The 115,343-nt window shown below is 54.4% G+C and carries 102 protein-coding genes, 3 tRNA genes and 1 riboswitch (1 of these 106 running past the window's edge); of the genes, 64 read left to right on the top strand and 41 right to left on the bottom strand.

Annotation, left to right across the window (positions count from 1 at the left end; all coding sequences use genetic code 11):
- From IE092_RS13955 to ettA, 3 genes are all read right to left on the bottom strand, one after another.
- Positions 1 to 386, bottom strand: partial view of an IMPACT family protein gene (locus IE092_RS13955; RefSeq protein WP_189357809.1) — the 5' portion only. It extends 214 nt beyond the left edge of the window; 386 of the gene's 600 nt are visible here — the first part of the coding sequence; it begins with the start codon at positions 384 to 386; the stop codon falls past the left edge of the window.
- A gap of 50 nt (positions 387 to 436) precedes the next feature.
- Positions 437 to 802, bottom strand: coding sequence for a flagellar basal body-associated FliL family protein (locus IE092_RS13950; protein ID WP_189357808.1), 366 nt, complete (start codon positions 800 to 802; stop codon positions 437 to 439).
- A 121-nt stretch (positions 803 to 923) separates the two neighbouring features.
- A complete protein-coding gene (gene ettA, locus IE092_RS13945) occupies positions 924 to 2,591 on the bottom strand; it encodes an energy-dependent translational throttle protein EttA (protein ID WP_189357924.1) in 1,668 nt (555 codons plus the stop codon).
- Between the two features lie 182 nt (positions 2,592 to 2,773).
- Between ettA and IE092_RS13940 the strand changes: the two genes are divergently transcribed.
- Complete coding sequence (locus IE092_RS13940; RefSeq protein WP_189357807.1) at positions 2,774 to 3,388, top strand: OmpW/AlkL family protein; 615 nt, start codon at positions 2,774 to 2,776, stop codon at positions 3,386 to 3,388.
- 119 nt (positions 3,389 to 3,507) lie between these two features.
- On the opposite strand, the gene IE092_RS13935 is transcribed toward IE092_RS13940, so the two are convergent.
- The 5 genes from IE092_RS13935 to IE092_RS13915 form a co-directional block, all read right to left on the bottom strand.
- Positions 3,508 to 5,226 (bottom strand): MFS transporter, encoded by a 1,719-nt coding sequence (locus tag IE092_RS13935; protein WP_229793184.1) that lies wholly within the window; start codon positions 5,224 to 5,226, stop codon positions 3,508 to 3,510.
- Between the two features lie 15 nt (positions 5,227 to 5,241).
- Positions 5,242 to 6,330 carry a M24 family metallopeptidase gene (locus tag IE092_RS13930; RefSeq protein ID WP_189357806.1) on the bottom strand — a complete coding sequence of 363 codons (1,089 nt, stop codon included), beginning with the start codon at positions 6,328 to 6,330 and terminating at the stop codon, positions 5,242 to 5,244.
- Positions 6,327 to 7,367, bottom strand: a complete 1,041-nt coding sequence (locus tag IE092_RS13925; protein ID WP_189357805.1) for a proline racemase family protein — start codon at positions 7,365 to 7,367, stop codon at positions 6,327 to 6,329. The genes IE092_RS13930 and IE092_RS13925 overlap by 4 nt, the downstream gene beginning before the upstream one ends.
- A 108-nt stretch (positions 7,368 to 7,475) precedes the next feature.
- The gene (locus IE092_RS13920) at positions 7,476 to 8,684 is read right to left on the bottom strand and encodes a M24 family metallopeptidase (RefSeq protein WP_189357804.1); all 1,209 of its coding nucleotides are present in this window, start codon (positions 8,682 to 8,684) and stop codon (positions 7,476 to 7,478) included.
- A 136-nt stretch (positions 8,685 to 8,820) separates the two neighbouring features.
- On the bottom strand, positions 8,821 to 9,381 hold the full coding sequence (locus IE092_RS13915; protein WP_189357803.1) for a YceI family protein: 561 nt from the start codon (positions 9,379 to 9,381) through the stop codon (positions 8,821 to 8,823).
- A gap of 136 nt (positions 9,382 to 9,517) precedes the next feature.
- On the opposite strand from IE092_RS13915, the gene IE092_RS13910 reads away from it, so the two are divergent.
- Positions 9,518 to 10,426 carry a collagenase gene (locus IE092_RS13910; RefSeq protein WP_189357802.1) on the top strand — a complete coding sequence of 303 codons (909 nt, stop codon included), beginning with the start codon at positions 9,518 to 9,520 and terminating at the stop codon, positions 10,424 to 10,426.
- 523 nt (positions 10,427 to 10,949) lie between these two features.
- Complete coding sequence (locus IE092_RS13905; RefSeq protein WP_189357801.1) at positions 10,950 to 12,659, top strand: sensor domain-containing diguanylate cyclase; 1,710 nt, start codon at positions 10,950 to 10,952, stop codon at positions 12,657 to 12,659.
- Between the two features lie 263 nt (positions 12,660 to 12,922).
- Here the strand turns inward: IE092_RS13905 and IE092_RS13900 are convergent, their stop codons facing one another.
- Positions 12,923 to 14,455: a sensor domain-containing diguanylate cyclase gene (locus tag IE092_RS13900; protein ID WP_189357800.1), complete on the bottom strand. Its 1,533-nt coding sequence runs from the start codon at positions 14,453 to 14,455 to the stop codon at positions 12,923 to 12,925.
- Between the two features lie 503 nt (positions 14,456 to 14,958).
- Here IE092_RS13900 and IE092_RS13895 point away from each other — a divergent pair.
- Complete coding sequence (locus IE092_RS13895) at positions 14,959 to 16,044, top strand: GGDEF domain-containing protein (RefSeq protein WP_229793183.1); 1,086 nt, start codon at positions 14,959 to 14,961, stop codon at positions 16,042 to 16,044.
- 220 nt (positions 16,045 to 16,264) lie between these two features.
- Here IE092_RS13895 and yedA read toward each other — a convergent pair whose 3' ends face one another.
- Complete coding sequence (gene yedA, locus IE092_RS13890; protein ID WP_189357799.1) at positions 16,265 to 17,134, bottom strand: drug/metabolite exporter YedA; 870 nt, start codon at positions 17,132 to 17,134, stop codon at positions 16,265 to 16,267.
- A 140-nt stretch (positions 17,135 to 17,274) separates the two neighbouring features.
- Here yedA and IE092_RS13885 point away from each other — a divergent pair, with 140 nt between their 5' ends.
- Both IE092_RS13885 and IE092_RS13880 read left to right on the top strand, forming a co-directional pair.
- Positions 17,275 to 17,721, top strand: a complete 447-nt coding sequence (locus IE092_RS13885) for an Lrp/AsnC family transcriptional regulator (protein WP_189357798.1) — start codon at positions 17,275 to 17,277, stop codon at positions 17,719 to 17,721.
- A 3-nt stretch (positions 17,722 to 17,724) separates the two neighbouring features.
- On the top strand, positions 17,725 to 18,657 hold the full coding sequence (locus IE092_RS13880; protein WP_189357797.1) for a LysR substrate-binding domain-containing protein: 933 nt from the start codon (positions 17,725 to 17,727) through the stop codon (positions 18,655 to 18,657).
- Positions 18,658 to 18,666: 9 nt separating this feature from the next.
- Here IE092_RS13880 and IE092_RS13875 read toward each other — a convergent pair whose 3' ends face one another.
- The 3 genes from IE092_RS13875 to IE092_RS13865 are packed head-to-tail and all read right to left on the bottom strand — an operon-like array spanning position 18,667 to position 21,755.
- Complete coding sequence (locus IE092_RS13875; RefSeq protein WP_189357796.1) at positions 18,667 to 19,212, bottom strand: class I SAM-dependent methyltransferase; 546 nt, start codon at positions 19,210 to 19,212, stop codon at positions 18,667 to 18,669.
- Between the two features lie 8 nt (positions 19,213 to 19,220).
- Entirely contained in the window at positions 19,221 to 20,378 is a 1,158-nt protein-coding gene (locus IE092_RS13870; RefSeq protein ID WP_189357795.1) for a trans-sulfuration enzyme family protein, read from the bottom strand.
- A 9-nt stretch (positions 20,379 to 20,387) separates the two neighbouring features.
- Complete coding sequence (locus IE092_RS13865; protein WP_189357794.1) at positions 20,388 to 21,755, bottom strand: pyridoxal-phosphate dependent enzyme; 1,368 nt, start codon at positions 21,753 to 21,755, stop codon at positions 20,388 to 20,390.
- 335 nt (positions 21,756 to 22,090) lie between these two features.
- Between IE092_RS13865 and IE092_RS13860 the strand changes: the two genes are divergently transcribed.
- The 12 genes from IE092_RS13860 to IE092_RS13805 all read left to right on the top strand — a co-directional run bounded on the left by IE092_RS13860 (position 22,091) and on the right by IE092_RS13805 (position 35,255).
- Complete coding sequence (locus IE092_RS13860; RefSeq protein WP_189357793.1) at positions 22,091 to 22,384, top strand: hypothetical protein; 294 nt, start codon at positions 22,091 to 22,093, stop codon at positions 22,382 to 22,384.
- A 259-nt stretch (positions 22,385 to 22,643) separates the two neighbouring features.
- Entirely contained in the window at positions 22,644 to 26,210 is a 3,567-nt protein-coding gene (locus IE092_RS13855) for an indolepyruvate ferredoxin oxidoreductase family protein (protein WP_229793182.1), read from the top strand.
- A gap of 200 nt (positions 26,211 to 26,410) precedes the next feature.
- Complete coding sequence (locus IE092_RS13850; protein WP_189357792.1) at positions 26,411 to 27,685, top strand: diguanylate cyclase; 1,275 nt, start codon at positions 26,411 to 26,413, stop codon at positions 27,683 to 27,685.
- A 197-nt stretch (positions 27,686 to 27,882) separates the two neighbouring features.
- Positions 27,883 to 31,170 carry a fused isobutyryl-CoA mutase/GTPase IcmF gene (gene icmF / locus IE092_RS13845; RefSeq protein ID WP_189357791.1) on the top strand — a complete coding sequence of 1,096 codons (3,288 nt, stop codon included), beginning with the start codon at positions 27,883 to 27,885 and terminating at the stop codon, positions 31,168 to 31,170.
- A gap of 134 nt (positions 31,171 to 31,304) precedes the next feature.
- Positions 31,305 to 31,490, top strand: a complete 186-nt coding sequence (locus IE092_RS13840; RefSeq protein WP_189357790.1) for a hypothetical protein — start codon at positions 31,305 to 31,307, stop codon at positions 31,488 to 31,490.
- Positions 31,490 to 31,756: a hypothetical protein gene (locus IE092_RS13835; protein ID WP_189357789.1), complete on the top strand. Its 267-nt coding sequence runs from the start codon at positions 31,490 to 31,492 to the stop codon at positions 31,754 to 31,756. The genes IE092_RS13840 and IE092_RS13835 overlap by 1 nt, the downstream gene beginning before the upstream one ends.
- A gap of 287 nt (positions 31,757 to 32,043) precedes the next feature.
- Entirely contained in the window at positions 32,044 to 32,502 is a 459-nt protein-coding gene (locus tag IE092_RS13830; protein ID WP_229793181.1) for a hypothetical protein, read from the top strand.
- Positions 32,503 to 32,654: 152 nt separating this feature from the next.
- Complete coding sequence (locus IE092_RS13825) at positions 32,655 to 32,870, top strand: hypothetical protein (RefSeq protein WP_189357787.1); 216 nt, start codon at positions 32,655 to 32,657, stop codon at positions 32,868 to 32,870.
- 140 nt (positions 32,871 to 33,010) lie between these two features.
- Positions 33,011 to 33,562, top strand: a complete 552-nt coding sequence (locus IE092_RS13820) for a GNAT family N-acetyltransferase (RefSeq protein ID WP_189357786.1) — start codon at positions 33,011 to 33,013, stop codon at positions 33,560 to 33,562.
- Positions 33,559 to 34,101 carry a hypothetical protein gene (locus tag IE092_RS13815; protein ID WP_189357785.1) on the top strand — a complete coding sequence of 181 codons (543 nt, stop codon included), beginning with the start codon at positions 33,559 to 33,561 and terminating at the stop codon, positions 34,099 to 34,101. Before IE092_RS13820 ends, IE092_RS13815 begins: the two co-directional genes overlap by 4 nt.
- Positions 34,082 to 34,702, top strand: a complete 621-nt coding sequence (locus IE092_RS13810) for an HAD family hydrolase (protein ID WP_189357784.1) — start codon at positions 34,082 to 34,084, stop codon at positions 34,700 to 34,702. The genes IE092_RS13815 and IE092_RS13810 overlap by 20 nt, the downstream gene beginning before the upstream one ends.
- A 16-nt stretch (positions 34,703 to 34,718) precedes the next feature.
- The gene (locus tag IE092_RS13805) at positions 34,719 to 35,255 is read left to right on the top strand and encodes a GNAT family N-acetyltransferase (RefSeq protein WP_189357783.1); all 537 of its coding nucleotides are present in this window, start codon (positions 34,719 to 34,721) and stop codon (positions 35,253 to 35,255) included.
- A 17-nt stretch (positions 35,256 to 35,272) separates the two neighbouring features.
- On the opposite strand, the gene IE092_RS13800 is transcribed toward IE092_RS13805, so the two are convergent.
- Positions 35,273 to 35,686 carry a hypothetical protein gene (locus IE092_RS13800; RefSeq protein ID WP_189357782.1) on the bottom strand — a complete coding sequence of 138 codons (414 nt, stop codon included), beginning with the start codon at positions 35,684 to 35,686 and terminating at the stop codon, positions 35,273 to 35,275.
- Positions 35,687 to 35,895: 209 nt separating this feature from the next.
- Here IE092_RS13800 and IE092_RS13795 point away from each other — a divergent pair, with 209 nt between their 5' ends.
- The 6 genes from IE092_RS13795 (at position 35,896) to IE092_RS13770 (ending at position 40,941) form a co-directional block, all read left to right on the top strand.
- The gene (locus IE092_RS13795; protein ID WP_229793180.1) at positions 35,896 to 36,246 is read left to right on the top strand and encodes a GlpM family protein; all 351 of its coding nucleotides are present in this window, start codon (positions 35,896 to 35,898) and stop codon (positions 36,244 to 36,246) included.
- A 270-nt stretch (positions 36,247 to 36,516) separates the two neighbouring features.
- On the top strand, positions 36,517 to 36,672 hold the full coding sequence (locus tag IE092_RS13790; protein WP_189357781.1) for a hypothetical protein: 156 nt from the start codon (positions 36,517 to 36,519) through the stop codon (positions 36,670 to 36,672).
- Between the two features lie 244 nt (positions 36,673 to 36,916).
- Positions 36,917 to 38,098, top strand: a complete 1,182-nt coding sequence (locus IE092_RS13785) for a hypothetical protein (RefSeq protein ID WP_189357780.1) — start codon at positions 36,917 to 36,919, stop codon at positions 38,096 to 38,098.
- Positions 38,098 to 38,811, top strand: coding sequence for a hypothetical protein (locus IE092_RS13780; protein WP_189357779.1), 714 nt, complete (start codon positions 38,098 to 38,100; stop codon positions 38,809 to 38,811). Before IE092_RS13785 ends, IE092_RS13780 begins: the two co-directional genes overlap by 1 nt.
- Positions 38,812 to 38,849: 38 nt before the next feature.
- On the top strand, positions 38,850 to 39,818 hold the full coding sequence (locus tag IE092_RS13775) for a lysophospholipid acyltransferase family protein (protein ID WP_189357778.1): 969 nt from the start codon (positions 38,850 to 38,852) through the stop codon (positions 39,816 to 39,818).
- 154 nt (positions 39,819 to 39,972) lie between these two features.
- Positions 39,973 to 40,941 (top strand): DUF4062 domain-containing protein, encoded by a 969-nt coding sequence (locus IE092_RS13770; RefSeq protein ID WP_189357777.1) that lies wholly within the window; start codon positions 39,973 to 39,975, stop codon positions 40,939 to 40,941.
- Between the two features lie 59 nt (positions 40,942 to 41,000).
- Here the strand turns inward: IE092_RS13770 and IE092_RS13765 are convergent, their stop codons facing one another.
- The 7 genes from IE092_RS13765 to IE092_RS13735 all read right to left on the bottom strand — a co-directional run bounded on the left by IE092_RS13765 (position 41,001) and on the right by IE092_RS13735 (position 48,535).
- Positions 41,001 to 42,386, bottom strand: coding sequence for a tetratricopeptide repeat protein (locus tag IE092_RS13765; RefSeq protein ID WP_189357776.1), 1,386 nt, complete (start codon positions 42,384 to 42,386; stop codon positions 41,001 to 41,003).
- A gap of 99 nt (positions 42,387 to 42,485) precedes the next feature.
- The gene (locus tag IE092_RS13760; protein WP_189357775.1) at positions 42,486 to 43,724 is read right to left on the bottom strand and encodes a hypothetical protein; all 1,239 of its coding nucleotides are present in this window, start codon (positions 43,722 to 43,724) and stop codon (positions 42,486 to 42,488) included.
- Between the two features lie 290 nt (positions 43,725 to 44,014).
- Complete coding sequence (locus IE092_RS13755; protein WP_229793179.1) at positions 44,015 to 45,433, bottom strand: sulfite reductase subunit alpha; 1,419 nt, start codon at positions 45,431 to 45,433, stop codon at positions 44,015 to 44,017.
- A complete protein-coding gene (locus tag IE092_RS13750) occupies positions 45,430 to 46,353 on the bottom strand; it encodes an FAD:protein FMN transferase (RefSeq protein ID WP_229793178.1) in 924 nt (307 codons plus the stop codon). The genes IE092_RS13755 and IE092_RS13750 overlap by 4 nt, the downstream gene beginning before the upstream one ends.
- 117 nt (positions 46,354 to 46,470) lie before the next feature.
- Positions 46,471 to 47,283, bottom strand: coding sequence for a DUF4198 domain-containing protein (locus IE092_RS13745; protein WP_229793177.1), 813 nt, complete (start codon positions 47,281 to 47,283; stop codon positions 46,471 to 46,473).
- Between the two features lie 46 nt (positions 47,284 to 47,329).
- The gene (locus IE092_RS13740) at positions 47,330 to 47,848 is read right to left on the bottom strand and encodes a DUF2271 domain-containing protein (RefSeq protein ID WP_189357773.1); all 519 of its coding nucleotides are present in this window, start codon (positions 47,846 to 47,848) and stop codon (positions 47,330 to 47,332) included.
- 51 nt (positions 47,849 to 47,899) lie between these two features.
- The gene (locus tag IE092_RS13735) at positions 47,900 to 48,535 is read right to left on the bottom strand and encodes a PepSY-associated TM helix domain-containing protein (protein ID WP_189357772.1); all 636 of its coding nucleotides are present in this window, start codon (positions 48,533 to 48,535) and stop codon (positions 47,900 to 47,902) included.
- Between the two features lie 189 nt (positions 48,536 to 48,724).
- Between IE092_RS13735 and glmU the strand changes: the two genes are divergently transcribed.
- A complete protein-coding gene (gene glmU, locus IE092_RS13730; RefSeq protein WP_189357771.1) occupies positions 48,725 to 50,086 on the top strand; it encodes a bifunctional UDP-N-acetylglucosamine diphosphorylase/glucosamine-1-phosphate N-acetyltransferase GlmU in 1,362 nt (453 codons plus the stop codon).
- A gap of 378 nt (positions 50,087 to 50,464) precedes the next feature.
- Positions 50,465 to 51,532 carry a porin gene (locus IE092_RS13725; RefSeq protein ID WP_444545935.1) on the top strand — a complete coding sequence of 356 codons (1,068 nt, stop codon included), beginning with the start codon at positions 50,465 to 50,467 and terminating at the stop codon, positions 51,530 to 51,532.
- Positions 51,533 to 51,643: 111 nt separating this feature from the next.
- On the opposite strand, the gene IE092_RS13720 is transcribed toward IE092_RS13725, so the two are convergent.
- Positions 51,644 to 52,495: an SDR family oxidoreductase gene (locus IE092_RS13720; protein WP_189357769.1), complete on the bottom strand. Its 852-nt coding sequence runs from the start codon at positions 52,493 to 52,495 to the stop codon at positions 51,644 to 51,646.
- 332 nt (positions 52,496 to 52,827) lie between these two features.
- Here IE092_RS13720 and IE092_RS13715 point away from each other — a divergent pair, with 332 nt between their 5' ends.
- On the top strand, positions 52,828 to 53,682 hold the full coding sequence (locus IE092_RS13715; RefSeq protein WP_189357768.1) for a substrate-binding periplasmic protein: 855 nt from the start codon (positions 52,828 to 52,830) through the stop codon (positions 53,680 to 53,682).
- A 73-nt stretch (positions 53,683 to 53,755) separates the two neighbouring features.
- On the opposite strand, the gene IE092_RS13710 is transcribed toward IE092_RS13715, so the two are convergent.
- Positions 53,756 to 54,229 carry an Lrp/AsnC family transcriptional regulator gene (locus IE092_RS13710; protein ID WP_189357767.1) on the bottom strand — a complete coding sequence of 158 codons (474 nt, stop codon included), beginning with the start codon at positions 54,227 to 54,229 and terminating at the stop codon, positions 53,756 to 53,758.
- A gap of 183 nt (positions 54,230 to 54,412) precedes the next feature.
- On the opposite strand from IE092_RS13710, the gene glmS reads away from it, so the two are divergent.
- The 3 genes from glmS (at position 54,413) to IE092_RS13695 (ending at position 57,987) form a co-directional block, all read left to right on the top strand.
- Positions 54,413 to 56,230 carry a glutamine--fructose-6-phosphate transaminase (isomerizing) gene (glmS, locus tag IE092_RS13705; RefSeq protein WP_189357766.1) on the top strand — a complete coding sequence of 606 codons (1,818 nt, stop codon included), beginning with the start codon at positions 54,413 to 54,415 and terminating at the stop codon, positions 56,228 to 56,230.
- Between the two features lie 391 nt (positions 56,231 to 56,621).
- On the top strand, positions 56,622 to 57,422 hold the full coding sequence (locus IE092_RS13700) for a PDZ domain-containing protein (RefSeq protein ID WP_189357765.1): 801 nt from the start codon (positions 56,622 to 56,624) through the stop codon (positions 57,420 to 57,422).
- Between the two features lie 40 nt (positions 57,423 to 57,462).
- Positions 57,463 to 57,987 (top strand): hypothetical protein, encoded by a 525-nt coding sequence (locus IE092_RS13695; protein WP_189357764.1) that lies wholly within the window; start codon positions 57,463 to 57,465, stop codon positions 57,985 to 57,987.
- A gap of 68 nt (positions 57,988 to 58,055) precedes the next feature.
- Here IE092_RS13695 and IE092_RS13690 read toward each other — a convergent pair whose 3' ends face one another.
- The gene (locus tag IE092_RS13690) at positions 58,056 to 58,568 is read right to left on the bottom strand and encodes an SRPBCC family protein (RefSeq protein ID WP_189357763.1); all 513 of its coding nucleotides are present in this window, start codon (positions 58,566 to 58,568) and stop codon (positions 58,056 to 58,058) included.
- A gap of 630 nt (positions 58,569 to 59,198) precedes the next feature.
- Here IE092_RS13690 and IE092_RS13685 point away from each other — a divergent pair.
- From IE092_RS13685 to IE092_RS13655, 7 genes are all read left to right on the top strand, one after another.
- A complete protein-coding gene (locus IE092_RS13685; protein ID WP_189357762.1) occupies positions 59,199 to 61,004 on the top strand; it encodes an IucA/IucC family protein in 1,806 nt (601 codons plus the stop codon).
- Complete coding sequence (locus IE092_RS13680; protein ID WP_189357761.1) at positions 61,004 to 62,143, top strand: MFS transporter; 1,140 nt, start codon at positions 61,004 to 61,006, stop codon at positions 62,141 to 62,143. The genes IE092_RS13685 and IE092_RS13680 overlap by 1 nt, the downstream gene beginning before the upstream one ends.
- Positions 62,140 to 64,059: an IucA/IucC family protein gene (locus IE092_RS13675; protein WP_189357760.1), complete on the top strand. Its 1,920-nt coding sequence runs from the start codon at positions 62,140 to 62,142 to the stop codon at positions 64,057 to 64,059. The genes IE092_RS13680 and IE092_RS13675 overlap by 4 nt, the downstream gene beginning before the upstream one ends.
- 30 nt (positions 64,060 to 64,089) lie before the next feature.
- Positions 64,090 to 66,150, top strand: a complete 2,061-nt coding sequence (locus IE092_RS13670) for a TonB-dependent receptor (RefSeq protein ID WP_189357759.1) — start codon at positions 64,090 to 64,092, stop codon at positions 66,148 to 66,150.
- A 324-nt stretch (positions 66,151 to 66,474) separates the two neighbouring features.
- On the top strand, positions 66,475 to 67,179 hold the full coding sequence (locus IE092_RS13665) for a hypothetical protein (protein ID WP_189357758.1): 705 nt from the start codon (positions 66,475 to 66,477) through the stop codon (positions 67,177 to 67,179).
- Between the two features lie 81 nt (positions 67,180 to 67,260).
- A complete protein-coding gene (locus IE092_RS13660; RefSeq protein WP_189357757.1) occupies positions 67,261 to 67,746 on the top strand; it encodes a WbuC family cupin fold metalloprotein in 486 nt (161 codons plus the stop codon).
- Between the two features lie 115 nt (positions 67,747 to 67,861).
- Entirely contained in the window at positions 67,862 to 68,602 is a 741-nt protein-coding gene (locus IE092_RS13655) for a FliH/SctL family protein (protein ID WP_189357756.1), read from the top strand.
- A 78-nt stretch (positions 68,603 to 68,680) separates the two neighbouring features.
- Here IE092_RS13655 and IE092_RS13650 read toward each other — a convergent pair whose 3' ends face one another.
- Together IE092_RS13650 and IE092_RS13645 are read right to left on the bottom strand one after the other, a co-directional pair.
- The gene (locus IE092_RS13650) at positions 68,681 to 70,588 is read right to left on the bottom strand and encodes a phytase (protein WP_189357755.1); all 1,908 of its coding nucleotides are present in this window, start codon (positions 70,586 to 70,588) and stop codon (positions 68,681 to 68,683) included.
- 80 nt (positions 70,589 to 70,668) lie between these two features.
- Positions 70,669 to 73,203 (bottom strand): TonB-dependent receptor, encoded by a 2,535-nt coding sequence (locus IE092_RS13645; RefSeq protein ID WP_229793176.1) that lies wholly within the window; start codon positions 73,201 to 73,203, stop codon positions 70,669 to 70,671.
- 598 nt (positions 73,204 to 73,801) lie between these two features.
- Here IE092_RS13645 and IE092_RS13640 point away from each other — a divergent pair.
- Together IE092_RS13640 and IE092_RS13635 are read left to right on the top strand one after the other, a co-directional pair.
- Positions 73,802 to 74,689 (top strand): GGDEF domain-containing protein, encoded by an 888-nt coding sequence (locus IE092_RS13640; protein WP_189357754.1) that lies wholly within the window; start codon positions 73,802 to 73,804, stop codon positions 74,687 to 74,689.
- Complete coding sequence (locus tag IE092_RS13635; protein WP_189357753.1) at positions 74,689 to 75,732, top strand: AraC family transcriptional regulator; 1,044 nt, start codon at positions 74,689 to 74,691, stop codon at positions 75,730 to 75,732. Before IE092_RS13640 ends, IE092_RS13635 begins: the two co-directional genes overlap by 1 nt.
- Positions 75,733 to 75,948: 216 nt before the next feature.
- Here IE092_RS13635 and IE092_RS13630 read toward each other — a convergent pair whose 3' ends face one another.
- Positions 75,949 to 76,887: a cation diffusion facilitator family transporter gene (locus IE092_RS13630; protein WP_189357752.1), complete on the bottom strand. Its 939-nt coding sequence runs from the start codon at positions 76,885 to 76,887 to the stop codon at positions 75,949 to 75,951.
- An 84-nt stretch (positions 76,888 to 76,971) separates the two neighbouring features.
- Here IE092_RS13630 and IE092_RS13625 point away from each other — a divergent pair, with 84 nt between their 5' ends.
- The 3 genes from IE092_RS13625 to IE092_RS13615 are packed head-to-tail and all read left to right on the top strand — an operon-like array spanning position 76,972 to position 79,380.
- Positions 76,972 to 77,832, top strand: a complete 861-nt coding sequence (locus tag IE092_RS13625; RefSeq protein WP_189357751.1) for a cytochrome c — start codon at positions 76,972 to 76,974, stop codon at positions 77,830 to 77,832.
- Between the two features lie 54 nt (positions 77,833 to 77,886).
- On the top strand, positions 77,887 to 78,027 hold the full coding sequence (locus IE092_RS13620) for a hypothetical protein (protein ID WP_189357750.1): 141 nt from the start codon (positions 77,887 to 77,889) through the stop codon (positions 78,025 to 78,027).
- Positions 78,028 to 78,081: 54 nt separating this feature from the next.
- A complete protein-coding gene (locus IE092_RS13615; protein WP_189357749.1) occupies positions 78,082 to 79,380 on the top strand; it encodes an alkaline phosphatase family protein in 1,299 nt (432 codons plus the stop codon).
- Here IE092_RS13615 and IE092_RS13610 read toward each other — a convergent pair.
- A complete protein-coding gene (locus tag IE092_RS13610; RefSeq protein ID WP_229793175.1) occupies positions 79,348 to 80,742 on the bottom strand; it encodes a 3'-5' exonuclease family protein in 1,395 nt (464 codons plus the stop codon). The two genes, IE092_RS13615 and IE092_RS13610, sit on opposite strands and share 33 nt — an antisense overlap.
- Before the next feature lie 178 nt (positions 80,743 to 80,920).
- Between IE092_RS13610 and IE092_RS13605 the strand changes: the two genes are divergently transcribed.
- On the top strand, positions 80,921 to 81,910 hold the full coding sequence (locus IE092_RS13605; RefSeq protein WP_189357747.1) for a DUF2804 domain-containing protein: 990 nt from the start codon (positions 80,921 to 80,923) through the stop codon (positions 81,908 to 81,910).
- Between the two features lie 98 nt (positions 81,911 to 82,008).
- On the opposite strand, the gene IE092_RS13600 is transcribed toward IE092_RS13605, so the two are convergent.
- From IE092_RS13600 to IE092_RS13590, 3 genes are all read right to left on the bottom strand, one after another.
- The gene (locus IE092_RS13600; protein ID WP_189357746.1) at positions 82,009 to 83,259 is read right to left on the bottom strand and encodes a nitronate monooxygenase; all 1,251 of its coding nucleotides are present in this window, start codon (positions 83,257 to 83,259) and stop codon (positions 82,009 to 82,011) included.
- An 842-nt stretch (positions 83,260 to 84,101) separates the two neighbouring features.
- Entirely contained in the window at positions 84,102 to 86,645 is a 2,544-nt protein-coding gene (locus tag IE092_RS13595) for an alkaline phosphatase D family protein (protein WP_189357745.1), read from the bottom strand.
- 218 nt (positions 86,646 to 86,863) lie between these two features.
- Positions 86,864 to 87,412 carry a thymidine kinase gene (locus tag IE092_RS13590; RefSeq protein ID WP_189357744.1) on the bottom strand — a complete coding sequence of 183 codons (549 nt, stop codon included), beginning with the start codon at positions 87,410 to 87,412 and terminating at the stop codon, positions 86,864 to 86,866.
- A gap of 327 nt (positions 87,413 to 87,739) precedes the next feature.
- Between IE092_RS13590 and IE092_RS13585 the strand changes: the two genes are divergently transcribed.
- From IE092_RS13585 to IE092_RS13550, 8 genes are all read left to right on the top strand, one after another.
- Complete coding sequence (locus IE092_RS13585; RefSeq protein WP_189357743.1) at positions 87,740 to 88,108, top strand: response regulator; 369 nt, start codon at positions 87,740 to 87,742, stop codon at positions 88,106 to 88,108.
- 9 nt (positions 88,109 to 88,117) lie between these two features.
- Positions 88,118 to 88,402 carry an STAS domain-containing protein gene (locus IE092_RS13580; protein ID WP_189357742.1) on the top strand — a complete coding sequence of 95 codons (285 nt, stop codon included), beginning with the start codon at positions 88,118 to 88,120 and terminating at the stop codon, positions 88,400 to 88,402.
- Between the two features lie 80 nt (positions 88,403 to 88,482).
- Positions 88,483 to 90,699, top strand: coding sequence for a chemotaxis protein CheA (locus IE092_RS13575; RefSeq protein WP_189357741.1), 2,217 nt, complete (start codon positions 88,483 to 88,485; stop codon positions 90,697 to 90,699).
- Between the two features lie 59 nt (positions 90,700 to 90,758).
- Positions 90,759 to 93,428 carry a methyl-accepting chemotaxis protein gene (locus IE092_RS13570; protein WP_229793174.1) on the top strand — a complete coding sequence of 890 codons (2,670 nt, stop codon included), beginning with the start codon at positions 90,759 to 90,761 and terminating at the stop codon, positions 93,426 to 93,428.
- Between the two features lie 9 nt (positions 93,429 to 93,437).
- Positions 93,438 to 94,004 carry a chemotaxis protein CheW gene (locus tag IE092_RS13565; RefSeq protein WP_189357740.1) on the top strand — a complete coding sequence of 189 codons (567 nt, stop codon included), beginning with the start codon at positions 93,438 to 93,440 and terminating at the stop codon, positions 94,002 to 94,004.
- Positions 93,994 to 94,827, top strand: a complete 834-nt coding sequence (locus IE092_RS13560; protein WP_189357739.1) for a CheR family methyltransferase — start codon at positions 93,994 to 93,996, stop codon at positions 94,825 to 94,827. The genes IE092_RS13565 and IE092_RS13560 overlap by 11 nt, the downstream gene beginning before the upstream one ends.
- Before the next feature lie 25 nt (positions 94,828 to 94,852).
- Positions 94,853 to 95,344, top strand: coding sequence for a chemotaxis protein CheD (locus IE092_RS13555; protein WP_189357738.1), 492 nt, complete (start codon positions 94,853 to 94,855; stop codon positions 95,342 to 95,344).
- Entirely contained in the window at positions 95,341 to 96,444 is a 1,104-nt protein-coding gene (locus IE092_RS13550) for a protein-glutamate methylesterase/protein-glutamine glutaminase (protein ID WP_189357737.1), read from the top strand. Before IE092_RS13555 ends, IE092_RS13550 begins: the two co-directional genes overlap by 4 nt.
- 259 nt (positions 96,445 to 96,703) lie before the next feature.
- Here IE092_RS13550 and IE092_RS13545 read toward each other — a convergent pair whose 3' ends face one another.
- Both IE092_RS13545 and IE092_RS13540 read right to left on the bottom strand, forming a co-directional pair.
- On the bottom strand, positions 96,704 to 97,837 hold the full coding sequence (locus tag IE092_RS13545; protein ID WP_189357736.1) for an alpha-hydroxy acid oxidase: 1,134 nt from the start codon (positions 97,835 to 97,837) through the stop codon (positions 96,704 to 96,706).
- Between the two features lie 77 nt (positions 97,838 to 97,914).
- Entirely contained in the window at positions 97,915 to 98,823 is a 909-nt protein-coding gene (locus IE092_RS13540) for a LysR family transcriptional regulator (RefSeq protein ID WP_189357735.1), read from the bottom strand.
- Between the two features lie 105 nt (positions 98,824 to 98,928).
- Between IE092_RS13540 and hmgA the strand changes: the two genes are divergently transcribed.
- On the top strand, positions 98,929 to 100,236 hold the full coding sequence (hmgA, locus tag IE092_RS13535; protein ID WP_189357734.1) for a homogentisate 1,2-dioxygenase: 1,308 nt from the start codon (positions 98,929 to 98,931) through the stop codon (positions 100,234 to 100,236).
- The gene (fahA, locus tag IE092_RS13530) at positions 100,237 to 101,571 is read left to right on the top strand and encodes a fumarylacetoacetase (RefSeq protein WP_189357733.1); all 1,335 of its coding nucleotides are present in this window, start codon (positions 100,237 to 100,239) and stop codon (positions 101,569 to 101,571) included.
- A gap of 110 nt (positions 101,572 to 101,681) precedes the next feature.
- On the opposite strand, the gene IE092_RS13525 is transcribed toward fahA, so the two are convergent.
- Positions 101,682 to 102,389, bottom strand: a complete 708-nt coding sequence (locus IE092_RS13525; RefSeq protein WP_189357732.1) for a DUF6445 family protein — start codon at positions 102,387 to 102,389, stop codon at positions 101,682 to 101,684.
- A gap of 222 nt (positions 102,390 to 102,611) precedes the next feature.
- Between IE092_RS13525 and IE092_RS13520 the strand changes: the two genes are divergently transcribed.
- Positions 102,612 to 102,887 carry a helix-turn-helix domain-containing protein gene (locus IE092_RS13520; protein WP_189357731.1) on the top strand — a complete coding sequence of 92 codons (276 nt, stop codon included), beginning with the start codon at positions 102,612 to 102,614 and terminating at the stop codon, positions 102,885 to 102,887.
- A 237-nt stretch (positions 102,888 to 103,124) separates the two neighbouring features.
- On the opposite strand, the gene IE092_RS13515 is transcribed toward IE092_RS13520, so the two are convergent.
- From IE092_RS13515 to IE092_RS13500, 4 genes are all read right to left on the bottom strand, one after another.
- Positions 103,125 to 103,850, bottom strand: a complete 726-nt coding sequence (locus IE092_RS13515; RefSeq protein WP_189357730.1) for a helix-turn-helix transcriptional regulator — start codon at positions 103,848 to 103,850, stop codon at positions 103,125 to 103,127.
- A 437-nt stretch (positions 103,851 to 104,287) separates the two neighbouring features.
- Complete coding sequence (gene ttcA / locus IE092_RS13510; RefSeq protein WP_189357729.1) at positions 104,288 to 105,232, bottom strand: tRNA 2-thiocytidine(32) synthetase TtcA; 945 nt, start codon at positions 105,230 to 105,232, stop codon at positions 104,288 to 104,290.
- 7 nt (positions 105,233 to 105,239) lie between these two features.
- Positions 105,240 to 105,635 (bottom strand): dihydroneopterin aldolase, encoded by a 396-nt coding sequence (locus IE092_RS13505; RefSeq protein WP_189357728.1) that lies wholly within the window; start codon positions 105,633 to 105,635, stop codon positions 105,240 to 105,242.
- Between the two features lie 7 nt (positions 105,636 to 105,642).
- A complete protein-coding gene (locus IE092_RS13500) occupies positions 105,643 to 106,449 on the bottom strand; it encodes an SDR family oxidoreductase (protein ID WP_189357727.1) in 807 nt (268 codons plus the stop codon).
- Between the two features lie 44 nt (positions 106,450 to 106,493).
- Here IE092_RS13500 and IE092_RS13495 point away from each other — a divergent pair, with 44 nt between their 5' ends.
- From IE092_RS13495 to IE092_RS13475, 5 genes are all read left to right on the top strand, one after another.
- Positions 106,494 to 107,660: a class I SAM-dependent methyltransferase gene (locus IE092_RS13495; RefSeq protein ID WP_189357726.1), complete on the top strand. Its 1,167-nt coding sequence runs from the start codon at positions 106,494 to 106,496 to the stop codon at positions 107,658 to 107,660.
- Between the two features lie 90 nt (positions 107,661 to 107,750).
- Entirely contained in the window at positions 107,751 to 107,948 is a 198-nt protein-coding gene (locus IE092_RS13490) for a DUF2905 domain-containing protein (RefSeq protein ID WP_189357725.1), read from the top strand.
- A gap of 164 nt (positions 107,949 to 108,112) precedes the next feature.
- Positions 108,113 to 109,738 (top strand): tetratricopeptide repeat protein, encoded by a 1,626-nt coding sequence (locus IE092_RS13485; RefSeq protein WP_189357724.1) that lies wholly within the window; start codon positions 108,113 to 108,115, stop codon positions 109,736 to 109,738.
- Positions 109,739 to 109,745: 7 nt separating this feature from the next.
- Entirely contained in the window at positions 109,746 to 111,257 is a 1,512-nt protein-coding gene (locus IE092_RS13480) for an HDOD domain-containing protein (RefSeq protein WP_189357723.1), read from the top strand.
- 17 nt (positions 111,258 to 111,274) lie between these two features.
- The gene (locus IE092_RS13475; protein ID WP_189357722.1) at positions 111,275 to 111,928 is read left to right on the top strand and encodes a LysE family transporter; all 654 of its coding nucleotides are present in this window, start codon (positions 111,275 to 111,277) and stop codon (positions 111,926 to 111,928) included.
- Here the strand turns inward: IE092_RS13475 and IE092_RS13470 are convergent.
- The 3 genes from IE092_RS13470 to IE092_RS13460 are packed head-to-tail and all read right to left on the bottom strand — an operon-like array spanning position 111,921 to position 113,619.
- A complete protein-coding gene (locus tag IE092_RS13470; protein ID WP_189357721.1) occupies positions 111,921 to 112,682 on the bottom strand; it encodes a hypothetical protein in 762 nt (253 codons plus the stop codon). The genes IE092_RS13475 and IE092_RS13470 overlap by 8 nt on opposite strands.
- Positions 112,679 to 113,044: an arsenate reductase family protein gene (locus IE092_RS13465; protein ID WP_189357720.1), complete on the bottom strand. Its 366-nt coding sequence runs from the start codon at positions 113,042 to 113,044 to the stop codon at positions 112,679 to 112,681. The genes IE092_RS13470 and IE092_RS13465 overlap by 4 nt, the downstream gene beginning before the upstream one ends.
- A gap of 5 nt (positions 113,045 to 113,049) precedes the next feature.
- Positions 113,050 to 113,619: a TMEM165/GDT1 family protein gene (locus tag IE092_RS13460; protein WP_189357719.1), complete on the bottom strand. Its 570-nt coding sequence runs from the start codon at positions 113,617 to 113,619 to the stop codon at positions 113,050 to 113,052.
- A gap of 25 nt (positions 113,620 to 113,644) precedes the next feature.
- A riboswitch (yybP-ykoY riboswitch) is annotated at positions 113,645 to 113,818 on the bottom strand.
- A 167-nt stretch (positions 113,819 to 113,985) separates the two neighbouring features.
- On the opposite strand from IE092_RS13460, the gene IE092_RS13455 reads away from it, so the two are divergent.
- The 5 genes from IE092_RS13455 to IE092_RS13435 form a co-directional block, all read left to right on the top strand.
- Positions 113,986 to 114,738 (top strand): MgtC/SapB family protein, encoded by a 753-nt coding sequence (locus tag IE092_RS13455; RefSeq protein ID WP_229793172.1) that lies wholly within the window; start codon positions 113,986 to 113,988, stop codon positions 114,736 to 114,738.
- 139 nt (positions 114,739 to 114,877) lie between these two features.
- Positions 114,878 to 114,962, top strand: a tRNA-Tyr gene (locus IE092_RS13450).
- A 34-nt stretch (positions 114,963 to 114,996) separates the two neighbouring features.
- Positions 114,997 to 115,070 (top strand) — tRNA-Gly (locus IE092_RS13445).
- Between the two features lie 22 nt (positions 115,071 to 115,092).
- Positions 115,093 to 115,167, top strand: a tRNA-Thr gene (locus IE092_RS13440).
- A 75-nt stretch (positions 115,168 to 115,242) separates the two neighbouring features.
- A partial coding sequence (locus IE092_RS13435; protein ID WP_029951219.1) for a GTP-binding protein occupies positions 115,243 to 115,343 on the top strand: 101 nt, incomplete at its 3' end.

Here is a 115,343-nt window from a genome sequence, read left to right as displayed (position 1 = left end):
TGCATGACTTCAACCGCAATCAGTTGTGCATCGCGGAATGCGTCGGAAATGGTTTGTCCGTAAGCGCGGGTCAGGCCGCCGGCACCGAGTTTGATACCGCCCCAGTAACGCACCACCACCGCCAGAATATTCGTCACATCTTTGTGAACCAGTACGTTGTACATGGGTTTGGCCGCAGTACCGGACGGTTCACCGTCATCATCCAGACCGGAATCGCCGGTGCATACCAGCGCCCAGCACACATGCACGGCACCGGGATGGGCAGCACGCAATGCCTGCAGATGCTGCATGGCTTGCTGGCGGCTGTGTACCGGGAATAAAAATCCCAGAAAGCGGCTTTTTTTGATTTCGAGTTCGGACGTGACAGGAGAAGCGAGCTGATACATAAAAAAACAGCTGCCGGCAAATACCGGCAGCTGTCCTTCATAATAAAAAATTACTGAATAACAAAATTAACAAAATAAACGTCTGTTACGCCATCGCGTTCTTTGACATCCAGTACTTTATTAATTTTTTCTTTGATTTCTTCAATCAGATCATGCTTGCCATTGGCACTTTGTATCGCGGCAGAATCTTTACTGCTAAGCAGCATAATCAGATTGTGCCTGACCACAGGCATATTCTGTTTGATCTTGTCTGCCAGTTCCGGTTTTGCCAGCTGCAGCGTGATTGCCACCTGCAGATAGCGGTCATAGGTCGACAGATTCACAATAAACGGTTCCAGCGGTGTGGTCACTGCACCCGCGCTGGCACTGGCGCTGCCGCCGCCGGAATTCGCTGATGCCTGCAGCGGAGCAAACATTGCAGAACATGCGAGCAGTACAGAAAAGAGAAATGCGTGTTTGCGCATAAGATCACCCGTTTGAACATGACAGGCCGGTTGCATCGTGGCAGCCAGCCTGTTCAGTATGCCTGTTAGCGATTTATACCGTCAAAGGTTTGTAGCGGATACGTTTCGGTTTTGCAGCTTCTTCACCCAGACGTTTTTTCTTGTCGGCTTCATATTCCTGATAGTTACCGTCGAAGAATACGACCTGAGAATCGCCTTCAAACGCCAGAATATGGGTTGCGATACGATCCAGGAACCAGCGGTCATGCGAAATCACCATCACGCAGCCGGCAAATTCCAGCAGCGCATCTTCCAGCGCACGCAGGGTTTCCACGTCCAGATCATTGGATGGTTCGTCCAGCAGCAATACGTTACCGCCCTGCAACAGCGTTTTCGCCAGATGCAGACGACCGCGTTCACCACCCGACAAATTGCCGACGATTTTCTGCTGATCACCGCCTTTGAAGTTGAAGCGGCCCAGATACGCGCGGGATGGCATTTCAAAGCGGCCAACTTGGAGAATATCGGCACCGTTCGATACATCTTCAAATACCGTTTTGGTGTTGCTCAGATCCTGACGCGACTGATCGACCAGCGAGATTTTCGCGGTCTGACCGAGCACCACTTCACCGCTGTCCGGTTGCTCGATGCCTTTGATCATTTTGAACAGCGTGGATTTACCGGCACCGTTCGGGCCGATAATACCGACGATTGCACCCGGCGGCAGTTTGAAGCTCAGATTGTCGATCAGCAAACGGTCGCCGAAGGCTTTGCTGACGTTTTTGAATTCGATGACTTCGTTACCCAGACGCTCCGCCACAGGAATGAAAATCTCCTGTGTTTCATTGCGTTTCTGGTATTCGTATTCACTCATTTCATTGAAGCGGGCCAGACGGGCTTTACTTTTCGCCTGACGTGCCTTCGGATTTTGACGCGCCCATTCCAGCTCTTTCTGCAGCGCTTTCTGACGCGCAGATTCGGTTGCTTCTTCCTGCTTCAGGCGAGCCTGTTTCTGATCCAGCCAGGAAGAGTAATTCCCTTTCCACGGAATACCCGCACCGCGGTCCAGCTCCAGAATCCATTCTGCTGCATTGTCGAGGAAGTAGCGGTCATGCGTGATCGCGACCACAGTGCCCGGGAAGCGCAGCAGGAATTGCTCCAGCCAGTCGACTGATTCCGCATCCAGATGGTTGGTCGGTTCATCGAGTAACAGCATGTCCGGTTTGGATAACAGCAGACGGCATAAGGCGACACGGCGTTTTTCACCACCGGACAGCACGCCGATTTTGGCATCCCACGGTGGCAGACGCAGCGCATCCGCCGCCATCTCCAGTTGCAGTTCCACATTGTCACCGGCAGCCGCGCTGATGATGGCTTCCAGTTTGCCTTGCTCTTCCGCCAGCGCATCAAAGTCTGCATTTTCATCTGCGTACGCGGCATACACTTCTTCCAGACGCGCTTTGGCAGCAAACACTTCGCCCATGCCCGATTCCACGGATTCGCGCACGGTGTGTTCCGGATTCAGTTCCGGTTCCTGTGACAGATAACCGATCTTGATATTCGGCATCGGCACGGCTTCGCCCTGAATATCTGTATCGATGCCTGCCATGATTTTCAGCAGGGTGGATTTACCGGAACCATTCAGACCCAGTACGCCGATTTTGGCGCCGGGAAAGAAGGAGAGGGAGATGTCTTTGAGAATTTGACGTTTAGGCGGGACGATCTTGCCGACCCGGTTCATGGTGTAGACGTAATTTGCCATTTTGTGTTGTTTTCCGAGTACAAAAGGATGACCGCAAGGATACAGCATTGCCGCTCTGCCCGACAGTTTTTCCATGATCTGCATCAAATTTGTGCCATGCACCAAATTTGCGGTAGCGCAAATCCGGCACAGAGCCGGGGTCTACACTTGGCTCATCAACTTTGATCACAAGGAAAAACAACATGAAAAAGCTCGTATTAGCCCTCTCCCTGGCAGCAGTTGGTTTGACAGCAACTCAGGCAATGGCAGCAGAACAAAGCCCGTGGCAGGTTCGTGCACGCGTTGTGAACATCAGCCCTGCAAACGGCTCTGACGCAATCCCAGGTCTGGCTGCAGCAGATGCAATCACTGTCAGCAACAAAACCATTCCTGAAGTAGATATCAACTACTACTTCACACCGAATCTGTCCGCTGAACTGATTCTGACATACCCGCAAAAACATGATGTTGCCCTGAACGGCACCAACATCGGCAGCTTCAAACATCTGCCACCAACACTGACAGCGAAATACCATTTCATGCCAGAAGCACAAATGAGTCCGTATGTTGGCGCAGGTGTGAACTACACACGTATCTCTGACGTGAACCTGCTGGGCGGCAAAGGTGATCTGGACAGCAGCAGCATCGGTTTCGCGCTGCAAGCTGGCGTGGATTTCAAACTGGATAAAAACTGGTCTCTGAATCTGGACGTGAAAAAAGTACAGATCCGCTCTGACGTTCTGGTTGGCGGCACAAAAATCAGTGCAGTAAAAGTTGACCCATGGCTGGTTGGCGTAGGCGTAGGCTACCGCTTCTGATCACAGTCGCTGACTGTTGAGAAGCTGATTGCGGATATCACATCCGCAAATAAAAACCCGGTAAATATTTACCGGGTTTTTTGTTTTGGCTGTCCGGGAAATATTCCCGGAGGCACAACTCAGGCCGTTTTCATGACCGAAGCAGGACGCGTACGCAGATACTGATTCAGGGCAATCATCGCGACTGCCGTCACCAGACCAATCGCACCGAATACGCACCACATCATCAGTGGCTGATGCATATCACGCGCCAGCGTCTGATAAGCCCAGCCGGATAATAAACCGGCGAACAGATTACCAAGCGCCATCGACACAAAGTAATAACCCATAAACATCGCGGTTTTCTGGCGTGGTGCAATCGCCGCCACATATTCCTGACTTTTCGGTGAAGCAATCATTTCACCCAGCGCAAACAAAATCACTGCGCAAGCCACTACGCTGCCGCCCGATACCATCGCATACGACGCGCCGCCAAGTACCATACTCGCACCCAGTACCAGCGTACCGAACACCAGCACCGGTAACGCGCTCCAGCGCTGAATATAGGCACTGATCGCAATCTGCATTAACACCACCGCACCGAAATCCAGATTCACGATGTATTCCGGATTGACCTGACGGTAAGCACCGGTCCAGCGTTGCGCCAGTTCCACAGCACTGATCTGTTGTTGTGCCAGTGCGCTCAGACCCTGATGCAGTACATCGGCAGGCACCATCACTTTGTAATTCACCAGTTCCAGACGCAGGGTTTCCAGTGCTGCCACACTGTTGTCAGCAGGCAGTTTGCCGGCCAGTTCGGTTAATGCCTTTGCCAGATGTTCCTGATTCACATTGGCCAGAAAATCCAGCGCAGACGGCCAGTAGTGGCTGATCATGCGGACCAGATCACCGGTATCCACAAAGTCACGGATATACAAAGGCATGGTGATAAACAACTGGTTATACATGGTCCAGAAACCGGTCATGATCATCAGGTACAGCACAAACGGGGTGTTACCCAGCTTTACCGGCTGGCGATACCAGTCGCTGGCCTGTGGCTGGCTGAGGACGGCACTCCACAGCAAATTGATGGCAATCCATGCACCCATCGCGATGCCATACGTGGCGTAACCGATACCGCCTTTAGCCGCAATCATGATGCCGATAATCGCCGGTACCACCAGCAAGGCCAGACGGCCATTGCCGAGCACTTCCTGCGTATCCTGCAATACCTGACGCAGGCTGCGGGTGTCTGCTGCTTCACCGGCATGACGCGGCTCTTTATAAAAGAAAATCGCCGGCACAAAGTTCAGCAAAATCCACAGTGAAGACATCAAAAACACCGTATCCCAGCTGACGGCGCGTACATAACCGGCGACCAGCGGGCCGAGGAAGCCACCGACATTCACCATGGTGTAAAACACACCGAAGCCGAGGCCACGGTTGGTGTCATCGGTGGTGCGGCCTATCGTGCCGACCACCACTGGCTTAAAGCAGGCAGCACCGACGGCGACTGCTAAAAAGACGGCAAAAAATGCCCAGAAATCACGAACCTGACCCAGCAGATAATACGATGGTGCCATGATCGCAAATGCCAGCAGGAACATGCGGCGGTAGCCGTAGCGGTCAGCCAGCGCACCGGTAATCACCGGCAGCAGATACAGCAGAAACGGAATCATGCCTTGCAGAAAACCGCGTTGCTGATCCGAGAAGCCAAGACCACCGGCAGCGGTCGGGCTGGTCATATACAGTGACGATAAAGTGAAAAATCCATACCAGGCGAGACGTTCGAAAATCTCCATGGTATTGGCAACATAAAAGGCGCCCATAAACGGGCTGCGCTTGACGGATGTTTGCATATTGAAATCTGACATTTACGTCAGTCGGAAAGGTTGAGGGGAATGGGTCAGTAATTCGTAGCCGTGGTCGGTAATCAGTACATCATCTTCCAGCCGCACGCCGCCGAATCCGGGCAGATACACGCCGGGTTCTATCGTGACGATAAAGCCGCCGCGCAGGATTTCTTCACACTTCGGTGTCATGATGGGTTGCTCATGCAGACGCAGGCCAACGCCGTGACCGAGACTGGAACCGGCCTGATCCGCGAACCCGTGTTCTGCCAGTACCGCGCGTGCAATCAGATCTGCTTCACGGGCGCTGATACCATCTCTGATAACAGCCAGCGCTGCCTGCTGCGCTTGCGTTACGGCGTTATACATTGCTTGCTGGCGTGCATCCGGTTCACCAGCGATGTAGGTACGGGTCATGTCTGAGCGGTAGCCGCCGACTGATGCGCCGAAATCCAGCACAATCAGATCACCTTCGCGCAAACGGCGTTCAGAAGGAATGCTGTGCGGCAGGGCAGAGCGCTCACCAAAACCGGTAATGGTTTCAAATGACAGGGCTTCAGCGCCCAGTCTGCGCATACGGAAATCCAGTTCCAGTGCAAATTCTGCTTCGCTGATACCAGGGCGTAGCAGGGGCAGCGTTTCGGCCAGTGCCTGATCGGCAATCGCCGCGCAGCGGCGTATCAGTGCCAGTTCGCTGGCGTCTTTACGGCGGCGTAATTGTTCAGTCCACAAGGGTGCGGCAGTCCAATGAATACCGGCACTGTCCTGTGCAATCAGCATCCAGCTTTGTACGGACACTTCGGCTGCTTCAAATGTAGCCTGCCGTACACCGGATGGCAGTAACAGTTTTTGCACCACTTGCCCCAGCGTTTCGGCTTCACGGTCGCGGCAATAGCAATGCCAGCCGGCACATTCTTCTTCCGCCTGCGTGATGAAACGGTAATCGGTGATCAGGTGTAACTGATCCTGTGTAATCAGTGCATAGGCCGCTTCACCGCTGTAGCCCGCCAGATAGCGCAGATTAGCGGGGGAAAAAATCATCAGGGCTTCGCAGCCATCGCTTTGCATCAGCTGACGCAGGTTGCGCAGACGGGTTTGGGTTTCTTGCTTCATCGCAGAAAAAATCCTTGTGGAAATGGATCGGCAGGATCCAGATAAAAACGGTGCTGACCACTGATAAATGCCTGTCCTTCAACAAACGGAATCACGGCGGCATAAGGACCGAAGGTGGTTGGACGGCGTAACTCAACGCGGAACTGACTGCCGGTGATGCTTTCGATCACGACGGATTCTCCGGTTGCCAGTTGTCCGTCGGCATGCAGTAAGGCAGCCATGCCGGAAACACCGCTGCCGGTCGGGCTGCGGTCCACTTCGCCGTCAGCAAACACGCAGACATTGCGGCGGAAGACACCCGGCGTAGTAGATGCGCTATAGAAAATGGTGCCGTATAAAAAGCTCAGATCATCTTCAAACGGATGTTTTACAGGCACACTGGTCATCACTGCGTGTTTGATGCGGCGACCTGCATCCACAATCGCCGCATACGATGCGGCATCCAGTGACAGGCCGATGTCATCCGCATTCACGTATGCGTAGTAAGCACCGCCATACGCAATGCGAAACGGCACGGTACCGACACCATTGACCTGAATCTGCTGCAGATCGCTGGCGACATAGGAGGCGACGTTTTCAAAACCGCTGCGCACCACCTGACCATTTTCCAGTTCGGCCAGCGCACGGACCTGACCGCAGGGCACATCAATGTTCAGGCTGGCGCGTCCGTTTTCAACCGCAACCATGCCGCATTCTGCAGCAACCTTTGCCAGCGCAATCACCGCATGGCCGCACATGGTGCTGTAGCCTTCGTTATGCAGAAACACCGCACCGAATGCGCTGTCTGCACGTTCAGGCGGGACAATCAGGCAGCCGTACATATCTGCATGGCCGCGTGGTTCAAACATCAGCAGTTTGCGTAAATGGTCTTGCTGCTGGCAGGCACGGCGTTGTTCCAGAATGCTGGCTTGCGCCAGAACGGGAAAACCGCTGGTGATGATACGCAGCGGTTCGCCGCCGGTATGGCAATCCAGGGTATCAATACTGAGCCAGTGTGCAGGCGCTTGCCAGCGCCCGAATGGCGATTCGGTATGCATGGTGATGTCTCCGGTGATCAGGGATATTCTTTTGCGCCGGTCTGTGCCGGCGTTGATCAGGCTGAAATGCAAAAACCGGCCAGCGCCGGTTTTTTGCGGTGAGGCAGTTTATGTGCCGAAAGGTAAGTCTATCGATGCACTTTGTGCGGTGAACCACTTCGGTCCCTGTTCGGTCATGTAGAAATGGTCTTCCAGACGGACACCGAATTCACCTTCAATGCAGATCATCGGTTCATTACTGAAACACATACCGGCGGCCAGCGGGCGGGTATTGCCGCGTACCAGATAGGTCCATTCGTGAATATCCAGACCAATGCCGTGACCGGTACGGTGCGGCAGGCCGGGCAGGCGGTAATCCGGGCCGAAACCGGCTGCTTCCAGCACGCGGCGCGCTGCCGCATCCACCTGTTCGCAAGGCACACCGATTTGTGCGGTTTCAAATGCTGCGGCCTGCGCTTCTTTTTCCAGATTCCAGATTTCACGCTGACGTGCAGTCGGATTGCCGAACACATAGCTGCGGGTGATATCGGAATGGTACTGACCGACTTTGCAGCCGGTATCGATGAGTACATTGTCACCTTCGCGCAGATACTGAGCGCCATCCGGGCCGTGCGGCATCGCGGTCATTTCGCCGAAACTGACGATACAGAAGGTGGACGGGCTGGCACCGTAAGCGCGGTGCCCACGGTCAATGAATTCCGCCACTTCAAACGAAGAAATGCCTTCGCGCAGAATGCGTGCGGCGCGGCGTTGCACATCGAGGGTGATGTTTTTAGCTTTTTGCATCAGCGCCAGTTCGGCAGCAGATTTGTGCATACGGCATTCGGCGGTAATGCACATGCCATTGATCAGTGGCTGATCCGGAATCGCCTGACGTAGAGCATCGAACACAAAAAACTGTGCGGCTTCGTCCAGTGCCAGCGGCCCACGGGTGCAACCCAAATCCTGCAGCCAGCCTTTGACCGTCAGTGCAGGATTGACTTCTTCATCCCACAGGCGGATTTCCGCTTTATCACCCAGGGTTTCGCGCAGCTTGGATTCTTCAAAGGTCGGTGTGACAAACACGACACGCGCTTCCGGCGTGATGATGGCGGCGGTTAAACGCTCACTGGCATACCAGCGCAAACCAGTGAAGTAATACAGGCTGGTACCCGCTGGCAGAATCAGTGCGGCCACGCCCTGTTCGCGCATCAGGCGCGCGGCTTTTTGTACCCTTGCGGCGAATTCGGAAGGCTGAATCAGAATGACATCCGACATATCAGCGCGGATGCCTGCCAGTTCCTGTTCTGCGGTCGAGCCGCCAATTTGCAATGTCATGCTTATCCCTTTTTCAGACGTCTTGAGAGGGTCTGAGCATAGGCCTGATGCTGTGTTATGTCTTGTGATTTTTCTTTTTCAAAATGCGTAAATCTGCATAGTTGCAGCGGCGGAAAATCGCCGCGCCGCACAATTTTCATTCACGAATTGCTTCGATATCAAAACTCAGTGTGATTTCATCGCTGACGAAGGGTGCATAGCGCCCCATGCCGAAATCGCTGCGTTTAATCGTTGTTTCTCCGTTGGCGCCGCAAGCGTTGCGCAAATACAGCAGCATCCAGCGGCAATGAAAATGACTGATTTTCAGACTGACCGCTTTTTCGGTATCGCGTATGCGCAGCACGCCATCCACCTGTTTCAGCTGCTCGCCCTCAAACTGCACAGCGGTACTGCGAAACAGGATCTGCGGATAGCGTTCGGCATCAAAGAATGCCGGGGACAGCAGCGTTTTATCGAATAAAGCGGTACCGGTGCGGACGGAGTTGACATCAATCTGCAATTCCACCGCGCCGCTGCGGTTGGCGGTGTCCAGTTCCAGCCAGCCGCTGTGCTTTTCAAATTTTCCCTGTTGTTGCGATAAACCCCAGTGCATGTAGATGAAGCGCGTAGCTGTATGTTCGGGATCAATGCGGTAGCGGTCTGCCGCGAGGCTTGTGCCGGAGGATAGCAGCAGCAAAAGCGCAGTCAGGATTTTCATAAGGTGCTCCGCAGGTCATGCGCGGCAGGGGGAGGCCGCACTGGCATCATGAAAGATATTTTTGTACCGGTAAATACGCATTTCAGATATATTAAAAAAATATGTGCAGTGATTATTTAACCCATCAGGAGTCTATATGAAGTCAACATTCTGGCTGTTACTCGGTTTCAGCAGCCTCACCGCTATGGCGCATGCAGCCGGTACGCCGGTCGTCAAAGATGCTTCGTTACCGCCAGCCAAGAAAGTCTTGTCGCACGTGTATCCCTGCAGCAAAACGCTGGTGCTGCGTTCACAGGCACTGGCGCGTGAACAGGAAAAAGACGCCTGCGCGATGCTGGGCAAAGTGGAGCAACGCTTCCACAGTCTATTTAATACGCAGGGTAAACCGGTCGCGCATGACAATAACACCAGCCTGCGTATGAATATTTACGCTGGTCGTGATGACTTTGTGAAATACGCCGGTTCGCACTTCGATATGCCGGTGGATAACGGCGGTATGTATCTGGAAGGCTTGCCGGATGTCAAAGGCAATCAGGCGGAATTTGTCGCTTATCAGCGTAAAGACGGTTCGATTCATAATCTGAGCCATGAATTCACCCACTATCTGGATGGCCGTTTCAATATCCACGGCGATTTCTGCGCGGGTCTGCATGATTCGCATGATGCGCCGGAAAACTGCCCGAAACCGGCACCGGACACCCCTTACCTGATCTGGTGGACAGAAGGTATCGCAGAATACGTTGCACACGGCGATAACAATGAACGTGCAATCAAAGCAGCGCCGCAAAAGACTTATGCGCTGAGCCAGCTGTTTGAAACCGGCTACCTGAAAAACGGTGGTACAGACCGCGTATATATCTGGGGTTATCTGGGTTCGCGTTACATGATGGAAAAGCAGCGCGACAAAGTCGAGCAATTGCTGAGCTTTACCCGTAAAGGCGATATGCCACGCGCGCAGGCACTGATGCGTCAGTGGGGTACGTCTATGGATGCCGACTTTGCAACATGGCTGGATGCCCTGAAACCCGCAGAATCTGCCAAATAATTTTCCTTCCCCCCGACCTGCGCTGCAGGTCCTCCGGCGACAGTAAAAACCAACACAGCACACAGCTGCTGTGTTGTGCCGGTCTCCGCAGCGCAGCGTCATCAGCGCGTCATACAGGTCACCGATAATCCGCGGCATTCTCAGTTCAAAAAACCGGTTCTGTACAGAAACCTTGTCACTGTGCTTCCAATCCTGTTGCATTCAGGACATATTCATCAAAAAAAGTCGGGATATCGCAGACCGAACCTGCATGCAGCAGGGCTGGCCGGTGTAAGCTTGTTACAATTTGGCAGAACACGAGAATTGCCAGAAAAAGTTGAGAACTTGCCTGCAACGGATGCTAAAACCTGCTTTCAGGTTATAAGCAAATACAAAAATACGAAGAATTCCTCCGCTGCAGCAAATTCTTTTCGGTCAGCGCTGCGGACGTACCGCGTCTGCAGTGGCTTGCCGTTCTTTTAATTTTTTGTGCTGCAGCCTTATCCGGCCACGGTGCAAACAGGGTTGCCGCTAATCGACATTTATGAGTCGCACTTCGTTACGCCGGGAGCTAGTCGTACCGATCACCGTACTGGTGATCAGCGTTTCTGCGGCCATTGCCTGGGTTTCCATGAAAGCCGGTACCGATGCGGTGTACACGCTGACCCAGCGCGTACTGACCGACATGGTCAATCGCATCAATATCTCCACTGAAAAACATCTGGATGGCGCACTGACAGCGCTTGAATCGGTCGCGCCGAGTCCGTCACGCGTGCCTGCTGCACAATCTTTCAGCACCGATATGCATGGCCTGGAAGAAAAATTCTGGGCGGCCAGCGGCTTGTTCATGGATGTGAACAATTACGTGTATTTCGGCGGTAAAGACGGGCGCTTTGTCGGCGTGTACCGGATTTCCCGCAATGAAGTGCAATTGTTCTGGCGTGAACCTGAATGGGATCACCGCGAAGTCTACCGCGTGGCCGGTGTCGGTGACCGCTCGGTGCAGATTCGTCAGGATCAGTTCGATCCGCGCAAACGCCCGTGGTATCAGCAAGCGATGAATTCGGAAGCGCCGGTCTGGTCGAAAATCTATAACAACTTTTCTTTCCATTATCCGACGATCACGCTGGCCAAATCCGTGTATCAGAAAAATCACGAATTTGCCGGTGTGGTGGCAACTGACGTTACGCTGAAAGAATTGTCCAGCTTCCTCGGCAAGCTGGAAATCAGTAAAAACAGTGTGGCGTATATCGTTGATGCCGATGGTTATATCGTCGCTACATCCGGTAAAGAATTGCCGGAACGTGTGGTCAACGGTTTGCCGGAACGTATGCGCGCGATGGATATGAAAACCCGTCTGATCAGCGATACCTTCCGCCAGATTGGTCACCATCAGGCCAATAAAGACGCGACCTATGCACTGGAACTGGATATCGGTACGGTCGATGTCGCGGTCTCGCCGCTGGGCCAGAAGCAGGGACTGAACTGGCAAACGATTGTCGCGGTGCCGCGTGCTGATTTTATGAGCAGCATTAATCAGGGTTTTTTCCAGAGCGTGGTGATTGCGATTGCCTGCATTATTTTCGCGCTGACAATCGGTCTGGCGATTGTGGAACGGGTGATCCGCGATGTGCGCAAACTGACTTCAGCAGCGGAAAAATTCGGTAACGGTGAACCGATGCCGAAGCTGGATATCCGTCGTACCGATGAAATCGGGATTCTGGCGCAGACCTTCACGGAAATGGAAAATAAACTGCGTTTTGACAAACTGACGCAGGTCGCTAACCGTGAATCCCTGTTTGCCCAGATCAGCCATCTGCAGCAGATGGCGGAAGAAAATCCGGATGTGGAAATCGGTTACACGCTGTTGTTTGTGGATCTGGACCGCTTTAAACAAGTCAATGATAACTACGGCCATGATGCCGGAGACAAAGTGCTGGTGATCATCGCTGCGCGTCTGCGTGCCGCGATACGCGATACCGATGAAGTGGCGCGTTACGGCGGCGATGAATTCGTACTGCTGATCAAAGACACCCGCCATGCGATCGACATTGATCATATGGTCGATAAAATTTCTGCGGTGGTGGAAGAGCCGATTGCGCTGGAAAACGCCGTGGTGGATGTCGGCGCGTCGATAGGCTGGGCCAGCTTCCCTGAAGACGGCGACGACTATATGCGTCTGATCAAGATCGCTGACAGCCGTATGTACAACCGCAAACGCGACCGTAAATCGCAGAAAATTCAGCTGGTGTAAGCCACGCTTACCGACGCACTAACCCTGTAAAAAAGCACCGTTTCCTGCTCAGGAACGGTGCTTTTGTTTTTGGCGCTGAGTGCTTGTGTACAGCGCAGCGTTTGCCGTGGTGTTCCTGCAGACCCGAATACGCGTGAAAGCGTCTGAAAATGCCTCAAATGCGGTGTTCAGCACAGCGATCCGGCGGTCGTCGGCAGAAAGTGCTGGCCTCCGGAAATGGCTGATGACGATCTCTGCACAGGAACGCCACCCGTTGCGCAGCTTCAGGCGGCGGGCGTCATGCTGCGCAGACCGGCTTCGGCGTGGTGAAGTAAGCCAGCGGCATCGTTGCCGTGCGTTTCACTGCAAGCGATGCCGGTGCGCCACTGGCCGCCATCGCTGGCGGATGCCGTAGCTGCCTGCGTTTGCATCTGCATCTGTGTCTGCCATTGCTGCAGGTAAGCAGTTGCTTCTGCCGCATCGCAGGCGGGTAACAGCAAGGCGAAGCAGGCTTCCGTGACCCGCGCCGGTCGGGCGAACTGCGTTCCCAGACACTGGCTGAGTTGCCGTACATACTGCATCAGCCATTGCTCCGCAGCCTCGCCACCGGCTTGCAGACGGACTTGCCAGTAATGCTGCGGTTCGATCAGCACCATGCTGAGGCGCGGTGGACCGTCCTGTTGCTGACGTGCGCTGCGGATTGCTTCCTCCGTCATTTGCAGAAAACGCGCGCGGTTCGGCAAGCCGGTCAGCGGGTCTTGCCAGAGCTGATGCTGCAATTGCTGATGCTGTTGCTGCAGGGTGCTGCGCAGGGCATCGGCATGGGTGACGATTTCCTGCATTTCCTCCGGCATCTCCATCGCTTCCGGTGTGCCGTAGCTGCCGCCGCGCAGACGGATCAGACGTTCGCTGATGTGCTGTATCCAGCGTTCCAGTTGCAATATGCTGAACAGCGTGAGAATCGCAGCGGTGAATAAACCGGTCAGACCGGCAATCAGGATACAGCGCTGCAACAGCAGCAAAGGCCCCGTCACCGGTGCGACCGCGGTTTGCAGCAGCAAGCTATGCTGTGCTTTCGGATCCGACGGCAGCGCGAGTTGCCGCGTGGCGAAATCCCGTCGTTCCAGCTGTACCTGCAGCGTGGATAAATCCTTCGGCGCATCGCTGAGGATTTCCGTCAGTTGCTGTCTGCGCGCTGCCGGTAAGGTGGACTGGCTGACTTGCCAGGGTTTGGTGCCCGCTTTGCGTAGCAGGCTCAGATGGTTGCCGGACAGTTGTGACACTGGCTGCAGCAGTGCATCGGTCACCGGTCTTGCCAGCAAGACCTTCGTGCCGTCCGCCGTCACAGAAACCGATTGTGCGCCCAGCATGGCGGTGCTGCCGGACAATAACCAGCCGCCGTTAGTTGCCGGTTGCGCGCGCGCCCAGCTTTGCCAGTCGCTTTGCAAACCGTGGGCCAGACTGTCGCTGCTGGCATACAGCAATTCTCCCTGTGCATCCACCAGCACTGCCAGCGTGGCCTGCTGCTGTGCCGCATGGCGTATCAGGGCGGGGACGATGGTTTCTGCGCGGCGTTGCTGTACCGCCTGGCGGAACGATTCATCTGTCGCCAGCAGACTGGCGGCGCTGCTCAACTGCATGGTTTGTTGCTGTTCCAGATAATGCAGGCTTTGTTCTGTGCGTTGCAGACTGGCTTGCGGCACGCTGGCTGCCTGTTCGCGCAACTGCCATTCCGCCAGCAGCCACAAAGGCAGGCTCAGTCCGGTCACCAGACCGCAGGTCATTGTGAGTAAGTGACGTTGCAAACGTAGAGGCATAGTGGCGGCAAATGAGGGTGATAGCGGCATTGTACCGTTGTGTAGAACTCATTTCATAAATACCCGCGAGATGCGTTTGTCTCATAGCGCGGGCTGGCAAGGCGGACAAGGCAGTGAATAGCGGTGCTATTCACAACGCGTCCAACGCTGTCCAGCGTGCGCTATGAGGCAAACCCTCCGGGAACGGAGGTGCCGGGCGCATTGCTTTGTTGCGTCGCTTGCACAGGCACCAGCCTGTGCTGCGCAACGACGCCGCGCACTGCCTCCCGGCACCCTGCGTTCGCACTCGTGGCTATTTATGAAATGAGTTCCAGTATCACCTGCCCTGTTGTATTGCCGCACAAGCCGGCCTCCTCTGTGCAGGATACGGATTTGCCGGAGGGGATCACAGCACGGAAGGCAGGCAGCCGGATAAATGGTCAGGAGTTCTCAGACTCTTTGATTTTAAATAACAAGTCTGTAGCCGAATAATTATCTAATATCCAGCTCAGCGCCGTTTGCAAATGGTGCCCGCCCAACGCTTTCCGGATCACTTCATTCAGCACGCTATGGAATCGATTATTCAGTATCTGGTAGAAATGACCGCGCACCGCGATCATGAATTGCTGAACATGTCAGTAGCTTCTTCCTTACGTGCGATCACGGAAGCCGAAGCTGTGCGCGTCTGGGAATGCAACAGCAGCCATCATGGCGTGTTGCTGCGCGAACGGGTCATGATAGGCGCAGACGGTACCTGCACCGCGCCGGAAGGGCAGGCCGCGCGCTGGCGGGCAGTGACGGATTTTCAGGATTTGTACAAGGGACTGGAAGCCGGTTTGCAAGTCATTACCGGTAAAGATCCGCCCTGTTGTCTGTGGCTGCCGGTATCCGTTAAAGGCCGTGTGCATACCTGTTTTGAACTGCATTTATGCACGCCGCTACCGCCCGCATCGCTGGATGTGATTCGCGGCATCCTGCTGATTTATCAGAATTATCAGAGCTTACTGAATGACAGCGAGCACGATACCCTGACCGGTTTGCTGAACCGGAAAACTTTTGACGACCATTTCACCAAAGTGCTGCGTGCCGACTGGAGCGATCCCGGTTACGCCCTGCAGCAACCGCAAGCCTGCCAGCGCCGCGCGTCGCCGGAAGCGCCTTTACACGACTGGCTGGCGATTATTGATATCGACCATTTCAAGCAAGTGAATGACCATTACGGGCATTTATACGGCGATGAAGTGCTGATCCTGATTGCGAATTTACTGCGCACTTCGTTCCGGCCGGATGACCGCCTGTTCCGTTTCGGTGGCGAGGAATTTGTGGTGCTGCTGCGTCAGGTCAGCAGCGAGGATGCACACCGGATTTTTGAACGTTTCCGCAGCAATGTGGAAGCGCAGCAGTTTCCGCAAGTCGGGCGCGTGACGGTCAGTACCGGTTATGCGCACATCGATTTGCAGGAAGCGCCGGTGGCGATCATGGGGCGTGCCGATCAGGCGCTGTATCACGCCAAAACCCATGGCCGTAACCGTGTCTGTCATTACGATCAGCTGTTACAGCGCGGTGAAGTCCGGCATGAATCCGCCAACGATACCGCGGAATTTTTCTGATCTTTTACCGCTTGCCGTACCAGCCGGCGTGCTGGCCGGAAAAGTCCGTTTTTTGCCTCAAATGCGGTGTTCAGCACAGCACTCCGGCGGTCGTCGGCAGAAAGTCCGGCTCTCAGCAAATGAGCAATGACGATAGCTGCATCATCTGAGCGTAACCGCAGGCCGGAAAAACAACAGCCACCCGCAGGTAGCTGTTGCGCTGTTGGCGTACAGAAGATGGTCAGGCAGGTTTGCGTGCCGTCGTCAGCAGGATTACGCTGCCCAGAATCACCGCCATCGCGATACCGGCTTTGGAAGATAAGCTTTCGCCGCCGAAACTCACGCCCAGCGCCACCGCAATCACCGGATTCACATACGCATAACTGGCGGCCAGACCAGCCGGAACTTTGGATAACAGATACATATACGCGCTGAAGGCCAGCAACGAACCCGCCACCACCAGATACACCCAGGCGCTGACTGCCTGCCAGGTCACCGGGCCTGTCATGCTTTCGCCGCGAATCAGGCTGGCGATCACCAGAAACACGCCACCGGCCAGCATTTCGCTGGCGAAGCCCATGCCGCCTTTCGCCATTTTCAGTTTTTTCTGCGACAGTACCGAGCCCACATCCCAGCACAGAATCGCTGCCAGCAATAAGATCAGACCGACCGGTTCTGCCGCAAAGGTGCTGTCCGATGCCAGCAATACTGCGCCGGCAAAACCCGCCAGAATGCCGACCCATTCCTGACGGCGCGGCCAGTCGCCGAACAGGCCGGACAGGCTGGATAAGATCATCGGCGAGCAGGCGATGAATACGGCAGTCAGGCCGGAAGACACATACTGCTCTGCGCAGGCCGTCAGACCGGTGCCGCCGCTCAGCATCAGCACACCGATGATGCCGCCGTCACGCCATTCGCGCAGCGTGGGATTCGGCGCGCCGCGCCATTTCATCCACGCATACAACAGACCACCGGCCACCACAAAGCGGGTGCCGATCATCATCAGCGGCGGAAACGAGGTCAGCGCGACCTGAATACCAAAATAGGTGGAACCCCAGACGATATACACCGTCAGCAGGGCCAGAATCACATTGCGGGGTAAATGACGCATAGCAGGCAATCAGAATAAACAGGTGAAAAAGTGCGACAGAATACGGATAGTGTACGTAAGTAAAAACCAGTTTTGAATGGATAGTTCATGGTATTTCAGGTACATTTCTTTGAAAGCAAATGAAAAAAGGCAGGTTTACCATGAAAATCGAACTCGACCTGATGGATGCCCGTATCCTCGATATTTTGCAGGATGATGCCCGTGTCAGCCTCGCTGAAATCGGACGCCGCATTCACCTGAGCCAGCCCGCCGTGGCAGAACGCATACGCCGGCTGGAAGGTGCGGGCGTGATCACCGGCTACCATGCGCGCGTGAATCCGGAAGCGCTGGGCTACGGCATCACCGCATTTGTGCGCATCGCCACCCGCTCCAGCGACGTGCCGGTGCTGCAGATTGTGGATCAGATGCCGGAAGTGATTGAATGCCATGCAATCACCGGCGAGGATTGCGTGATCGTGAAAGTGATTGCGACCAGCGTGCGCGAACTGGAGCGCGTGATTGCCGGACTGGCGCGCTGCGGTGTCACATCGACTTCGCTGATTCTGTCGTCGTCGGTAGAACGCCGCGCCGTGCGGCCTGCGGGGTAAGCAATGGAAATCCGCCAGCTGCGTTATTTCGTTGCGATTGTGGATCACGGCTCACTGTCGCGGGCAGCGCGGGTGCTGCACATTGTGCAACCGGCACTGACGCAGCAGATACAGTCGCTGGAGGAGGAACTCGGTACGCAATTACTGCACCGTTCCGCACAAGGTATGCAGGCCACCGAAGCCGGTAAGATTTTTTATGAACATGCACAAGCCATCCTGAAACAAATCAGCGATGCGCGCAGTGCCGTCACTCAGATTACCGATTCTCCGAGTGGCACGGTGGAGCTTGGTATTCCGCAGAGTGTGTCGGCAGCGTTGGCGTTTCCGTTACTGAAAGCCGTGCGCGAAAGCTATCCGGATATTACGTTTCAGCTGACCGAAGAGCTGACCGGCAATCTGACTGAACAGTTACGGTCCGGTCGTCTGAATCTGGCGATTCTGTTTGATGACGGCCAGTTATCCGGCTTCCACACGCAGCCGCTGGTGGAAGAAGACATGATGTATATCACGCGTGCCGGTTCGCAATTTGCCTGCAAGCGGAAATCGATCAGGCTGGAACAGGTTGTGCGCGCACCGCTGATTCTGCCCAGTCTGCAGCACGGTGTGCGTCCGCGCATCGAGCAGGTCTTGCGTGAACAGGGGATGTCCGCAGAGCAGGTGATCGAAATCACCTCGATTGCGATTCTGAAGTCGGCACTGCTGGCGGATATGGGTGCAACCATCTTACCGGTGTCACCATTGCTGCCGGAAATTCAGCGCGGTGAAATGGTGGCAGTGCCGGTCAGCGATGCAACACTGAGCCGGACTGTCAGTTTGTGTTCATCTAAAAATATTCCGTTAACAAATGCTGCGAGAGCGGTAGCCAAGCGGGTACAGGATGTTACGCAACAACTGGTCAGCAGCGGCGCATGGCCGGATGTCCGTCTGCTGACCTGAGCGCATTATTCAGGCACGGCACAATTGCCAGACCGTTGCCGGCGGCAGATTACGCCAGACCCGGCACTGCGGTTGCCAGCGTAGCGGCAATCCTGCAGAGACCGGAAACGGCGGTCGCCGTCCGTAACTGAACTGCACCACACTGCCACCCTGCATCACCAGCGCCTGATACGCTTTGGCAACACGCCTTGCCTGACGTAAAGGCAGGGATTTGAATGGCAGTGAAGAAACCACCAGCAAGTGGTCTGCATGCAGCGCCGCTGTATTCAGCACTTGCTCGGCGCGTTGTTCGAGTACGGTCAGTTGCGGAAAACGCTGACGTAAAACACTGGCCAGCGGCGGTGAACATTCCACAACTTTTAAACGCTCACGCCCGAACCGGGCCAGTAAGGCGCGGGTCAGTGCACCACTGCCCGCACCGATTTCCAGCAAATTTCCGCCACGGTCGCTGGCTGCTGCGACCTGCGCCATCGCGTGTGCCAGATGACGGGAGGACGGGAGCACCGCACCTACTTCTGCCGGTGCCCGCAGTAAGGCTTGTATGAACGGCAGCATGCAGTGACTCATCCCGCTTGCAGCGTTTTCAGCGCCTGCGCCAGATCGCGGATCAGATCGGCCGGATGTTCGATGCCGACTGACAGACGCAGTATGTCCGGCCCGATCCCTTTTTCACGTCGTAATGCTTCCGGAATAGCGGCATGAGTCATCGACCACGGATGGTTGATCAGGCTTTCAACGCCGCCCAGACTTTCTGCCAGCGTGAATACCTGCAAGGCTTGCGTGAAGCGTTTCACTCCCTCCGCATCGGTGCGTAAGCGTACCGATAAGACGCCGCCGCTGCCGTCCGGCAGATATTTCTTAGCCAGTGCATGCTGAGGATGGGACGGATGACCCGGGTACAGCACATTTTCGACTTCCGGCTGTTCTGCCAGCCAGCCAGCGATATGCAGCGCACTTTCACTGTGGCGCTGCATGCGCAGACCCAGCGTGCGCAGGCCGCGCAAGGCCAGAAAACTGTCAAACGGTGATAACACCGCACCGACCGCATTTTGCAGCCAGCGCAGTTTGTCGCCGAGCGCCGGATCCTTGATGATCAGCGCGCCGCCGATCACATCGGAGTGACCGTTCAGGTATTTCGTCAGCGAGTGCAGCACGATGTCCGCACCCCATTCAAACGGACGTAACAGCGCCGGTGTCGAGAAGGTCGCATCAACCAGCGTCAGTGCGCCGTTTTCACGGGCAATACGGGCAATTTCTGCGATGTCCGGCAGTTTGAGTAAAGGATTGGTCGGCATTTCCAGCCAGACCAGACGGGTTGCCGGTGTGATGGCTTGCTTAATCGCGTCCAGATCATCCGGTGGTGCATAGCGCACATTCAGGTTGCTGCTGCGTTTTTTCACCTGCTCAAACAAACGCCAGGCGCCACCATATAAATCGTCAATGGTCACAACTTCACTGCCGGCTTCCAGCAATTCCAGTACCGTCGTCATCGCACCGAGACCGGAGGCGAATGCCAGTCCGGTGTGGCCACCTTCCAGTTCTGCCAGTGCTTTTTCTAAGGCAGCACGACTGGGGTTGCCACTGCGGCCGTATTCATAGCCAGTGTGTTCGCCCGGTGCAGGCTGTGCGTAAGTAGAGCTCAGATAAATCGGTGGCATCACGGCACCGGTGGCATCCGGTGTATAGCCCGCATGGACAAACAGAGTATCGCGGTGTTGCATGATTTCTCCTCAGTTCTGGCGCTGCCAGTAATTCAGTACGTCGGTTTGGGTAATCAGACCCAGAAAACGGCCGTTTTGTACGACCGGAGCGGTTTTGTCTTTGCGGAACAGGCTGAGCAGGTCTTCCAGCGAATCATCCGGTGCCAGTGTCAGCAAATCGGTCGTCATGACGCTGCGCACAGGTTGCGAGAACTGTGCATGACTGACCCGTACGGCGTTCAGCACATCCCATTCGTCAATCACGCCGACCAGCGTGTCTTTACCTTCGATCACCGGTAACTGCGAAATATCGTGCCGGCGCATTTTGCGGTACACATCAGCCAGTGTTTCGGAAGGACGGGCTGTGACGGTTTCGCCATCGGCGTGAGAACGCATGATCAGATCGCGCAGATCATGATGGCGAACACGCGGACGCAAGCCCTGATCGGTCAGCCAGTTATCATTAAATTGTTTAGAAAGATATTTATTGCCGCTGTCGCAAATAAAGGTCACAACGCGCTTCGGCGTTTTCTGGGCGCGGCAGAAACGCAGTGCTGCAGCCACCAGCGTTCCGCTGGACGAACCGGCAAGGATGCCTTCCTGTTCCAGCAAGGTGCGTGCGGTGTGGATACTTTCCTCATCGCTGATGCTGTAAGCTTCACGTACCGATGAAAAATCTGCCATTGGCGGAATGAAATCTTCACCGATACCCTCCACGCGCCAGCTGCCGGCTTTTCCAAAGCGTCCGGTTTGAATGTAATCCGCCAGAATCGAACCCTGCGGATCTGCCAGCACAAAGCCGACTTCCGGTGCTGTCGCTGCGAAATAACGGCTGAGGCCGGTCAGCGTGCCGCAGGAACCAACACCGGTGACAATCGCATCCAGCCGCTGTTCCATTTGCTCCCAGATTTCCGGGCCTGTGGTTTCCACATGGGCCTGCGGATTGGCCGGATTGCTGAACTGATCAATATAGAAAGCACCGGGTGTTTCATCGGCCAGCCGTTTCGCCAGATCCTGATAATAAGCAGGATCACCTTTCTCAACATCGGAGCGGGTCAGAATCACTTCTGCACCCATGGCTTTCAGTTGCTGGATTTTTTCGGTACTCATTTTGTCCGGCACCACCAGTTGCAGGCGATAACCTTTACGAACCGCAACCAGTGCCAGACCCAGGCCGGTATTGCCGGCGGTCGCTTCGATAATCGTACCGCCCGGTTGCAGCTGGCCGGAGGCTTCAGCAGCCTCAATCATTGCCAGTGCGATACGGTCTTTGATGGAGCCACCGGGATTCTGGCTTTCCAGTTTGACATACAGTTCGCACGGACCGGTATCAATACGGGTCAGACGGACGAGCGGGGTGTTTCCGATTAAACGGAGTACAGGATCCTGATCAGACATAATTGTATTAAATGTAAATTAATAAGCGGATTCCACTCGCACCATCTGTCGATGCAGCGTGCTCTGTAGGAATCAAAGAAGATAAAGCACTAAGCAGCGTCAACAGGACGCCGGTGTACACGCGAATTGCATCGCGGAGCGGAAGGGCAGATTGCCGTTAATAAAAAAGGCTGAAGTGTCAGTGCGCATATTCAGTATCAGACTCAGAGTGACAGCCGGTTCGGAAAAAAGTCATGCAGAAGTCCTGTGCCAAACGGAGATGCAGGCTTGCTTGGATTTTTAATATGCTAATTAATGGAGTGGCATGAACGGAACGAATAAAACTGAAGATCAACATGCAAATTCCGATTAAAGCTGTAACGCGGTCATTGCCGGACCTGTTATTGGAACTTTGTGTCGCATTAGAAAAGACGTGCTGTGCCTGCCAGGTTGAAGAAATTCCGTTGTTCCTGCGCATCAAATCTGATATCCAGCGCGGGATGAAATGCGCGTCAGATCACGGTGTCAGAATAGCTATAAGAAAAATTGATATATCTATTTTTATTCTGTATTTTTCCAAAACAGGCTGCAGGGGTAGACTGTTCTTACAGCAGATTTCAAAGGAAGTCGGGAAAGTGCTGCAGCGGTAATTTCGAAAACTTTCTTTGATCTCTTTGGAGTCCGGGCAACCCTCCCTCAGGGCGCTGCGTACAACGCTTTCGGCTTTGTACAACGCCCGATAGCGTTCTGCTATCGATAAATGTGCCGGATTCCAATAAAATGGCTGCTATCACAGCCACCGCAATCCGCCTGTAAGCGATACCTCGTTACAGGTGACGAGCAAACTTGTGTCTTACCGGACGCAACGCATGTTCCTTGCGATCAAAAATCACAAATTTTGGAGCCACTATGTCAACCGACACCAAGATGGAGTCTGCTGGACTCTCGTCCGCGTCCGTCCCTGTCAGCGCAACTGCTGACGTTCAAACTTCCCCCGCCCTGAATGATGTCAGCCTGGATGATAAATACACATCCAACTCAGGCACGATTTTCCTGTCCGGTATTCAGGCGCTGGTACGCCTGCCGATGATACAGCGTCAGCGTGATCTGGCGATGGGGCTGAATACAGCGGGTTTTATTTCCGGCTATCGCGGTTCGCCGCTGGGTGGTCTGGATGAGACATTGTGGAAAACCAAAAAATTACTCGAGCAAAACCATGTTCAGTTTGTGCCGGGTGTGAATGAAGATCTGGCTGCGACCGCAGTCTGGGGTACCCAAACCGTGGGGCTGATTGGCCCCGCGAAATATGATGGCGTCTTTTCCATGTGGTATGGCAAAGGCCCGGGTGTGGACCGTTGCGGCGACGTATTCAAGCATATGAATCACGCCGGTACGGCGCAGTACGGTGGTGTATTACTGGTTGCCGGTGATGATCACGGCGCGTATTCCTCGACACTGCCGCACCAGTCTGACCATATTTTTTCCGCCTGTATGATTCCGATGCTGTATCCGTGCAATGTGCAGGAGTATCTGGATCTGGGCTTGCATGCATGGGCAATGTCGCGTTTCTCCGGTTGTGCAGTCGGCTTTAAAGCGCTGGCCGATACCGTGGAATCCACTGCTTCGGTCGATGCTGATCCTTTCCGCCTGAAAATTGTTTATCCCGAAGATTTCGTGATGCCGGAAGGCGGACTGAATACCCGTTTGTCGCTGGATACGCTGGGTGTGCAGGCGCGTAAGCAGGAAGCGCTGATGCAGGATTACAAAATCTATGCAGCGCTGGCCTATGCCCGTGCGAATAAACTGAATCACACCACCATCAACAGCCCGCATGCGAAACTCGGTATTGTTGCATCCGGTAAGTCTTATCTGGACGTGCTGGAAGCGATGGAGGAACTCGGTATTGATGAACAGCGCGCTGCCGATATTGGTATTCGCGTGTTTAAAGTGTCGATGCCATGGCCGCTGGAACCGGACAGCATCCGCGAATTCGCGCAGGGTCTGGATGAAATTCTGGTGGTCGAAGAAAAACGTCAGATGGTGGAATACCAGCTGAAAGAACAATTGTATAACTGGCGCGATGACGTGCGTCCGCGTGTGATTGGTAAGTTCGATGAAAAAGGCGAATGGGTGCATCCGCGCGGCGAATGGCTGCTGACATCCAAAGCGGATTTCTCGGTCGCGCAAATTGCGCGTGTAATCGCCGGCCGTATTGCCCGTTTCCATACCAGTGATCTGATCAAAGCACGTCTGGCTTTCCTCGAAGCAAAAGATGAAGTGCTGCGCAAGCAAGTCAGCACACCGGCGCGTCCCGCTTATTATTGCTCTGGTTGTCCGCACAATACCTCAACCAAAGTGCCGGAAGGCAGTCTGGCGCTGGCCGGTATCGGTTGCCACGTGATGGCAACCGCGATTTATCCTGAACACAATAAACTGACAACGCATATGGGCGGCGAAGGTGCGCCGTGGATCGGTCAGGCAGCTTTCTCGCAAATTCCGCATGTATTTCAGAATCTGGGTGATGGTACATATTTCCACTCCGGTTATCTGGCAATTCGCGCTGCGGTAGCTGCGCGTGTCAATATTACTTATAAAATTCTGTACAACGATGCCGTTGCGATGACGGGTGGTCAGCCGGTGGATGGCACCATTACCGTGCCGATGATGGCGCAGCAAATGGCAGCGGAAGGCGTGAAACGTATCGCGCTGGTCACAGAAGATTTAAGCCGCTACACCGACCGTTCCGCCTTACCAGCGATGGTGACGCTGCATGACCGCAAAGATATGGATGCGGTACAGCGTGAATTGCGCGAAATCGAAGGCTGCAGCGTGCTGATCTACGATCAGACTTGCGCGGCAGAAAAACGCCGCCGCCGTAAAAAAGGTGAATTCCCAGACCCGAATCAGCGTCTGTTCATCAACGAAGCCGTGTGTGAAGGTTGCGGCGATTGCGGTGCGCAATCCAACTGTACTTCGCTGATGCCGCTGGAAACCGAATTCGGCCGTAAGCGTGTGATCGATCAGTCTTCCTGTAATAAAGATTACTCCTGCGTTAAAGGTTTTTGCCCGAGCTTTGTCACCGTTGAAGGCGGCAAAGTGCGCAAAACCAAAACCGGTGGCAACCGTGGCGATGACTTCGGTGTGCTGCCGCAACCGGCTTTGCCAGCCTGCGAGCAGTCTTACAATATTCTGCTGAATGGTATCGGCGGTACCGGTGTGATTACCGTCGGCGCTTTGCTGGGCATGGCGGCGCATCTGGAAGGCAAGGGCGCATCGGTGCTGGATATGACCGGTATGTCGCAGAAAAACGGGTCCGTGACTTCGCATATCCGCATCGTTCAGGACCCTGTCCGTTTGCGCGCGCAGCGTATTGCCACCGGTGAAGCCGATCTGGTACTTGGCTGCGATATCCTGACTGCCGGTGCGCATGATGCGATTTCCAAAATGCGCGCAGGCCGTACCCGTGCGGTGATTAATACACATGAACAGCCTACCGGCGCGTTTGCGAAAAATCCGGACTGGCAATTCCCGCTCGATTCCACCGAGCGTCTGATCAGCGATTCCGTCGAAGGCCGCGCAGATTTCATTAATGCAACCCGTCTGGCGACCGCGCTGATGGGCGACTCGATTGCCACCAACCTGTTCATGCTCGGCTTCTCGTATCAGAAGGGCGCGATTCCGGTTTCTGAAGCTGCTTTGCTGCGTGCGATTGAACTGAACGGCGTGGCGATTGAAGCCAATAAACAAGCCTTCACCTGGGGCCGCCGTGCCGCAGTGGATCTGGCAAAAGTGGAAAAAATCGCATTGCCAACTCAGAGTGTGGTGGTGCAAATGCCACTGAGTCTGGAAAAAGTCATCGCCCGCCGCGCGGATTTTCTGCGTGAATATCAGGATGCTGCTTACGCAGAGCGTTACACCACGCTGGTGGCAAAAGTGCGTGCTGCAGAACAGAAACTCGGCAAAGGCGAGCGCCTGAGCATGGCTGTCGCGCGCAATGCGTACAAGCTGATGGCGTACAAAGATGAATACGAAGTTGCACGCCTGTACACCAATGGCGATTTCACAGAAAAACTGAAACAACAGTTCGACGGTGAATTCAGCGTGCAATTCAATTTTGCACCACCGCTGTTCGCGAAAAAAGATGCGCAGGGTCGCCTGATCAAAGCACGTTACGGTTCATGGATGTTCGGCGTACTGCGTTTGCTGGCCAAAGGTAAACGCCTGCGCGGTACCGCACTGGATATCTTCGGCAAAACCGAAGAACGCCGTATGGAACGTGCGCTGATTGCGGAGTATTTTGCACAGACCGAAGCCTTGCTGCAGAGTCTGACCGCAGAAACGCTGGATCAGGCAGTGGCAATTGCCAGTCTGCCGGAAATGATCCGTGGTTTCGGCCATGTGAAAGAGAAAGCCGTAGCCGAATACCGTGCACGCTTGCAAGCCTTGCAATATGGGGCGCAACAGAAATCAGCCTGATCGGGACAAACGGCCTGGTGTCGTTCGTGAACAAACTGTGAAACAAGTTGGCATTTATAACCAGCGTAACAAGGCAGACATTGTGCTGTCGTGCAAGTTTGTTAGTATGTAAGCTATTGCTGTGATGCGAGCGCAGCTGCTGAATTCATCTTCAGCACGCTGCCGCCGCGTGCCGGTGTGACTCATTCATACGATGACCTATGCGCAAGCCTATAACGGAAGCAGATCTGGTTTTACTGATTGAAGATCAGAGGATTTTTTCTCAGATGCTGGCCAGTTTGTTGCAGCAGCGGCTGGGCTGTAAAGTACTGAAAGCAGAAACGCTGGCTGCGGCCCGTGAATACCTGCAGCAGCACGGTGCAGCAATCCGGGTTGCAGTCTGCGATTTGCATTTGCCGGATGCCAGTGGTGTCGATATCGTGGATGCAGTACAGGCATGCGGCATCCCGGCGATCGCGATGACCGGTAAGTTCTCTGAGGAATTAAGGCAGGAATTACTGAGGCGCGGGGTGGTGGATTATGTGCTGAAAGACAGTATTTCCGCGTTTGACTACGTACTGGGGCTGATTCACCGGTTGCTCAAAAACCGGGCAGTGAAGGCGCTGATAGTTGATGATTCGGCGGCGTCGCGGCAGATCCTGAAGAGCTATCTGCAGCAACAGGGGATTACGGCTGTGCTGGCGGGTGATGGCGAGGAAGGATTATCTTTACTGCGTTCGCATCCGGAGATCAGTCTGGTAATGACTGATCATGAAATGCCGCGCATGAGCGGCATTACATTTACTGCCGAAGTGCGTAAATTCCGTAAAAAGGAACATCTGGCAGTGATCGGGCTTTCCGGTACCGGCAATGGCAAATTGTCGTCGCAGTTTCTGAAACACGGCGCGAATGATTTTATTACCAAGCCTTTTTCCTATGAAGAACTGTTGTGCCGGGTAAGTCAGAATCTGGACATGCTGGATCTGATACAAAGTAACCGTCAGGCAGCGATCTGTGATTATCTGACCGGCTTGTATAACCGGCGCTATTTTTTTGAACAGGGTAATCAATTGTTCCGTCAGACCATCAGTCAGATGCAGCATTTACACCTTGCCGTGATCGATATTGATCATTTTAAGCGTATCAATGACGTATGCGGTCATGAGTATGGCGACGAGGCTCTGCGTCAGACGGCGGCACATCTGCAGGAAACCTTTCACAAAGATCTGGTAGGCCGCTTCGGAGGGGAAGAGTTTGTTGTGTTGTTTGCAGCATCTGAAAACCGTGAAGTTGCCCGCAGGCTGGAAGAATTTCGTCAGTGGCAGCAGGATGTGCCGCTGAAGATGCCCGATGGCAGTGCGCACCCGGTGCAGGTAAGTATTGGCTGCGTGCGGCGTGAGCAGGAAACCGATTTACAGCAATTGATACATGCAGCTGATCAGTTGTTATATCAGGCCAAGCAGACGGGCCGTAACCGGATTATCAGCCGGTTCTGAGTCTGCAGAAATTGCCTGCGGTACATGGCAGACAACGCGGCGGCTCATGAGGCTGCAACGGATTTCTGTGAGTGGCCGCTACAGGCACGATTTTTAATTGACGTTAACGTTAACGTCAGCTAACTTAGCTGCACGTTATTCTGCAGGATGCTGTTTCCCAGAAGGTACAGCCGCCTGTCCATTTTGTTGAGGCATACATGACTAACCTGTCCGAAGTCCAGAAACTCACCGAATACAAACCTGCGAACAAAGTGCGCTTTGTGACCGCAGCTTCCCTGTTTGACGGCCACGACGCCTCGATCAACATCATGCGCCGTATCCTGATGTCGAACGGCGCGGAAGTGATCCACCTTGGCCATAACCGTTCCGTGGACGATATCGTGACTGCAGCACTGCAGGAAGATGCGCAGGGGATTGCGGTTTCCAGCTATCAGGGCGGCCATGTCGAATACTTTAAATACATGATCGACCTGCTGAAACAACGCGGCGGCGCACATATCAAAGTCTTCGGCGGTGGCGGCGGTGTGATCGTGCCGGAAGAAATCGCGGATCTGCATGCGTATGGCGTGACCCGTATTTTCAGTCCGGAAGATGGTCAGCGCATGGGGCTGGTCGGCATGATTCTGTCCATGATTCAGGCTTGCGACAGTGACTTGTCCGGCTATGCGCCGCAGCAACTGGATGTACTGCAGCAAGGTGAACTGGCGGCACGTCACCGTCCGCTGGCGCAACTGATTACCGCCCTTGAAAACGGTAAAGTCAGTGCTGAACTGCGTGAGCAATTACATGCTGCAGCAAAAACTTCTGCCGTACCGACACTGGGTATCACCGGTACTGGTGGTGCCGGTAAATCCTCGCTGACCGATGAACTGATCCGCCGTATCCGTCTGGATCAGGATGACAGCCTGAACATCGCACTGATTTCGATTGATCCTTCCCGTCGTAAATCCGGCGGTGCGCTGCTCGGTGACCGCATCCGTATGAATGCGATCAATCCGTGGGGCGGTCAGTCGCGCGTGTTTATGCGCTCGCTGGCAACCCGCGAAGCCGGTTCTGAAATTTCTCAGGCGCTGCCGGATGTGATTGCAGCCTGCAAAGTGGCTGGCTTTGATCTGGTGATCGTCGAAACTTCCGGTATCGGTCAGGGTGATGCCGCGATCGTGCCGCATGTGGATGTATCGATGTATGTGATGACACCGGAATTCGGTGCCGCATCCCAGCTGGAAAAAATCGATATGCTGGATTTTGCCGACTTCGTGGCAATCAATAAATTCGACCGCAAAGGCGCACAGGATGCACTGCGCGACGTCGCTAAACAATATCAGCGTAACCGCGAACTGTGGACTCAGCGTCCCGAAGATATGCCGGTGTTTGGTACACAGGCATCGCGCTTCAATGATGACGGCGTGACAGCGCTGTATCAGGGCTTGTTGCCTGCGCTGGTACAGCGTGGCCTGCAAACCCGCAGCAGCCGTCTGGCACCGGTGTCCGTGCGCTTCTCCAGCGGCAACAATGTGATCGTGCCACCGGCACGCAGCCGTTATCTGGCAGAAATCGCCGACACCGTGCGCGGCTATCACAAAACCGTACAGAAGCAATCGCGCATTGCGCGTGAGCGCCAGCAATTGCAGGAAAGCCGCCGTATGCTGACAGAAGCCGGTCACGCAGCCAGCGACAGCGCACTGGAAAACCTGATCGCAGAACGTGACAACCATCTGAGCGCAGAAGCCAAATCGCTGCTGATGAGCTGGCCTGAACTGCAGAAAACCTACGAAGGTGATGAACATGTGGTGCTGATCCGCGACAAGGAAATCCGCACCCGCCTGACTTCGCAAACCCTGTCCGGCACCCGCATTCGCAAAGTTGCGCTGCCGCGTTATCAGGACAGCGGTGAAATTCTGCGCTGGCTGATGCTGGAAAACCTGCCGGGTTCTTTCCCTTACACCGCCGGTGTGTTCCCGTTCAAACGCGAAGGTGAAGATCCTACCCGTATGTTTGCCGGTGAAGGCGATCCTTACCGCACCAACCGCCGCTTCAAGCTGGTATCGCAGGGCATGCCTGCCAAGCGTTTATCGACCGCGTTTGACTCGGTCACGCTGTACGGTGCAGATCCGGCGATTCGTCCGGATATCTACGGCAAAATCGGTAACTCCGGTGTGTCTGTGGCAACGCTGGACGATATGAAAGTGCTGTACGACGGTTTCGATCTGTGCGATCCGGCAACCTCGGTATCGATGACGATCAATGGCCCGGCGCCAACCATTCTGGCCTTCTTCATGAATACCGCGATTGATCAGCAAATGGATAAATTCCGTGCTGAAAAAGGCCGCGAACCGACCGCAGAAGAAGCCGCGCAAATCCGTGCATGGGTACTGAAAAACGTCCGTGGCACGGTGCAGGCCGATATTCTGAAAGAAGATCAGGGCCAGAACACCTGTATTTTCTCGACTGAATTCTCGCTGAAAGTGATGGGCGATATTCAGGCTTACTTCGTACAGAATCAGGTGCGGAATTTCTACTCGGTATCGATCTCCGGTTACCACATTGCTGAAGCCGGTGCGAATCCGATTTCCCAGCTGGCGTTCACACTGTCGAACGGTTTCACCTTTGTGGAAGCCTATCTGGCACGCGGCATGCACATTGATGATTTCGCGGCTAACCTGTCGTTCTTCTTCAGTAACGGCATGGACCCGGAATACACCGTACTGGGCCGCGTGGCCCGCCGTATCTGGGCGGTGGCAATGCGCGACAAATACGGTGCGAACGACCGCAGCCAGAAACTGAAATACCATATTCAGACCTCCGGCCGCAGTCTGCATGCACAGGAAATCGATTTCAACGATATCCGTACCACGCTGCAGGCACTGATCGCGATTTACGATAACTGCAACAGCCTGCACACCAATGCCTACGATGAAGCGATCACCACGCCAACCGATGAATCGGTACGACGTGCGCTGGCAATTCAGCTGATCATCAACCGCGAATGGGGTCTGGCGAAAAATGAAAACCCGAATCAGGGCAGCTTCATCATCGAAGAACTGACCGATCTGGTGGAAGAAGCCGTGCTGCAGGAATTCGAACGTATCGCAGAACGCGGCGGTGTGCTCGGTGCGATGGAAACCGGTTATCAGCGCAGCAAAATTCAGGAAGAATCGCTGCACTATGAACACCTGAAGCACGATGGCACGCTGCCTATCATCGGCGTCAACACCTTCCGCAATCCGAAAGCCGGTGATGCACCGCAGAAGATTGAACTGGCCCGTTCCACCGATGAAGAAAAACAATCGCAGCTGCAACGTCTGGCAGACTTCCAGCAACGCCACGCCGATGTCGCACCGCAGGCACTGGCAACACTGCAGCAAGCCGTGATCAACAATGACAACGTGTTCGCCGTTCTGATGGATGCCGCCCGCGTCTGCTCACTCGGTCAGATCACCACGGCACTGTTTGAAGTCGGCGGTCAGTATCGTCGTAATATGTAATTCAGACGATTCAGCCCCGAAAACCATGCCCCTGCAAAGCGGCATGGTTTTTTTATCACTTTTTCTGGCAAGATGCGATGCTGAAGCTGTGTGATCCGAATTTCTGATCACCGCTGCTAAATAAGGAGAATCTGATGTTGGTAACCTTACTCATGTATTTCATCCTCGGCATTCCGCTATGGCGCATTTGCCAGCGTACAGCAACCAGCCCTGCTGTCCTGCTGTTATTGCTGTTTCCCGTCGTAGGGTTCGGCCTGATACTGGCGATCATTGCATTCCGCCAGTGGCCTGCGAATCCGGAAAACGGAGGGTTGCGCTGATGGGAGCTCTGTTAGAACAGTTTCAGGTCACTGTGGGGTTGGTGGCCGGTATGCTGGCGATTATGGGAGTGCCGGTTTTCCTGATGGTTTTGTGCAGCATGTTGATCTTTCAGATCATTCCGGCCTTACTGTGCATTCCGACACTCAGAAAAGCCGGTTTCTCCGCATGGTGGGCGCTGCCCGCCCTGATCCCCGGCATGATCATTCCGATGCTGTGGACCTTCGCCTTTATCCGCTGGCCACGCTACCCGTCAGACCCGCGCTGAACCGGCGCCTGGCACAATTTTCACTTTGCCTTCCGCTCACCATGCATCCTGACAGATGCATGGTTTTTTATTTTTCACTGGCTACTTTGTGCAGAACTCCGCATCTGCTATTTCCGGACAGCCAGACTTTCTGCCGACGACCGCCGGGGTGCTGTGCTGAACACCGCATTTTGCACAATTTTGGTGCGATTTTAGCGTCTGAACGCTGGCAGCGCCGTGCGCAGGCTTGCAGGGGCTGGCGGGCTGCTGCATGATGGCGGCCTGTGAAATTTTCAGTGGTGAATCCGATGTCCTCCCCGAACAAGCCAGAACAATCCGGCGATACGCCAGCGCCTGCAATCAATCCGGAAACCGCCGGAAAAGTGGCGGATATCATGCTGGAACGCGAGCCGTCGTCCGCTGCGTTTCGTGAATTCCCTTACGCGGCGGCAGTACCGAAGCTGTATCAGTTGCACGCGCTGAAGAAACTGGATGAAGCCACCCAGGCGGATGTGTATCAGCAGGCAGAAAAAGCAATCCGTACGGACTGGCGCGTCAGACTGGCGATGCTGGGCTGGTTTGCGGTATTTCTGGCGTATGCGGTGGGGCTGGGTTTTGCCAAGTATGAGGGCGCAAAAATCCTGTTTCCGGCGCTGGCCTGGGTCTTGTGCTGGCGCTTTATCCGGCGTCAGATTGTGAAGCAGCGTATGCGTCAACTGGCGTTGAAAGCGCTGGAGCAAGACATGCTGCCGCCGCAGGCCGGTTAAGCTCTTCACCGGTATTTGCGCCAGCGCAAATCCGTATGGCGGCCTTGCAACAGCGCAGGCCGGTGTTTGCGGCGGCGCAAAGCAACGCACGCAGAGCAGCGTAATCTGATTACATTGCCGTGATACGGCTTTGCACGATTCAGGAGTTTTTCATGCGCGCTGTTCTTCATCAGATTCAATGGAAAATGCTGATCGCCGGTGCGGTTGGCGGTGCCGTAACCGGTGCGGCAATCGGTTACAGCAGCGGCCTGGCGCCACAGGCTGCGCTGATCGGTTTGCATCTGGGTTTGTTGTTTGGCCTGACGCAATCGCATGATGCAGGCATACGCGCCAGCCAGTCTCAGGGGCAATCTGCCAGACTGTCTTAAGCGCATCAGCAATTTTACCTACCGTACTCTCCTGGCAAACCGGCAACGGCAGTTCGCGTTGCCGGCTTTCCTTTTTTCCTTCTTTGCGCAGGATTCTCTGCTGCTATGATGTCATTCTTCCAGCTATGCAATGACATGCCATGTTTCCTGATTCTCTTCCTTTATTACAGTCTCCCGGGTTCAGCCTGCGGCGTATGCAGCTGACGGATGCGTCAGCTTGGTATGACTATCTGTGTTTACCGGCAGTCTGGCAGCACACCAGCTGGAATGTGCAACAACCTGACGATTTACTGCCATCGCTGCAGGCGTTCGCCAGCAATCTGCCGGATGCACCGCGCCGCTTTGCTGTCATCGACAACAGCAGCGGACGTCTCGCCGGAACTGTCGGTTTTCATACGGTATCTGCGCTGAACCGCACGGCAGAACTGGCGTATGACTTTCATCCGGATTACTGGGGGCGCGGCCTTGCCACGGCTGTCGCACAGGCGGCTTTACAGTGGGCGCTGCAGGAAGGACATTTACACCGTGTGCAGGCGACGGTGCTGCCATCGAATCTGCGATCTATTCGTGTGATCGAAAAAGCCGGCATGCAGTTCGAAGGCGTGCTCAGAAATTTCCGCATGGTACGCGGCGTTTCTCAAGATTTTCGTTTATATGCCAGCGTGCACAACGCTGATGCAAAGCAATCATGATCAGTTCGAAAAAACAAATGGCAGCCATGATGCTGGCGCTGCTTATGACGGGTCCTGCAATCGCACAGAACACACCGCAAACCTCGGCAAAAACCACCACCGGTATTCAGGAATTTACGACGGACGGCTGCAGCCTGTTCCCGGACCGTGCACCCGGCGGCACACCGGACTGGTGCGATTGCTGTGTGCAGCACGATGTGGCTTACTGGCGCGGCGGTACTGAGGAGGAACGCTTGCAAGCCGATATCGCGCTGCGGGAAGGTGTGCAAAACAAATCCGGTAGCCCGCAACTGGCACAGATGATGTACAACGGTGTGCGCGTTGGTGGCGATGCGGCGTTAAACACGAGCTTCCGCTGGGGCTATGGCTGGCCTTACGGCCGTGGTTACCGTGCACTGAATGCCGACGAGCAGCAACAGGCAGCACAGGCCATGGCGCGTTACCGTCAGCAAGCAGGAGCGATGCAGTGCCCGTCCAAACCGGTGACGCTGTCGGTCCTTTTTTCTGCAGGTGAGAAAAATGAATATGGAAAACGATGAGCGCAGATTAAGACCCTGCCTGTGTTTTGATCTGGGCGGTGTACTGATACGCAATGCGGTATTCACCGGCTTACCTGCACTGCTGCCAGCGGGACAGGACCTGAGCGTACTGCGTCAGCGCTGGCTGCATTCCAGTGTGATACGGCGCTTTGAGTCGGGCTTATGCAGCGCAGACGAATTTGCGCAGGCATTTGTACAGGAATGGAGTTTGTCCATCAGCGCCAGTGAGTTCTTACAGGAATTTTATCGCTGGCCGGAAGGTTTCTATGCAGGCGTGGCAGAAACCCTGCACGCGCTGCGCCCGCATTATCAGCTGGCTTGCCTGAGTAACTCGAATGCGCTGCACTGGTCAAAATTCGCAGACAGCTTATCGGTATTTGATACAGCCCTGTCTTCGCATCAGTTAGGCATCATGAAACCGGACAGAGGCATCTTTGATGCAGCGGCCGCGCAGTTGCAGCGCGCACCGCAGCAGATCTGGTTTTTTGATGATATGGCAGAAAATGTACATGCTGCACAGGCTGCTGGCTGGTGCGCATGGCAAGTGCAGGGCTGGGATGGCACGCGAACGCAGCTGGCAGCACTGGGTGTGCCAGTCTGAAGCAGAGGAGAGCAACATGTCAGAATCGTTTCAGTTAATTGCCGCAGCAGCTGAGCATCAGTCTGTGATACTGCAATTGCAGCGTGAATACTTTGCCTGGATCATGCAGCATATAGAACAAGATCTCGGGATACATCCGCAGGAATTACTCGGCATGACTGTGGATGCATATATTCAGCAAATGCAGGCAGAATTGTGTGTGCACACACCACCGGAACACTGGTTTTATCTGATCCGGCATGAGGATCAGTTTGCCGGTACAGCCGGTATGCGACGCTTGGCAAATGGTGACTTTGAAATTAAACGTGTGTATTTACAAACGGCGGTGCGTGGCAAAAGCATTGCAGCCACCGTATTACGTGAGCTGATACAACAAGCCCGCGCACAGGGTGCGCAGCGCATTTGTCTGGATACCGGTCCGTTTATGCAGGCAGCACAGCAGCTTTACCGGCATCTTGGCTTTACGCCCTGCGCGGCTTATCCGGGTTCCGAAGTGCCGCCCGTATTAGCGCCGCACTGGATGTTTATGGCGCTGGATTGCCGCGCAGTATGACACTGCGATCCGGCGGCTTATTTTTCTTTTTGCTGCAACGGCAGTTTTTTCTTTTCTAAATATTTTTCAATACTCTTATCGCTGTCTTTGTCGCTTGCATCGGCAGAACGGCTGCAGGCATCAAGACACTGACCTTGCTGCACATCGCATTGCCTGACATTTTCCGCAAGACTTTTGCGATAAATATCGTCACGCTGCTGACGCGCTTCCAGCACCGGTGTTTGCTGCAACTGATTCGGATTTTTCGCAGGATAACTGCCAGTTGTTTTCGGAATCAGCGGATCAACCACGGCTTTGGCATCCTGATCTGCTTCACGCATGCATGCTTTTTTCTCCGAAGTACACAAAGACTGGCACACACTGCCTGCATAGCTGGCAGCAGGCAGCAGCAGGCTCAGGCTGGTGAACAGAAGAGATGCCCATGATTTCATCTTCTTTCCTTCGCAGGTAATGGTGGCTTAGCGAGTGATTGTGCTGGTTTGCAAGCTTTTTATGGAAATGAAAGCAGTAAGGTGCAGATTTGTCAGACAGCACGGGGTAATTTTCACGACTTTCATCTAAGCAACTTCCACAATACGGCAGGCGGAACAGGGCTGATAAGCTGATTGTTTTGCTTCGGGCGGCAATCAAGGCCGCAAACATGATGTTTTCCCTGTTCCTGAAATCGCTGCTGGGTGCGGCCGCTGTGCTGCTGATCAGTCTGGTCTCCCGCACGCGCTATGTGTATCTGGCCGGACTGGTTCCCTTATTTCCGACCTTCGCACTGATCGCGCATGTGCTGGTGGCCAGCGAACGCGGCGCTGTGGCGTTGCGCGAAACAGCGCTGTTCGGACTGGCTTCCCTGCTGCCTTACGGCTTGTATTTGCTGACGGTATTTCTGCTGGCAGACAAACTACGTTTGCCCTGGGTGCTGGCATGCGCCACCCTGATCTGGGCACTGGCGGCCGCTATATTATTGTGGATATGGAGCTTCCTGCGCGGCATCGCATAATTTTTTATATGCAGTAAATCAATTTTTTTATTCATATTATTGCTTTTGTGAAATGATGCTTATTTCATATTGTTAACTCTTGTTCCGTGCATGGCTGGTCAGAAAGATTCGCTATACGATGTTTCTTACCGGGCGTGTTGATGCATGCCTTGCAAAGAATCGGTGAAGTTATTCACCGGTATCCGGTCAACGATACTGCAATCAGGGTGCGTTTTCCGGCGGAGGTGGCTGCATGCGCAGCTCTTATTTAACGATAAAGTGAGACACAACATGACCAAGCAAACTTTTGAAGTGCAGGAACTGGAATCCCGTTTTGAAATGGAAATGGTAGCAATGCCGGACGGTTCGATGATCGATACATCCGGTGCTGAAATGGAAGCGGCTAAAGGTTCTTCCTCCTGCACTTCTACCTGCTCTCCTGCCTGATTTTCAGTCGGCGGAAAGCAGGCGTTTCGGGCTGACCTGAGCACCGGTTAACACCGTTTCAGAAAGCATGAATACGCAGCGAAAAAAATCTGACCCGGCTTTTTTGCCGGGTCAGTTTTATCCGGAAGTTGTTCAGGATCAGACAGCATGCATGCACACGCAGCATGTCGCAGTTTGTACAGCAGATGCAGCAGGACATTCTGTTGCAGTGCCTCCGGAATGTCGTGAATAAGGGCGAATCGGTATGTCGACCTACACAGAGCAGTTACCAGGCAATCTTCCGGTACTCAGACCGGACCTTGAATTTCAGAGTGCGGCTGAGCTTGGTTATCCCGACAAAATGATGATTATTGCCGGGCAGCGTTATTTTCTCGCCGATCAGATCACCGTCAGTCTGCTGCGTTTGCTGCAGCAGCCGCAATCCAGTTACGAAGCACTGGCACTGGCGATGCAACAGCAGCATGCGGTCGATTGCGACGCAATATCGCTGCAACAACAAATTCTGGCTTTGCCCGGTGGTTTATGGGCAGACAGTCCGGTGCGACACCCTTTCTGGCTGCGCTGGCATTTTTTACCGTCGGCATGGGTCAGCCTGATTGTGCGGCCTTTGCAATTCTTATTTCAGATACCGGTGGCAGTTGTGTTGCTGGGCTGTTTTCTGATCAGCAGCATGTGGCTGATCTTCACTCACTGGCACGGCCATGGTACCGACTGGCATCAGACGCAATGGGGTCTGGCACTCGCACTGGGGCTGAGCGGCACACTGCTGCATGAACTCGGACATTGCGCGGCGGCGCAGCGCTTTGGCGGCAGGCAACAAGGTATCGGCATCGGTGTGTACTGGTTCTGGCCTGTGTTTTATGCGGAAGTGCATGATGCGTGGCGGCTGACCCGCTGGCAGCGCGTGACAGTCGATGCCGGGGGCTTATATTTTCAGGCAGTGTATGTGCTCGGACTCAGTCTCTGGTATCGCAACAGCGCAGATGCGACGGTGCTTGCTGCTATCTGGATTTCCACAACCATGATGCTGAATACATTAAATCCGGTAATGAAATTCGATGGCTACTGGATGCTGTCGGATGCACTGAAATTACCTAATCTGCATCAGCAACTGTTAACGGAAAGCCGGTGCTGGGTGCAGAGTCTGCAACCTCGCTCCGGTGTTGCCGCGCCTTCAAGAAAAATGCGCCTGAGCCTGCTTGCCTTTGTCGCTCTTGCCGGTTTGTTTTTCGGAAATCTGATTCTGTTTTACGGCAACATGACCGGCATACAAATGGCAGCGCTGACGCACGGGTTTGCTCTGCCGGAAACCGACTGGCTCGCCATCAGCGGACACGCGCTGTTGCTGATCTTGCTGAGTGTGATTGCTATGATGACTGCGTTGCGACTGGCACGCAGCATGGTTTCTGTTGTGAAGGAGTCATAATGCGTCAGCCTCCCTGGATGCAGGCGTTGCATCAGCAGATTGCGGATGCCGGCCCTGCACTGATTATCGCCAGCTCCACTACACGCTTGTGGCAGTGGTTGCGTGCAGTCAAACCACCCGTCATCGTGATCGGCAGTCAGTTGTGGGAACAGAAAGAACAAGGCGTGCTGGCACCGCTGATACTACGGCCTGCCAGTTTTATCCGCAGTCTGCGCGAAAAAGACAGCCTGCCGGGGCCGGTCATTGTGCTGCAGGATCAGTTAAACGGCAGCGGTCCGTCGTTTATTCCGTGGCAGGATGGCTCGCGCGAACTGATGTTGTCAGCGATTGATTTTTTACTGTTTCAGCGTTTCCGGCCACCGGTTTTCCGCATCTGTGCGGCACACCCCGGACGCCTGACACTGCAGGCAATCGACATGACCTTACCGGCCTTTCAGCCTGACCGTTTTCCGGTGTATGCCGATACTGTGTATCCGGCCTTCATGGATGAAATCAGTATCCCGCTGCCGGACTGGGAAGCGGAACACACCTTCGCCTGCAAAAATCCGGAACAGTTACAAATCTTGCTGGCAGATGAAATGCGCTTGCTGGAATGCGTATTGCGTGAATCGCTGTTGCGACAGGATGACCCGTCACATCGCAGCTTACTGCAGGCTTTGCAACTCAGGCAGACAGGAAGTGTGCAGCGCGCATCCGCGGCAAACGGAACATAACTGGCAGGCAGAGTGAACAGGATAGACAGAAGATGCAAATGAAGAATATCCGTATGCTGGTTCCGTTACAGGCAGCCACACTGCGCATGGCTTACCGCGCGGCGAATGTATTGCCTTATGTGGAACCACTGTTTCCAGAAAAATGGCAGCTCGGGAGATTTTTGCAAAACAATATTCCTGCACCGGTGCAGGATTTACTGCCCGGACAATCCTGGTTACGGCAGGTACAGCGTGCGCGTTTGCAAAGCGATTTATTAAGGCGTTATGCCGGCTTGTTTCCGCAGCGTGACTGGCGGCCGCTGATTCAGACCAGTGGTGCAGTCAGCTGGGACTGGATCCGCGAACAGCAGCGACCCATCATCATCGTGACACCGCATTTCGGCAGTTTTGCGTTCGGCAGCCTCGCGCTGGCACAAAGCCTGCCGGATAAAATCATCAATGTGTTCTATGACGATCCGGCAAATAACGCCGCCAATGCCATTTTTTTCGATTTACTGAACTCACAGCCGAATATCGAAGTGCTGTACAACAATCCGCGCGGACTGGCGAAAGCGGTACGTGCGCTGAAACAGGGCCAGATTCTGACCATGTTCCCGGATGTCTATCAGGATATCCGGCAGACCGGTTTCGTGCCGTTTCTCGACCGTTATCTGCGGGTGATGCCGGGGACGGCGTATCTGGCACGTAAAAATCAGGCCATGATTATTCCTGCCTACAGCTGGCCTTCGGACAAGTTTGGCGCACATATCTGGCTGGATGCGCCCCTGTTACCGGAAGATTTCAGCGGCAGTGATGAACGCCAGCATGAATTTGCCATTATGTGTGCCTTGTTCCGTTCGGTGTCTGCGCGGGTGCAGGCACAGCCGGAATACTGGCATTACTGGGAAAGACTGGCGCAGATTACGCAGGATATCCCTGGTCAGGGCCTCACGGAAAAAATGCGCGATCGCGTCCGGCGTGTTCCGGGATTGCTGCAGCAGTTTCCTGAATTGCAGCAAATTCTCTGATCTGTTGCATGCGGGGAACATTGCTTTTCATCCTGATCAACACAGGTCTCACCGCTGTTCTCTGACGGGGTTATACTGAGCAGATTACTGCATCCTGACCACCGCGCGAGCGGATGGCTGGCAGCCGACTGAGCAAACTCTGTGGGGACCCTGCATGACAACCGTATTTCTGAGTTCTACCCCGTTTGATCTGGCCGCACACCGGAAAGAAATCGGTGACACCCTGACCGGCGCCGGTCTGCAACTGGCGCTGACATTTCCTGACACTCCGGTCGCAGAACGTTTGCGTCTGGTGCGGACTTCCAAAGTCTGTATTGTGGTGTTCGGCATGACGCTGGGCAATGTTGATCCGGATTCCGGAAAATCGCTGGTGCAGCTGGAATACGAAGAGGCGCAACTGTATTCAGTACCGACGCTGGTATTTCTGATGGATGAAGATGAGCACTGGATACTGCCGAAACACGCGGACACCGGCCCTGCCGGTTTGCGTCTGGCGGATCTGAAAGCGCAGATCAGTCTGCAGCACGAAATCCGCTTTTTTGAATCCCGCGCTGATCTGACTGGCAAAATTGCCAATGAACTGAGCCGCCTGCTGGGTGTGAATATTCCGCTGCCGGACAGCGTGCTGAATGCGCCGTCCGCGTATGCCGGTATGCAGCAAAGCCTGCCGTCTGCTGCCCCTGCTCCTGTACCGGTCGCTGCTGCTTCGGCACCAGCGCCTGCCCCTGCGCCGGTTTCAGTCGCACCGGTTGCCGCCGCGCCAGTAGTGATGCCGGCACCTGAGCCGGTTGTGTCGCCAGCGCCCGCTGCAGAGAGTAAGCCGGCGGCCGCTCAGGAAAAAGCGCCGAAGCCGGCAGTCAAAGTGTCTCGCTATGATCTGACCGAACCGCGCTTTATCTTCTTCCGTGACAAAGTTCAGCCTGCGCTGACGACCCGGGTGACAGACAAGGTGTTGAAAGAAGTGCTGGAGTATCTTCTGGTCAGCAATACCATGCCTGCTGCATCGGCTTTGTCCAAAGGTGCGAAACTGGAGCTGGAAGAGGCGATTGAGCAGGTGCGTCGTATTGAGCTGATTCTGATGGAAACCATACGCAGCCAGAAACAGGCGGCGAAAAAATCCTGACACGGATAGTGTGTACACATTAAAAAAAGCAGGCCGCGGCCTGCTTTTTTGTTTCTGGATCAGGCAGCCGCCAGCGTTTGCAGCCAGTCTGCTGCCTGTGTCAGTGCACTGTCCCAGTCACCTGCAGTCTGCTGGCGGCATAAACGGGTTGCCGGATACCAGCCGGTTGTGCTGCTGTGCTGCAGCCAGCGCCAGTCCGGCATTCGTTCCGGCAACAGCAGCGCACACAGAATTCCCATCGCACCGGCCAGATGCGCAATCGCCGTATCTACCGTGACCAGCGCATCCAGCTGACGCAACACCGCCGCAGTGGCCGCAAAGTCATGCAGTAAATGATCGGCGCGGATCAGAGCGGGCAGACTGTCGGCCTGCGCTGCGGCAGCGCCGGTCTGCAGGCTGAACCACTGTGCGCGGGTGCTGTTCATCAGGGATGCCAATGTCTGCACCGACGGTAAAGAGCGTTCCGCATCATTATGAAACGCGGTATTGCCCTGCCAGACCAGAGCGATGCGGGGTTGACCGGCTGCACGCGGCGGCAATTGTGCTGCCATGTAAGCAGTCTCTTGTGCATCCGCAAACAGATACGGCACCGGTGCCGGTATCGCATTGCTGCGGGTATCAAACACCACCGGCAGACTGAGTACCGGCAGCCAGACGTCATAGGCTTGCGGATCAGGTTCGCTGTGGCTGATATACACCGCATCCAGTTCCGGCAAAGCGGTCAGTAAGCGTTGCAAAGCCGGTTCACACAGCAGGCTGATCCCGCAGCCACTCAGGATGCGCAGGGCTTTCACATAGCGCAGCATATGCATCACATCACCATAGCCGCCTTCCTGCACCAGCAGTATGCGTTTGCCGTGCAGCGCATCGCCGCGCTGCCAGCGCGGTAAATCAGACGGCAAATCCGGCAGCCACGGACGCTGCTCATACAAGGGCCATGCGCTTTGCCAGCGTCCCTGACGCAGCCAGAGATAACTCAGATTAAAGCTTGCCAGCCGGTGCTGCGGATCGAGTAACAGCGCCGTTTCCAGACAGGATTCCGCCTCCACTTCGCGCCGCAGACAAGCCAGCACCATGCCAAGATTGCTCCATGCGCTGACGCAACCCGCATCGTTTTCCAGTGCGTGGCGGCAGGCGTTTTCTGCTTCCTGCCACTGTCCCAGCCGTATCAGCACCGCAGCCAGATTGCTGGCGATCCGCGCTTCGTCCGGCATCAGCTGCAATGCATGCCGGTAATGTTCAACAGCGGCAGGCAATTGCTGCAAGTGTTCCAGGCAATAAGCGCGGTTGCACAACGCCACTGCATCCAGCGGACTGCAAGACAGAATCTGCTGATATACAGTATCGGCAGCCTGCCATTGCTGGCGGGACAGCAAGGCTTCAGCTTCGGCATGCAGCGCTGTCAGCGCGGCTGCATTGTTCGGTGTAGAGAGATCAGTTTGCATGCCCCATTGTAGGAGCGGGTTTTGCGGCTTGTCCAGCAGACGGAATGAGTAGCGCAGTGTGCGGTGTACACGTCGCTGCCGGACGCAGATTCGGCGTATTTATCTGAAGCGCTGTTTCCAGAAGGCGATTGCTGTTGCATACAGAAAGCAGGCAAGCAGGGTCAGTATGCCTAAGCCCAGCGCCAGTAACAGAATGAACCACGGTGCCATACTGTCACGCGGCATGTGCATGCCGTATTGCCAGACATTCCAGCTGGCAGCCAGTCCGCCGGCCAGCACCACCAGCGTACCGGGCACGGCAGTGCGGGCGTACCAGGTCACGATCAGCAGGCAGAACAGCCATACATTCAACCAGCCTTGCAAAGACAAAACCGGTTGCGTCTGGTTAGCAGCCTGCATTTCACGCAACGGTACCGGACGTTCCGGCGCTGTGTTATCGACCGCCAGCGGATGGGGTTCGGCCGTTGCCGGTTTAGCCGTTGCAGTATTTTCCGCTGCCGGTAATGACTGGCAATTACCCAGATCACCGCAACGGAAAAACCGGTCGTTCAGCGTGGGGCGCGGCGGGTTTGCGCTCAGCTGATCTGCTGCCGTGCGCAGCGCCAGATCATCACGCCAGACGGGTGCCTGCCATTGCAGACGCGGTGTTCCTGCCGGTACCGGCCCGCTGGCCTGCAACAGTTCGCAATCCACCATGCCGTTTCCGTTTGCTGCAATCGCGACGCTTGTCTCCGGAGCACTGTGTTTTGGTGGTGACGCACACTGTGCCAGCCATTCCGTCGCAGTCCATTGCAGCCGTAATTGCGTACCGGTGTGGATTGCCAGCGTTAATGGTGATTTGCTGGCAATGCGCATACGCCAGCGCATGCCGCGCGTTACCGCTGCCGCAGATGGCAGCGATGCAAGATCAGGTGTCAGCGCTTGTTCCAGTGCCTGCCGGTAAGCGCTGCCCAGTTCGGCCAGCGCCGGTTGCGGCAGTGACTGTGTTTGGATTGCAGCGATGCTGGCGGGTAATGACGCGCGCGATGCTGTCTGCGCCGCTTGCCAGTGCATCAGCAGCATGGTGCGGCGCAGCTTGCCAGCTTGCTCAGGATAACCCCAGAAGCTGAGCATCGTCGCCGGTTCATCATTGATCATGCCATCAATCCAGCCGGGTGCGGCGTTCAGTGCCTGCATCGCAGGGCTGTCGGGGGCGGCGGGCTGAGCGGCAGCCTGTGCAGGCAGTGCGGCGCACCACATCAGTATGAAAAATACGCCGCAGAGCAAATGCCGGTAGCGCAGCCACACCGGTGTGATGCACTGCACGGAAGATGATTCAGAACGCGGATTCGGATGCATATTGGCTGAGCAGGTACAGGCGGAATCCCTGATGGTAATCGATGGCGGGACGGGCGTAAAAGCCCCGCTGTACGTTGCCGGCAACGTTGCGGACCGGTCAGCCGCGTTCAGCAACGCAGACCGAGGTGCTGGGTAATGTTTGAAAACGTCCAAAAACGTCCGAAATCAGCCTGAATGCGGTGTTCAGCACAGCGATCCGGCGGTCGTCGGCAGAAAGTCCGGGCCTCAGGAAAATGGAAATGACGATATTTGCACAACGGAGGCGGTTTCAGTGTGCGCCGTTGCCGTGCTCAGTACACGTCGCGCCGGTAGCGGCCGCTGTCGCTGAGTGCATCCAGCAGGGGTTCGCCGAGGATGCTGAGCAGGGTCTGATGTACATCTTCGCCCATACCCTGTAGGCTGCCGCAGACCAGAATCGCCGCGCCGTCGTCTATCCACTGTCGCAGCATGTCTGCCTGTTCCGCCAGCGCATGCTGGACGTAGCGGCGGCTTGCCTGATCGCGTGAAAAGCACAGGTCGAGGCGGCTCAGATGGCCGTGATCATGCCAGTGCAGAATCTCTTCCTGATGGAAAAAGTCGGTGGCGCGCTGGCGCTCGCCGAAAATCAGCCAGTTCTGATGGCGGCCGTCGCGTTCACGCTGTTTCAGATGTGAACGCAGTCCGGCTAAACCGCTGCCGTTGCCGATCAGAATCAGGCCCTTACAGTCCGGCGTATGGAATTGCGGATTACGGCGTATGCGCAAACCGATGGTTTGCCCGATCGCCGCATATTCGGTCAGCCAGCCGGAACCGAGGCCGAGGCTGCCATCGTCTTTACGTAACTGACGCACCAGTAATTCCAGCTGACCATCTGCTGCGACGGATGACACCGAATATTCGCGGTGTGGCAGCGTCTGATCGTCCGGCTGGCCGGGGCGTTGCGGGCGGATTTCGGCGATATCACCGGCTTGCCAGTCACCGTTGCCTTGTGCGGGGCGCAGAATCAGGTGATAGGCCGGTGCGCCGACGCTGCCCGGGTTCAGCAGGCGGCGTTCTGTCAGTATCCAGTCGGCGTAATTCGGCGCGCTCCAGTCGGCGCTCAGGGTGTAGCCGCTGATGCGGCCGAGTTCCTGCTGCCAGTGGCGCAGCGCGGCGTCGTCGCCGTTATCGACTTCAATCAGATCGCTGAGCCGGTGCGCGCCGCAGTGATCCAGCCAGTGCGCTAACTGATGACCAAACGCACAGAATTGCTGGTAGTGCCTGTCGCCCAGTGCCAGCACCGCAAACGATAAATCCGGCAATGCAAGGCGCTGCGGCAGCAGATCGCGGCAAAAGCGGCTGGCGTTATCCGGCGCATCGCCTTCGCCGGTGGTGCTGACGATGCAAAACAGGCGGCGCACACCGGCCAGCCGTTCTGCACTCAGCTGATTCAGTGTGACACACTGATGCGCGATACCGGCTTCGTGCAGCAGCGCCGAGGTTTTTTCCGCCAGCGTGGCGGCATAGCCGGTCTGGCTGGCAACCGCGATCAGCGTGTCCGCATTGCCGCTGGCAGCGGCGTCGGCCTGTTGCTGTGCCTGACGGTGCGCACGCCAGACTGCGCCGCAATAACTGAGATAACTGCCACCCACCAGCGAGGCGCTGGCCCAGCCCGGTAAGTGATACGCCATCGCGGCAACGGAAGACAGTGCCAGCGAAGCACTCAGATGATGTAAGCGTGTAGCAGTCATGGCAATTCCGCCATCGCGCGCAAAGTCGTGCTGGCGCTGGCAGTCAGGGGAGCGTGTTCTGAAGGGCGGTGCACGATCATTGCCGCCAGTTGATGTTGTTCTGCCCATTGCAGGGCTTGTTCCGGTGGCAGCACCAGCAGGATGGTCGCCATCGCATCAGCCACCATGCATTGCGGATGGCAGACGGTGACGGCCAGCGTACCGTGGCTGACCGGCCAGCCGGTACGCGGATCAATCGTGTGGCCGTAAGTCTGACCATCAGCGCGGAATTGCTGGCGGTACTGTCCGGAAGTCGCCAGCGCCAGACCATGCAGCGCAAAGCGGTGCAGCGGCCAGTCTGCCTGTTCAGCCGGTTGTTCCAGATCCACCCACCACGGCTGGAAATCCGGTTTGATGCCCAGCCCGCGTAATTCGCCGCCGACTTCCACCAGATAACTGTGTACGCCGTGCTGTTCCAACATTTCCGCCAGTAAATCAACAGCGTAACCTTTGGCCAGCGCCGATAAATCGAGCGAAACGCCACCCGGTTGAGTGATGGATTTCGTCATGCGGTCTGGCTGAAGTCCGCGAAAATCCTGGGCGTCCAGACAGGCCTGTACCGATTTCTGCACCGGCGCCTCTGTACGGCGGCCTTCCGGCCCGAAACCCCACAGATTAATCAGCTTGCCAGCCGCCGGATTCAGCGCGCCTTCACTCTGCTGCGCCAGATACAGTGCGTAGTCGAGCACTTTGTAAAACGCATCAGGAATCGTTACTCGAGTACCGGCAGCGGCGCGGTTGAATTGCGACAGTACCGAATCCGGGTCCCAGTGCGACATTTGCGCATTCACGTCGCGCAGAATATCCAGCGCAGTTTGTTCCAGCACATCGCTGTCCAAAGCTGGCGGGATCAGCGCATCGACCTGCCAGTGCGTGCCCATCGTACTGCCGCGCAAACGCACAGACTGCGCTCCGTCCGGCAAAGGGCGGGGCTCAGTCTGGTGTAAAGGCAGATACAAATGGACAGTCACAAATGCAGTCGCGCAGGCAGAAGTACTTTATTGCGGCAGGACTTCCAGCGTCACAACATAGCTGGCAACGCGGTTGGTCGCCGGTGCCTGTACGCCTTTGTCATCGCGCACTTCGGCTTCCATCCAGATCATGCCGGCTTTTTCAGGACGGAAGCTGAATTTGCCGCTGGCATCGGTGGTGTAGGTTTGTTCACCGAGTTTCTGACGGTAGCGGATACCACCGGCAATCACTTCGACTTTCACATTCGCTGCCGGTTTGCCATCCAGTAACAACTGGAAAGTCGCGTTTTCACCTTCAACCAGATCATTCGGATGCGTGACCGGATTCAGTTCCAGACCTTTGCCGCTTGGTTTAACAGCAACGCCACCCGGTTTGCCATTGGTGACCAGTGTTTCCACGCGGCCGATACGCTGCGTCACTTGCAGATCCGTTGCATTTGCCGGTACTTCTTTGGCGAAGGCTTCTGCGGTACCGCGCCAGCGTTTAGGCTGACCGTTTTCTTTGTAGCTGGCGAACAAACCTTCGTTCAGCATACCGATGCGGTACGTGCCGGTTTGTTTCAGTTGCAGATCAAACGTGCTGCGCAGACGGCCGGTGAACGGGTTTTCGGCAGCGACTTTGCTGCCATCCGGTGCAGTGATAAACAGGTTATCCAGACGGGTGGCAACGTGGTCAAATTCAAATACATTGGTCGCTGCAGCCGCATCGACGGTAATCCACGGTGTATTGCCGGAAACAACGGTTTGCGATGGCACCAGAAATGCACGGTGAGCGTGGGCGCTGAAGCTGGCGCAAACCAGCAGGGTGGCGGCGCATAAACGGGTCAGGTGTTTCATCATCTGTCCTTTTGATCTTGAATTCGGATGGGAATGGTTAGAAACCGGATTATTTAATCTGTACGGCAACCGTACCGATTTCGTGGCTGCCTTGTGCTTTGGCAGTGAATTCGCCCTTGCCACCCCAGGTAAACGGCACTTTCACCACTTCACGGCCACCGCCTTCGCGTGCCGCTTCCACCAGCAACTGATATTCACCGGCAGGCAACTGACCGAGCACGGATTTGTCGGTGCTGAAAGTCAGGCTGTGTTCACCGGCGGTACGGGTTGCTGCGCTGAGGCCATCGACAGGCATGTTCAGTTCACGGCCGGATTTACGCCACCACTGACGCAAGTCTTTCAGCCATTTTGTGCCTTCGTTATTACGTTTTTTCAGGTCGTACCAGACAGTCAGATTACCGGCAAAACTCTGGTCGCCTTTTTCAATCCAGACTGCGACGTAAGGTTTGTGGTATTCCGCCACATTCAGACGCGGCAGTTCCAGTTTCACATTCAGATCTGCGGCATGCACCAGTGCAGCCGGTGTACCCAGTAAAGTGCTGATGGCGACAGGTAAAACGTAACGCATAGAGAACTCTCTCCGGAAAGAAAAACAGATTAATGAAATTAATTCATGAAATTAATGAATAAACAGCAGTATGCACAGCAAAGGAATCACCAGCCCGCCTGCCACCAGTGGCCAGGTCGCGCGCCGGTTGGCGGCATGCATCTTCAGCAGCAATAAGCCGGTGACGCTGAAAATCAGGCAGGCCAGCGCAAAAATATCAATCAGCCAGTTCCATACCGCGCCAGTGTTACGGCCTTTGTGCAAATCATTCAGAAAGGAAATCCAGCCACGGTCGGTCAGTTCGTATTCCGCATGACCATCTTCCAGACTGACGCGCAGCCATGCATCGCCACCGGGACGCGGCATCGCCACATACACTTCTTCCGGTGACCATTCCGGTGCCTGACCCGGATCGCGGATCCCCATTTCACTGTTCAGCCAGTTGCGGACTTGCGGCGGAACGGTTTCAGATTCGTCATCACGCGCCTTCTGCAAGGCTTTCAGCAAATCCGCCGGTAGTTGCGCTTCTTTCTGACTGACCACAGGATGCGCTTCAATTTGTGCAGCGTGGTTCAGCGTAAAGCCGGTAATCGCAAACACCAGCATCGCGACCAGACAAATCGCCGAGCTGATCCAGTGCCACTGATGTAACTGGCGCAGCCAGAAAGCGCGTTGCTGGGGTTGGGAGCGTGAAGTGCTTGCCTGCATTCTGAACCTGTAAATGATAATTATTCTCAATTATAACGGTATGCACCGATTTGTCCACATAAAGACCCGGAAAACACACAGGAAGTTTGTACTGTTTTTTATCAAATTGTTGCAGTGCGCAGTACAGTAGCCCGCAATGGTAAAATAAGAGTGTTTGTCTTTTATTCATCTTTCTCAAAGAAAGCACCTATGAACGTCGTTATTCTTGCTGCCGGTATGGGCAAGCGCATGCAATCCAATTTGCCAAAAGTGCTGCATCCGGTGGCCGGTAAGCCACTGGTCGCCCATGTGATCGACACAGCACGCAGTCTGGAAGCCAGTAATATTTGTGTGATTTATGGCCACGGTGGCGATCAGGTGCCACAAACGATAGGTGCACCGGATCTGAAATTTGCGAAACAGGAGCCGCAACTCGGTACCGGTCATGCAGTTGCACAGGCTGTGCCTGTGCTGGATGATGCTGTGCCGACACTGGTGCTGTACGGCGATGTGCCGCTGACTACCAGCGCCAGTCTGCGCCGCCTGATGGACGTTGCCGGCAATGACAAACTGGGCATTCTGACGGTGATGATGGATGACCCGACCGGTCTGGGTCGCATCATCCGTGAAAACGGCGAGATCCGCCGTATTGTCGAACAAAAAGATGCGAACGAAGCCGAAAAAGCAGTACGCGAAACCAATACCGGCATCATGATCGTGCCGACACCGCATCTGAAACGCTGGCTGACGACCTTGTCGAATAACAATGCGCAGGGCGAATACTATCTGACCGATATCGTGGCCCGCGCCGTGGAAGACGGTGTGCCTGTGGTATCGGCTCAGCCGGACGATGTGGTGGAAACGCTGGGTGTTAACAGTAAGGTGCAGCTGGCGGAACTGGAACGCAAGCATCAGTTGCGCGTGGCGCAGCGCTTGCTGGAACAGGGTGTGATGTTGCTGGACCCCGCACGTATTGACGTGCGCGGTGAACTGCAGTGTGGCCGCGATGTCAGCATCGATGTCGGCTGCGTGTTTGAAGGCAAGGTAGAAATCGGTGAAGGTGCCAGCATTGGTCCCTACTGCGTGATCCGCAATGCACGTATTGCTGCCGGTGCCAGCATCAAGGCTTACACGCACATTGAAGATGCGGTGGTTGGTGCAGCCTCGCAGATCGGCCCGTACGCCCGCCTGCGTCCGGGTACAGAACTCGGTGAAGATGTGCATGTCGGCAACTTCGTGGAAATCAAAAATTCCAAAGTAGCTGCGCACAGTAAAGCCAATCATCTGGCCTATGTCGGCGACGCTGACGTTGGCAGCCGCGTGAATATCGGCGCCGGAACGATTACCTGTAATTACGATGGCGCGAATAAATTCCGCACCACGATCGGCGATGATGCTTTCATCGGCAGCGATACTCAGCTGGTTGCACCGGTTGTCGTCGGTAAAGGCGCTACCATCGGTGCCGGTACGACGCTGACCAAAGATGCGCCGGATGGCAAACTGACATTGTCGCGTGCTAAGCAAATGACAATTGATAACTGGCAGCGCCCGGTTAAACAAAAGAAATCCTGATTCTGTATTAAACATTCAGCGTCTTTTGTTCTGACGCCGATGTGCCTGAAAAGCCGCAGTCGCTGACTGCGGCTTTTTTGTTTCCGTTTTTTCCAATGAAGTCTGTCAACAATTCCGCATATTGATGCTTTAAAGAGACAGCCTTGATACAGGATTTTCTGTGTTGTCTATGCTGAATGCGGGCAGAAAGGAAACTGAAAGTTTCGCTCACTACGATGTCTTCAGGCTTCAGGCGCGATCCGCTCAGGCTGAACCTGAAAAGTTTCAATATAAACCGTATCACCGGACCTGGTATTCCCCGACAAACCGCAGACCCGCCGGAGATCCCGGACGCGCCCGCAGTGGTAAAGCAGCATCACGATAATTTTTACAAAGGAGATAACGATGAAGAAACTCGCATTAGCGGCAGCACTGGCAATGATAGGCGGCACAGCGGCGGCCCAGAGCAATGTCACGATTTACGGTCTGCTGGATGTGAATGCATCCTATAACAATGGCGGTGACGCGAATGGTGGCAAGCAGTTCAAAGTTGGCAGCGGTGGTATGAATACTTCGCGCTGGGGTTTGCGCGGTAGTGAAGATCTGGGCAATGGTCTGAAAGCCATCATGCAACTGGAAGGCGGCATCGTGATGGATACCGGTGCAGCTGACGGTGATATTTTCGGTCGTCAGGCGAATGTTGGTCTGCAGGGTGATTTCGGTAAAGTGGTGGTCGGCCGCTCTTACAGCACCACCTATGACTTCCTGATTTCCTATGATCCTATGGGGTATGCACCAAACTATTCCTGGGCGACCTCCGCAGGTGCCACCGGCAGTCGTAAAGACGGCATGATGACAACCGTGTCAAACCTGATCAAATACCAGTACGACGGTAAATCCAGCGATTTTTCATATAAATTCGGTGCCAGCTATGCAGCCGGTGAAACCGTCGGAAATACTTCGGCCGGTGCGAAATACATTCTGGCAGGTGCGTTAACGGCAGGTCCGGCGTCCGCTGTTGCCACCTACGAAAAAAATAATGCGGCGCTGGCGGCGAATGGTCAGTATGACCAGTCCACCGTGATGCATCTGGCAGGCAGCTACGATTTTGGCGTGGTAAAAGGATTTGCCGGTTATCGCAACTTCAAGAAAACGCTGGCAAGCGGTGCTGCTGAACAACGCAGTGATACCTACTGGCTGGGTGCAAATTATGCGGTTGCACCGAACTGGACACTGACCGGTACGTACTACGCGCAAAACATCAAAAACATGGCCGCCGGTAAAGATGCTGATCCGTCTATGCTGGTAGCCCGTGCAAAATATGCGCTGTCTAAACGTACCGATTTGTATGTATCTGCTGCGTATGCGAAAGCAAAAAATGGTCTGGCGACTGGCGTATCGCGTGATGATGCCGGTTTCACCAATTCACAGTCCGGTGCAACGATTGGTATGCAGCACCGCTTCTGATTTGTCGTGTCCCTTTAAAACGAGAGCGTTTTCCCCGGCCATGTGCCGGGGTTTTTTTATGGGGGGAATTGATTTTGTATCCGGCTATGGCGCAACTGGAAGGCAATGCCATCAGTGATTCGGATGCAGCGAGTTTTCCTGATGTCCGGCCTGCGCGGATTCCTGATGTGCCGGTTTGAACAAACGTGCGGCAAGACGCGGAGCAAGCAGATACAGCCAGTGTGTCAGCCGGTCGGTACGGCGCAGCATGATCCGCGACTGATTTTTATCCATGCCACGCAAAATGCGTGCTGCGCATTCGCTGACCGGCATCATCTGCGAACCGCGTAAAGCTTCACCCTGTATGCCTGTGCTCAGAAACCCGTGTTCCTGCAAATGCGTCGCAACATGATGCGGATATGCCATCAGGACAGCCACACCGCTACCGCGTAATTCATCACGCAGACATTGATAAAACGCGCTCAGTGCGGCTTTGCTGGCGCTGTATGCGCTGGCGCCTGCCAGGCCGGTCAGGCTGGCATGGGTTCCTATTGTCAGAATTTTGCCGCGTGATTCGCGCAGATAAGGCAGGGCGGCATGGGTACACCAGACACTGCCCCAGTAATTCACCCGCATCAGTTCCTGATGCCAGCCCAGATCGCGCCGTTCGGTAAAACTGGATTGTGCGGTACGTCCCGCATTGTTAATCAGAATATCAATCCCGCCGAACTGTTGTACCGTAGCGCGGATTAAGTGTTTGCATTCGCTTTCGGATGCGACGTTGGTTGGCACGATCAGACAGACACTGCCATAACGCTTACAGGTACGTGCCACCATTTGCAGGCGTTGTTCGTTGCGGGCGGCCAGTACCAGCGCCAGACTGGTGCGGTGACGGGCTGCCAGTTGCACAGCGAGTTCCGCACCGATGCCATCCGATGCACCGGTGATCACGATGACTTGTAAATGCTCGGCAGACCGTTTCATTGCCAGACTCCGTTGTATCACTACTCTGATTAAATTTGCAGCTGCATAAAACACAATATTATTTACTTTTTGAAAAAATTAAACTGCAACAAAGGGTAACTGTGCCGTATTCGCATCAAATTGCGCAGATTTCGGATAATTGATTTCCGGCAATGCACCTTGCCCTGGTCCATGACATGTCAGTGTCAGTTATAGCAAGCACAAGCTTTCAGACAGCCTGCAAATTGCCGGCCGGCACTAGTGTGCAGAATCTAATCCCGGATAAAAAATCGGCCCGGGTTTTCCCGATACAACAGCCTGTAAGCGGATCCAATGTCGTGCTGGAATCGGCAGTGGCTATCGCCTATGCTGAAACCTGGTCATTCAGAGTGATCCCAGCCTATTTCTGGTGGAAATGTATGCACGCATTGCGACTTTGTTTAAAAGCCTTCATTTGGGGATGGGCGGGTATGTGCCTGCTGCCCTCGTTTGCTGTGCAAGCCAGTACCTGTACCCGTATGATTCAGATACCGATCGCACCTACCGGCTTCAGTGTATTTGTACGACAAGGTAAGCCCGAGGGTGTTTACCCGGACATGTTGCGTCAGATTGCCAATGCCAGCGGCTGCAAGATGGTGTTCAGTGTGGTGCCGCGTGCCCGTCTGGAAATGTTATTTGAAACCGGACAGGCAGATGTGCTGATTCCTGCGATCCGTACCAGCCGTCGTGACCGTCACGGCATCTTTGTCCCCTTGCTGTACACCCGCGCCACCCTGATAGGACTGCGCCAGCAGGGAGTCAGCCCGCCTGCGTCGCTGGATGCTGTGCTGAAGACGCCTGCATTGCAGGTAAGTCTGGTGCGCGGTTTCGATTATGGCGATGCCTATGTCAGCTGGATGCAGTCTCTGCAGCAGCAAAACCGGGTACAGCTGGAATCGGATCCGGTATCCATCGCGCGACTGATGAAGGCCGGTACGGTTCAGTACACGATGATGGCGCCGTATATCTTTGCCGGTTCGATTGCGCAGGATACGCGCGTTGCGGATCTTGCTCCCTTAATTCAATACCTGCCGGTACCGGAAGTGGACTGGACAGACAGCGGCATTTATCTGTCCTTGCACAGTCTGAACGAGAGTGACCGCAATCACCTGAAAAAAGCACTGGAAGAAGCCGCACGCAGCGGCGTGGTATGGAAATCGTTTCAGTAGTATTACAGCCCGGATGTGCTGAATGCAGGCAGCAAACCACGCTGATACGAAAACTGCTGCCGGCAGGCACGGATTAAGGTAAAGGGACTGTTGTATCGAATTTGCTGCGGTGAACGGAAAAGAAACTGCGCACATTCCGGATATTGCGCTGGCTGGAAAACAAACGATGCGCCAGCGCATGGTAGGCAGGCATATCCTGTACCAGCAACACCAGCACAAAATCCGGCCCCGGCGAGACACGATAGCATTGCTGTATCGCCGGTTCACCCGCTACCAGTTGCTCAAATGCCGCCAGTTGTTCGCTGGTCTGCACATCCAGCGTGATTTCCACAATCGCCGTCAGCGTCATGCCCAGTTTTTCCGGTTGTACCAGCGCCACCTGACGTTGTATCCAGCCATCTTCAGTTAAACGTCTGACCCGGCGCAGACAAGTCGGCGCGGAAGCGTGTACCTTTTCTGCCAGTTCCTGATTTGTGATTGCGGCATTTTGTTGTAATTGCAACAAAATGCGCTTATCCAGATCATCCAGTACGAGAGAATTTGTCATGGCGATGAAATTTTTGTGAAATTTAATTTCAAAAACAATCTATAAATTTTACAGAAAATTGATTGTATATATGAGTGAAATTTTCTTTCTCTATGAGTCATATTAAGACAAAAAATTGCATCTTCATTCGGCTAGCATAGCGATATTGTTATTTTCTTCATCGTTTATTCAACGGGAGTCATTATGTGCGGTATCGTCGGCGCGGTTGCGCAAAGAAACATCACCCCGGTCTTGCTGGAAGGCCTGAAACGTCTGGAATACCGTGGCTACGATTCCTGCGGCGTTGCGCTGCACATTGACGGCGGTCTGCGCCGCAGCCGCAGTACTTCCCGCGTGGCAGAACTGCAGGAACAGGTAGAGCAGGGTGGCTTGTCCGGCTTTACCGGTATCGCGCACACCCGCTGGGCAACCCACGGCGTACCTTCCTCTGAAAACGCCCATCCGCACTTCTCCCGTGAACGTATCGCCCTCGTGCATAACGGCATTATCGAAAACCACGAAGAACTGCGCGCAGAACTGAAAGCACTGGGTTACGTATTCGAAAGCCAGACCGACACCGAAGTGATCGCGCATCTGGTCGATCATCTGTATCACGGCGATCTGTTTGATGCCGTTCAGCAAGCTGTTAAACGTCTGGTCGGTGCTTACGCAATCGGCGTGTTCTGCCGCGACGAACCACACCGCGTGATTGGCGCGCGCCATGGTTCTCCGCTGATCGTGGGTGTAGGTCAGGGTGAAAACTTCCTCGCTTCCGATGCAATGGCACTGGCTGGCGTGACCGACCAGATCATTTATCTGGAAGAAGGCGACGTAGTGGATCTGCAGGTACACCGCTACTGGATTACCGACATCAAAGGCCAGCCGACAGAACGCGAAGTCCGTACCGTGCATGCACACAGCGGCGCAGCCGAACTCGGCCCTTACCGCCACTACATGCAGAAAGAAATCTTCGAACAGCCACGCGCCATTTCCGACACGCTGGAAGGCGTGGCAGGCATCATGCCGGAACTGTTCGGTGACAAAGCGCACGGCGTTTTCCAGAAAGTTAAATCTGTCCTGATTCTGGCTTGCGGCACCAGCTACTACGCCGGTTCCACCGCCAAATACTGGCTGGAATCCATCGCCCGCATTCCGGTGAATGTCGAAATCGCCAGCGAATACCGCTACCGCGACAGCGTGCCTGACCCGGATACACTGGTCGTCACCATCTCTCAGAGTGGTGAAACTGCCGACACCATCGCCGCGCTGAAACATGCACGCGCACAAGGCATGGAACACACACTGACCATCTGTAACGTCTCCACCAGCGCTATGGTGCGCGAATGCGCACTGCACTACATCACCCACGCCGGTGTGGAAGTGGGTGTCGCATCGACCAAAGCGTTTACGACACAGCTGGTTGCACTGTTCCTGCTGACGCTGGCACTGGCACAAGCCAAAGGCCGCCTGACAGAAGAAGCAGAACAGGAACACATCAAAGCACTGCGCCATCTGCCATCCGCAGTATCCGCTGTACTGGCACTGGAACCGCAAATCATTTCCTGGGCAGAACAATTCGCCAGCAAAGAAAATGCGCTGTTCTTAGGCCGTGGCATGCACTACCCGATCGCGCTGGAAGGCTCGCTGAAGCTGAAAGAAATTTCTTATATCCACGCAGAAGCCTATCCTGCCGGTGAACTGAAACACGGCCCGCTGGCACTGGTTACCAGCGCCATGCCGGTAGTGACAGTTGCACCAAACGATGCGCTGATCGAAAAACTGAAATCCAATCTGCAGGAAGTCCGCGCACGCGGCGGCGAACTGTTCGTGTTTGCTGATGCAGACTCGCACATCGCTTCCAGCGAAGGCGTCCACGTGATCCGCCTGCCGGAACACTACGGCCACCTGTCCCCGATCCTGCACGTCATCCCGCTGCAACTGTTGGCGTACCACACCGCTCTGGCACGTGGCACAGACGTGGATAAACCGCGTAATCTGGCGAAGAGTGTGACTGTGGAGTAAAAATATTTAAAAATTAATACGTATTCGGTAAATAGAGGTATTCTTTTTTCTTAAGTTAAATTCTGATTTTTTTTAAGGAAAAATCAAAACACATCCAAACTTAAAAATAAATGAATTCTTTTATTTATCGTTGATACTCTAGGGAACCGCTGATTTATTCACCTTATGGAAACCAGCTTCTATACAGATCAACTACTTACGTCTGGCTCTGCTGAAAAATGATGATTAATTCAGCACTTCCCTAGATTTAATTTTTAAAAAGTCACTCTGCCTGAGACTGTAGATAAATGGATATGATATACGTCATGGCGATACTTTAAAGTTGCCGCAATATTGATATAAATGATAATATTTAAATAAATAAATTTTTGATGTTATCTGAGGAGGTTTTATGCGTGCGGTACTGGTATCGTTGCTGGTTGTTGCATTAGCTGGCTGTGCTAATGGTTATCAACAATTCTACAAGCCATACCCTGGTGTAACACCTGAGGTGCTTGCTAAGATTCGTAAGGGGCCACCTCCGCAAATGCCGGGAGTCAACTATGTTGCAACGATGGATGCAGCAGTATTTGAAGCTTATGGTAAAAAAGGCTACGTTCCGGCAGGCTATTCGTCATTTAATAGTGGCCAGCGGCAGGCTGACTCTCTTGCAATTGAACAAGGGCGTGCTATCGGAGCCGACTTAGTTGTTATTGTTAATCCAAAGTACACAGGAACGGTTACCACCAGTATTCCAATCACTACACCAACTATTTCGACTTCGACGTATAGTGGAACGACAACTGTAATCGGTACTAAAGGAACCGCGAACGCCTACGGTAATGGTGTTATTACTACATATGGTTCCCAAACTAATTACATACCGATAGCTATTCATCGAGAAGATTACGGCGCGGTCTATTTCATTAAACGACAGTATTCACTTGGTGCGAATTTCCGTGATCTCAATGACTCTGAGCGTAATACACTTCAAACAAATAAAGGTATTGTTATTACATTGATAGTTGATGATACACCCGCTTTCAACGCAGACATACTCAAAGGAGATATTATTACGAGTCTCAACGGAGAGCCCATAACCAGCGTTGAGGCGCTTCGTGTAAGTCTAGCTGCAAAAGTCGGTCAAAAAATTACTTTATCTATTTTACGAGGAAGCTCAAAGATAGAAAAAGTAATTCAATTGCAAGAGTGAAAAACCATAGATAAATTAATTGCATTATTTATAATAAAAAATGCGTAAATTGATAATGATGTGTTGCTTTTGTATTCTTGCGGAAAATGTTTTTGCAGATTCCACCACTGCTTCGATACCTATCTTTAGTTCATTGTGTGTTGAAGAGCAGGCTACAGGCTTTAACTGGATTTCAAATAGTTGGAAGCCTGCTAACTTTAAAGCATCAGATAAATTAATCGTTCGAAAAGTAGACATGCAGGCAGAACTCAGGCTCTCCGCAAGTCAGCAGCAACAGCGTTGTAAGTCAGAACAACGCTTTGACACAGGGCAGAACGATTTATATATCTCAGCATGTTATCTAATTTTAAAGTTGGGTAGTGTAGCCCACCAATATTCGGGGGAAATGTGTGCCGAGTACTTTAAAAATGGAATTTTGCAAGAGATTGACTGCGGAAACATGAAGTTTTTGCCTGATGGGCCCTATGTAAAGCAATCCAAATTTGCAGACATTAGTCCGACGCCTCGAAATGGTTACAAAGATTCTCTGGTAGTGGCTGTGGGCTCGTGTGCCCGAATTAATTGATGGTTACTTTTCATGATTTTGGCGTATTTGAGCAAGTATCTAATTCTCAATTTGGGTGTATGAGACCACTACTTTTCACCATGCTGTAAATAACCATCCAAAACATCCATCGCCCCGCCCCAGCCCATGGCCATGCTGGCATGAGAGGCGTCGAAGATGGCTTCTTCGCTGGGGCTGGCGTTCAGGGCGCGCCATTCGAGTCGCACCAGCGTGCCTTCGCCATCGTCGCTGAGTGTGGTGGTGGACAGAGTGTACAGCGGCCAGTTGGGGGCCATCGGATGGCGGGTGACGCCGCCGTCAGCATCGCTGAACTGCACCACGACCTGAATTTTCTGATCCTGTTCCAGCGCGCGGAATGTCCATTTGCCCCACATGGCCGGTGCGCCCGGCATCGCCGCCTGCATGCCGTAGTGGAACACGCCGCCAACGCGGGCGTCGGCTTCGCATTTGACCATGTTCATCCCCGGCGGGCACATCCAGTGGCGCAAATGCGCGGATTCGGTCAGCGCGGCATACACGCGGCTGCGCGGGGCGGCGAAGCGGCGTTCCAGTGTGAAAGGGGCGGACAGCTGATCGGTCATGGCATTTCCTCTGGTGTGGGTTGTGTTGGGGCGCAGCAGACGGTGTCTGCGGCTTTGCTGGCTGAGTATACGTCAGCAGAAGTAATTGACTGGCAAGATTTTCCGGGTTTGTGGCTGACAGGATGCACACCGCCAGCGTTGGCGGATATGTCACAGACTATGCAGCGATCCGCATTTGCCTTTTCCGGAGAGCCGGACTTTCTGCCGACGACCGCCGGATCGCTGTGCAGAACTGCGCAAAACGGGGGTTTTCAGGCCCTTAGTACAGACAAACAGGGCGGCGCGCAGGATACGTTGCCACAGATGCTTGCGAAGCCGGGTCGGGCTGTTACCGGTGATGTGCATCAATAAACAAAAATTACACAAGATTAACACTTGAAATGAGAATCATTATCATTTAGTATTTATCAAATTGACTTCACCCGCTCTCAAGCGCCAGCTTGATCTGTCTGCCAGCACTCCTTGTCGGGGCACGTGAAACAGGATTTTTTCAGTACCCGCAACGGGCTGCCTCTGCTGAGCGCATTCCGTGTAACGCTGCTGCAATCCGTTTCCGGTTTCAGAAATTGCAGACCAGCGGTGCCGGTTCCGGCCTGCCTTGTCTCGCAACACTAATACAGGCAGAGATTGATGGATCACACACTTTTGAATTCCGCAGGGCAGGATGCCTTGCTGTACACCGCAGCCGCAGAACGTACTTTGCGCCAGTTTATCGAAGCGTTCTGGTTTGAGGGTGCGCTGAACACGCATCTGGAACAGGATGCCGGTGGCAAGGCTGTCCTGTATTTGTGCGGGCTGGATGAGCAGGGGCAGGATGTTCTGTACCGGATAGCGGCAGGGCCGGTTAGCAGTTTCGGACGGCGTCGTCTGTACGGCCCGTTATGCGAACAGAACAGCAAAGAGCCGGTGACGGATATTCATACGCTTGTGACCCGCTTGCTGAGGCCGCTGAAAGCGGAGCACAGTGCCCGCTTTGTACAGGAGTTATTGCATACCGCCGCCAAACAAGCCTGCAGCCTGCAGGCACAACAGGCTGCACCCGCCGGAGCAGCAGCACTGGCGCTGCCGTTTGCATGGCAGGAAGCCAGTTTTGGCGAAGGCCATTTGTACCATCCATGTTATCGCTCACGCATCGGATTTGATCTGGAAGATCACCGCCGCTATGGCCCGGAATTTGCCCGCAGTTTTCATCTGGTCTGGCTGGCGCTGGAAAAAAATCTGAGCGAAATCCATACGCTGCCGGGCATCAGTTATGAGGCATTCCTGCAGGAACAAACCGGCAGTGCGGAATGGCAGCGCTTACAGAATCAGATACGACAAGTGGGGAAAGACAGTGATGCATATGTGCTGTTACCTGCGCATCCGTGGCACTGGCGGCGTTTACTGCAGATACAGTATGCGGACTGGCTGGCGGATGGTCGTCTGCTGTATCTGGGCGAAGGACAAGCAGACTGGCTGGCACAACAATCGATACGTTCACTGAGTCCGCTGGATACGGCGCAAAACTGTCATCTGAAGCTGCCGCTGGGCATCGCCAACAGTTCGGCAGACCGCATATTGTCGGATCACCATACCCATAACGCACCGCTGATTTCTGCATGGCTGAACCGCTTGTGTGCAGCCGATTCTTTTCTGCAAACACACTGCCGGCTGGCCTTACTCAGCGAACCGGTAGGAATTTCGCTGAAGCCGGCAGCGTCACGGGAAGACCGCTACGGATTGCTCAGCGCCATCTGGCGTCAGTCACCGGCATCCTTACTGCGCAGTGACGAACAGATATTGCCCTGTACCTTGCTGACCACGCCCGATCTTCAGCGTCAGCAACTCAACATTGCTCCGTGGCTGGAGCAACACGGAACCGCTGTATGGGTTGATGCCTTCCTGCAGGCGTTGTTACCGCCGCTGGTGCATCTGATGCTGGCACACGGCGTCTTGCTGGAAGCACACGCGCAAAACACCTTGCTGATTGTTCGCGATGGTTTGCCGGTCGGTATCGGTATGCGGGATCTGCATGGCGGCCTGCACTATATTGCCGGCCAGACCAGCGATGAAGCTGCGTTGCAGGCACTGCGTCAGGCACCGGCTTTCCGTAATGCTGCCAACGCCAGCAACGGTTTTGCGATGGAAACCGTACAGGAAGCGCGCGACTATCTGCTTGAAGTATTATTGTTTATTCATTTGTCTGAGCTGGCGCAGCGACTTGCGCAGTATCACGGCTACAGCGAAGTCTGCTTCTGGCAAAGCGCCGCGCAGACCTTGCTGCGTTACCGGACGCAAGTACCGGAACTGCAGGCGAGGTTTGATCAGTTCGGCTTGTTTGTACCGCAACTGCAACTGGAAAAACTGGCCAGCCGGCGTCTGACTGCTGCGCAGACTCAGAGCTTTCATGCAGTGCCGAATCCCTTACACCCGTATCTGCCTGCTGCGGAGGTTTGATGCGGCAAGCTGTTTCTGTGACGGTGCTGGGGCACTTCGCGGCAGCATTTGCCGCGCTCTGCATGCCACCGTTTTATGCGCATATCCTGCAGCAGAACTTCTCCGGACAATCTCTGCTGATGGCGGGCTGGTATTTCACACTGCCGACACTGGCAGCGGCGATTGCAAATCCCTTATGGGGCAAGCTGGCAGACCGCATCGGCATACGTGCTTCCCTGATCCGCGCGCACTGGGGGCTGTGCCTGAGCTTCATTCTGACCGGTCTGGCACGTACACCGTGGGAGTTTGCAGCCGGCCTGTGTCTGCAGGGTTTGCTTGGCGGCACGTTCGCGGCATCGAATGCATTTCTCGCGTCATTTTTGCAGGGCAAAAAACTGGCCAGCCTGTTAAGTGTGATGCAGGGGTCGGCCAGAACCGCGCTGTTCGCCGGTCCGGCCATCATCGGCTTATTCGGTGCGCAGGAAAATCTGCTGAGAATCTTTTTGTATCTGGCACTGTTACCCGGTCTGGCCGGTGTACTGCTGTATTTTTTGCCGGAGCCTGCAAGCACCGTACCTGCAAACAAGCCTGAGTCTGCTGCATCCGGTAACGCGGTTGCAGGGATAAGTGCCGCAACGCTATATCGTTTTCAGGCGGTATTCACCATCGGCACCGTTCTGACATATCCGTATTTTGTGATTGATCTGGCGGAACGCCTGCATCTTTCTGCAGGCTGGGCGGGCGCTTTATTCGGCTTGCCGCACGTCCTGTTTCTGCTACTGGCATGGCCGATGAATCGCCATATTCAATTGCAGAATGCACAGACTGCACTGGCGCGCTGTTCCGCCCTGACTTGCGCCGGTTTGCTGATGCAGGGTCTGGCGCAGGGCGCAGGCTTGCTGGCAGCGGGCAGGATACTGATGGGCATCGGCATGACCGGTGCGTATCTGGCGATCAATGCACTGGCCGCCGGCACCACCCGTCACAGCAGTGCCGGACGGCATTTCGGAAATCTGGAAGGCGCGAATAAGTGGGGCGCTGTCTTCGCAGGCATTCTTGCCAGCACACTGGCCAGCACTTTCAACTATACCGCTCCCGTCTGGCTCGCTTGCTTACTGCTGGCCGGTCTGACAATTTTTATAGAAAGCAAACGTCTATGAATGCAAGCTTACCGCAATCAGCCTGGCAATCTCTGCCGGAAAATTTTTCAGCGCTGCAATTTCCTGTGATGACACAACGACGGCCGCTGACCGGCAACACGGCGACGGTCTCCGTCAGTAGCGACGCCGGCGTTTTACATGCACGGGTTTTGCTGAACTGTTATGCGCGTGAAGTCGCGATGCAGGAACACCAGCTCGCGGTGCGCAGCGTTGCCAGCACGCGCAGCCTGCCGCCAGCTTTGCGGCATTACACAGGGCAGGTGCTGGATATACAAATACCGCGTCTGCAAAGTCGCATCTGCGTTGGCGTGCGCCATGTATCAGTGACCGGAAATTACGATTACACCACGGAGATCTTCCTGCAGGATCAGCAGCAGGTCTGGCGCGTTGCCGGCTGGGACGTTATCGCAGGCATCATCATCCGTGATTTATCGCAGCGTGAGGGAACGCCGTTCAATCAGGATTTGCAGCAGCAAATCACGGAAAGCGTCGCCACCATGCAGCATTTGCTGAACGCCCAGGCAGACCGGCAGAAACCCGGCCAGCAAAGTGCATTGTCCGGTTATATCGCCAGTGAACAGAATCTGCTGACCGGCCATCCGTTTCATCCGACCCCGAAAAGCCGTTCGGGCTGGAGCCGCGCAGAGCAGCAACAATATTCGCCTGAGCATGGTGCCAGCCTGCAATTACGTTATTTCAGTGTACCGGCAGACTGGATCATCAGTGACAGTCTGGACGGCAAAGATACGGCAGTGCATTTGCAGCAGCTGACTGCACATGGCTTGCAGGCTGAAGAAGGGCGGGTCGTGCTGCCTTTACATCCGTGGCAGGCAGACTGGATGCTGAAGCAGACACGCATCGCTGAAGCCATTGCTGCCGGAGAGATCCGCGATCTTGGTTGTCACGGGCAGCATTTTGCCCCTACTGCCTCAATACGTACGATGGTGGCAGAGGATGCTACCGCGTTTCTGAAGTTGTCTCTGAATATGCGTATTACGAACTGCATACGCAACAATGCACGCCATGAACTGGCGGCAGCACTGACCGCCAGCCGTGTGTACCGTCAAATCAAACCACTTATGCAGATGCTGTTTCCGCGCTTTCATGTACTGGAGGAGCAGGCTTATCTGAGTCTCAGTTTTCCTGAGAACCGGCAGAACGCCGCCCGTGCGCATAAGGAAATTGAAGACGGTTTCGGGCTGGTATTGCGGGAAGGTCTGGCGGCACCGATGGCACAGGGCATTACGCCGCACGTCTGCGCAGCATTGTTCGGCAACGGCATGGCAGGCCGTTTGCAAACTGCGGCACTGATAGAAAAATTCTCGCACCGCCACGGACTCTCATTCCGTCAGGGATTGCAGCAATGGTTTCAGCAGTATGCTGAGCTGGCAATTTTTCCGGTGTTTTATCTGCTGTTTGAAAAAGGCATCGCGTTTGAACCGCATATGCAGAACAGTATCGTCGGGCTGGCGGAGGACGGTGCGCCATGCAGTTTCTTTGTCCGTGATCTGGAACTGACGCGGCTGACACCGAAAGGCCGTGCGCTGCTGAAGGAGCAGTTCGCCGATCCGCAGGCGATCAGCGATATCCACTGCAGTGATGATGCAGGCTGGACACGCATCGCATACTGCCTGCTGGTGAATAACATTTGTGAAGTGATTGCGACGCTGGCCAACGGTAATCACAGCCTGTATCTCGAATTGTGGGCATGCCTGCGCAGCACACTGCAAGCCTACCTGGCTATTTTTCCTCATCCCGAAGCTGCTCGCCGCATTCAGGGTTTGCTCTCCGGTGAACCTTTGCCGGTGAAAGGGAATTTGCTGATCCGCTTCCTGAAACAGGCCGATCGCAAGGCCGCCTATTTCCCTTTATATCACCCGCTGGGCGTGGTGAACGAAATCTCTGCTGTTGCCTGATTTATTAATACTTTACATTAGAAATTGATCATGAAGAAAAAACGTCTTTCCCTTATCGTTTCCGTTATACTCAGTTCACTGTATGGACAGTCTGCGCTGGCTGCAGAAAATGTCAAAAATGAACTGCCTTTAATTGAAGTAAAAGCACGCTCTGTAAAAGGTGGCACGCAGGTCAGCGCAGCGAAGAACGGCGACACTGTGCTGGAGACACCGCAATCTGTATCGGTGGTCAGTAATGAAGAATTGCGTGACCGTGCAGTCAACAGCAGCAAAGAGGCACTGGCCTACACGCCGGGTGTGATTGCCGGACAAGGCGAAGGCCGGCGCGATGAGTTTTATATCCGTGGCTTTTATTCACCACGCGATACCCTGCTGGATGGCATGCGCGATGACAGTTTATATTTCCGCGATCTGGCAACCACGGAGCAGCTGGAAGTGATTAAGGGGGCGACAGCCGCGCTGTATGGCCGTGGTGCAGCCGGTGGGCTGATTAACCGCGTCACCAAAAAACCTCAGGCCAAACAGGATAATGAAATCTCGCTGATGCTGGGAACGGAGCGCCAGCGTCGTGTGACACTGGACACCGGCGGCGCGCTGAATCCGCAACTGAATGCACGTCTGATCGCAGCCTACGATGCGGGTAACAGTTACCGTGATGTGGTAGAGCACAAACGCACCCTGCTTGCCCCGTCGTTCGCATGGCAACTGAGTCCGGACACCAGTCTGTTAGTTCAGTCGGAAATACAGCGCGAAGATCACACACCTGACCGTGGCATACCTGCGCTGAACGGCCGCGCGGTGAACGTTGATCCGGCAAAATTTTACGGCGAGAAATTTGACTTCACCCGTACCGACAGCGATATGCTGAAAGCCAGATTGGAACATCAGTTCAGTGCGCAACTCAGTCTGGTGAATAACCTGCAATTCAGTCAGACAGATCTGGACGGCGTGAATACCCGTAACCGTCGTGTCAATGCAGACAATACGGTATCGCGCCAGATCACGTATTTCCCGATACAGCAAAAGAACCTGACGAATCAGACAGAACTGCGCTATACGCTGGGGCAGCATGCATTGCTGGCCGGACTGGAAATATCGCAACAGAAGCGTGATTCCGTCGTCAGACAAACCGGTACGGCTTATCCGGTTGACCTGTATCAGCCTCAGAACGTGCTCAGTGCACCGGATTTCCGGAACTTACCGGCTGCCATTGATGCCGGATTTCGCGCAGACACACGCGCTGTCTATCTGCAGGACAAAATCACACTGAGTCCGGCCTTCAGCCTGCTGCTCGCTGCCCGCTACGATCAGTTCCGTCAGGAGCAGACCAATCATCTGAAAAACAATGCAGTCAGTGAACGTACCGACAATCTGTTTTCGCCGCGACTGGGACTGAGCTATCAGATCACACCGCAGCAAGTACTGTATTTCACTGCTGCCCGTTCGTATCAGCCGGCAGGCGGCGATCTGCTGTACACCGGCAGTAACCCGCTCAGTGATGTCAAACCGCTGCGTACCGATTTTCAGGAAGTCGGTCTGAAACAGGAATGGCTGAATCAGCGCCTGTTCACCAGCATTGCGCTGTTCCGTGCAGAACAAAGCAATCAGCTGACGCCAGACCCGACCGACCCGGCAGGTCTGCGTCAGTTGCAAGTGGGGCGTCAGCGCAATCAGGGTCTGGAACTGGAATTGCAGGGACGCTTGTTCAGCGATACCTGGCTCAGTGCCGCTTACAGCTATAACGATGCCGGCATCATTGCCTCGAATGATATCCCCGTGGGTAACCGCGCAGAAATGACACCGAAGCACAATGCCAGCCTGTGGCTGAAGCAGCGTTTCCTGAAACACTGGAGCATCGGTGTCGGCGTGATTGCGCACAGTGCGCAGTTTGCTCTCAGCGACAATAAAGTCAGCCTGCCAGGCTATGCGCGCACTGATCTTGCGCTGACTTATCTGCAACCGGCTTACGACATCACGCTGAAACTGAACAATATCGGCAACGCCCGCTACATCGAATCCGCCAACAATAATGTTCAGCTGCAGCCGGGTGCACCCTTCAATGCAGCACTGGTGCTGACGACGCGCTTCTGAATGTTGCAAACCTTATAAGCAATGAAAACGGACAGGCAACACGATGCCTGTCCGTTGCTGTTTCATCTGTACCATGATGCAGAAATCCGCATTTGGCTTTTCCGGAGAGCCGGACTTTCTGCCGACGACCGCCGGATCGCTGTGCAGAACTGCGCAAATCAGGCATTTTGGGGCTGCCGGCGCGCCCTGTTGGGCAGATCGCACAGGCAAGGGCGAAGATGATGACATTTTATTCAGATCGCTGACCGGAACAGGGGGCTTCTGTTACCATCGGCGGCGGAAGCCGGTCGCAAACATCGCGGCTGGCCGCAATCTGATGAAAACATGATGTCGCTGAACCGTTTATATAGCCTGTCGCCCTTTTTATTCCTGATCGTGCTCGGCATGGATTCGCTGTGGATGCAGCAATTCATCAGCTGGGGGCAGAGTGTATCGGTGGCAATGACGGCCGGTTTTTTATGGCTGACCCTGCAACGCCTGCCGCGTGAACGCCAGCTGATTGTGCTGTGCTTTATCGTGATTGCCATCGTCGGCGAATGCCTGTTCAGTCTGGTGTTTCGCGTCTACGAATACCGGCTCAGCAATATTCCCGTCTATGTGCCGCTCGGTCATCCGATACTGCTGGTGATTGCATGGGTGCTGGCCGATCTCTCTTTCTTTCAGAAATACGGCGCAAAGATCGCTCCTTGGCTGGCGCGGGTGAACTGGCTGATCATCGCTGCGGTAGCGCTGTTTCTCGGCGATACGCTGTCGCTGGCTTTTGGTGCGCTCGGCCTGTTTGTATTTCGCAAACGCCGCTACAGTCTGGTGTACGGCCTGATGGCATGGATCGTACTGGCGCTGGAAATCGCTGGTACCCAGCTCGGGTGCTGGCGCTGGGCCGCCGAAAGCGCAGGTGGCTGGCTGCACGCCACCAATCCCCCTTTCGGTGCTTTCTTAGGCTATGTCGCCGCAGATGTCGCCAGCATCAAACTCGCCCGCCGCATTTCGGCGCGTTGGTTTCCTTCGTTACAAATACTTGCACCGTGATCAGCGTCTAACACACATCGCCAGTGCGATCTGTGCACCGCAATCACGGTTTTTTGTATGAATCATTTTTAAGAAAATTCTATGAGCAATACCATCACCATCATCGACACAGACCTGTTCGCCCAAACCGCGAAGGCTGCGCAGGAAAGTCCGCGTCTGCGTAAGAATCACAATTTCCACAGCGACAATAACGCCGCCTGCCATCGCTTGCTGAACGCGCTGCAACCGGGCACCTATGTGCAACCGCATTGCCATCTGGACCCGGACAAAGAAGAAACCATCGTCGTGGTGGCGGGCAGTTTTGGCATGGTGATTTTTGATGAACAGGGCAAAGTCACGCAGCATTTTGTGATGTCCGCCACCGGCGCGCAGCGCGGTGTGAATATTCCCAGCGGTGTGTTTCACTGCATGATCGCGCTGGAAAAAGATTCCGTGTTTTTTGAAGCGAAAGCCGGCCCGTATGTTGCGGTTCAGCAAGCAGAAAAAGCGGCATGGGCACCGGCAGAAGGTGAGCCGGGCATGGCAGCATATCTGGCATCTATCGAAGCCTTGTTTGCCAAAAATTAAGTACCAACAGGAATTTTTAAAACGGATCTTGCACTGCGCGCCAGCGTCCCCATCTCCGGTGAATGCGGTGGAAAACAGCTTCCACCATTGCCCAACCTCAGACAGAGCACACATCATGGTTATCGGAGATTATTTTGACCGTTCTGAAATCGCATTCCAGAATGGCTGGCAGCAAGGCCGTCACGAAGGCGAACGACTGGGCCGCCGCGCAGGGCAGGAAGAAGGTTTGCAGGCGGGCTATCAGAAAGGTGTGGCCGACGGTCTGGCAGAAGGCGAACGGCGCGGTCTGACCGCCGGTTACGAACGCGGCTGGAATGAAGCCATCGCGCGTGCGCAGCAGGAAGTTGCGCAGCAACTGGCATTCACCCGCGAACAGGTCGCCGATAAGCAAGTGCTGCAGGCGCAGCTGGAAGCCCAGCAGCAACAGATCAACCGTTTGCTGGAACGCGTGCGCGAACTGGAAGCCGCCGAAACCGAAGTCCACGCCAGCCAGCAATGGCAGGCGCAACAGGCAGCGCAGGCAGAACGCATGACCGAGCTGCAGCAAGAATTGCAAAACGCGCAGGACAAACTGACGCAGCGTAACAAAGAACACGCTGAACATTTATGGCATCAGAACCGCATCATGGTGGTACTGAATGCTGCGCGTAAAACGCTGGAATCGTTGTCTGCGCAGGGACAGGTTTCTGAGCAAGCGATCAGCCAGATGTTCGTCGCCCACTACAGCGAACAAATCCGCGCCGCACTCGGCAACCAGTCCGTCCGCACCCCGCTGGAACAGGATCAGGTCTTCGCCGACGCCTTACCGAAAACCCATGCGTTCTTAGTCAGAATGCTGGGCGGCGCAGCCGCCTGAACAAGTATCACCGGCATCAAAAAAGCCCGCTGTGCAGTTCGCAGGCGGGCTTTTTTTCATGTTGCTTAACGCAATGGATCAAGGAAGATTCAACGCTTCCCGTATTGCTGACCACGGTACGTATTTAAAGTTTTGCTGACCATCCGGCAAGCGCTTATAGCCATCCTGCACCACCAGCATTCCCTGTGCGAATGCGCCACCCATGTTGGCGGAAGTGACTTCAATGCCATCAGTTTCGGAGGTGCCGTCGATACCCAGTTGCGGATGGATGCCGATACGGAATTTGCCGCGCAGACGATACGGTGCAGCAGCATCCAGTACCAGATAGCTGTGATCGCCCTGACTGGATACCAGCAGATAGCTTGCTTGTTCACCGTGATACAAGGCCAGACCTTCGGTATCCGCGACCAGCGCTTTGCCGGTGGTGTGGATCAGTTGCATGTCCGGGCTGGCGTCGGCGGCTGCAGGCAGTACCCAGATACCGCGTTTTTCTTCGCCGATAAATAACTGGCCGCGTTTGTCATCGGCGACGCAGGCTTCCGGCTGGCTGGCGGTACGGAATTGCCGGACCAGTTCTGCACTGAAGCGGTTGTTCTGATGGTCGATACGGTATTGCAGAAAACGTCCGTCTTTATCGTTGACGATGGCTTGCAGACCACCGGATACCGGCTGGTACAGGCAAAAGCCATAGATTTTATCGAGCGGCGTATTAAAGCGGGCAGCCTCGCTGACTTTACCTTCGGCGCTGATCTGAAACAGTACCAGACTGTTTTCATCGCGCTGCGTTGCCATCGCCAGATCCAGCGGCGCATCTGCGCCAAAGCGTACCTGCTGACGCACATCGACATTGTTCAGCCTGCCGGTCGCCAGTGCCTGTGTTTGCTGACCTTGCATGTCATACACCATCAGACCGAATTTCTTATTGGTGCCGAGCACGCGGGATTCGGCAGGATTGCCCGCATTGCGCCATATCGCCGGATCATCGGCGCTGTCACCGTATTGCTGCATGCTGGCAGTCTGTACCACTGGCCTGACGATCGCTACCGGCAGCGGTGCTGACTTTGCCGCTGTATGAATGACAGGGCTGGTACGCCGTTGCCAGACCGGCTGCGGTGCTGCATTTTTTGCGGTTGCCTGTGCGCTTTGCATCCACCATGCTGCATGCACTGTGCTGTCTGTGGCCGCCATCAGTGCGGATAAGCGTTGCGGCTGCGGCAGCGGCGGCAGCGCGCTGAGCTGGGCAGGCAGCGCGGCATGCCACAGCCATTGTTTCTGTGCCTGCGCGATCAGGATTTGCCCGTCGCGCAATGCCAGCAAACGCTGACCATGCTTTTCTGCGGCGGGCGTGCTGAGCAGTAAATCCGCCTGCAACGGGCCTTCCGGATCAGCGCGATAGCTCCATACGCGGCCGGACTGTTCGGTCAGCAGCAGACGGCCGCTGCTGTCATCGCTCAGGCATTGCTCAGCATGCGGTGGCAGTGCCAGCTGGCGAATCAGACGCGGTTGCGGTTCCAGCAACCATTGCTGACTGATGCCTTCTTTACCGATCAGAAAAACCTGCAGCAGAGATTGCTGATCAAGGTATAAGCAACTGGTTTCCAGTGAAAACGGTGGCGCAGGCAGACTGGTTGCTTCGCGCATACTGCCGGCTGCCGCATCTATCTGCAGCACAACGGTTTGCTGATTGTCGGCATCAAAACTCAGCGCCATCCAGTGTGATTGCAGGCGGCGCAAGTCCAGATGCTTCGCGCGGATTTTGTATTGCGCCAGCGTTGTGCCGTCACTGGCGAGTAAGCGCAGCGCATTTTTATCCAGACTCAGCCAGCGGCCATGATCCAGCTGAAATGCCTGCTGAGATTTTTGTAATGCGGCGGGAGGTGTAAGGCTGGCTGTAGCGGACGCAGCAGCGGCGCTGGCAGTCATCTGACTGGCAGCCAGTAACATCAGGCTGCTGAGGCCGGTATAAATCAGTTTTTTGAATAACATTTTTTTGCTTGTACAAGTTGGTATTCGCCGCAGCATGCGCACAGCTGCGGCGATCTTCAGATGGCTTTTGTGTATCAGCCTTACATCAGGCTGGCTTTCAGGCTGAGTTTGTAGCTGCGGCCGTATTGTTCATACTGCGCGTTGTACGCCGGGCTGCCCTGATACACATAGTATTTTTCATTGTTCAGATTTGCTGCTTCGAACAACAGGCTCCAGCGTTTTGCAAACTGCCACGATAAAGACAAGTCGATTTGCTTTTGTGGTGCGACGATGCGGTCCTGTGCCGGATTCAGAATATCGCTGCCGAGTTCAAGTAAATATTCCGATTTAGAATTTAATGCCAGACGTGCGCTCCACGGACCTTGCTCATAAGCGATGCTGAGATTCAGCAAACGGTCGGCCTGGCCTGGCAAGCGTATGCTGCGGTTCAGGAATTTTCCGCTGGTGCTGTCGTAACGGCCAATCTCGGCATCGCTGCGCACGAAGGTATAGTTCGCACCCAGAATCAGATTGTTCCACGGTGCCGGCAGCATTTTCAAAGGCTGGCTGTAGGCCAGTTCCAGCCCGTTTAATGTGCCGTCACCGCCATTGGCATAGCTGACTACGCTGCTGTAGTTTTTCCATGCAGCACTGCCTGCCAGATTGGTGGTGTAAGTGAAATTGCGGACATCTTTATGAAACAGATACGCAGACACCACGCCATCATGCGCCAGCAATTTTTCCACACCCAGATCCAGTCCGCGTGCGGTCATCGCCTGTAAATCCGGATTGCCGATTTGCGCTTCGGTATTGCTGATCAGATTCGTGCCCGGTGCCAGCTGGCTGAAATTGGCGCGCACCAGTGCCGAAGTCCAAGCGGCACGCAGACTGGTTTGCTGATCGAAGTCATAGCGCGCGTGCACCGATGGCAGCCAGTTCTGATAATCGCGCTGTTTTTGCAGATCAGTGATTTGTCCGGCACTGATTTGTTTTCCGCTGGCGCTGAAATGTGTGCGTTCCAGACGGCTGCCAGCGGTCAGATGCCATGCATGGCGATCCCAGCTGACTTGCAGATACGCTGCATCCAGATTTTCCTGCATGCGGTAATCATTGATCGCAGATTCATTCGCCAGCTTAGCCGCATCGCGGTTCAGGCCTGCAACCCGTGCGCGTATCAGATCCGGACTGATACCGGCACCGATACGACCAACCGGATAATCCAGCATGCCACCGGTAAAATCCGCCAGACTGACAGAACCTGCACCCCAGTAGTTCGGGCTGCCGGATTTGCTGCTGTTGTAGGCCCACTGGTTGGTGTCATTGTCTTTATCACGACGGCTGAATTTGATACCTGCCTGCAGACTGATATCGCTGTCGCCGGCCTGCAGGGTTTTTCGGAAGTCGGTCTGGAATTGCTGCATCCGGTCAGATGAATAACGCTGCTGCAGTGTGATGCTGTTCAGGTTGTAACTGGCCGGTGTGTACACAGATTCCGGCGCGCTGATGCGTGGTTGTTCGGTATTGGTGAAGCTGATGCCGCTGAAATTTGCTGTGCCACGGAAGCGCGCATCGTTAATCGATTCCGGCGTGTCTTCGCTGGCACGGCTGGTGGCAGCGGCAATCTTTAACCAGCTGTCACCGAACTTCCATTCACTGGCGATATTCAGCGATTGCAGGGTTTGCGTGTATTTACGCTGACGCAGGCGGCGTTCCGCACGCGCGCTGGTGCTGGCATTTTCTGCCAGTGTGCCGCTGGCAAAATTACTGAAAGTCAGACGGTCACGCACTTCATCATCACTGAAATCGCTGAGGAAATAACGCAGCGAGGTTTGCTGGTTTGCATCCGGGCGGTAATCCATATTCAGTGCCAGTGCATGGCGTTCACGCACCGGCAGGTAATCACGCAATTCCACGCTGCCCAGTTTGCCATCCTGCCAGCTGCCGCCGGTTTCGATATTGTCCGATGCAAAGCTGCGCTTCTCTGCGCTGAGGCCCATCGCAACGCCGAGCTTGCCGCTCATGAAACGCTGCGCCCATAAGGCACCGGCATTCGGGCTGGTTTTGCCGCTGGCACCGTCGTAGCTGAGACCAGTGTAAGCATTCAGCATCGCACCCGGTAAATCAAATGCCGACAGGGTTTTCACTTCCACATTGCCTCCGAGTGCACCGGCATCATGTTCCGGACGCAGGGTTTTGCTGACTTCCAGCGAACGGATCATGCCCGCCGGCAGAATATCCAGCGCCACCGCACGGCGGCTGGCTTCCGGTGACGGAATCTGATTGCCATTGATGCTGACGCTGTTCAGATCCGGTGCCAGACCACGCACTACTACATAACGGCCTTCGCCCTGATCACGCTGCACGGCCAGACCGGGCAGACGCGCCAGTGCTTCGGCGGCATTTTTATCCGGCAGGCCACCGATATCATCGGCGCTGACTGCACTGACGATATGGTCGGCTTTTTCCTGAATGGCGATGGCTTTGCGCAGACTGGCACGCTGGCCGCTGACAGTCACTTCCTGTGCGGGTTCGGCAGCCTGTGCGCTGCTGACGGCAGCCAGCGCCTGCAGAATGGCGATGCTCATCACGCGGTAGGCCAGCGGGCTGGACGGTTTTGAATATTTAGAATCGGACATGATACGAATGGAGTTGAACAAGGAATGGGGCGCAGTCTAGGCAGCGCTGATGTCAGATTTGTGACAGCGCTTAAACAGTGGCACGCTGATGCGCGGTAAAACATCCACTGCCATACAGTTTTGCTGCTGAACTGAGCTGAATTGACTGGTTGCCCATGTGGTGCGCAGGGCGGAACAGGTGTGTATGCCAGCGGTGAATGCGTATGCCTGAGCCGTTTGCACTGCTGACGTTTTTTTAGAACTCATTTCATCAATAGCCACGAGTGCGAACGCGGGGTGCCGGGATGCAGTGCGCGGCGTCGTTGCGCAGCACAGACTGGTGTCTGTGCAAGCGACGCAACAAAGCAATGCGCCCGGCACCTCCGTTCCCGGAGGGTTTGTCTCATAGCGCACGCTGGACAGCGTTGGACGCGTTGTGAATAGCACCGCTATTCACTGCCTTGTCCGCCTTGCCAGCCCGCGCTATGAGACAAACGCATCTCGCGGGTATTGATGAAATGAGTTCTAGCACCGGTGGACTGCATACAACAGTGCGCAGCATTTCATCAGCCTGTCATATGCCATCGCTAGGCTGCGTCGCTTTAAGCCCGTCATCACCATGCTGAAACTGCACCGCTATTTTTTACTGACTGTTGCTGCCCTCGTGCCGCTGCTGGTGTCGCTGTATGCGTATGTCGGACAACTGAAACCCTTTGCGCACTGGAAGTGGATCGATATTTGCGGCGAAGGCGGCACGGCTTTACTGGCCGCCGTCTGGCTCGGCATTATTTGTTATAACCGTCCGCGCGGTCTGGTGACGCGCTGTTTTGCATTCGGGTTTGCAGCACTGATGCTCGGTAACACGGCAGACTGTCTGGATGAATTTTTCGCTATTCCGAAATCTCACCTCTGGGACAATATTCTTGAATCCGGCCTGAACCTCGGTGGCATGCTGAGTCTGACCGCAGGTATGTATTTCTGGCAGGAAGAGCAGCGCAGCCTCAATCGCCATATGGAAAAGCGCGAACGCGTGTTTCGTGATCACCGCGGTATTGACCGTGTCGCGCAAATTGCCAATGCAGATTATTTACGCCAGCAAATCAGCTGGCAAAGCCAGCATGGCGCGGCCAGTCTGGTGATGCTGAATATCTGCGGCTTTCATAAAATTAACCGTCATTACGGACAGGCGCAGGGCGATCATATTCTGCAGAGTCTGGCGCAGTGGATTGTGTTCCATATCGACGCGCAGGATGTGTTGTGTCGCTACGCCGCCGACCATTATGTGCTGCTGTTGCCCGGCCTGAACGCACAGGCAGCGTCAGAATATGCGCAGACGCTGTGTGACCTGATTCAGCAAACCGCTTTCCCTTTATCGCAAAATGCAGTCGCACCCGCCAGCCCTTCGCGGGAACGGGTGCATCTGCAAATGCGCTTTGCGGTTAGCGAAACCCTGCACAGCGATACGCTGACCCGCCTGAGCCGCGAGTTGCAGCAGGCAGCGGCATAATGCAAACGCATTCGCTGCCACTGGCATTTCATCAGATCAGCGATACGGTATTGCCCGGTCATGGTCAGGCTGCATTGTTGCTGGATCTGGCGCGCACGCAGGAAATTGTACTTAGCGAACAGCGTGTACTGAGTCTGGCCGCTGCGCAGCAAACCGCCATTGCGCCGGAAACCTATCTGCAAGCCTTGCGCAGTTTTTTCAGTCAGCGTCCTGAACGCGACAGCAGCTTTTTACTCGGACAACAGTTACTGCCAGGGCATTACGGACATTTGAGTCAGGCGCTGATTCATGCACCGAATCTGCGCGATGCCTTACGCCATATCTGCGCACATTATCAGACCCTGTGTCCTTTGCTGCGGCCGCGTCTGATAGAAAGCGAACGGCTTCTGATTCTGTACTGGTGCGACAGTTACGGCGTACCGGCGCTGCGCAATCAACTGGTGGAAATGCATATGAGCGCGGTGGTCGCACTGGCACGCTGGCTGGCGGAATCCCGCTTTCAGTGGCGCTTCTGCTTTAACCGTCCGCCACCACGCACGGCAGAACAGCATCAAACCTTTCTCGGTCACGACCTGCAGTTTTCCTGTCAGCTGGATGCGATGGTGATTTCACGTGAACAGGCAGAACGTCCGTGGCCACGCGCCAGTCAGATTGCATGGCAACTGGCGCAGCAACAAAGTCCGCCGCCAGCCTGCAATCCCAGCCTGCTGAACCAGCTTTACGATTATCTGCAAAGCCGTTTGCGTCAGCAGCCGGTGCTGGAGCAAACTGCGCAGGATTTTGGCCTGAGTCCGGCCACACTGAAACGCTATCTGAGCAAACACGGCAGCCATTTTCAGGCAGAGCTGGATTTGTGCCGCACTCACATGGCGCTGTATCTGCTGACCGTGCAGGGCATGGATACAGAACAGGTTGCGAACTGGCTGGGTTTCCACGACGCAAATAATTTCCGCCGCTCCTGCAAACGCTGGACCGGCGTCAGCCCCAGCAGCCTGCGCGCCGACATCCTCGCCCGCCTGAACCAGCCCGGCTGGCTGTCATAAGCACCGCCGCCGCACCGCACACTGTGCAGACATCGTCATTTAGGTTTCGCGCAAGCCCGGACTTTCTGCCGACGACAGGCGGATTGCTGTGCTGAAAGCCGCATTTGAGGCATTTTGGGCGGTTTTTGGGTATTGCGGAGCCGCCATCAGGCGGACATGAAAAAGCCCGCTGTCCTTTTGGGATAAGCGGGCGTGTTTTTCTGGGGAAAAGCGGGATCAGCGCGGGGTGTCGTGGTCGCCGTCGTGGCGGTGCCAGGGGTCGAGGTGGGTCATCAGGTTTAATACGCGGTGGCGTTGCATTACGCGCTGGCGTGCCAGTACGGCGATTTCATGTCCGGCTTCCACGGTGATTTGTGCATCCACTTCCAGATGCGCATCGACCATGATCATGTCGCCCATTTTGCGGGTATGCACATCATGCACGCCGAGCACGCCCGGGGTGTCGCGCAGGGTGGCGCGGATGGCTTCGACTTCTTCATCGTCGGCGGCGCGGTCCATCAGATCGTGCAGCGCTTCCCAACCGAATTCCCAACCCATTTTACTGACCATGAAACCGACGATTAACGCGGCAACCGGATCGAGCAGCGGATAACCGGCCAGATTGCCGATAATACCGATTGCCACCACCAGCGAGGATGCTGCATCGGAACGTGCATGCCACGCATTCGCAATCAGCATGCTGGATTTCACTTTTTGCGCCAGCTTCAGCATGTAGCGGAACAGCGCTTCTTTGGCGATCAGTGCGGTGATCGCCACCCACAGTGCGATGCTGTGAACAGCCGGAATCGCTTCGGGATTTTCCAGTTTATGAAAGGCGCTGATCAGCATGCCGATACCGACTGCCAGCAACAGGCCGCCGAGTACCAGCGAGGCCGCGGTTTCATAACGCTGATGGCCGTATGGGTGATCGTGATCGGCTTCTTTTTTGCTGTGATGGCTGGCCAGCAATACCACAAAATCCGACAGCAGATCGGATAAGGAATGGATGCCGTCCGCAATCAGCGCCTGCGAATGGCTGAATACGCCAACCACCAGCTGCACAGCGGTCAGCACAATATTCACCACCACACTGGTCCAGGTGCTGCGCTGGGTGGCGGCCTGCCGTTCTTCCGGTGCGATGCTCAGGTCTTCGTGATCGCTAAGTTCTTCTTGCATAGTGTTAAGCGTGGTTGCAGAATCAGCCAGAATTGTAAGTCAAGGCGGCGCGGCTGTCTTTGACACCTCTGTGACGGAGTCCGTATGAAAAAAAATCTCTACGCTGTTTCCCTGAGTCTGTTATCGCTTGCGGTGCTGGCGGCTTGCCAGAATACCGGTGGCTCAGCGCAATCCGGTGCAGCGCAGACGACGCAGCTTGCTTCAGAACCGGTGCTGCAGATCAGTACCGGTCAAGAACAGCAAACGTGGTCTTTGTCGGCGCTGAGTGCGCATCCTGCGCGCCAGATAGTACAAACGCCGGATGATCCGGCTTACCATCAGCCGCGTCAGTGGCAGGCAGTGCCTTTGCGTGCGCTGCTGCCTTCGCTGAAAGCCGGTGGTCATACCCGGTTCAAAGCCAGCGACGGTTTTGTGGCGACGATTGCCGATGACACGCTGTTATCCGCTGCCACACCGTGGATTGCATTTGAAACTGCAGCAAAGCCGTGGCCTGCGCTGGGTGCCGGTAAGCCATCGGCAGGCCCGTTTTATCTGATCTGGACCGATGCCGCGCGCGGCAATATCAGTCAGGAACAATGGCCGTATCAGATTGCGTCTGTCGCGCCGGTGCAGTCGCTGACGGAACGTTTTCCGACATTGCTGCCAGCGGCTTCTGCACCGCTGAAAGAACAAACTTTACGCGGTCTGCAGGCTTACAGCCGCCATTGCAGCGTTTGCCATACGCTGAACAAAGCCGGTGATGCCAGCATCGGCCCCGATCTGAATCTGCCACACAATCCGACCGAGTATTTTCAGGAAAAGATGCTGCGTCAGTTAATCCGCGATCCGGCCTCAGTGCGCACATGGCCGCAGCAAAGCATGCCGGGTTTCAGCAAGGAAGTCTTGCCGGAAGCGGAGCTGGACGATTTGCTGGTGTATCTGAAGCAGATGGCAGCGCAGCGCTGATATTGCCGGATGTCACGGATAAGATCGCTGTATCAGGCAACTTGCTGATACAAAATGCCGGAAACTTTTCCGCACAGGCAATGGTCTTCTGCACTGAGTCTCAGCGCAGACCTGCAGCATATCCGCAATCCGGCGTATCACCGTGACCGTGGCCCGGTAAGAGCCGTAGCGTTGCGGGTGCATGCAGAGTTCTGACTGGCCGCATACGGTATGCGGCGTGCGCTGCAGACGGTTTGCTGAAAGAAAATCATGAAGTCCCTGTTTGTTTTGTCCCGTTTGCCAGCGTTGCTGGCTGGTCTGGCGCTGCTGAGTGCCTGTTCTTCTTTGCTGCCTGCGGCCGCGCCGTCAGCAGATTCTGCGACGGCCACCACGCTGAAAGTCACGCCGGCAAATCAGCCGCTGATTCTGATTTCAATCGACGGCTTTCGTCCGGATTATCTGCAGCGCGGTGTCAGTCCGGTGCTGAATCAGCTGGCGCAACAGGGGTCTAGTGCAGCGATGATGCGGCCTTCGTTTCCGTCGGTGACTTTTCCGAATCACTACACGCTGGTCACCGGCCTGCGTCCGGATCAGCATGGCATCGTTGCGAATACGATGGAAGATACTCAGATTCCCGGTGTGCGTTTTGCGCTGAGCAAACGCGAAGCCGTGACAGACCGCCGCTGGTGGGATATGGCCGAGCCATTCTGGGTGACGGCGGAAAAAGCCGGTGTGAAAACCGGCACGATGTTCTGGCCTGGTTCAGAAGCCGATATTCAGGGCGCGCGGCCTTCGCAATGGGCAGTGTTTGATGAAAAGATGTCGCCGGATACGCGGGTTGATACGCTGCTTGGCTGGCTGGATTTACCGGCAGTACAGCGTCCGCGTTTGCTGACTTTGTATTTCGATCAGGTTGATCATGCAGGCCATGATTTCGGGCCGGACAGTCCGCAGATCGCACAGGCGGTGGCGGAAGTGGATGCCGCACTCGGACGCTTGCGTGCCGGTTTGCAGCAGCGCAGTTTGCAGGCGAATCTGGTGATTGTGTCTGATCACGGTATGTCGGCCGTATCCGATCAGCGTGTGATCCGCCTGAATCAGTTGCTGGCGGATAATCAGTTCCGCACCATCACCACCGGCCCGTTTGCAGGCATAGAACTGACCGCAGAAACCGCAGTACAGGCGGAAAAAGCTTTGCTCGGTAAGCATGAGCACATGGAATGCTGGCGTAAGAGCGAGATTCCGGCGCGTCTGGAATTCGGTAGCAACCGTCGTGTTCCGGCGGTCTTCTGTCTGGCAGAACCGGGCTGGCAAATCGTCGCGAATGAAAAAGCCAAACTGCGCTCTTCCGGCGGAGCCCACGGTTATGACAATCTGGCACCGGACATGGCTGCGCTGTTCATTGCCAACGGCCCGGCTTTCCGTGCCGGTGCGCAGATCGCAGAGTTGCAGAATGTGGATGTCTATCCTTTACTGATGCAGGTCGCAGGTGTGCCTGCACTGCCATCCCGTGGCAAGCTGCAGGCAACCCGCAGCTTACTCAGTGACAGCGCCGGTCAGGGACGCTAAGGCTTGCATGCGGTTACCGTATTTCACCAGAATGCGGTAAGTGTCCTTATCAAAACGCGGCTGGCCGGATTGCAATACTTCTCCGGCCTGCTGCGGACTGCTGGCTTTACCAAGATAACACCAGGCATCAATCACATGCCAGATATCGCCTTCCGGTAAGACTGCCGGGCCGTTGAATGGCCAGGCTTTCAGTTTTTCTTCCGACAACGCCGTTTGCAGACGCTGATTATGCGGCGCCGGTTTTTCGCGGGCGCAGCAGGCGCCGCGGCATTGCTTCAATTGAAACGAAAAGCAGGGCTTACCGGCCGGCAGTTTTTCCAGTCCGAGTATCGCATTACACAATTGATATTCTTTTGCTGCCTTCAGCAAAAATTCTTTGGCACTGGCACCGCTTTTAAACAGGCCGAATAATTCATCCTGCTTGCCCGGTTGCAAATCGCGTGCATACACCAGTTGCGGACGCAGATAGCCATCTTCATCCGCAGCTAGCTGCCATGAACAGAATTCGGTATTGCGGCGTAACTGGCGATTCAGCGTCGGCTGCTTTTCTTTGACCAGCCGCGCTTCGGTAATCAGTGCATCGACTTCACCGGCACAGCCTATCCATTCGATATCGCGCACTTGCTGCGATAACTGCATTTCTTTATTGATCGCATGATCAGCAGAGAAGTGCGATAACACGCGCTGGCGCAGCTGATTGCTTTTGCCGATATAAATCGGCAGCCGGTTTTCGCCGTAGAACAGATACACGCCATAGGTTTGCGGTAACTGATCGACAATCGCCGGGTCCAGATGCGGCGGCAGGCTGGAGCGCGTGGTCAGTTCTTTGACCACGGCATGCAAATGTTCGGTGCTGAATTGCTGTTCCAGCTGACGCCATAACTGAAACAGCACGCTGGTATCGCTCATTGCGCGGTGACGGTCACCGGCATCCAGCTGGTGGCGCTCGATGATCGCATCCAGATTGTGTTTGAAGTGCTGCGGAAACAGTTTGCGCGACAACTTCAGCGTACACAGCACCGGTGCGCGGAAAGGAATTTCACAGCGTTTGAATTCGTTTTTTAAGAAACCGTAATCGAAGCGTGCATTGTGGGCAACCAGCATATGACCGTTCAGGCGCGCAGCGATTTCATGCGCCAGATCGGCAAACACTGGTTGTCCGCGCACCATATCATTGGTGATGCCGGTTAACTGTTCGACAAACGCAGGAATGCTGGCTTGCGGATCAATCAGCGCAGACCAGCTGGTCGATTGTTCGCCGTCCCAGGTGATGATGGCAATTTCAGTAATTCTGTCCTGGGTGGCAACGGTTCCCGTTGTTTCCAGATCGATAAAAGCGAGGGGTGTGGCGGCGAGATTCAAGACTGTGTTCCGGCGGATTGATGCAAACCGTATTGTAGCTTGTCGCAGACAAAATGCAGGAAGTCGCCGCGATCTTGCGCCATTGTTGTGCAGTCTCAGGTACATTGAACGCTGTTGCTGTTTTACACGTAAAACTTGCTTTTCCGGTACAGACAGCCTTGTTTATTCGGGAGTTTGTATGTTGAAAACTGTGCCGCCCTCGGTCTGCGATCAGCACGGTCAGCCATTGTTTGGCCGTTATGCCGGGGCGCCTGATCAGATTGCGTATGACAGGCTGGATGCGGAATACCGCCGCAGCTGGTGGTGGGAACGCACCCATCGCAAGCACTGGCATTATGTCGCGCTGGCCAGCGATGAACTATTCTGCGCGATGGCGATTGTCGATGTGGGCTGGACCAACACCGCGTTTGCCTATGTGTTCGACCGCGTTGCCAAACGCCTGATTGCGAGTTACTCGCGCGACGGCATTCCGGGGCTGACGGCGCGTTTATCGGATCATCCGGCAGCGGGCGCGTTTGCCGATTTCAAATTCGGGCGCGAATCGATGCGCTATGAGCAGGATGAATACGGCTTCAAACTGCGCCTGATTTTTCCGGACTGGGAACTGGAAGCCGGTGGCGAAAGTCTGCACGTGGTTCCCGGCATGACCGCAATTGCGCGTCCGCAAGGCGGCACCGTGCACACCACCTACAAATCCTCCGCCATGCCTTGCGAAGCCGGTGTACGGGTCGGAGAGCGCTTCTGGAAGCTGAAAATGATTGCCAGCACGGATCACAGTCTGGGATTTCTGGCACGTGAAACGGCGTGGCAATGGGCGTCGGCGCACAGCTTATCGCTGGGCTGGAATCTGCAGTCCGGTTATCTGGGTGAGCAGGAAAATGTGTTGTGGCTGGATGGCAATCTGATTGCGCTGGGTGCGGTACGTTTTCAGTTTCAGGCGGAACAGCCGGAGCAGGCATGGCTGATTACCAGTGAAGATGGCTTGATTGATCTGGTGTTTCAGCCGGAAGGCGTGCGCGCCGAAGACAAGAATCTGATTATTGCCGCCAGCCGTTATCAGCAACCGATAGGCGTGTTTAACGGAAGGGTGAGGGCGGCGAAAGATAAGCCGTGGCGCGAAGTGAAAAATCTGGTCGGCGTGACTGAGAACCATTTTTCGCGCTGGTGAGCATCAGCGCTATGATGCGCTGAATTGCGGCATCAACAAAAACGCCCGGCACAGGAATTGTTGCCGGGCGTTTTGTCTGATGCAGGCCGGAAAGCGGCTTATTCTTTTTCAGGCAGTGCGATCTGGTTATTCGTGCTGAACTGATAATCTTTGAACACATGTTCTGCACTCAGAATCTGATATGAACCATCTTCCAGTTTATTGGTGGTGTCTTTCAGTTTGTAAGTCAGATGACCGCAAGTCCAGCAATTGAAATTGCGCATGTGAGTACACAGACAGGTTTTGTCCATCACGCTGATTTTTTTCGCATCCGGATGCGCCGCCACTTCGCGGTTATACGAAGTGATGTAAGCGCAGTTACCGTTGCCATCCAGCAGATAACCGTAAGATTCGCAGCCCGGACGAATGCCGTCACCGATGGCCGGTGTGTTTTTCAGCATACGCATAGGATAGCCGGTCGGGGAAATCTGGTTGACCTGAATATCGTCTTCGCTGGCTTTGAAGTATTCCTGTTTGACTTTGTCCGGCAGACCGCATTCTTTGGTGACGGTGAAGCGGGTTGCCACCTGCACACCGGCCGCGCCGTTTTCGAGGAAAGACACCGCATCGCTGCCGGTGAAAATACCGCCCGCTGCGATCAGCGGAATATCCAGTTTTTCTTCTTTCAGCCAGTGGTGGATTTCGGTGATGATGGTTTGCAGATCGTATTCCGCCCAGTCCATACCGAAGCCCAGATGGCCGCCGGCCAGCGGGCCTTCAACGATGACGTAATCCGGCAAACGGTTCAGCTTCGCGTTTTTACGCAGGAATAATTGCAGTGCGCGCAGCGAAGAAACGATGATGCCGAGCTTGGCTTCGCGGAAACGCGGATGGTCAGCGATCAGCGCGAACGAACCCAGGTGCAGACCGGCGCTCATGGTGATGCCGTCGATGCCCGCATCCAGCGCGGCTTCCAGACGCACTTTCAGGGTTTCTTTCGGTGCATTCATCGTGAGCTTTTCCATGCAGTTCACGAAAATCATGCCGCTGCCCTGTTTCGCTTCCATGGTTTTACCCACATGCAAACGGGTGGCTTCTGCGAGATGGGCCAGATCAAATTTCACCTCGGATTTGTCCGAGTTATTGATGTTGTACTTGTACTGACGGGTTTTTTCTTTGATATAGCTGGTGTCAAAGCGGCGGTCTGAAACATCGTGCACCATGGCATCCGAGATATGACCGATACCGCCCAGACGTGCGGCAACCAGTGCCAGTTCTGCGGTGGAAATATCGACACCCATCCCACCAATCATGATAGGAACCAGTTCATCTTTGCCTAACTTCAGGCGGAAATCATCTAAACGTTTCATTGCTTTCCTTGACACAACGGGCCTGATCTCCCCCCGTTTGCAGGCCCCTGGCACACGGTAAGACTATCCGTCAGACGGACAGCGCCCAAGATTGTAAGCCAGTCGCAGGGGGATGCGGGAATAATTTCAGAGTGTGTAATGGTGTTTTTGATAATCAAATTTCGTTAAAAAACATTGTTATTTGATGTTGTATTTATTGCTATGTTTTTACGTTGCCTGCAATTGAATTCAGTAAGCCATAAATTAGGTGGCGTTAGATTGAATTCTCTAAAATTCGCAAAGCCCTGCGCTTGAAAAAATGCTGACTTTCTGGCATGCCCGGAAAGGCATTTTTTTCGTTTTTTTCACACAGGATTGACAGGGATCAACCGCATTGTTGCATCGCAATATACGGATTCTGCATTTCAGCCAGTGTGCCTGCGGACTGTGTCAGGCTGATGAAAAGCGCCGGATGGCTGCGATTCCTGTGTCACCGGTGGAACACAGATGCCGAAAATGCGGCGGCTGAGTCTGTGGGTAAATCGCAAGTTATCCTCGCCTGCATCTGCCGCAGCGCAACCTGATCAATTGTGCAGACATCGTCATTTGTCATTTTCGGAGGCCCGGACTTTCTGCCGACGACCGCCGCATCGCTGTGCTGAACTCCGCATTTCAGGCATTTTCAGCCCGAAAACCGGTTTTTCAGAGGCTGCGGCATCAGTGAAGACAGGCAGACGGATGGCAGAGCGGCAGACAGCGCACAATAAAAAACACCGCACTCCGGTGGCCGGAGGCGGTGCTGGATTGCTGTCATTGCAGAATCAGCGGCTGCGAAGGCAGCTCGCTGTTTCTGATGGTCAGGATCAGCTCAGTGTCAGACCGGCAGTTCCGGCATTTACGGTGGCGGTGGTGATACGCGCAATCACATTCGCCGGTGCAGTCATGCTGCCGGTGTTCACCAGCTTATTGACTTGCTTGAACTGCGCAACCAGCTTGCCCGGTGTCAGTGTCACCACGGTATAGCCCTGTGCATCGGCGTTGATATGCTTCATCCACGGGTTGCTGTTGAGTGCCGACAATTGCTGCGCCAGACCGACCAGACTGGTGTTGAAATCGCTGTTGGTTTTCAGACCCGCCAGTACTGCAGCGACGGTGCCGGTCAGGGTTGCGCCTTCCGGTACACCTTTGGCGGCCAGTGCGCCGGTCAGTTGCACGCGGATTTGTTCCGCCAGATCATCCACCGTCGGTGCTGCTTTGCCCATGGTGTAATCCAGCAGATTGACGTTGATCGTGACGTTGCCGATGTTCGGTACCGGAATTGTCAGCGGCCAGAAAATGATGGTTGCCAGACCGGTGGAACCTGCGCCGTCTTTCAGATAAGTGAAGAAAGAATCGGAGCTGATACCGGCGCTGACCAGATCCACCATCACCGGTGTGCCGCCGTTCGCTGCATCAAAATCGGTGTTGACGGTACCGGCAAAGAAGCCGTGAATATCACCGGTAATCGCGACCACGTTGCTGATTTTGGAAGTCTGCAGGAATTGCATCAGCGCTTTACGTTCTGCGTTATAACCATCCCACTGATCGCAGTTCAGCAGGAAGCGTGTGAAGAACGAAGACAGCGCAGCTTGCTGGCCGGATGCAATCACGAACTGGGAATTCTGTTTATTCGCCTGTACATCCGGTTTGATGAAACCGAATGCGATGGTCTGCGCCGCAGCGCCGACCTGCGTTGCTGTACCAGCCGGTGCAGCGGTTTTGGCGGCATTGTAAGCAGCCACGGCAATACCTGCCTGTGTTGCGGTCAGACCGGCGGAAGTTGCGGCGCTCAGTGGATTGCCGGACATCGCATCGGCGGTGGCAATCGCAATACCGGCACCGGCAGCGACTTGCTGGCTGGCACCGGCAGTCACCGCAGCAACCAGTGCAGATGCGACCAGTACATTGCCTTGCAGCGCGGGATTCGCCAGCGCGCCGGTGATACTGCTGGCCAGTGTCGATACAGAGTTCAGTGCGATCAGGGTAGCAATTGCATCGGTGCCGTTCAGGCCCATGCGCAGCAGCGATACTTCATTGCCCCAGACTTTCCATGTGGCGGTGGCGGCAGACATTTTGCCTTTCCACCAGTCGCGCTGCGTTTTACCAAGCATGGAGGTGTTGGTCAGCGGATTGCCGGTCATTGCGGTGGCCGCAGTGACTTTCTGGCCTTCGAGCGCATCGAACACATCTTTCGGCACGATGTAACGGGAACCGAGGCTGCTGTTCAGCGGTTTGCCGGTCGCCGGATTCATCAGGTTTTCCGGTACGACGTGATCGGTACGGTACAGACGTTCATCCGTCATCACCAGTTGCATCAGCTTACCGAACTGGAAGTCGCGGTAAATCTGGATGTTCTGGAACGTGGTATTCGCATTATCCAGATTCACATCCGCTGGCATGTATTCAAACCATGCCTGATTCGCAGAGCGGCGGCGGGTGGTATTGCGGACATTGTTGCCGGCGCTGTCCAGACTATTGTTTTCGTAGGTGACCGCATCCTGCCATGCATCATCAGAAAATTCGTGGTCATCCCAGGTTGCGATCATCGCAAAGCGCTCATGCACTGCTTGCAGACGCGGATCGCTGCGGTACATTTTGTACAGATAGCGGTAATCGTTGGTGGTGGTGGCGTACTTCGCTGTTGTCGCTTTACCGTTCGCATCGTTCAGTACCGTACCGTCCGGCAATTGCAATGCGGTATGACGTGCTTCCACGCTGCCGGTCTGGAACGAAGCACCGACGGTTTCGTACACGTAGTCACCGAGATGCACGACGAAATCCAGATTTTCATTTTTCGCGATGTAATCAAACGCGCCCCAGTGGTTGACGCTCCAGTCCTGACATGTCAGATACGCAAACTGCAGTTGCGATAAGTCAGCACCGGCTGCCGGTGCAGTTTTGAAACGGCCGACATTCGAACGCACATCACCGGCAACAAACTGATAGAAATACACGGTGCCCGGCTGCAGGCCGGTCACTTTGTTGCGGACGGTGTTATCAAAGCTGGCCAGTACCGGCAAACGGGTATCGACCACAGCCGTACCGCTGAGTGCAGCATTGCTGCCCAGTGCGCTGCTGTTATCGGCTGCAGTCACTACCAGACGGATGCTGACATCGTTACCGGCTGCGGCAACGCTGGCGATACCGGCGCTGGCCGGTACCACGCGGGTCCACAGCACCACGCTGTCCGGACGCGGATCGCCGGAAGCAATACTTTGCGGGAAAATCCAGCTGCCACCGCTAGCGGCAGGCAGGGCTGCGGTTGTGGTATCTGTGTTATTGCTGCTGCCACCGCAAGCGGTCAGTGCGGTGCTGGCAACGGACACAGTGAAAAAGCCACTGTATTTCAGAAACTGACGACGATCCATCTGGGTTTATCTCCTGATTTATTGTTGTATATGCCACTTGCTTCTTTTTCTTGTGAGCAAGGACAGATACGGACAATAGTGCAAATCAGAAAACGATAGGTGGCGGATGTTTCCGCCTGATGACAAAAGCTCTAGAGGAATTCTTCTATTTACAGAAACTAAAAAATAAAACAGGCAAGCGGTAACCCGGATGCCTGTTTTATTGAATGTTAATAAGTTTATTTATAAAAACAGCGGCCGCAGACATGCTGGTAACGTTCGTTGCCACCGATATCAATCTGCGCGCCTTCGGTGATGCGCTGCCCCTGCTCACTGACGCGGATATTCATGGTTGCTTTTTTTCCGCAGGTGCAAATGTTTTTCAGTTCTTCAATGGTGTCAGACAGCGCCATCAGATAGGTGGAACCGGAAAACGGTTCGCCGAGGAAATCGCTGCGCAGGCCGTAGCAAATCACCGGAATGCCGCGCACATGCGCCAGCTTGTGTAACTGGCGTACCTGATCTGCCGTCAGGAACTGCGCCTCATCAACCAGAATGCAGCTGACATCCGGTGCCTGCGCGAAAAAATCAAACTGGCCGTCAAAGGTTGCTGCATCACGCTGCGGGCCGAGCCGCGATGTGACTTTGCCGACGCCGTATCGGTGATCAATTGCGGCAGTGTACAGAAACACATTCTGTCCCTGCTCTTCATAGTTATGTGCCACTTGCAGTAAGGCAGTGGATTTACCGGCATTCATTGCCGAATATCTGAAATACAGTTTAGCCAATTACATCACCCTGCTGATAGAACGCCGGAACGCGGAGGAAAACCGGTATTGTAAGCCGCAGCGCCTGCTTTGCTAAGCCGCTCTCAGAATAATTTCTTTTTGGAAATGTTTGTGCTGATGGCGAATTTACCAATGTGAAGAATCTCACACATTTCGTCACAAACATGAACAAAAAACACCGGATAGTCATGTTGTTTGTTAAAAGATTGCGCTATGATGAAGAAACAACACTTCATTGTCAGATTAAAAATCTGTCAGCAGTATCCCCGGTATCAGGCTTTGTTGGTTTCTTCATCGTCGATGTGTATCGTCAGGAAAGGATATGGTATGTCCAAGACCATATTGGTTGTAGATGATTCTGCCTCTGTGCGTCAGGTTGTCGGTATTGCATTACGTGGTGCCGGCTATACTGTGATTGAAGGGATAGACGGCAGTGACGCGCTCAAAAAGTTGACTGGCCAGAAAGTGCATTTAATCATCTCTGACGTCAATATGCCGAATATGGATGGCATTACCTTTGTCACTGAAGTCAAAAAACTGCCGGCTTATAAATTCACCCCAGTGATCATGCTGACCACCGAATCCCAGGAAACGAAAAAACAGGCCGGACAAGCCGCCGGCGCAAAAGCCTGGGTTGTCAAACCTTTCCAGCCTGCACAAATGCTGGCCGCTGTTTCCAAACTGATTCTGCCTTAGGAGTGCGTCATGCAAGCTACCCTGGTGGAAGGCGAACTGACGATTTACACCGCTGCGCAGGAGAAACAGCGTCTGCAAAGTTTTCTTTACAGCGACGATGATCTGGAGCTGGATTTGTCTGCCGTGACAGAAATTGATTCAGCGGGCTTGCAGATTCTGATCGTACTGAAAAAAGAAGCGCACAAGCTGAATAAGCGACTGCGCTTTGTCATGCACAGCAAACCTGTGCTCGAAATACTTGAGTTCACCAATCTGACGGCCTGGTTTGGTGATCCTGTCGTTCTGGTGCACTGAACCCGGTTGTAAAAGACAGGGCGATTGCCGGAGTGCGATCGCTTTTTCCATCGAATGCAGTTCTGCAAACGGAGGTGGGAATGAGCTTTGACAGTGAAATGCAGGCAGCGCTGGAGACTTTCGTTGCAGAAAGCCGTGATCTGCTGCAAGACATGGAAGAGCTGTTACTGAATCTGGAGCACAGTGACAGTCCGGCAGACGCTGTGAATGCGATCTTCCGTGCGGCACATACCATCAAAGGCTCTGCCGGTCTGTTCGGCATTGATCACATCGTCAAATTTACTCATACGCTGGAAAGTCTGCTGGATCAGATGCGGGACGGCGAGATTCAGGTCAGCAGTGGTCTGATTGCGGTTCTCTTGCCATGTCGTGATCACCTGATGGCGCTGATCGACGGGATAGCTGCAGGACGATTACAGGACCCGCCTGAGCTGGCTGAGCATGGCGCTGAACTTCAGCACGCTTTACAGCAATTCATGGATGGAAAAGCGGGCGCTAACGCGCATGTTGCCGAACATCAGCCGGATATTCAGCCGATTGCCGGAGCGCAGGCTGCGGTGGATTCGGGAAACTGGTATTTGTCGCTGCGATTTGGTCCGGATTGCCTGCGCAACGGGATGGACCCTCTGTCATTCATCCGTTATCTGAGTACAGTCGGCGACGTGGTGCATTTAAGCACCATCATTACTGCAGTTCCTGAACTGCCACAGATGGATGCTGAGACTTGCTATCTGGGATTTGAAATTGTCCTGAAGAGTGCAGCGACCAAAGAAGCCATTGAAAGTGTGTTTGAGTTTGTGCGCGATGACAGCACGATACGCATTATTGCGCCAAATAGCCGTGTAGATGAATACATAGAGATTATTAAGGGGCTGTCTGAAGACCATGAAATGCTGGGTGAGATTCTTGTAAAAAGCGGCGTACTGACACGCCATGAACTGGAATCCTGTCTGCAGAAGCAATCCCGGCAAAGAGAGCAAAGTCATGGCGGGCAAAAAAATCCGCATATCGGTGAAATTCTGGTCAGAGAAGAACTGATACAGGCACCGCTGGTGGATGCAGCACTGCACAAACAGCAGCAGGTTAAGGAGCAAAAAGCCCGGGAGCGCCAGAGCATCCGTGTCGATGCGGAGCGACTGGACAAACTGATAGATCTGGTCGGCGAACTGGTGATTGCGGGTGCAGGGGCCAATCTGCGTGCCAGCAAATTGCATGATGAAAGTATGACGGAAGCCACCAGCGAGGTCATGCGGCTGGTCGAAGAAGTGCGTGACAGCGCACTGCAGTTGCGCATGGTGCCGATTGGCACGACCTTCAGCCGCTTTCAGCGCGTGGTGCGTGATGTCAGTCTGGAGCTGGGCAAAGATATTGTGCTGGATATTACCGGTGGCGAAACCGAGGTGGATAAATCTGTGGTCGAGAAGATCGGTGATCCGCTGATGCATCTGGTACGTAATTCTATGGATCATGGCATCGAACCGGTTGCAGTGCGGGAAGCACGCGGCAAACCGGCACAGGGAACCCTGAAACTGCATGCTTATCATGAATCCGGCAGCATCGTGATTGAAGTCAGTGACGACGGTGGCGGCCTGAATAAAGACAAAATTCTGGCACGTGCGATCGAGCGCGGTCTGATAGAGCGCGATACGGTGCTGAGTGAAAAAGAAATTTTTGAACTGATTTTTGAGCCGGGTTTTTCCACCGCTGAGCAAGTATCCAGTTTGTCCGGCCGCGGCGTCGGTATGGATGTGGTCAAGAAAAATGTGCAGTCGCTGCGTGGTGTAATCGAAATTGATTCTGAGATGGGTGTCGGCACCACCATGCGTCTGCGCTTACCGCTGACCCTCGCGATTATTGACGGGTTTCTGGTGGAAGTCGGCGAATCTGCATTCGTGGTGCCGCTGGATCATGTTATCGAATGTCTGGAGTTGCCACAGGATGGCTTGCAGCAGGATTACATGGACTTACGCGGAGAAGTGTTGCCGTATATACGCTTACGTCAGTTATTTGATATTCAGATGCCATTGCCACGGCGTCAGAATGTGGTTGTGGTTGGCTACGGCGGGGAAAAAGCCGGGCTGGTAGTGGACAGGCTGATGGGAGAATTTCAAACGGTCATCAAGCCACTGGGCCGCCTGTTTCAGCATGTGCAGGGCATAGGCGGATCGACCATTCTGGGCAGCGGGCAGGTTGCACTGATACTCAGTGTGGCGGCGATGCTGCAGCATTCTAAAAAGCAGGAGCAGCAATTTTTGCAGAGTAGTCCGGCGGCATTGCCGCTGATTAGGGAAAACTGAAATACACGGGGAAATATCAGATTCGGGAAATACGCCTGTATAAGAGAAAGGAAGCGCAAATGAAATCGCTGATTGAATCACTGAAAATGTGGCAGAAATTTGCCCTCGTAGGAATATTCGTAGTCGTGCTGTTTGGTTTGCCACTTTCTCTGTATGTACATGGTATCAACAGCGATATTCAGGCAACCGCGCATGAGCAGTCCGGCATCACGACCATGCCTTTACTGGCAAAAACCATACAGCTGGCACAGCGCCATGCCGGCATGAATACACTGGTCATTCTGGGGCAAAGTGAAATGCGCAGTCAGCGCGATGCAACCGCGCAGGAAATGACGGCATTGCTGGATCAGCTTGTGGTGGCAGCACGCCAGCACGAGGTGTTGAAAATTGAAGAGAATGTTGGTCAGCTCAAGCAAAGCTGGACCGCCCTGCAGGCGGATGCGGAGCGCATCAAACTTGACGAAAACCGGGCACGCCATCTGGCGATAATTACGCAAGCATTTCAGCTGATCGATAAGGTGACCGATAACTCTAACCTGATACTTAGTAACGATCCTGCGACATTTTATCTGGGTGCACTGACGACGGATAGCGTGATACGTATGACCGAAGACGTGCGCAAGGTACGATCCATGGGGCAGGATATACTCAATGCAAAAGCGCTCAGTGAAAAAGACAGAAATAAGTCAGCGGAGTTGTATTCCATCATTGTTGAGGGAAATAAGCGCAGTGAAAGAATCTATAACAAACTGATTGCGGTAGCGCCGCAATATAAAGAACAGATCGGGGCCCGCTTCACTGATCAGAATCAGAAACTGGCCGAAACCAGCAGGCTGGTGTCAGAGCAAATTCTGGACAACAGTCGATTCGATTATGATCCGCGTGAATACTCAGTAAAGCTGTCTGCGGCGATTGATGCAGTACATGAACTGGAACAAGCTTTACTGAAAGTCGCAGCACAGCGGACCGAAGACCGCCTGGCTGAGCAGAAAGCACTGCGTTTGAAAATGGTGGGCGCCTGCTTACTGCTGTTTCTGATTGTGGTGGTGCTGGCATTCATAATGATACGGATTATCATTTTACAGGTTGGCCAGGAGCCGGCGCTGGTGGTGGAATTTGCCAGCAAGGTGTCGTCAGGTGATTTTTCCGCCGAACTGGCGTTGCGGGAGAATGACATCAGCAGTATTTCCGCGAATCTGATTGCGATGGTGGGAAATATTAAAAATCGCATGGAGGAAGCAGACGCAGTCGCCAAAGAAAATCTGCGTATCAAAATTGCGCTGGATAACTGCTCCACCAATGTGATGATTGCTGATAATGACAGAAACATTATTTATCTGAATAAATCTGTTTCCGATATGCTGCGTGCAGCTGAAAATGATATTCGTAAATCCCTGCATAATTTCAGCGCTGCGCGTTTGCTGGGAACCAATATCGATCAGTTCCATAAAAATCCTGCGCATCAGGCGCATATGCTGTCCACATTCAATAATAATCACCGTGCCGAAATCCAGATTGGCGGACGTACATTTGCATTGTCCGCTAACCCTGTCATTTCAGACAAAGGTGAACGTCTGGGCAGTGTTGTGGAATGGAAGGACAGAACTGAGGAAGTCGCGATCGAAAAAGAAGTCAGTGCCATCGTCGAGCAGGCTTCCCGCGGCAATTTCAAGGCCAGAGTTGTGGAAGAGGGTAAGCAGGGCTTCTTCCAGAAACTCGGACATGATATCAATACCCTCATGGTAGCCAGTGACACCGGGCTCAGCGAAATTCAGCGCGTGCTCGGGGCGATTGCGAATGGTGATCTGACCCAGACCATAGACCGCGAATTTCACGGCGCATTCAATGATCTGAAGCAGGCAGCAAATCTGACGGTAGGGAAACTGTCGCAGATTGTGACGGATGTCATTAACTCGACAGATGCTTTGTCGAATGCCGCAGAGCAGGTCAGTGCCACATCCCAGTCGCTGTCGCAGGCTGCCAGTGAGCAGGCGGCCAGCGTGGAAGAAACCTCCGCCAGCATTGAACAGATGGCTGCCGGTATTAACCAGAATGCAGAAAATGCCAAAGTGACGGATGGCATTGCCGGAAAAGCAGCGCGTGAAGCACAGGAAGGTGGCGAAGCAGTCAAACATACGGTCAGTGCCATGAATGATATCGCTTCGCGTATCGGCATTATTGACGACATCGCTTATCAGACCAATATGCTGGCGCTGAATGCAGCGATCGAGGCAGCGCGTGCCGGTGAGCATGGTAAAGGTTTTGCGGTGGTAGCGGCAGAGGTTCGTAAACTGGCTGAGCGCAGCCAGGTTGCAGCCAAAGAAATCGGCGATCTGGCCAGCGGCAGTGTCAAAACCGCAGAACGTGCCGGTGAACTGATTGATGAAATCGTGCCGGGTATCGGGCGTACTTCGGATCTGGTGCAGGAAATCGCCGCTGCATCGCAGGAACAATCGGCCGGTGTTGGTCAGATCAATACCGCGATGAATCAGATGAATCAGATCACTCAGCAAAATGCGTCGTCCAGTGAAGAACTGGCGGCGACAGCAGAAGAAATGACCAGTCAGGCTGAACAGTTGAAGGAGCTGGTCAGTTTCTTCCGCATCAATCAGGATAACTTGCGCAGCGATCATGATGTGGTGCAACCTTTGCGCGCCGCCAGACATGAGCGCCGGGCGCGTAATGTGACTGCTGCACATTTTGATGAAGCGAAGTTTGAGCGTTTCTAGGAGACTGCTATGGGAACGCTTGCAGCAACAGGGATGGCAGCATCCGGTGTGGCAGTGCATGACGCCAGGATGCCGGATGACAGCGCGCAGTATCTGACCTTTATGTTGTCGGGAGAAGTGTTTTCTATCCCGATTTTGCCGATCAGGGAGATCATCCAGTTCGGAGATTTAACCGAAGTGCCGATGATGCCGCCGTTTATACGCGGGGTGATTAACTTGCGCGGCAAGGTGGTGCCGGTGGTGGACCTGAATGCCCGCTTTGGCCGCGAACTGACTGTCGTGGCCCGACGCACCAGCATTATCATCATTGAGTCCGGTGAGGAGCAGGAAAATCAGGTGCAGGCGATGGGTGTGATGGTGGACGCCGTGAATGAAGTGGTGGAAATCCCGGGGCAGGACATAGAACCGCCACCTTCTTTCGGTGCCAGAGTCAGACCGGATTTCATTGCCGGTATGGCCAGGCATCAGGGGCGTTTTATCGTCCTGCTGAATCTGGCGCAAGTGTTATCGGTTGATGAAATGTCCAGTCTCAGTAAGCATCTTGCCGGAACGCAGGAGCGGGAGTATGAGAGCTGAAAATTTACGCGGTAAGCCGGTGCTTGAATTGTCGGCACAGGAATTTGACTGGATATGCCGCTTCCTGTACGAACGTACCGGTATCGCTTTAAAGGACGGTAAGCAGGCAATGGTGATGGGCCGCCTGGAAAACCGGCTGCGCCGTTTACAGCTGGCGCATTATCAGCAGTATTTCAGCCTGCTCGGGCGGCCGGGTTATGAAGAGGAAACCAGGCTCGCACTGGATTTGCTGACGACCAACGAAACCTATTTTTTTCGTGAACCACGGCATTTTGAATTTCTGCGGGAAGTGATTGACGGAATACGTGGCAACAGCAGTTTCCGTATCTGGAGTGCGGCCAGTTCCAGCGGCGAGGAAGCCTATACCGCGGCAATGGTGATTGCGGATCAGGGCAGACTCAGTCGCTGGGAAATTACCGGTACCGATATTTCCGAGCGTATGCTGGAAAAAGCCCGTTTGGGCTTGTATCCAATGCAGGCAGCGGAGAAAATTCCGCCGGCTATGCTGAAGCGATTTTGCCTGCGCGGTAAAGAGGAATATGAAGATTTTTTTATGATTGATCCTGTGCTCAGGCAAAGGGTTAATTTTCTGTCCGTAAATCTGATTCAGCCTTTACCGCCTTCGCTCGGTGAATTTGATCTGATTTTTTTACGCAACGTCATGATTTATTTTGACTTGCCGACTAAGCAAAAACTGTTACGCCACATGCTGCCGCATCTGAAGCCGGGCGGATATTTGCTGGTTTCCCATTCCGAAACGCTGAATGGCGTCAGTAATGAGCTGAAGATGCTGTTCCCATCTGTTTATCAACGGGAGATCTGAACCGGCAACGGCACAGAGGTCAGCGATGAGTACGCCCGATTTTCTGATTGATATATTTTTGCAACCCGGAGAATTTTACTTTGGTGATGCAGATACCCGGATACGAACGCTGCTGGGCTCCTGTGTCGCGATTACGATGTGGCATCCGCAAAAAAAAATCGGGGGCATGTGTCATTACATGCTGCCGTTCAGAAAGAAGGATGCTGCGCACGAACTGGATGGAAAGTATGCGGAAGACGCACTGGCGCTGTTTATGCAGGAAATACGTGCCAGTCGTACTCAGCCGCGTGATTATCAAATAAAGATGTTTGGTGGTGGCAATCAGTTTCCGGCGCATGGTAAACAGGTATTTACCATTCCGGACCGCAATATTGATGTTGGCAGGCAGTTGCTGGAAAAGTATGGATTTCAGATCAAAACCGAGCATCTGGGCGGAGTCGGGCACCGGAATGTGATGTTTGATGTCTGGTCCGGCGATGTCTGGGTGCGGCACGTGGAAAAAGTGATACTGCCATGAGTAAAAAAATTAAAGTCATGCTGGTCGACGATTCAGCAGTAGTGCGCCAGGTACTGGCGGCGGTGCTGGCACGCGAACCGGGTATTGAGGTCATTGGTACGGCGGCAGATCCTATTTTTGCGATGAGTAAAATGGGGCAGGACTGGCCGGATGTTGTGGTGCTGGACGTCGAAATGCCACGGATGGACGGTATTACTTTCCTTAAACAAGTGATGGCGGTACGTCCGACGCCGGTGGTGATTTGTTCTACTCTGACAGAAAAAGGGGCCGCTACTTCGGTGCAGGCGATGGCTGCCGGTGCGGTAGCCGTTGTCACTAAACCTAAGCAGGGATTGCGGGATTTCCTGGCCAGCGATGCCGGTGATCTGGTGCAGACGGTCAGAGAAGCAGCGATGGCAGATATGCGCCGCATGCGCGCAATGACAGCTTCGCCGGGTATGGCTGCGGCCGGAAAAGTACCTTCCTTACAGCCACCGCCGGTTTTTGCCGAAAGCCGCGAAAAGCCGGGCGCGATGACGGTCACCACTGACAAACTGGTGGCAATCGGCACATCAACAGGTGGTACGCAGGCATTGGAAGTGGTGCTCAGAAGCTTGCCACCGGATGCCCCCGGGGTCGTGATCGTGCAGCATATGCCGGAGAAATTCACCGCCGCCTTTGCCGACCGCCTGAATAAGATTTGTCAGATCGAAGTGCGCGAAGCGGTGCACGGCGACCGTGTGCTGGACGGGCTGGCGCTGGTCGCGCCCGGTGGCAAGCATATGCAGTTACGCCGCAACGGTGCGCAGTATCAGGTGGATATTTTCGATGGCCCGCCGGTCAATCGCCATAAACCCTCGGTGGATGTGCTGTTCCGCTCAGTCGCCAAACATGCCGGTGCAAATGCGTTGGGCGTGATCATGACCGGTATGGGGGACGATGGCGCACTCGGTTTGCTGGAAATGCATCAGGCCGGTGCGGAAACGCTGGCGCAGGATGAAAAAACCTGTGTGGTGTATGGTATGCCGAAAGAGGCGGTGAAGCATGGCGCGGTTGACCGTATCGTGCCGCTGCAGGAAATCGCCGGACTGATCAGTCAGTACGGCAAGCGTCACCGCTGAGGCCTTCCCTGAAGGCGCGGGCGCAACGATTCGTGTTTGTTGATTTACCGGCAGCCGTATCGTCTGATATGGCCTGTGGACTGCCCAAAACAGCCCGAAAATGCCTCAAATGCGGATTCCGGCACAGCGATCCGGCGGTCGTCGGCAGAAAGTCCGGGTCCCCGCAAAGTGCTGATGCGGACTTCTGCATAATCAGGTGCTGCTCAGACCTGCCGGAAAGCCAGTTTCCGGCTTGCAGCAAAACCAGTTCAGCAAGCGCTCAGCGGATCAGGATGCCGGGACTGGCATCGCGGATATCGCGCAGACCGGTCAGGGCCATGCTGACATCCAGTTCCTTGCGCAGAATCTCCAGCATCAGGCTGACACCCGGCTGCCCCATTGCACCGAGTGCATACAGAAACGCACGGCCTATCATGCAGCCTTTGGCACCGAGTGCGCAGGCTTTCAGGATGTCCTGTCCGCTGCGGATACCGCCGTCGAACCAGATTTCGCTTAAATGACCGGCAGCCTCCACAATCGCCGGTAAGGCATCAATCGACGCCGGTGCACCGTCCAGTTGCCGTCCGCCGTGATTACTGACCACGATTGCATCAGCCCCAAGGGAAGCACCGATACGCGCATCTTCCGCATCCATAATGCCTTTCAGAATCAGCTTGCCACCCCATTCACGCTGTATCCACGCCACATCATCCCAGTTCAGCGTCGGGTCAAACTGGCTGGCGGTCCACTGGCTCAGGGTAGTGATGCCATCCATGCCTTTGACGTGACCAGCCAGATTGCCAAAGGTTTTACGTCCACCGAGTGCGCGCAGCGCCCAGCCTGGTTTCGTCGCCAGATCCAGCAAATTCGCCAGCGTCAGGCGTGGCGGCACCGACATGCCGTTTTTTAAATCTTTATGCCGCTGGCCGAGGATTTGTAAATCCAGCGTTAGTACCAGTGCTGAACAGCCGCAGGCTTTGGCGCGCTGTATCAGTTCACGCACAAAACCACGGTCGCGCATTACATACAGCTGAAACCAGAATGGTTTGGTGGTGATACTGGCAACATCTTCCAGTGAACAGATACTCATGGTGGATAAGGTGAACGGAATACCGAACTGTTCTGCTGCCATCGCACCCAGCATTTCACCATTTGCCCACTGCATACCGGTCAGTCCGGTCGGGGCAATCGCCACCGGCATGCTGACATCGTGGCCGATCAGGCTGCTGCGGGTGCTGCGCTGATCGACATTGATCGCAACCCGCTGGCGCAGTTTGATATCCGCCAGCGCGCTGCTGTTGGAACGGTAGGTGGATTCGGTGTACGAGCCGCTGTCGGCATAATCGTAAAACGCTTTCGGTACACGTTTTTTTGCCAGCAGACGCAAATCTTCAACACAGGTAATGACAGGCATACAGGGCTCCGTTCGGGTGACTGTTTTGCATTGTAGAACGTGCGGCAGGTTCCGTCAGACCTTGCGGTACCTGCGCATCACAGCTCGGTAAAGGTTTCCACAATCAGTTGCCGCAGCCACTGGTTGCCGGGATCAGACTGGTAGCGGCGGTGCCAGAACAGATAACTGGACAGATCCGGCAACTGCACCGGTGGTTTGCGGTAACACAGGCCAAACGGTGCGGCGGCGCGTTCGGCCAGTTTTTGCGGGACGGTCACCAGTAAATCGCTTTGCGCCACGATGTAGGGCACCGCCACATAATGCGGCACCTGCAACTGTGCAGCGATGTTGACACCGGCTTTTTCCAGCGCCTGATTAATGCGCAGATACGGTTCTTCGCGTGCGTTCACAATCAGATGCCGCGCCTGCCGGAATGCCGCCGGTGTCATCTCGGCACCGGCCAGCGGATGTTCGCTGCGCATCATACAGACATAGGATTGCCGGAAAATCCGCTTCTGAAACCAGGCGTCGGATAACTGATCGAACGCACCGAGTGCCAGATCAATTCTGCCCGATTCCATTTCAGTTTTCAGATCGACGGTATTCGCGCGTACGGTGGTGATCTGTACGCCGGGCGCGAGCGCAGGCAAGCGCGCCGCCAGTACCGGCATGAAATACACTTCGCCGACATCACTCATCGCCAGCGTGAAGCGCCGCATGCCACCGGACGGATCAAAGCCGCCCTGCTGATTCAGCGCGGCCGTGATCTGCTGCAGCGCCGGGCCGACGCTGTCAGCAAACAGTTCGGCGCGGGGCGTTGGCTGCATACCGGCGGCGGTGCGTACAAACAGCGGGTCATTCAGGGTGCGGCGCAGTCTCGCCAGTGCATTACTGATGGCGGGTTGCGATAAACCCAGCCGCCGCGCCGCCAGCGAAATCTGCCTTTCCTGATATACCGCCTGAAACACCACCAGCAGATTCAGGTCGGTATCCTTGGCTTCGATCATTATTGATCCCGTGAATGGTCTGTATTTTTGTATTTATATCGTAAAAATTGCGGGCTTGCATTACATTGCGCTGGATATCAGAACATTCTGCACAAGGAGACCACCATGGGAACACCAGAACATCTGCAATACATGACCGGTTTTGCCAATGAACTGGCAACCGAAGCCTTGCCGGGCGCACTGCCTGAGCATCAGAATTCGCCACAGAAATGCGCTTACGGCTTGTATGCCGAGCAGATTTCCGGCACCGCATTCACCGCACCGCGCCACGCTAACCGCCGTTCCTGGATGTACCGCATCCGTCCTGCTGCCATGCATCAGCCTTTCCGTCAGATCAGCAATGGTCAGATGAGCAATGATTTCGCACAGGTACCGTCTACACCGAATCAGTTACGCTGGGACCCGTTGCCGATGCCTGCAGAGTCCAAAGACTTTGTGGATGGCTGGTTCACCATGGCCGGTAATGGTTCTGCAGACGCGCAGGGCGGCTGTGCAATCCATCTGTACGCGGCCAACCGCGACATGGAAACCCGCTATTACTACAACGCCGATGCTGAATTGCTGATCATCCCGCAACAAGGCCGTTTGCTGTTGCTGACAGAACTCGGTCGCCTGCTGATCGAACCGCAGGAAATCGCGGTGATACCGCGCGGCGTGCGTTTTCAGGTGCGTCTGCCGGACGGCGAAGCACGTGGTTATGTCTGCGAAAACTTCGGCGCGATGCTGAAACTGCCGGATCTGGGCGTGATCGGTTCTAACGGCCTGGCCAATCCGCGCGATTTCCAGACACCGGTGGCCTGGTATGAAGACAAAGAAGGCGACTTTGAACTGGTTGCCAAATTCAGCGGCAATCTGTGGTCGGCAAAAATCGGCCATTCGCCGCTGGATGTGGTCGCATGGCATGGCAATTTCGCACCGTACAAATACGATCTGCGTCACTTCAACACCATCGGCTCGATCAGCTATGACCATCCTGATCCGTCGATTTTCCTGGTACTGCAATCGCCCAGCGATACACCGGGCGTGGATACCATCGACTTTGTGATTTTCCCGCCACGCTGGCTGGCCGGTGAAAACACTTTCCGCCCGCCATGGTTCCATCGCAATATCGCCAGCGAATTTATGGGGCTGATTCACGGTCAGTATGATGCGAAGTCCACCGGCTTCCGTCCGGGCGGCTCCAGTCTGCACAATTGCATGAGTGGCCACGGCCCGGATGCACCGACTTTTGAGAAAGCCAGTAACATCGATACTTCCACCCCGCAAAAGGTCTCTGATACGATGGCGTTTATGATCGAAACCCGCCAGATCATCAAACCGACCCGCGCAGCCATGGAAACACCGTTGCTGCAGGCCGATTATTATCAGTGCTGGCAAGGTATCAAAAAGTATTTCAATCCGGAGCAAAAATAAATGACGGTACAACTCAACGAAACACACGATCTGCAACTGCGCAGCTGGGTACAGTCTGCGAACCAGCTGAACTGTGATTTCCCGATTCAGAATCTGCCGTTTGCGGTATTCCGCCGTAAAGGCAGCCATCAGCCCTACCGTATCGGTGTGGCGATCGGCGATCAGATTCTGGATTTGCCGGCAGCGCATGCAGTGCATGCGTTTGCGGGTTACACCGAACTGCAGGGCGGCCACTTTACCGCCGCGGTGAATGCGCAAACCCTGAATGGTTTAATGGGTCTGGGGGCACCGGTCTGGTCAGCACTGCGTCTGGCCTTGTCACGCGTACTGCGTGAAGGTTCTGCGCTGCAAGGCACGCTGCATGCCTGCCTGTTGCCGCAGGCACAGGCAGAATATGCATTGCCTGCGCATATCGGCGATTACACTGATTTCTATACCTCGATTCATCACGCTACGGCTGTTGGTAAGCTGTTCCGTCCGGACAATCCTTTGCTGCCTAACTACAAATGGGTACCGATTGGTTACCACGGTCGTGCTTCTTCTATCGGTGTTTCCGGTCAGGAATTTCACCGTCCTCTCGGCCAGACCAAACCACCCACAGTGGAAGAGCCGGTATTTGGCCCTGCAAAACGCATGGACTACGAACTGGAACTGGGTATTTTCATCGGTCAGGGCAATGCACTGGGTACAGCCATTCCGGTCGAACAGGCTGAATCCCATGTATTCGGTCTGTGTCTGCTGAATGACTGGTCTGCACGTGATATGCAAGCCTGGGAATACCAGCCGCTCGGCCCTTTCCTCGCGAAAAACTTTGCGACGACGATTTCCCCGTGGATCGTCACACTGGAAGCGCTGGCACCATATCGTCTGGCATGGCATCGCGATGCAGCCGATCCGCAACCTCTGCCGTATCTGGACGGTGAAAGCGTGCGTGCGTCCGGTTCTTTCGATATTCAGCTGGAAGTGCTGTTACAGACACCGGCGATGAAAACAGCAGGCACTGCCGCAGAACGTCTGTCCCTGTCGAACTTCCGTCATTCTTACTGGACGGTATCGCAAATGGTTGCGCACCACACGGTCAACGGTTGTAATCTGCACGCCGGCGATCTGCTTGGTTCCGGAACACAGTCCGGTCCGGCACCGGAAGAGGCAGGTTCCCTGCTGGAACTGACCGAAGGCGGCAAAAAACCACTGCAGCTGAGCAATGGTGAACAGCGCGTGTTTATGGAAGACGGTGACACCGTGATTCTGCGTGGCTGGGCGCACAAAGAAGGCGCACCGCGTATCGGTTTTGGTGAAGTCGCGGGTACTTTGCTGCCAGCACGTCAGATCTGAGTTCGCAGTAACAAGTACTGCTGCATCAACAACGTATGTAAAAAATCCCTGCGGTCGTAAGACGGCAGGGATTTTTGTTTTTGTCGCGTATTCCTGACGCAGGCTGCTGATTAATCGTCTGCCATCCAGAAAAATACCGCAGTCAGGCGGCGATCCGGCATCGCATCACCGAAGTAACCGGTCGCACTGTGCACCAGATTTGCTTTATACAGAATCATGCGGTTGAACACATTCTGTACCCGCATATCCTCGTACCACGCCTGCATAGGCAGGGCGCGTACTTTTAATGCATCGACCAGATTTTTATGCGGATCAGTCACGATATTGCCGCCGATCGCACCGTTCGGATAACGCAGGCGACAGAAGCTGGTGCCGCTGTCGGGAGCAGGGTTTTTGCTCAGATAAATCACTGCCGCATAGCGGCATAAATGGCGGCTGTCGGTATGCGGATGCGGCATGCCTTCAGTTTTTCCGACCAGCTGCGCTACATTGCTGTCCAGTCGTAAGCCGCCGGGTGGCTGCACCATCCACAAGCGTGGCTTACCGGTCAGTTCACGAACTCTGGCTTCCAGCGCGGCCAGTTCTTCCGGTAACAGTGCACCGTGAAAACGCATACCCGGCCAGCTTTCTGGTGCATACGGTTTACCCAGTTCCCATTTCTCTCTTGCGAAACAGCGCGCACTGACTTCTTCTGCATTGGGCAGGACATCATCAATGATCCAGAAATTTTTACCGGCTTCCAGCGGTTCGTAGGTTAGCGTCGGTGCAGTGTGGGGAATCGCGGGCAATGGCTGGCCCGGCGCAGGTAGAGGCAGCATGATGCAAAACCAAAAAAAGGAAAGTCACCACAGTAGCAAATGCCAGTACCAACCGTCATTTTTTTTGTGGAATGACGTTGTAATCCTGCGAAGTGATGCATTCATTTGTTTTCGATTTTGAATTCCGCATATATAAAAATATTACCTATCAGAAATACCAGTATTCAATATTATTTAACAATGTAAGAATCCGGTTATCTGCTATTGCGATATGGAATTCTCATGAAAGACTTCTCTCATCCAGAAAAAAATCCGGCTTTATCAGGCATGAATTTCCGGCAGCTCCGCTTACAGCGCGGTGAAACTCAAACGCAGTTCTGGCAACGTTTTGGTGTCAGTCAGTCCTGTGGTAGTCGTATCGAAAAAGCCGGAAGTGCCCCCTTGTCTGTGGCGATGCTGGTCAGTTTGTATGTTAGCGGTAGTGTTCCTGAACACTTGCTGCAGCAAGTAATGGATATCTGCAGTAAACGTGGTGGCAATCCGCACATCATGTGTTGAAGTTTGCTTTACCGGTGACCGGGATTGCTCTCCTATGGTTGCCGGTGCGGATCGCCGGGGTGATACCCCCCAAGAAACATTCCGGTGATCCGCAACTTTTCGTAAAAACGGCCAGTTATCTGACTGGCCATTTTTCTTTTATCAGTTTTGATGATTTCAGCTGAAACTGTATTCGTTTATATCATTCCGGATTCAGGAGTATCTGTAATGCAATCTGCAAACGGTACGGTGCCAGATTCAGTTAATCGCAATCCAGCCCCCACGGATAGCACGGATAACAGCTTGCTGCCGGCTAGTCACACCAAATTTTTGCTTGGCATTGTTAATATGAAAATTAATGGTTGTTTCCGCGCATGACAATATCTGAGCAATTTCCCATGATGATTTTCCGCGCGCAGCCCAGATCAGGCATTCGATTTCCCGTGGCGTCAGTTTCACCGGTAAGATTTCAGGTGGTAATAGCAGCGGTCTGAGTGCATCCATCGCAAAATCCCGGAACAGACACAATTGTCCGATTTGCTGCGCCCCCAGTGTGGCAGGATGCCGTGCAGGATCCGGCGATAACAGCAGCATGATGCTGACCTCTGCATCCTGACCGCGACCCGGCAGCGCAAGCCCGTATTTCAGATCATACCCGGCGGCACAGGCATAGGTTGCCTGTGCCTGAATATCGGCAAAGTACTCTTCTGCCCAGAAAAACGGACGCTGATGGCGTGCACAGTGCTGTAAGACAGGGTCAGTTTCTTTACATTGCTCTGTCAGATAAGTGTGCAGCCAGGCATCCGGCATATTTCCCAGCACTTTCGCATCGGTCAGCGGCGTCAGTTTATGTGGCAGATAGCCAAACAGGAAATACGGAAAACCAAGTTCCCGACTGATTGCAATGCAGGTATTCAGCCAGTCTGTTTCGGTATGTACCTGCAACAATGTATCGAACAGCGCTGAACCTGAAGTCATATTCATAGATGCAAATACCCAATAAGGCTGAGTGTCTGTCGCCGGTCTGTTGCATCAGCGGCGCACCGGGTTGTGGCGGAGTGGGATAATGCTGATGCAGACGAGCCGGGCAGAAGCAGGATCTCAATAGATGAAAGCAGAATCGGAAACGCTGAACCAGGAAGAAACGTTTCCGGTAATTGTATGTATATTATACATATATTAATGAATGGGCGGGGTTCCGGTACCGGAGACTTTGATTTAAGTCGGTTTTTACATGTAAAAATTAAATTAATATGCGAAATGCATACCCTGTGGTAACGCTGTTTTCGCTTATTGTGTTGAATTCAGAAAAATACGTGTCCGAATAAAACGGTGAGGAGGGGTGGCACAAAAAAGACTTAATTTGATTGCGCCAGATATGCCAGAAAAGAGTGCAGCAGGATTGCTGCACTCTTGAATGTTTATTCCAGATGCATCTGGATCACACCGGCTGCCGGTGTGCTGCATGGTTCTTCATCAAATGCGATATCGCCGTCCGGTTTGGCGACACCGTCAATTTTCAGATCGCTGAAATTGAACATATTTCTGTCCATCAGATGCGATGGAACAACGGTCGATAAAGCTGAGAAAATATGGTCAACGCGACCCGGATGTTTTTTCTCCCAGTCACGCAGCATGGCTTTCACGTGTTTACGCTGCAGATTTTCCTGTGAACCACAAAGATTGCAAGGAATAATCGGGAACTGACGCACTTCGGCAAAACGCTCGGTATCTGCTTCTTTGACATACGCCAGTGGACGGATCACGATATGGCGGCCATCATCGGACTGCAGTTTCGGTGGCATGCCTTTGATTTTGCCGCCGAAGAACATATTCAGGAAAAAGGTTTCCAGAATATCGTCGCGATGATGTCCAAGCGCGATTTTGGTTGCGCCCAGTTCGTCAGCCACACGGTACAGAATGCCGCGACGCAGGCGTGAGCACAGCGAGCAAGTGGTTTTTCCCTCCGGTACCAGTCGTTTGACGATGCTGTAGGTATCCTGATTTTCGATGTGATACGGCACACCGATTTTTTCCAGATACGCCGGCAGCACATCTTCCGGGAAACCCGGCTGCTTCTGATCCAGATTGACTGCAACGATATCGAACTTGATCGGTGCGCGTTCACGCAGCGTCAGCAGAATATCCAGTAAGGCATAGCTGTCCTTACCGCCGGACAAACACACCATGACCTTGTCGCCATCTTCAATCATATTGAAGTCGCCGATGGCCTGACCTACCTGACGGCATAAACGCTTGTGCAGTTTATTGTTTTCGTAAGCGATTTTTTCCGGCGAGCGTCCGCTGCTTGTGGAAGTACCTTCCACGGGTGCTGCATCCTGCAATGTTTCATGTAAAGCTTGCATCACAACCTCAGGCTTCTTTAACGTGGAACACTTCAACGCCGACACCGTCGCAATCCGGATATACGTCCGGCTTCATGGTGGAAACGCAGACTGCACGGACACGCGGATGCGCCAGCATCATACGTGCAACGTCATCACACAGGGTTTCCTGCAAATGAATATGGCCTTGCGAAACGCGTTGGGCGATCGTGCCGCGCATGAAATCGTAATCCACCACTTCATCCAGCTGATCTTCTTTCGGTGTTGATAACTCCAGCGGAATGTACAGATCAACATTAATCAGTACGCGCTGTTCGCCTTTTTTCTCAAAATCGTGCACACCGATATTGATATAGATTTCATAATTACGCAAAAACAGACGGCGGCAACCGGTCAGTTGCGGATGGTGCAGGACGGATAACATAAGAAACTCATTCAGAAGAAAGTTGAGATTGGTTTGCAGTCGCCAGATACATGACATCGCGCTGCAAAGGAATCAGGTGCTGCCCGCCATCGACCAGCAAAGTAGTGCCGGTCATGGCCGGACTGTCGGCAACAAATGCGACGGTACGGGCGATATCCTGTGGTGTACTCGAGCGACCGAGCGGTGTGACCTGATGGGCAGCGGCGAAATCGGCTTCGGTCTGATGGCCGGACACCATGGTGATTCCCGGTGCCACGCCGACCACACGTATTTTCGGTGCCAGTGCCTGTGCCAGCATCACGGTTGCAGTTTGCAGCGCCGCTTTGGACAGGGTGTACGACAGAAAGTCCGGATTCAGGTTAAATAATTTCTGATCCAGCAGATTAATTACCGACCCCTGCTGTCCCTCAGGTAACTGTGCGTGTAAGGCTTGTGCCAGCAATAACGGTGCGCCGAGATTCGCATGCATATGCTGGTTCAGCATGGTGTAGCTGAAACTGTATACGTGGTCTTCACTGAACAGCGAGGCATTATTCACCACGCATTCCACCGTTCCCATCGCCGCATTCACTGCCGGTAACAAAGCGCGCACGGCCGCTTCATCGGCCAGATCGCAGCAAAATATTTCTGCTTTACGACCCAGCGCACGGATTTCCTGTGCCGTCTGTTCCGCTTCAGCACGGGAATGATGGCAGTGCACAGCAATGTTCCAGCCCTGACGGGCCAGATGCAAAGCGATTTCGCGGCCGATACGCCGGGCAGCCCCGGTGATCAGGGCGAGTCTCTCAACAGAGGCAGAAGCAGACTGGTTCATGGAAAAAGTTCACGCAGAGGTAGGGTTTTTAATACAATGCCGGGATGCAAAAATTATCTTTACCCATTCCGGCGCCTGAGGCGCTGGCAGCATCTGAAGCACTGACTCAGCAACTGCGGGCAGCGGTGGCTGAACAGGGCTGGATCCCGTTTTCGCAGTTTATGGAAAAGCTGCTGTATACCCCGCAGCTCGGTTATTACAGCGGCGGTGCGACTAAATTAGGCAAAGACGGTGATTTTACAACGGCACCGGAGATTTCGCCGCTGTTTGGTGGCACGCTGGCGCGTCTGTATGCACAGTTATTGCCGGGGATCGCACCGGAAGTCATGGAGTTCGGTGCCGGTACGGGCAAACTGGCGAAGGATTTCCTGACAGAATGCCGCGCTGCCGGTATCGCGGTACGCCGTTATGCGATCGTCGATTTGTCCGGCGAGTTGCAGGCGAGACAACGCGAAACGCTGGCGGCGTTTCCGGAAGTGGTCTGGCTGGATCAGATGCCGGAAGCGTTTTCCGGACTGGTACTGGGCAACGAAGTGCTGGATGCGATGCCGGTGAATCTGGTGCAGCGTGACAATGGCGTCTGGCGCGAACGCGGTGTGGCGCTGGCGGAGGATGGCGCATTTTGCTGGCAGAACGGCCCGCAGGTTTCCGCCGAATGGCTGGAACAAATGTCAGATCACGAACAGTTAGCGGATGGCTATCTGACCGAACTGCATCCGGTGGCCTGCGGTTTTATGCGCAGTCTGTCGCAGATGCTGATCAACGGGCAGCAGCAAACCGGTTCGCACGGCGTGGCGGTGCTGATCGATTACGGTTTTCCGGAACGTGAGTATTACCATCCTGAACGCGATCAGGGTACGCTGATGTGCCATTACCGTCATCACGCACATCCGGAACCGTTCTATCTGCCCGGTTTGCAGGATGTTACGGCGCACGTGGACTTTACCGCGATGGCGGTCGCTGCCTCGCAACAGGGGGCGCAGGTGCAGTTTTACAATTCTCAGGCGGCTTTCCTGCTCGGCGCCGGCATCACGGATCTGCTGTCGCGCACCTCAGCAGAAGATGCGCTGAGTTATCTGCCACAATCACAGGCGCTGCAAAAACTGACTTCGCCGGCGGAAATGGGTGAATTGTTCAAGGTGCTGATCATCGGCACCGGCGCTGATCTGCCACCGCTGTTACAGCTGCAGGACCGCTCACACCGCCTCTGAGGCCTCAAAAATACCCCGGGGGGTATCTGAAAACCCCCGCGTATTCTCTCGACGTCAGGGCGATTTCTTCAAAAAGGCAGGGGGGTATCTGTGTTTCGCTGGTTTTTAACGATTTTTCTGGTGGTGGTTGTCTTCTCCAGCGCCTTGCCGTGGCTGGAAAAGCTGGGCATAGGCCGCCTGCCCGGCGACCTGCGTTTTCGCCTGTTCGGACGCCAGTTCGTGTTTCCGTTCGCCTCGACCATTCTGGTCTGCCTGTTTGTCTTACTCGTCGCCAGAGTGCTGAAATAATCAGCAGCGAGTTGCGTGTGCGCAGCAATTGCACACTATTTCACAGAAGCAAACTCAAGAAATCCCGCGTTTGTGCCGTCACTTCCCTATAATGAAACTGAACAGAGCCCGCATCGCGGGCTGCTTTCGTCGTCTGAATAGTCTGAATCAAGAGTAAGGTCAACATGAGTGAACTCAGTGATATCCGCGCACTGCTGGTAGAGCCGCATCAGGGTATGCGCGTCAGCCTGCATAACATGCTGAATCTGTGTGGTATCAACAAGATTGAACATGCACTGACAGCAGGTACAGCTGTGCGCGCGATTCAGAATAAAGTGTTTGATCTGATTATGTGTGAGTACGACCTGGGCGTCGGTCAGGATGGTCAGCAATTACTGGAAGATGTGCGTCACCACAAGCTTGCACCCTTGTCGACAATTTTTATTATGGTAACGGCAGAACGCGCTTACGCCAAAGTCGTCAGTGCCGCCGAACTCGCTCCTTCGGATTACCTGCTGAAACCATTTACCGCCGATACCTTGCTGGATCGCGTGCTGAAGGCACTGGAAAAACGCAAAGCTTTCGTTGAAGTTTTCACGCATATGGAAAACGGTGCAGTGACCGAAGCGCTGCAAGCCTGCCATCATGGTGAGCGTGATTATCCGCGTTATGCCGTTGACTTTATGCGCCTGCGCGCCGAATTGCACGTGGTGCTGGGTGAAGCTGCCGAGGCAGAAGTACTGTATCAGCATTTGTTCGAACTGAAAGCTGTCGCGTGGGCGCGCCTCGGACTGGCAAAAACGCTGTTCATGCAGGGTAAGTATCAGGAAGCAGAACAAATTCTGAAGAGTCTGCTGGCAGAAAATAAGCAGTATATGGACGCATATGATTTGCTGGCCAAGACCCATGAAATGATGGATCAGTTGCCGCAGGCGAAAGAAGTGCTGGATGCTGCGGTGGCGGTGTCACCGCACGGCGTTCGCCGTATCCGTCAGCTGGGCAAAATCGCGATGGAGTCCGGCGATATTGCGAGTGCAGAAGATGCGTTCAAAAAAGTGGTCAGCCGCGCCCGTTTTTCTGAATTCCGCGATCCTGAAGATCATCTGAATCTGGTTGATGCGCTGGTCAAGAAAGGTGATACCAATCAGGCTAAAACCGTGATCCGTGAAATGGAGCGAAGTATGGCTGGCCTGAAAAAAACCGAGGCCTGCCGTGCAATCTCATCCGCACTGGTGCATTCCAAAACTGGTGATGAACGCGTGCATGACGAGATTAACAATGCAATTAACGCCGCGCGTGAAGATATTGGCTTATCCACCGGTGCCAAGCTCGGGCTGGCAAAAACCTGTCTTGATCATGATAAAGACGATCATGCTTCCGAAGTGATTCTGGATGTGATGAAAAACGCCAGTAATCAGCGCATGCTGTCTAAGGCAATCGGTGTTTTTGAATCTGCAGGTAAAGGCCATATCGCGCGTGAGCTGGCGCAGCGCAGTCAACGCGAAGTGATGGAGCTGGTGGCGCAGGGTGTACAGAAAGCGAAGCAGGGCGATTTCCGTGGGTCGGTAGATCTGATGCTGGCTGCGGCGAAGAAATCACCGGACAATCCGCAAGTGGTACTGAATGCAGCGCTGGCGACATTGAAATGTATTGAAAACATGGGCTGGGATAATGTTACCGGCGAGCACGCACGTGAGTTGATTGATGCCGCACGACGTCTTGATCCGATGAATCCGCGTCTGAAAGCAATCCGTACACTCTACGAAGAGCTGCAACGCAAATACGGACTGAGTGCACGCGGTCGCAACTGAAGCTCACATGATTACCACTCTTCACGCAAGCGCACATCGCGCAGAGGCCATTTTAAACAGCCTGGAAAGTGGTGAAGCTTTGCCAGCGCTGGGTACTGCCATCAGTCAGGTCATTGCGATTGCGTCTTCTTCCGATGACTCCGTCAGTGAGCTGACCCGTTTTATTCTGGCCGATGCAGGGCTGACTCAGAAAATTCTGGGTATTGCCAATACTGTCGAGTATCGCAGTCGTGCCGGGAGTCAGGTCACGACAATATCCCGGTCTGTGATGTTGCTGGGCTTTGATCTGGTGAAAACCAGCGCAATGGCGATACTGATGGCTGAGAAGCTGCGTTCGGTTTCTGCCAGCGAAGCCGTGCGCGGACAATTACTGCAGGCATTGTGTGCCAGTCTGGTCGTTCGGAACATGACTGCTCGTTTTTCACCTCAGCAGCTGGAAGAAGCTGCTGTTGCTGCTTTATTCAGGAATACCGGTTCGCTGTTGATTGCTGTTTTTGAGCCCGCACTGCATACGCTGCTGCAATCCCGACCCGGAGATCCGGCGGTGCGCCAGCAGGCTGAAGATCTTCTGGGGGTGTCAGTCGAAAGACTGACTGTTAGTGTGTTGCAGCACTGGAAAATTCCCGAGCTGATCATACAGGCAACCCAGCCTTGCACCTCCGGTGTGCAGGCGAAAGCAGCCAGCCGTTCTGAGTGGCTGCGTCAGATGGTGACATTCGCCACCGAACTGGTTCCTGCGATCATGGTTCAGGGAACGGCGTCACAAAAAGTGCAGTCAGACTGTTGTAAACGATTTTCTGCTGCACTGGATATCAATGACGCTGCACTGCATAAGCTGGTTCAGAACGTGCAGCATGAAATACATGCACTGATGACGGGCTTGGGCTGGCAGAGTAATACCACACATCCTGCAGATACAGGTCATACTCATTTGGGGGATGATTTTTTGCTGCAGCCGGCAAGGACTGCAGGTTCGGTGCAGCACTATCCCAGCGGCAAACCATTTGCCGCGCGGCAATTGTTGCTCGCAGGATTACAAGAGCTCCGGAATTCAGCTTCGTCCGCTGTATCCCCCTTGAATGACCGTATTATTCCTATGCTGGAAGTTCTGTATAGTGCGCTCGGTTTCCGTACGATTTCGCTGTTACTTTACGATCATTCTAATCAGCGCTGGATCAGCGTCATGTCAATTGGCAGTGCTATGCCGGAATGGCGTCAGCCGATCAGCGGCAGCAACGATATTTTTGTTCTTGCGCTGCAAAAAAATCTGGATATCGTGGTCGCTGACACGCTGGATTCGCGTATCAGCGACCGGTTACCGGAATGGCTGGGGCAACGCTATCCGGATACACGAAGTATGCTGCTGATGCCTTTGGTACGGGCGGAAAAGCGATTTGGTCTGATTTTTGCAGAGCGTGAGCGTAGTGCGGGAGAAGGGTATACTGCGGACGAGTCTGAGCTGATGAATATGCTGCGGCAACGTATGCTGCAGTTATTAGTTCCGGGGACAGATACTTAACTGATATGGGAAGTGCAATGAATCTGACGAACTGGTTTGCATTTATGGTGGCCGCCTGGGTCATAGCGATTTCGCCCGGTTCGGGTGCCGTGTTATCCATGTCGCACGGCCTGAATTACGGCGTAAAACGCGCCAGTGTCACGATTCTCGGCTTGCAGGCAGGTTTGCTGCTGATACTGGCAATTGCCGGCGCGGGCGTTGGTTCCCTGCTGATTGCATCAGCATTCGCTTTTAATGTGATTAAAGTTGTCGGTGCCTGCTATCTGATTTATCTCGGCTGGTCTCAGTGGCGTTCTGAAGCAGGTCCGGCAATCAATGCCGAAACCGGGCAGGCGGCGCACATTCCGAGTGTGAAACGCCGCTTCATGACAGGCTTTCTGACCAATACAACCAATCCGAAAGGGATTATTTTCATGGTGGCGGTATTGCCGCAGTTTATTTCGCAGCAGGAAGCGTTATTGCCGCAACTGCTGATTCTGGCAATCACGATGTGTACGGTGGATTTGATTGTGATGCACAGCTACGCAGCGGCAGCTTCGGCAATGCAGCGCTTATTGCGTGATCCCTCGTGGCAGCGCCGCCAGAATCAGGTATTCGGCGGGCTGCTGATGGCAATCGGTGCGGCGCTGTTATTTGTACGCCGCACGCCGGCAACGGCAGCGGTCAGCTGAGGCTGATACGCTGACGTGCGCACATTGCCTGTAAGTCCTGCCACAGGCAAATCTGATTCAGCAGTAAAGTTGCTGGTTCACGTACTGCTTCAAGTTGCAGAATTTTTTGTAAGCCGTCCGCGCTGGCTGGTAGTGATTGTGAAAATCCGGTGCGGCGGTGTTGCTGATAAAACGCTTTCATCAGCCCCATCGGCGCATCTTTGTGCCAGTACTGCATCAGGCCACCCACCATTAGCGCTGCATCAGCAGTCTGTTCTGCGGCGCGGCTGCTGCGCTTTTGTTCCAGATCTCGGAAGCCGATCAGACGCGGGAAGCGGATTTCCTGTATCCAGCTGGCCGGAATGCCGCCTTCACGCAATAAGCGCACGCTGAACCATTGCTTCCAGCTCTGTTCTGCCGGACCTTCAGGGACAAAGTGCGTATCAGCGCTGACATCGCAAGCTTCTTCCAGGCGAATATCCAGCACGACAGGCAGACTGGCCAGTTCTGCGGCAGACCGCAGATCCATGCCTGGCACTTTGCCCGGCTGTGCCTGCAAAAAATCCGCGAACTGTTTCAGCGTGTCTTCATGTGCTGCATGGGATGCCAGCGTGTCATGATAGAAAGCCATGGCCGCAGCATGATAGGCCATCAGTTCGCCGACCGGAATGCCGCCTTCGGTGGAAGGAATGCCGTTTTCAAGAATTGCAGCCAGCTGTCTGGTTGTGCAGCCAAACCGGACTACGCTACCGGCACCGAGTTGTTGAGTGCTCATGCTTGCTCCGTGAACAGGGAGTGAATTTTTTCAGGCGGACGGCAAATCACCGCGCGACCGTCAGCCACAACGACAGGTCGCTGCATCAGTTTGGGTATTTTTGCCATTGCCGCAAAGACTGCGCCGGAGTCGGTCAGACTGAGTCCCGCCGCTGCGAACTCCTCTTCACCACTCCGGACGAATGCGTCCAGCGGTTCGCCGGTTTGCTGCCACAGTTGCTGTAATTCTTCTGCATTCAGCGGCTGCTTCAGATATTCAACAACGGTCAGCTGACGTTGTTGGTTTGAGGCGATCGCTTCTGCCAGCGCCAGTGTTTCGCGCGACTTGGAGCAGCGCGGATTATGGTAAATCGTAATTGTCATAGCATTTAAAAGGGAAGTTGCAGTCCGCTCAGAACCAGCAGACCGAGAATGGCAAATACGGAAGCTGCGATCCAGCGCACCAGTTTAAACGGAAAATGCGGAGATGCTGTTTTTCCGAGAAATACTGCAGGAACGTCTGCGATCAGCATGCCCAGCGTGGTTCCAGCGACAACGGGTAATAAATCCTGAAAGCGGGCTGCCAGTGCAACCGTGGCAAGCTGGGTCTTATCGCCGATTTCTGCAAGGAAGAACGTAATGCAGGTCAGCATAAATACGCCATACCGGCTGTCGCCGAGGCCGGCATCATCCATGTCATCCGGTTTCAGCGTCCACGCAGCAATGCCCAGAAACGAGATGCCGAGTGCGATGCGCAGCCAGTGTGCGGGAATTGCGCCCGCAATAAAATGGCCAAGCCAACCTGCAAGCGCATGGTTTGCCAGTGTGGCGACCAGAATGCCAAGAATAATCGGTGCTGGCTTTTTAAAGCGCGCGGCAAGCAGCAGTGCGAGTAATTGCGTTTTGTCACCGATTTCACCAACGGTAACCGCCATTGCGGAGATCAGAAATGCTTCCATGGTCATTGTAATGGGGACGGGGTCAGATTAACCAGTGACGAGCGCGCACGACCCCATCCCGGATCAGGAGTGCACGCTCAATCAGTGGTCTTGCCAAATAACAACGCAGAGCATTACTTATTCGTTGCACCATGGCAGGCAGCCAAGTATGTTGATGCAACGCCCGCAGAGCGGCCGGCTACTCCCCAGTGAAAGAGTGCGCGCATTATAACGTCAAACCGAATTCTGTCAGTAAGAAAAAAGCTGTGGACTGCGCAGCGACAGTAGTTGGCTATCAGCCATGCATCTTTCCGCAATCGGACTATTGCAGAGCGATCTCAGCCTCACTATGCTTGCTGAAACATCGATCACCTATCGGATACTGGCATGGACACAAGCTTTTATATGGATCACTTTCTCAGCTTCTGGTCGCCTGAGGAATTGCATGCAAATCTTATTATTTTTCTTAATATCGTCGGTGCTATGCTGCTCGGCTTTGTTGTCGGGTATGAGCGTTCTTATCATGGGCGTGCGGCCGGCATGCGAACTTATGGACTGGTTTGTATGGCATCGGCAGCAGTCGTAGTGATTGCGGGTTATCCAGATTTCTGGTTTGGTGCACGTGCTGCGGGGACAGTGGTACCGGATCCTTCCAGAACTATTCAGGGGATTCTGACTGGCATAGGTTTTCTGGGTGCCGGCGTGATTATGAAGGAGGGTTTCACGATCAGCGGGCTGACCACCGCGGCGTCTGTATGGGCGTCGTCTGCAATCGGTATTTTGGTCGGCATCGGCTTTTATGCTGCGGCAATTTTGCTGGCAGGGCTGAGTGCTGCCTGTATGGTGTGGGTTCACAAACTGGAAGTGTGGCTGCCCTCCCAGGCAGCCGTTGCGGTGATGTTGCGCTTTGCTAAAGATTTTCAGCCGGAAGAAGGTGCGCTGCATGCACTTGCGCAGCAGCGCGGTTACCAGGTAGCGGGGAATACACTTTCTATCAGTATGCAGGACGGTAGAATTGAATGGCGGTTTGTAGCGGTTGCTGCTGACCGGCATCGTGCAATGCCAGTCAGTCAGCTCGCAGAAGAATTCCGGTGTTTTAACGGCGTTGAATCTTTTCAACTCAATCACGCAAAAAACTGATATAGTCTCACCTTTCACAGCTAGGCTGATTCGATTCATCAGCCCTCTGGTTTTAAGCGTCAAAGTCTACACTTAACGCTTCGGTGAAAAAGTTCTTGACAGGTCCCGAAACGATCTCTATAATTCGGGGCTCTTCTGCGGAGAGGTGGCCGAGTGGTTAATGGCAGCAGACTGTAAATCTGCCCTCTTTGAGTACGCTGGTTCGAATCCAGCCCTCTCCACCAGAATAAAGAATTTGCGGCTGAAGTGGTAGCCCCTGCGGGTGTAGCTCAATGGTAGAGCTGAAGCCTTCCAAGCTTAAGACGAGGGTTCGATTCCCTTCACCCGCTCCAGTATTTACTTGGTCAACATGCTGCCCTTGTAGCTCAGTGGTAGAGCACTCCCTTGGTAAGGGAGAGGCCACGTGTTCAATCCACGTCAAGGGCACCATAAAACTGGTGTTATCTAGTCTGAAAACGTCGGGCGCGTCCTGAGTATTCTCGTAAAAATCGTTAGGAGTCCAAAATGGCAAAAGGTAAGTTTGAACGTACCAAGCCGCACGTGAACGTCGGTACAATTGGTCACGTTGACCACGGTAAAACTACTCTGACAGCAGCGATCGCAAC

Source organism: Cognatundibacterium squillarum, assembly GCF_014652435.1.
In the GTDB taxonomy this organism is placed as follows: domain Bacteria; phylum Pseudomonadota; class Gammaproteobacteria; order Burkholderiales; family Burkholderiaceae_D; genus Undibacterium; species Undibacterium squillarum.
This window is presented reverse-complemented; position numbering and strand designations above follow the sequence as displayed.

Excerpts from the sequence above, each read along its gene's own strand:
- IE092_RS13870 (WP_189357795.1), bottom strand. The coding sequence starts at position 20,378 with ATGCAACACCGCGATACTCTGTTTGTCCATGCGGGCTATACACCGGAT.
- IE092_RS13765 (WP_189357776.1), bottom strand. The coding sequence starts at position 42,386 with ATGCAAACTGATCTCTCTACACCGAACAATGCAGCCGCGCTGACAGCG.
- IE092_RS13785 (WP_189357780.1), top strand. The coding sequence starts at position 36,917 with ATGTCGACCTACACAGAGCAGTTACCAGGCAATCTTCCGGTACTCAGA.
- IE092_RS13830 (WP_229793181.1), top strand. The coding sequence starts at position 32,044 with ATGTCCTCCCCGAACAAGCCAGAACAATCCGGCGATACGCCAGCGCCT.
- IE092_RS13895 (WP_229793183.1), top strand. The coding sequence starts at position 14,959 with ATGGTGCCCGCCCAACGCTTTCCGGATCACTTCATTCAGCACGCTATG.
- IE092_RS13565 (WP_189357740.1), top strand. The coding sequence starts at position 93,438 with ATGGGAACGCTTGCAGCAACAGGGATGGCAGCATCCGGTGTGGCAGTG.
- IE092_RS13925 (WP_189357805.1), bottom strand. The coding sequence starts at position 7,367 with ATGCATACCGAATCGCCATTCGGGCGCTGGCAAGCGCCTGCACACTGG.
- IE092_RS13640 (WP_189357754.1), top strand. The coding sequence starts at position 73,802 with ATGCTGAAACTGCACCGCTATTTTTTACTGACTGTTGCTGCCCTCGTG.
- icmF (WP_189357791.1), top strand. The coding sequence starts at position 27,883 with ATGACTAACCTGTCCGAAGTCCAGAAACTCACCGAATACAAACCTGCG.
- IE092_RS13680 (WP_189357761.1), top strand. The coding sequence starts at position 61,004 with ATGCGGCAAGCTGTTTCTGTGACGGTGCTGGGGCACTTCGCGGCAGCA.
- IE092_RS13685 (WP_189357762.1), top strand. The coding sequence starts at position 59,199 with ATGGATCACACACTTTTGAATTCCGCAGGGCAGGATGCCTTGCTGTAC.
- IE092_RS13585 (WP_189357743.1), top strand. The coding sequence starts at position 87,740 with ATGTCCAAGACCATATTGGTTGTAGATGATTCTGCCTCTGTGCGTCAG.
- IE092_RS13835 (WP_189357789.1), top strand. The coding sequence starts at position 31,490 with ATGGGAGCTCTGTTAGAACAGTTTCAGGTCACTGTGGGGTTGGTGGCC.
- IE092_RS13670 (WP_189357759.1), top strand. The coding sequence starts at position 64,090 with ATGAAGAAAAAACGTCTTTCCCTTATCGTTTCCGTTATACTCAGTTCA.
- IE092_RS13935 (WP_229793184.1), bottom strand. The coding sequence starts at position 5,226 with ATGCAAACATCCGTCAAGCGCAGCCCGTTTATGGGCGCCTTTTATGTT.
- IE092_RS13920 (WP_189357804.1), bottom strand. The coding sequence starts at position 8,684 with ATGACATTGCAAATTGGCGGCTCGACCGCAGAACAGGAACTGGCAGGC.
- ttcA (WP_189357729.1), bottom strand. The coding sequence starts at position 105,232 with ATGCAAGCTTTACATGAAACATTGCAGGATGCAGCACCCGTGGAAGGT.
- IE092_RS13875 (WP_189357796.1), bottom strand. The coding sequence starts at position 19,212 with ATGCTGCCGTTCATACAAGCCTTACTGCGGGCACCGGCAGAAGTAGGT.
- IE092_RS13455 (WP_229793172.1), top strand. The coding sequence starts at position 113,986 with ATGGACACAAGCTTTTATATGGATCACTTTCTCAGCTTCTGGTCGCCT.
- IE092_RS13625 (WP_189357751.1), top strand. The coding sequence starts at position 76,972 with ATGAAAAAAAATCTCTACGCTGTTTCCCTGAGTCTGTTATCGCTTGCG.
- IE092_RS13770 (WP_189357777.1), top strand. The coding sequence starts at position 39,973 with ATGACAACCGTATTTCTGAGTTCTACCCCGTTTGATCTGGCCGCACAC.
- IE092_RS13850 (WP_189357792.1), top strand. The coding sequence starts at position 26,411 with ATGCGCAAGCCTATAACGGAAGCAGATCTGGTTTTACTGATTGAAGAT.
- IE092_RS13460 (WP_189357719.1), bottom strand. The coding sequence starts at position 113,619 with ATGGAAGCATTTCTGATCTCCGCAATGGCGGTTACCGTTGGTGAAATC.
- IE092_RS13880 (WP_189357797.1), top strand. The coding sequence starts at position 17,725 with ATGGAAATCCGCCAGCTGCGTTATTTCGTTGCGATTGTGGATCACGGC.
- IE092_RS13525 (WP_189357732.1), bottom strand. The coding sequence starts at position 102,389 with ATGCTGCCTCTACCTGCGCCGGGCCAGCCATTGCCCGCGATTCCCCAC.
- IE092_RS13795 (WP_229793180.1), top strand. The coding sequence starts at position 35,896 with ATGATGTTTTCCCTGTTCCTGAAATCGCTGCTGGGTGCGGCCGCTGTG.
- IE092_RS13905 (WP_189357801.1), top strand. The coding sequence starts at position 10,950 with ATGAGTCGCACTTCGTTACGCCGGGAGCTAGTCGTACCGATCACCGTA.
- IE092_RS13480 (WP_189357723.1), top strand. The coding sequence starts at position 109,746 with ATGATTACCACTCTTCACGCAAGCGCACATCGCGCAGAGGCCATTTTA.
- IE092_RS13550 (WP_189357737.1), top strand. The coding sequence starts at position 95,341 with ATGAGTAAAAAAATTAAAGTCATGCTGGTCGACGATTCAGCAGTAGTG.
- IE092_RS13665 (WP_189357758.1), top strand. The coding sequence starts at position 66,475 with ATGATGTCGCTGAACCGTTTATATAGCCTGTCGCCCTTTTTATTCCTG.
- IE092_RS13615 (WP_189357749.1), top strand. The coding sequence starts at position 78,082 with ATGAAGTCCCTGTTTGTTTTGTCCCGTTTGCCAGCGTTGCTGGCTGGT.
- IE092_RS13800 (WP_189357782.1), bottom strand. The coding sequence starts at position 35,686 with ATGAAATCATGGGCATCTCTTCTGTTCACCAGCCTGAGCCTGCTGCTG.
- IE092_RS13690 (WP_189357763.1), bottom strand. The coding sequence starts at position 58,568 with ATGACCGATCAGCTGTCCGCCCCTTTCACACTGGAACGCCGCTTCGCC.
- IE092_RS13745 (WP_229793177.1), bottom strand. The coding sequence starts at position 47,283 with ATGATGAAACACCTGACCCGTTTATGCGCCGCCACCCTGCTGGTTTGC.
- IE092_RS13660 (WP_189357757.1), top strand. The coding sequence starts at position 67,261 with ATGAGCAATACCATCACCATCATCGACACAGACCTGTTCGCCCAAACC.
- IE092_RS13630 (WP_189357752.1), bottom strand. The coding sequence starts at position 76,887 with ATGCAAGAAGAACTTAGCGATCACGAAGACCTGAGCATCGCACCGGAA.
- IE092_RS13735 (WP_189357772.1), bottom strand. The coding sequence starts at position 48,535 with ATGCAGGCAAGCACTTCACGCTCCCAACCCCAGCAACGCGCTTTCTGG.
- IE092_RS13915 (WP_189357803.1), bottom strand. The coding sequence starts at position 9,381 with ATGAAAATCCTGACTGCGCTTTTGCTGCTGCTATCCTCCGGCACAAGC.
- IE092_RS13695 (WP_189357764.1), top strand. The coding sequence starts at position 57,463 with ATGCGTAAATTGATAATGATGTGTTGCTTTTGTATTCTTGCGGAAAAT.
- IE092_RS13780 (WP_189357779.1), top strand. The coding sequence starts at position 38,098 with ATGCGTCAGCCTCCCTGGATGCAGGCGTTGCATCAGCAGATTGCGGAT.
- IE092_RS13710 (WP_189357767.1), bottom strand. The coding sequence starts at position 54,229 with ATGACAAATTCTCTCGTACTGGATGATCTGGATAAGCGCATTTTGTTG.
- IE092_RS13465 (WP_189357720.1), bottom strand. The coding sequence starts at position 113,044 with ATGACAATTACGATTTACCATAATCCGCGCTGCTCCAAGTCGCGCGAA.
- IE092_RS13860 (WP_189357793.1), top strand. The coding sequence starts at position 22,091 with ATGCAAATTCCGATTAAAGCTGTAACGCGGTCATTGCCGGACCTGTTA.
- IE092_RS13700 (WP_189357765.1), top strand. The coding sequence starts at position 56,622 with ATGCGTGCGGTACTGGTATCGTTGCTGGTTGTTGCATTAGCTGGCTGT.
- IE092_RS13645 (WP_229793176.1), bottom strand. The coding sequence starts at position 73,203 with ATGTCCGATTCTAAATATTCAAAACCGTCCAGCCCGCTGGCCTACCGC.
- IE092_RS13620 (WP_189357750.1), top strand. The coding sequence starts at position 77,887 with ATGCCGGAAACTTTTCCGCACAGGCAATGGTCTTCTGCACTGAGTCTC.
- IE092_RS13580 (WP_189357742.1), top strand. The coding sequence starts at position 88,118 with ATGCAAGCTACCCTGGTGGAAGGCGAACTGACGATTTACACCGCTGCG.
- IE092_RS13515 (WP_189357730.1), bottom strand. The coding sequence starts at position 103,850 with ATGAATATGACTTCAGGTTCAGCGCTGTTCGATACATTGTTGCAGGTA.
- IE092_RS13470 (WP_189357721.1), bottom strand. The coding sequence starts at position 112,682 with ATGAGCACTCAACAACTCGGTGCCGGTAGCGTAGTCCGGTTTGGCTGC.
- IE092_RS13820 (WP_189357786.1), top strand. The coding sequence starts at position 33,011 with ATGTTTCCTGATTCTCTTCCTTTATTACAGTCTCCCGGGTTCAGCCTG.
- IE092_RS13825 (WP_189357787.1), top strand. The coding sequence starts at position 32,655 with ATGCGCGCTGTTCTTCATCAGATTCAATGGAAAATGCTGATCGCCGGT.
- IE092_RS13605 (WP_189357747.1), top strand. The coding sequence starts at position 80,921 with ATGTTGAAAACTGTGCCGCCCTCGGTCTGCGATCAGCACGGTCAGCCA.
- IE092_RS13805 (WP_189357783.1), top strand. The coding sequence starts at position 34,719 with ATGTCAGAATCGTTTCAGTTAATTGCCGCAGCAGCTGAGCATCAGTCT.
- IE092_RS13570 (WP_229793174.1), top strand. The coding sequence starts at position 90,759 with ATGAAATCGCTGATTGAATCACTGAAAATGTGGCAGAAATTTGCCCTC.
- IE092_RS13505 (WP_189357728.1), bottom strand. The coding sequence starts at position 105,635 with ATGTTATCCGTCCTGCACCATCCGCAACTGACCGGTTGCCGCCGTCTG.
- IE092_RS13655 (WP_189357756.1), top strand. The coding sequence starts at position 67,862 with ATGGTTATCGGAGATTATTTTGACCGTTCTGAAATCGCATTCCAGAAT.
- fahA (WP_189357733.1), top strand. The coding sequence starts at position 100,237 with ATGACGGTACAACTCAACGAAACACACGATCTGCAACTGCGCAGCTGG.
- IE092_RS13940 (WP_189357807.1), top strand. The coding sequence starts at position 2,774 with ATGAAAAAGCTCGTATTAGCCCTCTCCCTGGCAGCAGTTGGTTTGACA.
- ettA (WP_189357924.1), bottom strand. The coding sequence starts at position 2,591 with ATGGCAAATTACGTCTACACCATGAACCGGGTCGGCAAGATCGTCCCG.
- IE092_RS13900 (WP_189357800.1), bottom strand. The coding sequence starts at position 14,455 with ATGCCTCTACGTTTGCAACGTCACTTACTCACAATGACCTGCGGTCTG.
- IE092_RS13930 (WP_189357806.1), bottom strand. The coding sequence starts at position 6,330 with ATGAAGCAAGAAACCCAAACCCGTCTGCGCAACCTGCGTCAGCTGATG.
- IE092_RS13555 (WP_189357738.1), top strand. The coding sequence starts at position 94,853 with ATGAGTACGCCCGATTTTCTGATTGATATATTTTTGCAACCCGGAGAA.
- yedA (WP_189357799.1), bottom strand. The coding sequence starts at position 17,134 with ATGCGTCATTTACCCCGCAATGTGATTCTGGCCCTGCTGACGGTGTAT.
- IE092_RS13650 (WP_189357755.1), bottom strand. The coding sequence starts at position 70,588 with ATGTTATTCAAAAAACTGATTTATACCGGCCTCAGCAGCCTGATGTTA.
- IE092_RS13520 (WP_189357731.1), top strand. The coding sequence starts at position 102,612 with ATGAAAGACTTCTCTCATCCAGAAAAAAATCCGGCTTTATCAGGCATG.
- IE092_RS13885 (WP_189357798.1), top strand. The coding sequence starts at position 17,275 with ATGAAAATCGAACTCGACCTGATGGATGCCCGTATCCTCGATATTTTG.
- IE092_RS13865 (WP_189357794.1), bottom strand. The coding sequence starts at position 21,755 with ATGTCTGATCAGGATCCTGTACTCCGTTTAATCGGAAACACCCCGCTC.
- IE092_RS13760 (WP_189357775.1), bottom strand. The coding sequence starts at position 43,724 with ATGCATCCGAATCCGCGTTCTGAATCATCTTCCGTGCAGTGCATCACA.
- IE092_RS13540 (WP_189357735.1), bottom strand. The coding sequence starts at position 98,823 with ATGATCGAAGCCAAGGATACCGACCTGAATCTGCTGGTGGTGTTTCAG.
- IE092_RS13720 (WP_189357769.1), bottom strand. The coding sequence starts at position 52,495 with ATGAAACGGTCTGCCGAGCATTTACAAGTCATCGTGATCACCGGTGCA.
- IE092_RS13675 (WP_189357760.1), top strand. The coding sequence starts at position 62,140 with ATGAATGCAAGCTTACCGCAATCAGCCTGGCAATCTCTGCCGGAAAAT.
- IE092_RS13545 (WP_189357736.1), bottom strand. The coding sequence starts at position 97,837 with ATGCCTGTCATTACCTGTGTTGAAGATTTGCGTCTGCTGGCAAAAAAA.
- IE092_RS13595 (WP_189357745.1), bottom strand. The coding sequence starts at position 86,645 with ATGGATCGTCGTCAGTTTCTGAAATACAGTGGCTTTTTCACTGTGTCC.
- IE092_RS13910 (WP_189357802.1), top strand. The coding sequence starts at position 9,518 with ATGAAGTCAACATTCTGGCTGTTACTCGGTTTCAGCAGCCTCACCGCT.
- IE092_RS13575 (WP_189357741.1), top strand. The coding sequence starts at position 88,483 with ATGAGCTTTGACAGTGAAATGCAGGCAGCGCTGGAGACTTTCGTTGCA.
- IE092_RS13740 (WP_189357773.1), bottom strand. The coding sequence starts at position 47,848 with ATGCGTTACGTTTTACCTGTCGCCATCAGCACTTTACTGGGTACACCG.
- IE092_RS13560 (WP_189357739.1), top strand. The coding sequence starts at position 93,994 with ATGAGAGCTGAAAATTTACGCGGTAAGCCGGTGCTTGAATTGTCGGCA.
- IE092_RS13810 (WP_189357784.1), top strand. The coding sequence starts at position 34,082 with ATGAATATGGAAAACGATGAGCGCAGATTAAGACCCTGCCTGTGTTTT.
- IE092_RS13500 (WP_189357727.1), bottom strand. The coding sequence starts at position 106,449 with ATGAACCAGTCTGCTTCTGCCTCTGTTGAGAGACTCGCCCTGATCACC.
- IE092_RS13855 (WP_229793182.1), top strand. The coding sequence starts at position 22,644 with ATGTCAACCGACACCAAGATGGAGTCTGCTGGACTCTCGTCCGCGTCC.
- IE092_RS13840 (WP_189357790.1), top strand. The coding sequence starts at position 31,305 with ATGTTGGTAACCTTACTCATGTATTTCATCCTCGGCATTCCGCTATGG.
- IE092_RS13790 (WP_189357781.1), top strand. The coding sequence starts at position 36,517 with ATGACCAAGCAAACTTTTGAAGTGCAGGAACTGGAATCCCGTTTTGAA.
- glmS (WP_189357766.1), top strand. The coding sequence starts at position 54,413 with ATGTGCGGTATCGTCGGCGCGGTTGCGCAAAGAAACATCACCCCGGTC.
- IE092_RS13635 (WP_189357753.1), top strand. The coding sequence starts at position 74,689 with ATGCAAACGCATTCGCTGCCACTGGCATTTCATCAGATCAGCGATACG.
- IE092_RS13755 (WP_229793179.1), bottom strand. The coding sequence starts at position 45,433 with ATGACTGCTACACGCTTACATCATCTGAGTGCTTCGCTGGCACTGTCT.
- glmU (WP_189357771.1), top strand. The coding sequence starts at position 48,725 with ATGAACGTCGTTATTCTTGCTGCCGGTATGGGCAAGCGCATGCAATCC.
- IE092_RS13495 (WP_189357726.1), top strand. The coding sequence starts at position 106,494 with ATGCAAAAATTATCTTTACCCATTCCGGCGCCTGAGGCGCTGGCAGCA.
- IE092_RS13475 (WP_189357722.1), top strand. The coding sequence starts at position 111,275 with ATGAATCTGACGAACTGGTTTGCATTTATGGTGGCCGCCTGGGTCATA.
- IE092_RS13750 (WP_229793178.1), bottom strand. The coding sequence starts at position 46,353 with ATGGGCACGCACTGGCAGGTCGATGCGCTGATCCCGCCAGCTTTGGAC.
- IE092_RS13950 (WP_189357808.1), bottom strand. The coding sequence starts at position 802 with ATGTTTGCTCCGCTGCAGGCATCAGCGAATTCCGGCGGCGGCAGCGCC.
- hmgA (WP_189357734.1), top strand. The coding sequence starts at position 98,929 with ATGGGAACACCAGAACATCTGCAATACATGACCGGTTTTGCCAATGAA.
- IE092_RS13600 (WP_189357746.1), bottom strand. The coding sequence starts at position 83,259 with ATGAAACGTTTAGATGATTTCCGCCTGAAGTTAGGCAAAGATGAACTG.
- IE092_RS13485 (WP_189357724.1), top strand. The coding sequence starts at position 108,113 with ATGAGTGAACTCAGTGATATCCGCGCACTGCTGGTAGAGCCGCATCAG.
- IE092_RS13815 (WP_189357785.1), top strand. The coding sequence starts at position 33,559 with ATGATCAGTTCGAAAAAACAAATGGCAGCCATGATGCTGGCGCTGCTT.
- IE092_RS13775 (WP_189357778.1), top strand. The coding sequence starts at position 38,850 with ATGAAGAATATCCGTATGCTGGTTCCGTTACAGGCAGCCACACTGCGC.